108 protein-coding genes, 1 riboswitch and 2 other annotated features (1 of these 111 running past the window's edge) are annotated in these 115,343 nt (G+C 36.2%); of the genes, 29 read left to right on the forward strand and 79 right to left on the reverse strand.

Annotated features, from left to right (window positions below; translation table 11 throughout):
• The 10 genes from NSQ89_RS21110 to NSQ89_RS21155 form a co-directional block, all read right to left on the reverse strand.
• Positions 1-1,008, reverse strand: partial view of a dipeptide epimerase gene (locus tag NSQ89_RS21110; RefSeq protein ID WP_047944251.1) — the 5' portion only. The gene continues 93 nt to the left of window position 1, outside the view; the window shows 1,008 of its 1,101 coding nt (coding positions 1-1,008); it begins with the start codon at positions 1,006-1,008; its stop codon lies off the left edge, out of view.
• 84 nt (positions 1,009-1,092) lie between these two features.
• Entirely contained in the window at positions 1,093-2,013 is a 921-nt protein-coding gene (locus tag NSQ89_RS21115; RefSeq protein ID WP_328283228.1) for a S66 peptidase family protein, read from the reverse strand.
• Between the two features lie 83 nt (positions 2,014-2,096).
• Positions 2,097-3,710: a peptide ABC transporter substrate-binding protein gene (locus tag NSQ89_RS21120; RefSeq protein WP_328283229.1), complete on the reverse strand. Its 1,614-nt coding sequence runs from the start codon at positions 3,708-3,710 to the stop codon at positions 2,097-2,099.
• Positions 3,711-3,810: 100 nt separating this feature from the next.
• Positions 3,811-4,803, reverse strand: coding sequence for an ABC transporter ATP-binding protein (locus NSQ89_RS21125; RefSeq protein WP_047944255.1), 993 nt, complete (start codon positions 4,801-4,803; stop codon positions 3,811-3,813).
• Positions 4,803-5,765 (reverse strand): ABC transporter permease, encoded by a 963-nt coding sequence (locus tag NSQ89_RS21130; protein WP_161798413.1) that lies wholly within the window; start codon positions 5,763-5,765, stop codon positions 4,803-4,805. Before NSQ89_RS21130 ends, NSQ89_RS21125 begins: the two co-directional genes overlap by 1 nt.
• A gap of 2 nt (positions 5,766-5,767) precedes the next feature.
• The gene (locus NSQ89_RS21135; RefSeq protein ID WP_047944257.1) at positions 5,768-6,697 is read right to left on the reverse strand and encodes an ABC transporter permease; all 930 of its coding nucleotides are present in this window, start codon (positions 6,695-6,697) and stop codon (positions 5,768-5,770) included.
• Positions 6,698-6,709: 12 nt separating this feature from the next.
• Complete coding sequence (locus tag NSQ89_RS21140; protein WP_047944258.1) at positions 6,710-7,537, reverse strand: M55 family metallopeptidase; 828 nt, start codon at positions 7,535-7,537, stop codon at positions 6,710-6,712.
• A 121-nt stretch (positions 7,538-7,658) separates the two neighbouring features.
• Positions 7,659-7,982 (reverse strand): DUF3870 domain-containing protein, encoded by a 324-nt coding sequence (locus NSQ89_RS21145; RefSeq protein WP_047944259.1) that lies wholly within the window; start codon positions 7,980-7,982, stop codon positions 7,659-7,661.
• Between the two features lie 324 nt (positions 7,983-8,306).
• Complete coding sequence (locus NSQ89_RS21150; RefSeq protein WP_095257975.1) at positions 8,307-9,887, reverse strand: histidine kinase N-terminal 7TM domain-containing diguanylate cyclase; 1,581 nt, start codon at positions 9,885-9,887, stop codon at positions 8,307-8,309.
• Between the two features lie 220 nt (positions 9,888-10,107).
• Positions 10,108-11,496: a protoporphyrinogen oxidase gene (locus NSQ89_RS21155; protein WP_095257974.1), complete on the reverse strand. Its 1,389-nt coding sequence runs from the start codon at positions 11,494-11,496 to the stop codon at positions 10,108-10,110.
• A gap of 296 nt (positions 11,497-11,792) precedes the next feature.
• Here NSQ89_RS21155 and NSQ89_RS21160 point away from each other — a divergent pair, with 296 nt between their 5' ends.
• Positions 11,793-12,215 (forward strand): Rrf2 family transcriptional regulator, encoded by a 423-nt coding sequence (locus NSQ89_RS21160; RefSeq protein WP_047944262.1) that lies wholly within the window; start codon positions 11,793-11,795, stop codon positions 12,213-12,215.
• A 40-nt stretch (positions 12,216-12,255) separates the two neighbouring features.
• Here the strand turns inward: NSQ89_RS21160 and tuaH are convergent, their stop codons facing one another.
• The 8 genes from tuaH to NSQ89_RS21200 are packed head-to-tail and all read right to left on the reverse strand — an operon-like array spanning position 12,256 to position 20,650.
• A complete protein-coding gene (gene tuaH / locus NSQ89_RS21165; protein WP_336044869.1) occupies positions 12,256-13,422 on the reverse strand; it encodes a teichuronic acid biosynthesis protein TuaH in 1,167 nt (388 codons plus the stop codon).
• Between the two features lie 20 nt (positions 13,423-13,442).
• Positions 13,443-14,192 (reverse strand): teichuronic acid biosynthesis protein TuaG, encoded by a 750-nt coding sequence (gene tuaG, locus NSQ89_RS21170; RefSeq protein WP_336044870.1) that lies wholly within the window; start codon positions 14,190-14,192, stop codon positions 13,443-13,445.
• A 15-nt stretch (positions 14,193-14,207) separates the two neighbouring features.
• On the reverse strand, positions 14,208-14,873 hold the full coding sequence (locus tag NSQ89_RS21175; RefSeq protein WP_341133255.1) for a hypothetical protein: 666 nt from the start codon (positions 14,871-14,873) through the stop codon (positions 14,208-14,210).
• Between the two features lie 29 nt (positions 14,874-14,902).
• Positions 14,903-16,342 carry an O-antigen ligase family protein gene (locus NSQ89_RS21180; RefSeq protein ID WP_341133256.1) on the reverse strand — a complete coding sequence of 480 codons (1,440 nt, stop codon included), beginning with the start codon at positions 16,340-16,342 and terminating at the stop codon, positions 14,903-14,905.
• Positions 16,343-16,361: 19 nt separating this feature from the next.
• Entirely contained in the window at positions 16,362-17,291 is a 930-nt protein-coding gene (locus tag NSQ89_RS21185) for an NAD-dependent epimerase/dehydratase family protein (RefSeq protein WP_095322667.1), read from the reverse strand.
• Complete coding sequence (tuaC, locus tag NSQ89_RS21190) at positions 17,288-18,517, reverse strand: teichuronic acid biosynthesis protein TuaC (RefSeq protein WP_341133257.1); 1,230 nt, start codon at positions 18,515-18,517, stop codon at positions 17,288-17,290. The genes NSQ89_RS21185 and tuaC overlap by 4 nt, the downstream gene beginning before the upstream one ends.
• A gap of 30 nt (positions 18,518-18,547) precedes the next feature.
• Positions 18,548-19,990 carry a teichuronic acid biosynthesis protein TuaB gene (gene tuaB / locus NSQ89_RS21195; protein ID WP_341133258.1) on the reverse strand — a complete coding sequence of 481 codons (1,443 nt, stop codon included), beginning with the start codon at positions 19,988-19,990 and terminating at the stop codon, positions 18,548-18,550.
• On the reverse strand, positions 19,991-20,650 hold the full coding sequence (locus NSQ89_RS21200; protein ID WP_251689101.1) for a sugar transferase: 660 nt from the start codon (positions 20,648-20,650) through the stop codon (positions 19,991-19,993).
• Positions 20,651-20,987: 337 nt separating this feature from the next.
• Here NSQ89_RS21200 and NSQ89_RS21205 point away from each other — a divergent pair.
• Positions 20,988-22,546, forward strand: a protein-coding gene (locus NSQ89_RS21205; RefSeq protein ID WP_341132683.1) for an IS3 family transposase whose coding sequence is annotated in 2 segments (ribosomal slippage) — positions 20,988-21,627 and positions 21,627-22,546 — 1,560 coding nt in all. Because the reading frame shifts where the segments join, the coding sequence is not laid out codon by codon here.
• A gap of 571 nt (positions 22,547-23,117) precedes the next feature.
• Here NSQ89_RS21205 and NSQ89_RS21210 read toward each other — a convergent pair.
• From NSQ89_RS21210 to NSQ89_RS21230, 5 genes are read right to left on the reverse strand one after another with little or no spacing between them, the layout of a single operon-like run.
• Entirely contained in the window at positions 23,118-23,912 is a 795-nt protein-coding gene (locus NSQ89_RS21210) for an energy-coupling factor transporter transmembrane component T family protein (protein ID WP_341133259.1), read from the reverse strand.
• Positions 23,909-24,766 (reverse strand): energy-coupling factor transporter ATPase, encoded by an 858-nt coding sequence (locus NSQ89_RS21215; RefSeq protein ID WP_341133260.1) that lies wholly within the window; start codon positions 24,764-24,766, stop codon positions 23,909-23,911. The genes NSQ89_RS21210 and NSQ89_RS21215 overlap by 4 nt, the downstream gene beginning before the upstream one ends.
• Positions 24,751-25,560, reverse strand: a complete 810-nt coding sequence (locus NSQ89_RS21220; RefSeq protein ID WP_445668976.1) for an energy-coupling factor transporter ATPase — start codon at positions 25,558-25,560, stop codon at positions 24,751-24,753. Before NSQ89_RS21220 ends, NSQ89_RS21215 begins: the two co-directional genes overlap by 16 nt.
• 43 nt (positions 25,561-25,603) lie before the next feature.
• Positions 25,604-26,545, reverse strand: coding sequence for a 1,4-dihydroxy-2-naphthoate polyprenyltransferase (gene menA / locus NSQ89_RS21225; RefSeq protein WP_047944272.1), 942 nt, complete (start codon positions 26,543-26,545; stop codon positions 25,604-25,606).
• 23 nt (positions 26,546-26,568) lie between these two features.
• Entirely contained in the window at positions 26,569-27,618 is a 1,050-nt protein-coding gene (locus NSQ89_RS21230; protein WP_061801201.1) for an FAD:protein FMN transferase, read from the reverse strand.
• 411 nt (positions 27,619-28,029) lie between these two features.
• Here NSQ89_RS21230 and NSQ89_RS21235 point away from each other — a divergent pair, with 411 nt between their 5' ends.
• The 3 genes from NSQ89_RS21235 (at position 28,030) to NSQ89_RS21245 (ending at position 31,757) form a co-directional block, all read left to right on the forward strand.
• Positions 28,030-29,901: an FAD-dependent oxidoreductase gene (locus NSQ89_RS21235; protein WP_341133261.1), complete on the forward strand. Its 1,872-nt coding sequence runs from the start codon at positions 28,030-28,032 to the stop codon at positions 29,899-29,901.
• 320 nt (positions 29,902-30,221) lie between these two features.
• Complete coding sequence (locus tag NSQ89_RS21240; RefSeq protein ID WP_047944275.1) at positions 30,222-30,761, forward strand: Gx transporter family protein; 540 nt, start codon at positions 30,222-30,224, stop codon at positions 30,759-30,761.
• A gap of 15 nt (positions 30,762-30,776) precedes the next feature.
• Positions 30,777-31,757 (forward strand): polyprenyl synthetase family protein, encoded by a 981-nt coding sequence (locus NSQ89_RS21245; RefSeq protein ID WP_341133262.1) that lies wholly within the window; start codon positions 30,777-30,779, stop codon positions 31,755-31,757.
• A 73-nt stretch (positions 31,758-31,830) separates the two neighbouring features.
• Here the strand turns inward: NSQ89_RS21245 and NSQ89_RS21250 are convergent, their stop codons facing one another.
• The 4 genes from NSQ89_RS21250 to NSQ89_RS21265 all read right to left on the reverse strand — a co-directional run bounded on the left by NSQ89_RS21250 (position 31,831) and on the right by NSQ89_RS21265 (position 33,426).
• Complete coding sequence (locus tag NSQ89_RS21250; RefSeq protein WP_047944277.1) at positions 31,831-32,064, reverse strand: hypothetical protein; 234 nt, start codon at positions 32,062-32,064, stop codon at positions 31,831-31,833.
• Positions 32,061-32,225, reverse strand: coding sequence for a YvrJ family protein (locus NSQ89_RS21255; RefSeq protein ID WP_095257964.1), 165 nt, complete (start codon positions 32,223-32,225; stop codon positions 32,061-32,063). Before NSQ89_RS21255 ends, NSQ89_RS21250 begins: the two co-directional genes overlap by 4 nt.
• Positions 32,216-32,830, reverse strand: coding sequence for a sigma factor-like helix-turn-helix DNA-binding protein (locus NSQ89_RS21260; protein ID WP_061801199.1), 615 nt, complete (start codon positions 32,828-32,830; stop codon positions 32,216-32,218). Before NSQ89_RS21260 ends, NSQ89_RS21255 begins: the two co-directional genes overlap by 10 nt.
• Before the next feature lie 158 nt (positions 32,831-32,988).
• Positions 32,989-33,426, reverse strand: coding sequence for a hypothetical protein (locus tag NSQ89_RS21265; protein ID WP_061801198.1), 438 nt, complete (start codon positions 33,424-33,426; stop codon positions 32,989-32,991).
• Between the two features lie 140 nt (positions 33,427-33,566).
• Here NSQ89_RS21265 and NSQ89_RS21270 point away from each other — a divergent pair, with 140 nt between their 5' ends.
• From NSQ89_RS21270 to NSQ89_RS21285, 4 genes are all read left to right on the forward strand, one after another.
• A complete protein-coding gene (locus NSQ89_RS21270; protein WP_341133263.1) occupies positions 33,567-34,454 on the forward strand; it encodes a dihydrodipicolinate synthase family protein in 888 nt (295 codons plus the stop codon).
• Positions 34,454-35,245: a molybdate ABC transporter substrate-binding protein gene (modA, locus tag NSQ89_RS21275; protein WP_061801196.1), complete on the forward strand. Its 792-nt coding sequence runs from the start codon at positions 34,454-34,456 to the stop codon at positions 35,243-35,245. Before NSQ89_RS21270 ends, modA begins: the two co-directional genes overlap by 1 nt.
• Positions 35,226-35,906 carry a molybdate ABC transporter permease subunit gene (gene modB, locus NSQ89_RS21280; RefSeq protein WP_061801195.1) on the forward strand — a complete coding sequence of 227 codons (681 nt, stop codon included), beginning with the start codon at positions 35,226-35,228 and terminating at the stop codon, positions 35,904-35,906. The genes modA and modB overlap by 20 nt, the downstream gene beginning before the upstream one ends.
• 151 nt (positions 35,907-36,057) lie before the next feature.
• Positions 36,058-36,747 (forward strand): metal-dependent hydrolase, encoded by a 690-nt coding sequence (locus tag NSQ89_RS21285; protein WP_095257962.1) that lies wholly within the window; start codon positions 36,058-36,060, stop codon positions 36,745-36,747.
• Between the two features lie 490 nt (positions 36,748-37,237).
• On the opposite strand, the gene trhO is transcribed toward NSQ89_RS21285, so the two are convergent.
• The 4 genes from trhO to NSQ89_RS21305 form a co-directional block, all read right to left on the reverse strand.
• A complete protein-coding gene (gene trhO / locus NSQ89_RS21290) occupies positions 37,238-38,206 on the reverse strand; it encodes an oxygen-dependent tRNA uridine(34) hydroxylase TrhO (RefSeq protein ID WP_047944692.1) in 969 nt (322 codons plus the stop codon).
• Between the two features lie 326 nt (positions 38,207-38,532).
• Complete coding sequence (locus NSQ89_RS21295) at positions 38,533-38,772, reverse strand: hypothetical protein (RefSeq protein WP_047944691.1); 240 nt, start codon at positions 38,770-38,772, stop codon at positions 38,533-38,535.
• Between the two features lie 31 nt (positions 38,773-38,803).
• Positions 38,804-40,132, reverse strand: a complete 1,329-nt coding sequence (locus tag NSQ89_RS21300; protein WP_047944690.1) for a PTS sugar transporter subunit IIC — start codon at positions 40,130-40,132, stop codon at positions 38,804-38,806.
• Positions 40,133-40,215: 83 nt separating this feature from the next.
• On the reverse strand, positions 40,216-40,518 hold the full coding sequence (locus tag NSQ89_RS21305; RefSeq protein WP_047944695.1) for a PTS sugar transporter subunit IIB: 303 nt from the start codon (positions 40,516-40,518) through the stop codon (positions 40,216-40,218).
• 430 nt (positions 40,519-40,948) lie between these two features.
• On the opposite strand from NSQ89_RS21305, the gene NSQ89_RS21310 reads away from it, so the two are divergent.
• Positions 40,949-41,695 (forward strand): MurR/RpiR family transcriptional regulator, encoded by a 747-nt coding sequence (locus NSQ89_RS21310; RefSeq protein WP_341133264.1) that lies wholly within the window; start codon positions 40,949-40,951, stop codon positions 41,693-41,695.
• A 271-nt stretch (positions 41,696-41,966) separates the two neighbouring features.
• Here the strand turns inward: NSQ89_RS21310 and NSQ89_RS21315 are convergent, their stop codons facing one another.
• Positions 41,967-42,977 carry a DUF3231 family protein gene (locus tag NSQ89_RS21315; protein ID WP_328283673.1) on the reverse strand — a complete coding sequence of 337 codons (1,011 nt, stop codon included), beginning with the start codon at positions 42,975-42,977 and terminating at the stop codon, positions 41,967-41,969.
• Between the two features lie 145 nt (positions 42,978-43,122).
• Here NSQ89_RS21315 and NSQ89_RS21320 point away from each other — a divergent pair, with 145 nt between their 5' ends.
• The 4 genes from NSQ89_RS21320 to NSQ89_RS21335 all read left to right on the forward strand — a co-directional run bounded on the left by NSQ89_RS21320 (position 43,123) and on the right by NSQ89_RS21335 (position 48,404).
• Entirely contained in the window at positions 43,123-43,932 is an 810-nt protein-coding gene (locus tag NSQ89_RS21320; RefSeq protein ID WP_341133435.1) for a MurR/RpiR family transcriptional regulator, read from the forward strand.
• Positions 43,933-44,145: 213 nt separating this feature from the next.
• A complete protein-coding gene (locus NSQ89_RS21325; protein WP_341133265.1) occupies positions 44,146-45,711 on the forward strand; it encodes a PTS transporter subunit EIIC in 1,566 nt (521 codons plus the stop codon).
• A 1-nt stretch (position 45,712) separates the two neighbouring features.
• Positions 45,713-47,068: a 6-phospho-alpha-glucosidase gene (locus tag NSQ89_RS21330; RefSeq protein ID WP_341133266.1), complete on the forward strand. Its 1,356-nt coding sequence runs from the start codon at positions 45,713-45,715 to the stop codon at positions 47,066-47,068.
• Between the two features lie 247 nt (positions 47,069-47,315).
• Positions 47,316-48,404 carry a helix-turn-helix domain-containing protein gene (locus NSQ89_RS21335; RefSeq protein WP_341133267.1) on the forward strand — a complete coding sequence of 363 codons (1,089 nt, stop codon included), beginning with the start codon at positions 47,316-47,318 and terminating at the stop codon, positions 48,402-48,404.
• A gap of 136 nt (positions 48,405-48,540) precedes the next feature.
• Here the strand turns inward: NSQ89_RS21335 and NSQ89_RS21340 are convergent, their stop codons facing one another.
• Complete coding sequence (locus tag NSQ89_RS21340) at positions 48,541-49,080, reverse strand: recombinase family protein (protein ID WP_047944683.1); 540 nt, start codon at positions 49,078-49,080, stop codon at positions 48,541-48,543.
• A 146-nt stretch (positions 49,081-49,226) separates the two neighbouring features.
• On the opposite strand from NSQ89_RS21340, the gene NSQ89_RS21345 reads away from it, so the two are divergent.
• Positions 49,227-50,690, forward strand: a complete 1,464-nt coding sequence (locus NSQ89_RS21345) for a SulP family inorganic anion transporter (RefSeq protein WP_047944682.1) — start codon at positions 49,227-49,229, stop codon at positions 50,688-50,690.
• A 21-nt stretch (positions 50,691-50,711) separates the two neighbouring features.
• Positions 50,712-50,792: a universal stress protein gene (locus NSQ89_RS21350; protein ID WP_235844563.1), complete on the forward strand. Its 81-nt coding sequence runs from the start codon at positions 50,712-50,714 to the stop codon at positions 50,790-50,792.
• 111 nt (positions 50,793-50,903) lie between these two features.
• On the opposite strand, the gene NSQ89_RS21355 is transcribed toward NSQ89_RS21350, so the two are convergent.
• Together NSQ89_RS21355 and aspS are read right to left on the reverse strand one after the other, a co-directional pair.
• Complete coding sequence (locus NSQ89_RS21355; protein ID WP_047944681.1) at positions 50,904-51,785, reverse strand: SMP-30/gluconolactonase/LRE family protein; 882 nt, start codon at positions 51,783-51,785, stop codon at positions 50,904-50,906.
• Positions 51,786-52,048: 263 nt separating this feature from the next.
• A complete protein-coding gene (gene aspS / locus NSQ89_RS21360) occupies positions 52,049-53,344 on the reverse strand; it encodes an aspartate--tRNA(Asn) ligase (RefSeq protein WP_047944680.1) in 1,296 nt (431 codons plus the stop codon).
• Between the two features lie 199 nt (positions 53,345-53,543).
• Positions 53,544-53,764, reverse strand: a binding site (T-box leader).
• Between the two features lie 141 nt (positions 53,765-53,905).
• On the opposite strand from aspS, the gene shc reads away from it, so the two are divergent.
• Positions 53,906-55,804, forward strand: a complete 1,899-nt coding sequence (gene shc, locus NSQ89_RS21365; protein WP_341133268.1) for a squalene--hopene cyclase — start codon at positions 53,906-53,908, stop codon at positions 55,802-55,804.
• 61 nt (positions 55,805-55,865) lie between these two features.
• Here shc and NSQ89_RS21370 read toward each other — a convergent pair whose 3' ends face one another.
• Positions 55,866-56,294, reverse strand: coding sequence for a DUF2871 domain-containing protein (locus tag NSQ89_RS21370; protein ID WP_047944678.1), 429 nt, complete (start codon positions 56,292-56,294; stop codon positions 55,866-55,868).
• Between the two features lie 191 nt (positions 56,295-56,485).
• Positions 56,486-56,740, forward strand: a binding site (T-box leader).
• Between the two features lie 78 nt (positions 56,741-56,818).
• Here NSQ89_RS21370 and ileS point away from each other — a divergent pair.
• Positions 56,819-59,911, forward strand: coding sequence for an isoleucine--tRNA ligase (gene ileS / locus NSQ89_RS21375; protein WP_341133269.1), 3,093 nt, complete (start codon positions 56,819-56,821; stop codon positions 59,909-59,911).
• Between the two features lie 148 nt (positions 59,912-60,059).
• Positions 60,060-61,238 carry a DHH family phosphoesterase gene (locus NSQ89_RS21380; RefSeq protein ID WP_061801186.1) on the forward strand — a complete coding sequence of 393 codons (1,179 nt, stop codon included), beginning with the start codon at positions 60,060-60,062 and terminating at the stop codon, positions 61,236-61,238.
• Between the two features lie 228 nt (positions 61,239-61,466).
• On the opposite strand, the gene ltrA is transcribed toward NSQ89_RS21380, so the two are convergent.
• Positions 61,467-63,266 carry a group II intron reverse transcriptase/maturase gene (gene ltrA / locus NSQ89_RS21385; RefSeq protein WP_341133270.1) on the reverse strand — a complete coding sequence of 600 codons (1,800 nt, stop codon included), beginning with the start codon at positions 63,264-63,266 and terminating at the stop codon, positions 61,467-61,469.
• 1,058 nt (positions 63,267-64,324) lie between these two features.
• Here ltrA and NSQ89_RS21390 point away from each other — a divergent pair.
• The 3 genes from NSQ89_RS21390 to NSQ89_RS21400 all read left to right on the forward strand — a co-directional run bounded on the left by NSQ89_RS21390 (position 64,325) and on the right by NSQ89_RS21400 (position 67,249).
• Positions 64,325-65,487, forward strand: a protein-coding gene (locus NSQ89_RS21390; protein WP_341132941.1) for an IS3 family transposase whose coding sequence is annotated in 2 segments (ribosomal slippage) — positions 64,325-64,601 and positions 64,601-65,487 — 1,164 coding nt in all. Because the reading frame shifts where the segments join, the coding sequence is not laid out codon by codon here.
• Between the two features lie 285 nt (positions 65,488-65,772).
• The gene (locus NSQ89_RS21395) at positions 65,773-66,309 is read left to right on the forward strand and encodes a sigma-70 family RNA polymerase sigma factor (protein WP_047944676.1); all 537 of its coding nucleotides are present in this window, start codon (positions 65,773-65,775) and stop codon (positions 66,307-66,309) included.
• On the forward strand, positions 66,290-67,249 hold the full coding sequence (locus NSQ89_RS21400; RefSeq protein WP_047944675.1) for a DUF4179 domain-containing protein: 960 nt from the start codon (positions 66,290-66,292) through the stop codon (positions 67,247-67,249). The genes NSQ89_RS21395 and NSQ89_RS21400 overlap by 20 nt, the downstream gene beginning before the upstream one ends.
• Before the next feature lie 190 nt (positions 67,250-67,439).
• Here NSQ89_RS21400 and NSQ89_RS21405 read toward each other — a convergent pair whose 3' ends face one another.
• The 16 genes from NSQ89_RS21405 to NSQ89_RS21480 all read right to left on the reverse strand — a co-directional run bounded on the left by NSQ89_RS21405 (position 67,440) and on the right by NSQ89_RS21480 (position 83,567).
• Positions 67,440-67,745, reverse strand: a complete 306-nt coding sequence (locus NSQ89_RS21405; RefSeq protein WP_144545946.1) for a hypothetical protein — start codon at positions 67,743-67,745, stop codon at positions 67,440-67,442.
• 224 nt (positions 67,746-67,969) lie between these two features.
• Entirely contained in the window at positions 67,970-68,641 is a 672-nt protein-coding gene (locus NSQ89_RS21410; protein WP_047944985.1) for a 5'-methylthioadenosine/S-adenosylhomocysteine nucleosidase family protein, read from the reverse strand.
• Between the two features lie 288 nt (positions 68,642-68,929).
• A complete protein-coding gene (locus NSQ89_RS21415) occupies positions 68,930-69,226 on the reverse strand; it encodes a hypothetical protein (protein WP_047944984.1) in 297 nt (98 codons plus the stop codon).
• A 339-nt stretch (positions 69,227-69,565) separates the two neighbouring features.
• A complete protein-coding gene (locus NSQ89_RS21420) occupies positions 69,566-69,997 on the reverse strand; it encodes a VOC family protein (protein WP_047944983.1) in 432 nt (143 codons plus the stop codon).
• A 122-nt stretch (positions 69,998-70,119) separates the two neighbouring features.
• Complete coding sequence (locus tag NSQ89_RS21425) at positions 70,120-72,177, reverse strand: response regulator (protein WP_095257942.1); 2,058 nt, start codon at positions 72,175-72,177, stop codon at positions 70,120-70,122.
• A 69-nt stretch (positions 72,178-72,246) separates the two neighbouring features.
• The gene (locus tag NSQ89_RS21430) at positions 72,247-74,949 is read right to left on the reverse strand and encodes a response regulator (protein ID WP_341133271.1); all 2,703 of its coding nucleotides are present in this window, start codon (positions 74,947-74,949) and stop codon (positions 72,247-72,249) included.
• Positions 74,950-75,259: 310 nt separating this feature from the next.
• Positions 75,260-75,865 (reverse strand): precorrin-2 dehydrogenase/sirohydrochlorin ferrochelatase family protein, encoded by a 606-nt coding sequence (locus NSQ89_RS21435; protein ID WP_161798422.1) that lies wholly within the window; start codon positions 75,863-75,865, stop codon positions 75,260-75,262.
• The gene (locus NSQ89_RS21440; protein ID WP_341133272.1) at positions 75,846-76,613 is read right to left on the reverse strand and encodes a sirohydrochlorin chelatase; all 768 of its coding nucleotides are present in this window, start codon (positions 76,611-76,613) and stop codon (positions 75,846-75,848) included. The genes NSQ89_RS21435 and NSQ89_RS21440 overlap by 20 nt, the downstream gene beginning before the upstream one ends.
• 2 nt (positions 76,614-76,615) lie before the next feature.
• Positions 76,616-77,386 carry a uroporphyrinogen-III C-methyltransferase gene (cobA, locus tag NSQ89_RS21445; RefSeq protein ID WP_047944978.1) on the reverse strand — a complete coding sequence of 257 codons (771 nt, stop codon included), beginning with the start codon at positions 77,384-77,386 and terminating at the stop codon, positions 76,616-76,618.
• A 108-nt stretch (positions 77,387-77,494) separates the two neighbouring features.
• Positions 77,495-78,100, reverse strand: a complete 606-nt coding sequence (gene cysC, locus NSQ89_RS21450) for an adenylyl-sulfate kinase (RefSeq protein WP_047944977.1) — start codon at positions 78,098-78,100, stop codon at positions 77,495-77,497.
• 14 nt (positions 78,101-78,114) lie between these two features.
• Positions 78,115-79,263 (reverse strand): sulfate adenylyltransferase, encoded by a 1,149-nt coding sequence (sat, locus tag NSQ89_RS21455; RefSeq protein ID WP_341133273.1) that lies wholly within the window; start codon positions 79,261-79,263, stop codon positions 78,115-78,117.
• Between the two features lie 50 nt (positions 79,264-79,313).
• On the reverse strand, positions 79,314-80,390 hold the full coding sequence (locus tag NSQ89_RS21460) for an inorganic phosphate transporter (protein WP_047944975.1): 1,077 nt from the start codon (positions 80,388-80,390) through the stop codon (positions 79,314-79,316).
• Between the two features lie 19 nt (positions 80,391-80,409).
• Positions 80,410-81,126 (reverse strand): phosphoadenylyl-sulfate reductase, encoded by a 717-nt coding sequence (locus NSQ89_RS21465; protein WP_047944973.1) that lies wholly within the window; start codon positions 81,124-81,126, stop codon positions 80,410-80,412.
• A 152-nt stretch (positions 81,127-81,278) separates the two neighbouring features.
• Positions 81,279-81,407 carry a YezD family protein gene (locus tag NSQ89_RS21470; protein ID WP_235973290.1) on the reverse strand — a complete coding sequence of 43 codons (129 nt, stop codon included), beginning with the start codon at positions 81,405-81,407 and terminating at the stop codon, positions 81,279-81,281.
• Positions 81,408-81,600: 193 nt separating this feature from the next.
• Positions 81,601-81,706, reverse strand: a riboswitch (SAM riboswitch).
• Between the two features lie 208 nt (positions 81,707-81,914).
• On the reverse strand, positions 81,915-82,502 hold the full coding sequence (locus NSQ89_RS21475; protein ID WP_047944970.1) for an ECF transporter S component: 588 nt from the start codon (positions 82,500-82,502) through the stop codon (positions 81,915-81,917).
• Positions 82,503-82,673: 171 nt separating this feature from the next.
• Entirely contained in the window at positions 82,674-83,567 is an 894-nt protein-coding gene (locus tag NSQ89_RS21480; RefSeq protein WP_061801268.1) for a LysR family transcriptional regulator, read from the reverse strand.
• 419 nt (positions 83,568-83,986) lie between these two features.
• Between NSQ89_RS21480 and NSQ89_RS21485 the strand changes: the two genes are divergently transcribed.
• The gene (locus tag NSQ89_RS21485) at positions 83,987-85,804 is read left to right on the forward strand and encodes an assimilatory sulfite reductase (NADPH) flavoprotein subunit (protein WP_095257938.1); all 1,818 of its coding nucleotides are present in this window, start codon (positions 83,987-83,989) and stop codon (positions 85,802-85,804) included.
• 29 nt (positions 85,805-85,833) lie between these two features.
• Positions 85,834-87,558, forward strand: coding sequence for an assimilatory sulfite reductase (NADPH) hemoprotein subunit (gene cysI, locus NSQ89_RS21490; RefSeq protein WP_172864929.1), 1,725 nt, complete (start codon positions 85,834-85,836; stop codon positions 87,556-87,558).
• A 471-nt stretch (positions 87,559-88,029) separates the two neighbouring features.
• On the opposite strand, the gene istB is transcribed toward cysI, so the two are convergent.
• Together istB and istA are read right to left on the reverse strand one after the other, a co-directional pair.
• A complete protein-coding gene (istB, locus tag NSQ89_RS21495) occupies positions 88,030-88,788 on the reverse strand; it encodes an IS21-like element helper ATPase IstB (protein WP_061801337.1) in 759 nt (252 codons plus the stop codon).
• Positions 88,788-90,077 (reverse strand): IS21 family transposase, encoded by a 1,290-nt coding sequence (gene istA / locus NSQ89_RS21500; RefSeq protein ID WP_061801336.1) that lies wholly within the window; start codon positions 90,075-90,077, stop codon positions 88,788-88,790. Before istA ends, istB begins: the two co-directional genes overlap by 1 nt.
• A 627-nt stretch (positions 90,078-90,704) precedes the next feature.
• On the opposite strand from istA, the gene NSQ89_RS21505 reads away from it, so the two are divergent.
• Positions 90,705-91,325 carry a cupin domain-containing protein gene (locus NSQ89_RS21505; protein WP_144546749.1) on the forward strand — a complete coding sequence of 207 codons (621 nt, stop codon included), beginning with the start codon at positions 90,705-90,707 and terminating at the stop codon, positions 91,323-91,325.
• 19 nt (positions 91,326-91,344) lie between these two features.
• Positions 91,345-92,256 (forward strand): SDR family oxidoreductase, encoded by a 912-nt coding sequence (locus NSQ89_RS21510; RefSeq protein ID WP_095257929.1) that lies wholly within the window; start codon positions 91,345-91,347, stop codon positions 92,254-92,256.
• A gap of 48 nt (positions 92,257-92,304) precedes the next feature.
• Here the strand turns inward: NSQ89_RS21510 and NSQ89_RS21515 are convergent, their stop codons facing one another.
• The 4 genes from NSQ89_RS21515 to NSQ89_RS21530 form a co-directional block, all read right to left on the reverse strand.
• A complete protein-coding gene (locus NSQ89_RS21515; protein WP_341133274.1) occupies positions 92,305-94,350 on the reverse strand; it encodes a beta-galactosidase in 2,046 nt (681 codons plus the stop codon).
• An 18-nt stretch (positions 94,351-94,368) separates the two neighbouring features.
• A complete protein-coding gene (locus NSQ89_RS21520) occupies positions 94,369-95,229 on the reverse strand; it encodes a sugar ABC transporter permease (protein ID WP_047944009.1) in 861 nt (286 codons plus the stop codon).
• A 1-nt stretch (position 95,230) separates the two neighbouring features.
• The gene (locus NSQ89_RS21525; RefSeq protein WP_047944007.1) at positions 95,231-96,520 is read right to left on the reverse strand and encodes a sugar ABC transporter permease; all 1,290 of its coding nucleotides are present in this window, start codon (positions 96,518-96,520) and stop codon (positions 95,231-95,233) included.
• Between the two features lie 72 nt (positions 96,521-96,592).
• On the reverse strand, positions 96,593-97,861 hold the full coding sequence (locus tag NSQ89_RS21530; protein WP_341133275.1) for a sugar ABC transporter substrate-binding protein: 1,269 nt from the start codon (positions 97,859-97,861) through the stop codon (positions 96,593-96,595).
• A 273-nt stretch (positions 97,862-98,134) separates the two neighbouring features.
• Between NSQ89_RS21530 and NSQ89_RS21535 the strand changes: the two genes are divergently transcribed.
• Together NSQ89_RS21535 and NSQ89_RS21540 are read left to right on the forward strand one after the other, a co-directional pair.
• On the forward strand, positions 98,135-99,124 hold the full coding sequence (locus NSQ89_RS21535) for a LacI family DNA-binding transcriptional regulator (protein WP_047944004.1): 990 nt from the start codon (positions 98,135-98,137) through the stop codon (positions 99,122-99,124).
• 146 nt (positions 99,125-99,270) lie between these two features.
• Positions 99,271-99,756, forward strand: a complete 486-nt coding sequence (locus NSQ89_RS21540; protein ID WP_047944002.1) for a CBO0543 family protein — start codon at positions 99,271-99,273, stop codon at positions 99,754-99,756.
• Here NSQ89_RS21540 and NSQ89_RS21545 read toward each other — a convergent pair.
• The 5 genes from NSQ89_RS21545 to NSQ89_RS21565 form a co-directional block, all read right to left on the reverse strand.
• Complete coding sequence (locus NSQ89_RS21545; protein ID WP_095257927.1) at positions 99,753-100,514, reverse strand: YjjG family noncanonical pyrimidine nucleotidase; 762 nt, start codon at positions 100,512-100,514, stop codon at positions 99,753-99,755. The genes NSQ89_RS21540 and NSQ89_RS21545 overlap by 4 nt on opposite strands.
• Positions 100,515-100,529: 15 nt before the next feature.
• Positions 100,530-101,003, reverse strand: coding sequence for a DMT family transporter (locus tag NSQ89_RS21550; RefSeq protein WP_061800661.1), 474 nt, complete (start codon positions 101,001-101,003; stop codon positions 100,530-100,532).
• Positions 101,004-101,008: 5 nt separating this feature from the next.
• Positions 101,009-101,722 (reverse strand): Crp/Fnr family transcriptional regulator, encoded by a 714-nt coding sequence (locus NSQ89_RS21555; RefSeq protein WP_341133276.1) that lies wholly within the window; start codon positions 101,720-101,722, stop codon positions 101,009-101,011.
• A gap of 12 nt (positions 101,723-101,734) precedes the next feature.
• Positions 101,735-102,160, reverse strand: a complete 426-nt coding sequence (locus NSQ89_RS21560; RefSeq protein WP_047943997.1) for a DMT family transporter — start codon at positions 102,158-102,160, stop codon at positions 101,735-101,737.
• A gap of 176 nt (positions 102,161-102,336) precedes the next feature.
• Positions 102,337-102,978, reverse strand: a complete 642-nt coding sequence (locus NSQ89_RS21565) for an FMN-dependent NADH-azoreductase (protein ID WP_047943995.1) — start codon at positions 102,976-102,978, stop codon at positions 102,337-102,339.
• A gap of 193 nt (positions 102,979-103,171) precedes the next feature.
• Between NSQ89_RS21565 and NSQ89_RS21570 the strand changes: the two genes are divergently transcribed.
• Positions 103,172-103,633 (forward strand): GNAT family N-acetyltransferase, encoded by a 462-nt coding sequence (locus tag NSQ89_RS21570; RefSeq protein WP_341133277.1) that lies wholly within the window; start codon positions 103,172-103,174, stop codon positions 103,631-103,633.
• 104 nt (positions 103,634-103,737) lie between these two features.
• On the opposite strand, the gene NSQ89_RS21575 is transcribed toward NSQ89_RS21570, so the two are convergent.
• The 15 genes from NSQ89_RS21575 to NSQ89_RS21645 form a co-directional block, all read right to left on the reverse strand.
• Entirely contained in the window at positions 103,738-104,103 is a 366-nt protein-coding gene (locus NSQ89_RS21575) for a YybH family protein (RefSeq protein WP_061800669.1), read from the reverse strand.
• Between the two features lie 283 nt (positions 104,104-104,386).
• Positions 104,387-105,307, reverse strand: coding sequence for an LCP family glycopolymer transferase (locus NSQ89_RS21580; RefSeq protein ID WP_047943987.1), 921 nt, complete (start codon positions 105,305-105,307; stop codon positions 104,387-104,389).
• Between the two features lie 348 nt (positions 105,308-105,655).
• Complete coding sequence (locus tag NSQ89_RS21585) at positions 105,656-105,907, reverse strand: sigma factor (protein ID WP_341133278.1); 252 nt, start codon at positions 105,905-105,907, stop codon at positions 105,656-105,658.
• A 171-nt stretch (positions 105,908-106,078) separates the two neighbouring features.
• A complete protein-coding gene (locus NSQ89_RS21590; RefSeq protein ID WP_341133279.1) occupies positions 106,079-106,237 on the reverse strand; it encodes a GNAT family N-acetyltransferase in 159 nt (52 codons plus the stop codon).
• 362 nt (positions 106,238-106,599) lie between these two features.
• Entirely contained in the window at positions 106,600-107,112 is a 513-nt protein-coding gene (locus NSQ89_RS21595; RefSeq protein WP_341133280.1) for a hypothetical protein, read from the reverse strand.
• Positions 107,109-107,777: an ATP-binding cassette domain-containing protein gene (locus tag NSQ89_RS21600; protein WP_341133281.1), complete on the reverse strand. Its 669-nt coding sequence runs from the start codon at positions 107,775-107,777 to the stop codon at positions 107,109-107,111. Before NSQ89_RS21600 ends, NSQ89_RS21595 begins: the two co-directional genes overlap by 4 nt.
• 12 nt (positions 107,778-107,789) lie before the next feature.
• On the reverse strand, positions 107,790-108,596 hold the full coding sequence (locus NSQ89_RS21605; RefSeq protein WP_341133282.1) for a hypothetical protein: 807 nt from the start codon (positions 108,594-108,596) through the stop codon (positions 107,790-107,792).
• The gene (locus NSQ89_RS21610) at positions 108,596-109,396 is read right to left on the reverse strand and encodes a hypothetical protein (RefSeq protein ID WP_341133283.1); all 801 of its coding nucleotides are present in this window, start codon (positions 109,394-109,396) and stop codon (positions 108,596-108,598) included. Before NSQ89_RS21610 ends, NSQ89_RS21605 begins: the two co-directional genes overlap by 1 nt.
• Entirely contained in the window at positions 109,383-110,159 is a 777-nt protein-coding gene (locus tag NSQ89_RS21615) for an ABC transporter permease (protein ID WP_016201403.1), read from the reverse strand. Before NSQ89_RS21615 ends, NSQ89_RS21610 begins: the two co-directional genes overlap by 14 nt.
• 14 nt (positions 110,160-110,173) lie before the next feature.
• On the reverse strand, positions 110,174-110,941 hold the full coding sequence (locus NSQ89_RS21620; RefSeq protein WP_341133284.1) for a hypothetical protein: 768 nt from the start codon (positions 110,939-110,941) through the stop codon (positions 110,174-110,176).
• Between the two features lie 540 nt (positions 110,942-111,481).
• Entirely contained in the window at positions 111,482-111,919 is a 438-nt protein-coding gene (locus tag NSQ89_RS21625; protein ID WP_341133285.1) for a hypothetical protein, read from the reverse strand.
• 134 nt (positions 111,920-112,053) lie between these two features.
• A complete protein-coding gene (locus NSQ89_RS21630; RefSeq protein WP_341133286.1) occupies positions 112,054-112,920 on the reverse strand; it encodes a hypothetical protein in 867 nt (288 codons plus the stop codon).
• 223 nt (positions 112,921-113,143) lie between these two features.
• Entirely contained in the window at positions 113,144-113,359 is a 216-nt protein-coding gene (locus tag NSQ89_RS21635; protein WP_341133287.1) for a hypothetical protein, read from the reverse strand.
• A gap of 31 nt (positions 113,360-113,390) precedes the next feature.
• On the reverse strand, positions 113,391-114,335 hold the full coding sequence (locus NSQ89_RS21640; protein ID WP_341133288.1) for a hypothetical protein: 945 nt from the start codon (positions 114,333-114,335) through the stop codon (positions 113,391-113,393).
• A 377-nt stretch (positions 114,336-114,712) separates the two neighbouring features.
• Entirely contained in the window at positions 114,713-115,159 is a 447-nt protein-coding gene (locus NSQ89_RS21645) for a hypothetical protein (RefSeq protein WP_341133289.1), read from the reverse strand.
• Positions 115,160-115,343 lie beyond the last annotated feature (184 nt).

The raw sequence follows: 115,343 nt of genomic DNA on the forward strand, positions 1-115,343 counted from the left end.
ACCGCCATCTACTATATCTCGGGCCAGCATCAGTGGTGCATCAAAGTCATAACGAGTTATATTCTTTTTACTTGCTGCAAAATGAGCCGCAGCAGTAATTCCTAATTTAGTTTCAATCATACTTCCGACCATACATTCCATTCCTGAAACTTCAGCTAAATGATTGATAATCTGGGCACGGTAGATGCCCCCTGATTTCATTAATTTAATATTAATTAAATCTGCACTGCGTGTTTTCAGCACCTCAAAGGCCTGCTGTGGAGTAAATACAGCCTCATCAGCCATAATTAATGTGTCTACTGAATCAGTTACCTTCTTTAAACCTTGGATATCATCCGCTTTAACTGGCTGTTCCACTAATTCGATATTAAGCCCTAAGTCCTCCATTTTTCGTATAGCTACAACTGCCTCTTTCGGGCTCCAGCCTTGGTTAGCGTCCAGTCTTAATTTAATTTCACTTCCTACTCTTCTTCTAATCTCTATTATTCTATTAATATCTGTTTGTATTTCATCTTTTCCCACTTTAATCTTTAATACATTAAACCCTTGTTTAACATAGCTCATTGCGTCTTCTCCCATTTCTACCGGGTCATTGACACTAACTGTATAATCTGTTTCCAATGTATTATTATATCCACCCAATAATTGATAAAGTGGCAGCTTACAATATTGAGAAAAACAGTCATATAGGGCCATATCAATTGCTGCCTTTGCACTCACATTTCCAACAAGTATTTGCTGGATTCCTTGAAGCAATAATTCAAGCTGCAAAATGCTTTTGCTCAATAAATAAGGTTTGAACACTTCATGAATGGATGCTTCGATGCTTTTTAGACTATCTCCTGTTATTACTAAAGTCGGCGGTGCTTCTCCCCAACCAACAATTCCGTTTTCGCATGTAATTTTTACATATACAGAATCAGCAATCGTTACAGTTCGTAACGCTGTCTTAAAAGGTTTAATTAATGGAACTGCGACACGGAATGTTTCGATTTTAGTTATTTTCACTATGTATCATCCTTATTTTTAAAATCTTGTTTTCTGGTGTTGCTATGCCAATTAACTTACTCTCCAGCTTTTACTTCTTCTAATTTATTCCACTCCGCTATCAATCATTAGTACTTTTTCATTCGTGTTTATTTCTGCATTAACCCCTAGCGGAATAGATATATGTGGCGAACAATGTCCTATTTTAAATCCCTTCATAGTTGGTTTCCCTGCTCTTTGAATATAGTGGTTGATCACTTCGTCTAACGCAAGCGACTTGTCTCTTTTGGGTTGACATTGATGAAAATCACCAATAATAATTCCGGCAGCATCTGTCAGCTTTCCAGCTTGCTGTAATTGATTAAGCATTCGGTCTACGGATCGCGGCTCTTCATTTATATCTTCTATCAGTAGAATTTTTGCTTTGGTATCTATTTCAAAAGGAGTACCGATCGAGCTTGTGATAAGAGAAAGGTTTCCTCCTGTCATCCTTCCTGAGGCTCTCCCTTCTACTAAAACATCCACGTTCGAGTACTCTTCTGTATACATTATTTCTTGCGGTTGAAATAATTGTTTTAATAAAGCTTTCGATAAAGGATGACAGTCTTCCATTCCAATATCCGAGGAAAGCATCGGACCATGAAAAGTTACTAATCCAGTTCTTTTAGCAATTGCAGTATGCAGAAACGTTATATCACTGTAGCCCCAAAATATCTTCGGATTTTGAGCAATGATGGAATAGTTAATTTGACTTGCCAATCTAGCGGTTCCATAACCCCCACAAGCACAAATAATTCCCTTTACTTCTTGATCTAAAAAAGCATTTTCTAAATCTATTAATCTGGCTTCATCTTCTCCTGCTAAGTAACCGTATTGATCGTAAACATGTTGTCCAACCTTTACTTTTAACCCTAATTCCTCTTCCAAATACTGGATGCCTTTTTGTAAAGAATCGGGCGATGGCGGACTAGCTGGAGCAATAACGGCAATGGTATCTCCTTTTTTTAAACGTTCCGGCTTTATCACTTTTATTATCCCTTTCTTTTTTCGTTTTTTTAATGCTTTAAGGAAAGAAGGGATGCCTTTTGTTCATCCCTTCTGCTCTCTTCTTATTTTTTATCCGCCCATTTTAATTCAAGGTATCCAACCGGATGACGAACAATTCCCGTCACACTGTCGTTTTGTAAATACACATAGTTATAGAAATGAATAGGGAAAATTGGTGCCTCATCCAACAGTAATTTTTCTGCTTTATACATTAATTCAAAACGTTTTGCTTCATCCGATTCATTTTTAGCATCTTTAATTAATTGATCATATTCCGCATTTGACCAACCTGTTCTATTCATTGCCAAACCAGATTGGAAGTTTTCAAGAAAGTTAATCGGATCTCCATAGTCTGCAAGGAAAGAGCTTCTGGATAATTGCAGCTTTAGTGCAGTTTGTTCTTGCGTAAAGACACTTGCTTCCATATTGGCAAGCTTGACGTCTACGCCAAGATTATCCTTAAACATTGCTTGTAAAGCTTCCGCTATTGCTTTATGAGTATCACTAGTACTATAGGTAAGCGTTACTTCCGGCAAGGTTGTATATCCTTCTTCCTTCATTCCTTGTTCAAGCAGTTTCTTTGCTGCTTCCACATCTGTCTTTATTAAATCTCCACTCGTTTCACGGAAATCCTTCTCGTCATTGTCCAAGTATCCATATGAAACAAAGCCATAGGCAGGTTTCTCTTGATTTTTTGTTACATAATCGACGATTTGCTGTTGATCAACAGCTAAAGCAAAAGCTTTACGAATATTTTTATTTGTGAACGGCTCTTTTGTCACATTAAATCGATAAAAATACGTTCCTGCCTGGTCTTCTACTTTAACTTTTCCTTCACTAAATAACTGCTCACTTAATTCTGCTGGAACATCAGAAACATCCAATTCCCCATTTTGGAACATTTGATACTCTGTATTGGAATCATCCACCATTGCCCAGTGTATTTTATCTAACTTAACGGTATCAGCATCCCAATATTTTTCGTTTTTCTCCATTTCAAAATAGCTGTCATGCTCCCATTTAGTTAATTTAAATGGACCATTTCCTACAAATGAATCTGCCTCTGAAAACCATTCTGGATTTTCTGTCGCTACCTTTTCATTAATCGGAAAAAATGCAGGATTAGTGATAACATTTAGAAAATAAGCTTGCGGGTTTGTTAAGGTAACTTCAAGCGTTTTTTCATTAACTGCTTTAAGTTTTACATCCTCTGCTGAACCTTCTCCGTTTGCATATGCTTCTCCCCCCTCAATAAAATAACCAAGGAAAGCAGCTGGCGATTTCGTATCTGGATTTAACAATCGTTTCCAAGCAAAGACAAAATCACCCGCAGTAACTGGATCTCCATTAGACCAATTTGCATTCTCTCTTAAATGGAAAGTGTATACTTTTCCGTCTTCTGACACATCCCATTTTTCAGCTATAGCCGCTTGAGGCTCATGATTGTTATCCAATCGTGTTAACCCCTCCATTAAATTGTTTAAAGCTGTCCACGAAACACTATCAAAACCAATCGGCGGATCGAAGGAACTAGGCTCTTGTCCATTGTTTAAATTTAATACCTTTTCTTTCGTTTCCCCAGTCGCCTTTTCCTTTCCTGCATCACTATTTGCTGTACAAGCAGCAAGTGACAAAATTATCATCATAGCCAAAAAACCGATCGTTATCTTTTTCATCGTATTCCCCCCACATCGTTTTCATCTCATAATCTATAAAATGACTTTTTCTTTAAAGTCAAAAAATAGCTAAAAACTATATTTCGAAGATTTCCAATCGTTAAATCGTGTGCAATACCCGCCTTGCCCGCTCATCCTGCAGCCAGCAATTGACTTGATGTTGAGCACTCAAATTACTTTTTGACGGATACACTCTTTTGCACACTTCCATCGCATACGGGCATCTTGCCGTAAAGGAGCAGCCTTCTGGCGGAGAAAATAAATCTGGAGGAGTTCCGTCTATTGGCACCAGCTCTCCTTCCTGATCCAATCTTGGGACAGAATTTAGCAAGCCCTTTGTATATGGATGCTGGGGAGAATAGAAAATATCTCTTCTATTCCCCATCTCCACTATTTTTCCTGCGTACATAACCGCTACACGATCAGCTACTTGAGCAACTACCCCTAAATCATGTGTGATTAGAATAATGGACACTTCTCTTTTTTGTTGAATCTCTCGGAATAAGTCCAAAATCTGTGCTTGGATTGTTACATCTAAAGCTGTTGTAGGCTCATCTGCAATTAAAATCTCTGGTTCACAAATCAATGCCATCGCGATCACTATTCGCTGTCTCATCCCTCCGCTAAATTGGTGAGGATATTGTTTCAATCGCATTTCGGGATTAGGGATGCCAACTAATGTAAGCATTTCAATCGCCTTATCTTTTGCTTCTGCTTTTGAAATCTGCTTGTGCTGTTTAATGCCTTCCATAATCTGATCTCCAATCGTCAGCGTAGGATTTAAAGCTGTCATTGGATCTTGGAAAATCATAGAGATATCGGCACCGCGAATTTTTCTCATCTCTTCATCTTTCAGCTTGGTGAGATCCATCCCTTTATATAAAATAGAGCCGTCTGTAATTCTTCCTGGCGGACTCGGAATTAATCGCATAATCGTTTGCGATGTAACGCTTTTTCCACAGCCAGATTCTCCAACAATGGCTAAAGTTTCCCCCTTTTCCAAAGAAAAATTGACTCCTCGTACCGCTTTTACCTCTCCTCCATAAGACGCAAAAGAAACATGAAGATTACGGATTTCTAGTATTGTCGTCATTATTTTCCACCCCTCAGCTTTGGATCAAGAGCATCCTGGAGTCCATCCCCTAATACATTGAAAGCAAACATCGTAAGCGATATAAATAAGGTTGGAAAAAACAGCCTCCACCAATGACCTGTTAAAATAGCAGATAATCCTTCATCTGCCATAACCCCCCAGCTTGTTAAAGGTGCTTGAATGCCAAGTCCTAAAAAGCTTAAAAACGCTTCTGCAAATATTGCAGAGGGAACTGTTAAAGTCATTTGAACAATTATCGGGCCCATTGTATTTGGAAGGAGGTTTTTTCTAATTATTCTGTAAGTTTTAGCTCCAAAAGTTTTCGATGCTAAAATAAATTCATAGTTTTTTATTTGAAGAACTTGTCCTCTAACTATGCGGGCCATTCCAACCCATCCTGTAATAGACAAGGCAATAATAATAGATCCTAGTCCCGGACCCATCACAACAGACATTAAAATAACGATTAATAAATATGGGAGTCCATATAGTACTTCTACTATTCTCATCATGATGTGATCCATCTTGCCACCCTTGTATCCCGATAGCCCACCGTAAGCAACTCCTATCAAAAAATCAATGACGGCAGCTGCAATCCCAACAAACAACGATATTCTGGCCCCATACCAGGTTCTTGAAAAGACGTCTCTGCCCAGACTATCTGTCCCAAACCAATACTCAGAAGAAGGCGGCTGATTTTGATTAATAAGCTTTTGCTCCGAAATCGAATGGGGAGAAATTATCGGACCAATGATAGACATAATAATTAATAAAATTAAGAAAAAAAATGCTCCCATCGCTAATTTATTCTTCCAAAGATTTCTCCATGCTTCTTGCCAATAGGATAGGCTTGGACGAACAACGGCTTCAGCCTCCCCATGCTGTTTCTCTATTGGTACAAACCATTCATCAAGAGCAATATCGTCCTTTTTTTCATACATTGTTTCTTGACGTAAGCCCATTGCTAACCCTCCTTCTTCTGAAGTTTTATTCGCGGATCCAATATGCCATATGCTAAATCAACGAGGAACAGCATAATAATTAAAATGGTACTGTAAAAAATAGTCGTCCCCATAATAACAGGATAATCACGATTATTAATACTATCTACAAAGTATTTCCCCATACCAGGAATCGCAAATATTTTTTCAATCACGAAGGTACCAGTCAAAATACTGGCCGCCAAAGCACCTAATAAAGTTACAACTGGCAAAAGAGCATTGCGCAGGGCGTGTTTGACAATTATTTTGAATGGAGAAAGTCCCTTTGCCTTAGCTGTTTTTATATAATCTTGTGTTAATACCTCTAGCATGCTCGTTCTCGTTAACCGAGCAATAATGGCAGTTGGACCTGTCGCAAGTGCTATCGTTGGTAGAATCATATGCTTCCAGCTTGACCAAGTAGCTGTTGGGAGTATCCTCCAATTAACAGCGAACTGTTGAATCAACATGGTTGCTAAAACAAAGTTAGGAATGGAAATTCCTATTACTGCTATTGTCATCGCTGCATAATCGATGACCCCATTGTGTTTAAGGGAGGCAATTACGCCAAGTGTTATCCCCGAAATAACCGCGACTATTAAGGAAACCATGCCAAGTTCAAAAGAGACAGGAAATCCTCTTCCAATCATTTCATTTACTGTCTGCGATGATTTTTTTATCGAAATGCCAAAGTCAAAGGTTGCTATTTGTTTTAAATACATACCATATTGAACAATGAGCGGTTTATCTAAATGATATTGCTCTTCTAAATTCTTCTGAATCGCGTCATTTGTCGTTCTTTCATCATTAAATGGAGAACCAGGTGTAAAATGCATTAAAAAGAAAGTAATCGTAATAATGACCCATAACGTCACGAGCATCGAGAAAAAGCGCTTAACATAATAAGATTTCATCGGTCTCACCACCTAACAAAATGTTGTTCTCATCGCAAGTTCAGTCATAACCAGCATAGCTTGATATGCTTCTAAGATGTTTTTTGCTTGAAAACGAACAATTGTAGTACCAGGCTCTATCTCGGTTCCCGGCATTAAATGAGCCCATTCAGCTTGTCCATAGTTCGCAAATTCGATGCGGAGCAATGGAGTAGCAGGTGGTACTAAAGGCTTTACTAAGTGCTTTTTTTCTAACGCTTCCCTTGTCTTTTCTTTTAGCAATTCTCCAGCCTGGGCAGGAGTTAAACTCATCGCTGCTGATCTTGAAATACTATTTTTCACAATCGCTGTTGTTACATTAGGAATTAGCTGCTCTGCTTCTTGTGCTGCTTGATCGTCCCCTGCTACAAGAATAATTGGAACACCAAAATATCCTGCAACATAAGCATTAAATCCTAATTCTCCAACAACAACGTCATCTATGTACATATTACGGACTCCAAAAATCATGCTATGGGTCATAACACCAGGAACAGAAGCTCGCGCATGATATCCGACAAAGATTGCCCCGTCATAACTAGCATCAAGCCCTTGCACCATTGAATATGGCTTCACATCCCCTGTTATTAACTTTGTTTTTGGATGAAATCTTTCTATTAATAAATTATTCATTTTACTATGGCTGTCATTTACAACCACTTCTTCTATGCCTTGATCAAATAGACTTGTGACAACATAATTTGCTTCATCTGTCATCAAGATACGGCTTCTTTCATAATTTAGCTTATTAGAATCAACCTGTGTGTGATCAATTAACCCTGTTATTCCTTCCATATCAACTGACATATAAATTTTGCCCATTTAGAAAAACCTCCCACATTTTTTTGATCCATCTTATTTGTACAAAATAAAAAAATCCAGCTAACAGAGAAGTAAAATCTCTATCAACTGGATTTTCTCTGCGTATAACAGAAAAAGCAGTTTATACTAATTCTTTTAATAGTTGTTTATATTTAATATGGGCATTCTTAAAAGCAACCATAACTGCTTTTTGAGAAGATCCAAAATAACGATTTTCAACTTCCTTTAAAACGGTGTCTAAATCTACCATCGATTTCCCGACAACAATAGACTTAATGAAGGAAGAGGTTATATTGATAGTGGAAGAACATTCTGCATCAATAATTGTATGAGAGACTCTATCCACCACTAATGCAATAAAAAAACCATTGTATTGCTGCATAATGGCATTATTAGAGGATGTTTTACTTTCTCCAATAATATATATGGTATTTGCATGATACATGTGATACTCCTCCTATAAACATCTGGATATTGCACGAGATATTTATGAGATCATCATAAACATTCGAAGCAATGCATATGTCGTAAGAAAAGGGCTCTGTCTTGAATAACAGCAAAACTAACAAACTTTTCTCTCTATCATTTTGACCTAGACGAAAAAAGATAGATTTAGATTATATAAAAAATTGTAATACACCACTCTTTTTTACGCAATACATTTTTGAGTATTTTCTAAATATTTTAACAAATGGTGTAAGAAAAAATAACATTATTAGAACACCACCGCTAACATCCACATACCGTATGAGGGGACTCCCTTCCTATATTATTTTCCTTTTACTAACGGAGAAGAGTCTAATTTAATGTATTCTCCATTTTCTACTACACAAACGGTATTTCTTCCCTCTCTTTTAGATGCATATAGCGCTTCATCCGCCTCGCTTATCAACGGGGTAAGAGCTAGACAGTTTTCCTTTATAGCTACACCAAAGCTCGCAGTAATATTAATTACTATTTCCTTATAATATAAAGGGGTTTCTGCGATTACCCTCCTTAATTTCCCAGAAATAGAAATGGCTGAATCTGCTTCTTTTCCAAATAGAAAAAGAATAAATTCCTCTCCACCATATCTGCCAAAAACTCCATTCTTAGGCACAAGAGCTTTACTTAGAGAGGCAATATGCTTTAATGCTTCGTCTCCCCCAAAATGTCCATATGTATCATTTATTTTCTTGAAATGATCAACATCAAACAGGATAACGGCTATCTTTCTATGCTTGGTAAGCATCTCTTCAGCAATTGCTGTCACATAGGCACGATTAGATATTTGTGTCAGACTATCTGTGTATGCCAATTTTGTTAAACTGAGCTGTTCCTTCTTTTGTTCCGTAATATTCGTAAATATAATCGAAATACCAACAATAGCTGACTCTCCTTTTTTAATCGGAGAGATCTTAACTTGATAATATTCCGTTGCTGATTTATTAGTCCTCTCTACTTCCGATATGACAGAATCCGTATCGATGTTTTTTAGCAGCCCAAGAACCTGATCATCCAACCCTAATACAGCTGCTATGTGTTTTCCTGTTTTTACATCCGAAAACAACCTAGAAGCAGCCTTATTAAAATCTTTTAGATGATATGTCTGATCTAAAACTAATACTGCATCTCCCATACTTTCAAATATATAATCTTTTTCTATTGGCGGAACCAGCAAAAATTTCGTAGATATAATGGCATATAAATAGAGAGAACTAGAAAATAGCATGGCAATTGGAACAGGATCTAAGCCGTTTGGAGTAAGTCCTATCAAATAAGAAAAAGACGCGCCAACAGGGACAAGAATTCCTGTCAATAGTATGGCTACTTGTTTTGTTTGCCTAGATTTCTCTTTAAACCAATAAATCAATAGTAATATAAAGGCAATGGCAGACGTTCCAAACGAATAAGCACCATGTAGTAAATACCATTGTCCCATTGTAATTTGCATGAGAGGAGTTGCGTTTCGATATTCTAAATATACAGATTGATAGAATAAATGATGATAATCATTTGTCGCAACGAGTAAAAAGGAAAGCGCTGGGATTAAATAATAGAAAAAATACATTTTTTTATTTAAATGCCTATCGTAGCCGATATATTGTAAAACAAGAATTAATGTAGCTGGTGCCGAAAACGGCATACCTAAATACTGAACAGCTGTCCAAAATTTCATTTCTTCTATCGTTGAGCTGGCAAGACCTAATGCATACCCAAATGCATAAATAGCATTAAAACAGGAAAACCATAGGAATGTTCGCATTCCTTCAAATGCCTGTCTATTCATATACGCAATAATGGCTAATATCACATGCAATGCACCCGACATCGTGATTAAAACAATAAATACCATGACAGTATGATCCATTACTTTTGCTCCTGTATCCTCATCATCTGGCTTTTGTTCATTTAGTTAGTTCCTCTTTTCTTTATGTTCTTCCACCTATTATAAATCTTGTGAAAACCCGTTACTAGATTAAGAAATTAAAAATCGGCTATTTTACAAAATAAATAGCAAGCGATTGCTCCATCTATCAAATCATTTCACAAAAAAAACAGAGCCTTCCTACTATGGCTCTGCACTTTTCTTATTCTATGGAATGCAAAATTTTCTTAGCTGTTTCTTCCCCATTCGCTATACATGCTGCAATTCCTACTCCATAGTAGGAACAACCAGCTAGATGCACATTAGGATATAAAAGAGCTAAGTCTTGGCTAAGTTGTTCTACTGCTTGCTTATGTTCTAATGAGTAAACAGGCATCGCATTAGTCCATTTTGTCACTTCATAACTTTTAGGTTTGGAAGTAATTCCAAGACTTCTCTCTATATCCTTTCTAGCCTCTTGGATTAGTTCCTCTTCTGTAAGGCTATTTAGCCGTTCATAGGCTGGATTTGTTTTTTTATAGAATAGACGCAATAATAGCTGATTATTCTTCGATGTATGCTTCCACTTTCTACTTGTCCACGTACAAGCATTACAAACAATGTCACTATCTCCTGCGACTATAAAGCCTGTACCATCTTTAGGCAGTTCATCATCGGAAATATCATAGGACAAATATAAGGTGATATTGGACGAATTTTTCAGCTTGCTAAAGACAGGATTTAATTCATCCTTCCTTAAAATATGCTGTGTTACATTGTGGGGAGTAGATAAGACAACCATGTCTGCCACTTCTTCTTCCCCATTGGATAATTGAACTTTATATTGGTCTGCTTCCTTATTTATTCGTGTAACAGCTATTCCCTTTCTAATGGATACATCTTCTAATACCTTCTCCAGTCGATCAATAATTGTAGATAACCCATCTTTAAAAGAAATAAATTTCTTATTCGCAGCCGATTGAAACGATTCTTTATTCTTCCCTAGCCCACGGATAATGCTTCCATACTTTTCCTTATATTCGAGCAGATAAGGTAGAGTGGAGCCCATTGTTAACGAATAAATATTTCCAGAGTAAACGCCCGCAAGAACTGGTGCAATCTGCTTTTCTACGATTTCCTTTCCCAGATAATACTCTAAAAATTCACCAATGGAGGATTCTCTCGTAAAGCTTGACTTAGTACGAAAAAGATCCTTTAAAGCCTCTAGCTTTCCTCGAGTGGAAAGTAGTTCACTTGTAAAAAGAGCTTCTAATGTCATCGGAATACCGAAAATAGAATCCTTGGGAATTTCTAATAATTTGTTTTGTGTATGAATATAAGATGTCCCTGTTGCGTTATAAACAATTTCTTCTTCTAAATTAAGTTCCTTAACAAAGGGAAGAACATTTTTATTGCGGGCAACAATGGAATCTGCTCCTGTTTCCATAAGCAGATCATCTTTTGTAACCGTATGGATTTTCCCGCCTAGGTAGTCATTAGCCTCCACTAAAACTAGTCGAAGTCCTAATTGTCTTTCTCTATTTTCCTTCTGCAAATAATACATGGCAGATAATCCTGTTATCCCACCACCTACAACTAAAACCGTTTTCACTTTCTTCCACCTCTTTTAGCAAAATTCCCTCTTCTAAATACCTTCTTATTAATAGCTTTTTTTATTATAAAGCATCATGACCATTTTCTTTCTCACCATCATCGCCTTTTTTGTGTCTATTTGTTCACAATTTAATCGCAAATTAGCTGATTATGCCCTTATATTCCATTGTATAATAATAGTAGCCACGTAATGTAAGCGCTTCTCTTCGGATTCGCTATCAATTTTATCAACGCAACAATTATAACGTATTCCTAATGAATGACAAAAAATTTGATTGGTGGTGTTTATCTATTATGGCTAACAGCCGGCTATCTGTTGCTATTCATATCCTATCTTTAATTGCCTCGAAACCATACGAACAAATAACCTCTGATTCTATTGCAGAAAGTGTGAATACAAATCCTGTAGTGATAAGAAGAATGTGCGGACTTTTGAAAAGAGGAGGAATGCTAACGAGCAGAGCAGGCATTTCTGGGGCATCCTTATTAAAACCTCCTGCTGATATTACCCTTTTAGACATTTATTTAGCCGTTCAATCAAAAAGTGAATGGTTCGCAATACATGATCATCCAAATCACCGTTGCCCGATAGGAAGCAAAATTCATCCAATCTTAAACCAGACTTTTTCTACCATCCAACTAACAATGGAAAAGGAATTAGAACATATTACATTACAAGATATAATGGATGAAATGGAAATATACAGTAAAATTTAGCCTGAATAAGAACGACAAAAAAACTAGCCATCAGGTATCCTCATCTGCTAGTTTTTTTGTCGACTTGGATCATCTCTTGGAAGATATTCTCCCAATCTTTTAACATGGCAAGTTGCTTTCTTCTGCTCTGCCACGCTTGGCTACCAGCATTCTCTGCCATCTTTTCACAGGCATGAATAAATTGATTCACTTCTGTCTCCCCTAGCAAAAGTTCATAAACGCCTCCTTCCACATATCCTTTTGTTGAAGGCAAGTTCATCCCTATCACTGGTTTTCCAGCAGCAAGAAATTCAAAAAGCTTTAATGGAAAAATAGCCTTATTATATGGAGTATCCTTATATGGCATAATCCCTATATCAAGCATATGCATATAAGCAGGAACCTGATTTCTCGGGACACTTCCCATCCATCGAATATTTGGTTCCTTCAATAATTTCATAAATTCCGGGCTGTTATTCGTTCCATCAGGTCCAACTAATAAAATGGTCCAATCTCTTCTTCTTTGTGCAATTTGCTGGATTAATTCAAAATCAAGTTTTGGTTTAATCCCACCAATGTACCCAATCATCAGCCCTTCTTTCTCAATAACCGGCTCCCTATTCTTCTGTTCCTGAAAAAGCTCGTATTCTACTCCGTTTTCATACGTAAAAATCTTGTCTCGATAGGCTGGTGTTCTACTTATTATTTCCGCCGCTAAAAAGCATGAAGTACAAGTAATATAACTTGCTTTTTCAACAATTGTTTGTTCACTTTGATAGATGATCTTTTGCTTTAAATAAGAAAGGAAAGAAAATTTCCCGCTCAATTGTTCTGCCCATAAATCACTGCAGTCATAAACGATTTGATCCCATGAATATATCTTATACAAAGTCGGAAAAGCAGGATAGGTATACCATAAATTCACCAAATAATTCCCTTTCTTTTCTGCTAAATAATTACTTAAACTTCGGAGCTTCTTTTGGTAGAAAAAAGGGATAAATCGAGCGAAACGTTGTACTTTATAATTTCCCAAATCACTGATTATCCACTGGTAAATACCATTTTCTAACCTCGTTACTTCTGATGTCTGTTTTTCCCCTGGACATAACCAGATTACTTCCTCAGTTTCCTGCTGCTTTTGCAGAAACTCTGCAAATCGATGTCTTCGATAAGTCAAATTGTCTAAATTCCAAACGCCAGTTGCAACGATAACATGGATTGTTCTCATTTTCTATGCTCCTCTACCTTCTACAGTCTCTTCCGAATAGCATTATAAGCATAATGAGAAAAATACCAGGATGACTGCAAGAAATTTAACTGCTCTATTTGACGATAAACATGCCAATTATTTTTTGCTGCTTTCCATTTATTTTTAGAGATAGAATCATTTCCTACTCTATATTCTGCTAATATTTCGTTTAAGCCAAATGCACGGAAACCTCGCTTCAAAATCATTAACCAAGTTGCTAGATCCTGCCGAGTACGGATGTTGGGCATTTGAAAATCCCCTACTTGATCACGATCAATTAGAACAGTCAGACAGCCAACAATTGTATTTTTTAGCATGGTTTGATAATCCACTTGCTCAGGAACCCGAACATATTTATTGATCCGCTCTCCTTTTTGATCAATACACTCATAAGCAGTAAAAGTGAAAGCATACTGATTTTCCTTCATATATGCTAGTTGAACTTCAAGCTTTTCTTGTTTCCATCGGTCATCACTGTCTAAAAAGGCAATATATTTTCCACGCGCATGCTCAAGCGCCATATTCCGAGCAACAGCAGCTCCTCCATTAACCGTTTGGTAAAAAACTCGAATTCTCTCCTCTACTTTTTCCCATTCTTTTAATACCTCGACTGTGCCGTCTGTGGAATGGTCATCAACAATGAGCAGTTCCCAATCTGTGTATGTTTGTTCCCTAACAGACTGGATGCTAAAAGATATATACTCTTTACAATTATAGGAAGGCATAATAATGGATACAGATGGAACCATCTCCCACTCACCTCTTTATTCGATCTCGGATTTTAAGAACACCGGATAAATTATCCATAAACAACTGAGCATGATGCCGATCATTACACCCATTAGCGCTCGATCTTGGGGAGAGATTACACGATTATCCCCACTTATTGCTGCGACATCCTTAACTAACATTGCTGGCTGCATATTTACTTGTTTCGTTTTTAGTTCATATAGAAACCGTTGTTGATCAACAGCTGATTCTGCTTGAACAGGTTTTTCTTGGAGCTGATCAATGCTTTCTGAGATAATTTCATCTTTTTCTTGATAATACTGTTGATCCATTTCCAGAAAGGCAGCTACTAATTCTGATAAGGAATATACGGCTTCTTGTTCACTTGGACCAGTAAGTGTAAAGCTGATCTTTTTAGGGGTATCCGCAGAAATAAGAAGCTGTTCCTTCTCTATATCGACATTGGGTAAATATTGTACAAAAGTCGTTTCATTTCTTAATAAGGATGCAATTACTTCACTGTTGTTCAAGTATTCATTTTCATAATTCCCTAGTAAAATAGCGGCCTCTGCTTTAACTGCTCCCCTTTCTTTCCCAGCTGGGACAAACCATCCTATTGCTCCTAAAAGGACACTAAGCAATAATAAAGGAATAAAATATTTTTTCCATCTAGCTGCTATAATTGATAAAACAGACCTCACAAACGAACTCTCCCTTTCTGCTATGAAAGTTAAGATTCTAGCTTTCTATTTTTATAAACAGACAGAGTACATAAAATAAACCCAAGAAATACCCAATGAAAATATAAGTTCATCACAGAGCTTGGGCTGATACTCGAAATAACGAATGCTACCATTCCGATCATACACGCCTCTAACAACATTTTATCGGTACCGCTGTCCGCCTTCTCGTATGCTCGATAGAATGATATAAATGCATAAATCAATATCATTAAGTAGCCAAACAAAATCATTAACCCAAAGTTGCCGGCGATTTCAGCATACCAATTATGCACTTGGTAGACATTTCCTGTTGGAAAATAACTCTTATACTCCAGATAATAAGGAATATTTCCTGCTCCGATTCCAAATCCGTAAGAATCGAGCAAATAAGAAAACGTATTTCTTAAAAGATTGATTCTCGCTAAGTTTGATGGTAACACTTCATTTAGCTCATATTGTCCGGCTAACTCTATAAGACTCTGAATTTTACTAAATCCTCTGTTAGCAAACAAAATCCCTCCTAGTATTCCTACTCCAAGACTAATTCGTAATATTAGTTTCTTCCACCACTTTGGAATGATCAGGAATATATACACTAATCCGCCTCCTGCAAGGGCAAGTATTCCAGCACGTGATTCCGTTAAATAAATAAGCAGGAAGACTAGGACGCTTAAAACAAACATATATCCCTTCAGCATTGTTCTCTTGGTATTTTTTACAACAGCTAAAAAGAAGAAAAAAGAAATGCCTAAATAGACAGCAAAATCATTTTGATTGTAAAAGACGGCTGTTGGATACGATAGTTTATAACTGGAAGCACCATACAGACCGGAACTTGGTAATTGAATAGAAAAGAAATAATTCACGAATCCTATTCCCACTAATAAAATGGTCATTCCAAGCCATCCTGCCAAAAAGTACTTTAGCTGTTGCCGTGTTTTAAATGTCACATTCGCTAAATAGACAAATGCTATTCCCATTACCAATAAGGACATGTATTTAAGGGAAGCAATAATAGAAATAGACCAAAGAATCGAAATGGTTCCATAAAGAATCCATCCACCAAAGAACAACCAAATAAACGGTAGTCCACTGCGGTTAAAATCCTGTACCATCCTTTTTTTGTACAAAGCAGTACCCATATATAAAACAATTGCTAATAATAGCAATATTCTGTATAAGAAAACAGAAAAAGCACCAACTTTCACACTAAGAATGGATTGGTTAAGAAAAGTGGAAAGCAATAAGACATACATGACATTTTGAAATAACTGATCAAGTGTTATGACTGACTTCAAATATATTCCTAATTGAATCGCAATCCATATACATACGATGGGAAGCATCCAAGTTAATTGATACATCGTTGTCCAATATAAAACGGTAAGACAACCGATCCCTAATACGGTGAATCCTATTGTTTTGCTTACTGTACGGTTATTTCCCAACTTCTACAATCCTTCCTCCCTACTTTTGTAAAACTTGTTTAGATGAGAATAGCGTTTCTCTTAATCCATATTCTAAATTGGTTTGTGGCTGCCAATTCAGTTGTTGCATGGTCTGTTCATTGCATAAAATACTATGGAGAATATCGCCTTCTCTGTCTGCTTTATAAATCGGTTTTAATGGTACCTCGCTTATATCAGCTATCTTCTCCCAAAGTTGATTTATCGAGATTCGGTTATTGGATGAAATATTCAGGCAAAGATTTTCGTCCTGCTTTAACGCATGTAAATTTGCATTCGCAACGTCTTTTACATAAATGAAATCTCTTGTTTGTTCTCCAGAACCATAAATAATTGGTGGTTTTTCTTCAAAAACACGATCAACAAAAATAGAGATAACCCCGCCTTCTCCTTTACCATCCTGCCGCGGTCCATAGACATTGCTATATCTTAAAATTCCATACGAGAGTCCATATAATTTAGAAGCTAACTTCAAATATTTTTCGACCGTTAATTTTGTTAATCCATAGGGTGATTCCGGCAAAGTTGGATGTTCTGTCGTAACAGGAAGCTTCACTGGATTCCCGTATACAGCTGCCGAAGAGGCAAATAGTATTTTCCGGACGGAACCGCGAATAGCTGCTTTAATGACATGTAATGATCCTTTTACATTTACATTCTCATCATGTAATATGTCATGCACTGATTCTGCCACACTTACTTGGGCAGCTTGATGAATAATAAAATCAGGATTTAAGTCGACAATATAATCAATCACACGAGAATCCGTTATATCAAACGGGCATATTTTAACAGCTAAATCCTTTATATTCTCAAATTTACCCGTAGAAAAATTATCGATAACTATTACTTCATATCCTTCTTCTAACAAACTCTCTACAATATGTGAACCAATAAAGCCCGCTCCACCAGTAACAAGAACCTTGGTCATTTCGCTTCCTCCCAAAAGTGATTTAATTGATTAGTAGATTCTATCGACTTGCTCGCCAATTCTTGGTAAGTTCCCAGTAGTTTTTTAGCATTATCAACTGCAGAATAGTTATCAAGAACACGCTGATATAATTGTTCTGCAGCCTTGTCAAACAAGGCTGCATCAGCTGCTTGCTCTTTCACTCTTGTTACAATCTCTTGTACCGATCGAGGCTGAATCAGCAAATTGGTGTACTCTCCAAATAAATCAGGTATCCCGCCGACACTTGTGCAAATTGTCGGTATCTTCAAAGCCATCGCCTCTATAACAACGGTCGGTAATCCTTCCGAATAGGACGGTAAGATAAAAGTATCGCATGCTAACAAATAATCGCTTACTATCTCATTAGGAATTTGTCCTGCTAAGAATAATCGTTTATTATACAAATTATTTTTTTGCAGCTTTTCTTTTTCTGGGCCAGCCCCCACATAAACCACTACATAATCTTCCGGAAGATAAGATAACGCCTCTGCTAATTCAAAAATCCCTTTTTCTTTCACAAGACGCCCTACAAACAAAATGATTTTTTTATTAACAGGTAATGCTAATTCCTCTCTATAGCTCGCTTTTAAATTGGCTGCCTGCGGTAATTTAAATTTCGATAAATCAATTCCTATCGGTAACGGCATACATTTTCTCCCAGTTTTTGTCTCAGCTGCAGCAGCAAGATGTTCTCCTACGGCAATAACTTCATCTGCGGAATTTACCGTTTTTTGAAAAATCCGTTCCGCACTTCGACTAAATGATGGATAAATATGGACATCACTTCCATGTAATGTGAGCAGCCAAGGCTTTTTACATTTAGCGGCAACAATTCTTGCTGCCCCTCCCGAAGGCATAGCGAAGTGTGCATGGATCAAATCGACCTCTATGTTCTCTTTCTTCCAAGTTTTAAGAATACATTCTGCAATGCGCTTATCTGGCTGGAACCAGCGAAGTTGACCAGGTGTCGCCCTATACACAGGCCTATATATGTTTATGCCATGCCTTTTCTCTAAATATGGATAGTTCTTTTTACGATATTTTTTCTTCCATAGTCGAAAGAAAAAAGGATTTAATGGAACTGGATTAATAACTGTTATATCCACTCCTAAAGAGGATAATGCTCTTACCTGTGTTTCATGAAACACCCCGCTTCCAGGGTTATCTGCACTAGGGTAAACACTCGTTATCCACAATACTTTCATGATACACATCCTATCGTTCAGCTTATTCCTTTATTGATATTCTTCTCGAAATGCTACATGCTTTAATGCATGCAGTAGCAGCAAATAACTAATCCCGCTTATCAACACAGACCATACAAGTGCCCAAACCAAATTATTATGAATAGAAATTATTTGCGTTTTTGACAGGAATGCAATCCCACTGCTGACCACTGCAAGAATAAATGGCAGCAGCAACACTTTTACATAACTTTTTAGCTGAAGCCCGATCATTCTAGTTAATAGGATTCTCCCACCGATAAAATTAAGAATACTTACACCCACATATGTCCATGCTACTATTTCCAGCTGATTACTCCGAACTGCTGCTAATAATGCTAAACCATAACAAACTAATACTCCTAAGTCCCAATAAAAAGCAATGTCTGCTTTTCCCTTTGCTAATATAATGCTCCCATTGGGATTCATAAGAACCCTTAGAATTCCTACTATAATCATAATTTCCAAAACAGGAACAGCCGCCATCCATTGCTCTCCAAAGAAGAGTGGGATGACTAAATCTGCAACAGCATAGAGCCCTAATAACAATGGAAACGACACAATTGCTAATAATTTGGTCATATATAAATAACCACTCTCTAATGCCCGATTATTATTTTTATCTTTCGCAAACACCGGAAAGGCAACTCTCGTTATAATAGGATTTAACTTAAGAACGGGAATAGTTATAATTTGATAGACTAGGTTATAAATCCCCAATGCTTCCATGCCCATAAATCTTCCAATCAAAAACATATCCATATTGCTTCCTAAACGATTTACGAGCCTAGATAAAAGCTGATACACGCCAAAAGAGAAAAATTCTTTACATGCTTTGATATCTAGCACAAAGCTTGGTCTCCACTTTGGGAAGTAACAAATATAAAAAAGAATCCCTTTCAAGGAATAAAGGCAAACCTGTGACCATACATAAGCATTAACCGGATTTTGCTTTAAAAAAAGGAGCAGTCCAATTAAGAGACTAAAGCTTAAAACATTAGATATCGTTTCGATCTTTCCTAATGTCTTAAACGATAAGTCTCGCTGCATTAAGTACTGTGACTGCTGTCCTATAGGCGCAATCAAAAATACGATTGATAGTAATCTGACTTTTCCCTCTAACTCTTTTGTTTGAAAATAATCTGCAATAAAGGGGCTTGCTGCCTGCATAAGGAAACAAATAAATATTCCTAAAAGAACATTTATCCAAAAAAGGGTAGATAACTGCCTTTCTGTTGCATGATGTTTTTGGATGACTGCAGCCCCTAAGCCTAATTCAACAAAAATTTGTGCAAAGATGCTGATTGTCGTCAGCATGCCAATCATGCCAAATTCCTTTGCACTCATGATATTGCCTAGTACGATAAACTGCCCAATCTGTAAGAGAGTAATAACGAACGTTGCTATACTGGTCCATTTTGCTCCACTGTTAATCTTGCTTTTTATGGAGTCCAATTATCTTGCACCCTCTCCTGTGAGCACCACTTTTATCGTCTTTACTAAAATTTTCATTTCTAAAGAAAATGTTACATTATTAATATATTGAAGATCGTAAGTTAGCTTTTCTCTTGGTGTGATGTCATACCCACCGTTTACCTGGGCAAGGCCAGTTAATCCTGGCTTTACTAGCAGCCTATTCGAAAAACCATCAATCTCCTTGCTAAATTGTTCCGTAAAAGAAGGTCTCTCCGGTCTTGGTCCAATAATAGACATATCACCTTTTAAAACAGAAAATAATTGTGGTAGCTCATCAATCCTTGTTTTTCTTATAAACGCACCAATTTTTGTAATTCTTGGATCATTTACCTCTGCCCATTTTTCTCCGTCTTTTTCTGCATCCATTCTCATCGATCGCAATTTAATTAAACGAAAGCATTTGCCATTCTTCCCAACCCTTTGCTGCACATAAAAGGGAGAACCTGGTGAATCTATGCGAATGAGAATAGCAAATAGAAGAATCAACGGGAGAGTTATAACAATACCTATACTTGCTATAAAGAGATCCATCATTCTTTTAAAAACTTGATAAAAGGAAACTTTTTTAGAAGATTTAAGGTTATTTGCTTGTACAATTGATATCTCTTTTAAAATATGGATACTCCTGTTAGCCTGCATGTTTTTTCACCTCAAAGTTTTATCTATCTGAGCTATCAGATTTAGTATAGGGTTCCAATGTTAATAAATCATTGAATCTATTTTAAGGAATAGTAAAGGATTGTAAATTTCCGATTGATTTTGTCATAAAATGGTGCATGCTAAACTGATTTGAATTACTCCTTTACTAAGCGAAGAGGGGAAGTATACATAAAAAGAGGGGGAGAAATAAGTATTTCAATCAAATTTAACCCCGAGCAATTATACGTACACACTAAAAAAATATTCGTTGATATGCTCCCCTATAGGTAGACAGATTAAAAAATAAAAATCTGGTTACTTGTAGGGGAGTATTTTTATGCCTAGAAAATCTTATTCTGTAGAAGAGAAATATCAAATAGTGAAAGCTTTAGGGGAAGTAAATTCGTCACTCCAAGTTTCATCGATTTATAAGGTTCACTTTTCTACCGTTTTGGAATGGAAATATAAATTTGATACATTCGGTTTAGAAGGACTAAAAGAGACTTCTTCCTGGAAAAAGTATTCTAAAGAACTAAAGTTATCCGCTATTCAAGATTATGCCTCTGGAAATTACTCGATTCGTGAAATTACGAGAATGTATGAAATATCAGATCCATCTGTCCTTAGAAGGTGGATTAAGAAGTATAATAGTCATAGTGAAATAAAAGATACGTCACAAGGAAGGACGAGCTCTATGACTAAGGGAAGAAAAACGACTTGGGAAGAACGAATACAAATTGTGCTAGATTGTTTAGGGAACAAAAAAGACTATCAAGAAGCAGCTAATACTCATCAGGTTTCTTATCAACAAATCTATCAATGGGTTAAGAAGTATGAAGATGGCGGAGTAGATGCATTGAAAGATAGGCGTGGTTCTACGAAAGAGGAATCCGAGCTAACTCCAGAGGAGAAAATGACTCTTCAAATGAAGAAGTTAGAAAGAGAAAATGAGCGATTACGTGCAGAAAACTTATTTTTAAAAAAGTTAGAGGAGATCGAAAGGAGGCAAAAATAAGTCAAATCCAATCGGAGGATAAGTATATCGCTATTCAAGAGATCCATCAGGAAGAGAATATAAGCATTCGTTTACTGAGTGAAATAGCGGGAATTGCACGATCCGCCTATTATAAGTGGCTTCATCGCGTTCCTTCTTCTCAAGAGATATTGAATGAGAAAATCATGAAAGAGATGAAAATTCTCCATGAAAAAGTGGAGGGCATCTTCGGTTATCGCCAAATGACCCTTCACATGAATAGACAGTTTAAAGAAAGATTGAATCATAAAAGAATTTATCGACTAATGAAAGTGGTTGGCTTACGCTCGATCATTCGTATCAAGAAAAAACGTTATAAACGCTCCGTTCCCCAACAAGTGGCAGAGAATATCTTAAATCGGGAATTTACCGCAACAAAACCAAATGAAAAGTGGGTGACGGATGTGACAGAATTTAAGTATGGTTCATCAAAGAAGGCATATTTAAGTGCCATTCGAGATCTTTATGATGGATCCATTGTTAGCTATGTTTTAGGACATTCGAATAATAATGAACTTGTATTCCAAACGCTTGATCAAGCAACCGTACTTTTATTGGAGGAAGAACATCCAATTATCCATAGTGATCGAGGGTATCAGTATACTTCAAAAGGTTTTAAGATTAAAGTAGACAAGGCAGAGATAACACACAGTATGTCACGAGTTGGAAAGTGTATTGATAATGGTCCAATGGAGTCTTTTTGGGGGACACTGAAATGCGAAAAGTATTATTTACACAAATATAAGACCTTTGAGGAACTTTCTCTTGCGATAGATGACTATATCCAATTTTATAATAACAATAGATATCAAAAACGATTAAACGGCCTTAGCCCTATGGAATATAGAGTTAAAGCCGCTTAGATCTTTTTTATTATTTCCACTGTCTACTTGACAGGGGGCAGTTCACGTATAATTGTTTGGGTTTTTTATTTATTTTAAGAAAGAAAGTTTGTGGTAATCACTCGCAGCCTGAATACACTTCGCTTTTCATGGGGCTACGCCTGAGCTTCCTCGTCACTGCGTTATGAATAAGGAAAAAGTAGATTCATATAAAAAGTTGGAACATGTACGGATTATACATTAAAAAAGGGGGAAATTAACAAACAAGAGTTCTCTGTGCTCGGAAGGAAGTGGAGCAGAGGAAAAAAGTAACAGAATTCCCCACATGCTGTATCTAAAATATAAATTTATTGAAGCTCCTATAGGAATCTGGAAGTGCTAGTTTAACTATGTACAAAAGCGGTGAATTTGTATAAATTTTTCCAAACGCTTAGAACCACCTTTATATAGAGAGGCGGGCATGATATCCTTAGGAAGATGAGCAGCTATTGATAATGCTGGCTTCTTGGCTCATTGATAACGCCCGCAGAGGCTCCATGTAAAGTTATTACGTTCCGTGAATAAAATAATTTTTTATACATTAGGTGATTTATTATCCGCTTAATAAAACCGTAATCACTCCAATAAAACATACACTACATAAACACCATGTATCTTGTTTCTGCCAATATATTCTTCGAAATGCCGAACGTTTTATTCCCGCACGGTATCCTTTAACATCCATCATATTAGCCATGTCCTCAGCCCTATTCAACGAACTTACAAATAAAGGAAGGAAAATAGGGACCAATGTTTTCATCTGCTGAAATAATGAGCCTTGGCCAAACTCCGTCCCTCTTGCCTTTTGAGCATCCATCACTTTTTGTGTTTCATCTAATAAATTGGGAATGAATCGCAAAGAAATAGATAACATAATGCTAATATCATCTACAGGTACCTTAATAAAACGCAATGGAGATAGCAGTTTATTTATTCCATCTGTCAAATCGATTGGTTTTGTAGTTAATGTTAAGACAGTAGATAAAAATACAATAAGAACAAAACGACTAAAGATAAAGATTCCATTTATTAATCCATACTCTGAAATAGTAATTGGCCCCCATGCTATATATACATTACTGCCAGAAGTAAATAGTACCTGCAGTATTACAGTAAATAGAATGAGCCATATCATTGGTTTGACTCCTCGTACATAGGTGCGGAAAGGAACTTGTGATAAGTGCATAATGAAAAGGGTAATCATCCATAAAAATAAGTAGGCCATCCAATTATCTGCTATAAATAGCATAGCTATAAGTAAAAGGACAGAAATCATTTTTGCCCGAGCATCCAACTGATGGAGCCATGATTCTCCCGGAAAGTATCTTCCTAATATTAATTTATTCATACTAATCCCACCGAAACTAAAGCATCTGCTAATTCATCCAGCGTTAAGCAAACCCTTGGTAATTTTATTCCTGTTTCTTGTTCAATTTTCATTTGATAATACCGAGCCTGTGGCATTTCCAGCCCCCAACTTTCCAATAAAGCTGGATCTGAAAAGATCATTTTTGTTTTGTCCGATTTGATAATTTTTCCTTGATCCATTAAAATAACTTGGTCTGCGAATAAAGCCACATCCTCCATATCGTGTGTAACGAGAATAGTCGTTAAAGACGCTTGTTTATGCCAAGTAGCTAGAAGAGACATTATTTCCTTTTTCCCCTGCGGATCCAACCCGGCACCAGGTTCATCTAAAACAAGGACAGATGGCTCCATTGCTAATATTCCTGCAATCGCCACTCGCCTTTTTTGTCCTCCCGATAAAGCAAAGGGGGATTTTGATAAAATAGACGGCTCTAAGCCCACTAGCTCAATTACCTGTGCAGCCTTTTCTTGCGCTTCTTCCAACGATACGCCAAAGTTAAGCGGACCAAAACAAATGTCCTTTTCCACTGTTTCCGCAAATAATTGGGACTCTGGAAATTGGAACACCATCCCCACTTGCTTGCGAATCTTACGGATATTCTCTTTTTGGATAGGTGATTCTATCATTGTCTCTCCTATACGAATGCTTCCTTTTGTTGGAAGAAGCAAGCCGTTCAATATCTTTAATAGACTTGATTTTCCTGCACCAGTTCTTCCGATGAGTGCTGTAAAAGTACCTGATTCAATAGTAAGATTGATGGAGTTTAATACATTGGGTTTACGGATCGGTCCAATTTGATAATTAGCAGATACATCTTTTAATTCGATTTGCATATCCATCGCACCATTTCTTCTTCTGTCATATATTTATCTGGAACCTTACTCCCTCTATTTTTCAAAGATTCTCTGAGTTTCTCTGAAAATGGTTTTTCTAAAGTAGAATCTGTATAAAACAACTGAGAGGGACTTTCAATTTTTGTTATTCTCCCTTGTTCCATGACCATTACTCTATCAGCCTGTGCAGCTTCTTCCATGTCATGCGTAATGGATAGGATTGTCATTCCCTTATTTGTTAATTTGCGTATAAATGCTATTAATTCCTTGCGACTTCTTGGATCTAACATAACAAAGGCCTCATCCAATATAAGTACCTTTGGCTCTAATGCCAGCATTCCTGCAATTGCGACCCTTTGTTTTTGTCCACCTGATAATTGAGAAGGATCCACCATGCGAAAGCCGAGCATATCTACATCTGTTAGTGCTTGATCCACTCTTTCATGCATTTCTTCATAAGACATATTTATATTTTCCAGCCCGAAAGCCACATCATCTTCTACAGTTGTTCCAATGAATTGATTTTCTGGATTTTGAAAAACAATGCCAATCCCCTGAGCACCTTGCCTTTTCTTTTGACTAACTCCATTTATCTTAATTTTCCCTTCATCGGGTTGAAGCAAGCCAACAAGTAAATGAGCTAAGGTGGATTTCCCACTTCCATTATGACCAATTAGCGCTGTCCATTCTCCCTCTCTTAATAGAAAGGACACATTTTCCACATGACTCTTATCATGCTTTTTATCATACCGAAAGCTTAATTCCTCCACTTCCAAAACGGTGCGCAAAATCAATACCCCCTCCATAGAAAAGCTTAAAATGCTAGCAATTATTTATTTAACTAATAATAAAAAACATAGCTAAAGATAATACTAGACATCCATTCACAATAATTAAGTTTTTCACTGCTAAACTAAATGTTTTAGATTTAACTTGGATTTGGTTAAAAATCCGAATATGCTTATAAACTGGTAAAATAGCAATTAAGCTAATTAACGCAATAACTGGTAGTAAGTGAAAAAACACAGAGATTAATATAGCCATAAAGGATCCCGCATAAAGGCCATTATACAGCCATAAGGAGTATTTCTTTCCTAAATAAAATGGTAAAGTGAAACGATGATTTTTTATATCGTCTTCTACATCACAAATATTGTTTGCCAGCATAAGATTCGCGATCGTAAACATACAAGGTAAAGATACAATGATAATTTCTATTATTTTTATTATGTTTACTTGCAGCAAAATCATGTCTTGTTCCCATACTAAGGACGCAATCCCATAATCAAACGCATTGACATAGACCGTAAGAAAAACGATCCCAAATCCCATTGTTACACCGGAAAAAACTTCTCCTAAAGGCATTCTTGATAAGGGAATTGGTCCAAAGGTATAGAGGATGCCAATGCAAAAGCAGATAAATCCAATCAAAAGCACCAATAATCCTGTTTCAGCAGTAAGCCAAATACCTAGCCCCGTTGCTGTAAAAAAAAGGGTGAATATGGTTGCGATAACGGTGCTTTCCTTTATCCCCTCTTGTCCTATTACGTTTTTTTCCTTCCTATATTCATCACTATTTGCCTTTCGATAATCCATATAATTATTAATCGCCGTTGTTGTTAAATCAAAGATTAACATAGAGGCAAAGAATATTAGTGTATTTTTCCAATGAAGTGCCTCATAACGATATAATACAAATAATATGCCAATAAAAAATGGAAAGATACTAGCTATTTTTGTTTGTATTTCAACTAACTTTAAAAATGAACGAATCGACATTCCAAATGACCTCCCTCTTCTTTTTATTCATTTGCTAATTTAAATTTCTCATTTGTTAAAGTAAATTTACCTTTTAGACCTGAAGTTAAATAAACCTCTTTATCCTTGGTTACAAAGATGGCCTCTATTCCCTCCATTTTTTCTACCGCCTTTAACCCTTCTTCTATCCCTTTTATAAATATGGTTGTTGAATATCCGTCTCCATCAAATGATTTATCAGAAACAATCGTAATACCCGCAACTTCATTATTGACAGAATAGCCATTTTTAGGGCTGAGAATATGATGGTATTTTACTCCATCCACCTCTAAATACCGCTCATATATCCCAGAAGTAACGATCGAAGTATTCGTTTCCTCCATTTTCCCCACCATTTCACCTCTATCGGAAAATGGATCTTGAACTCCTACTTCCCACGGCTTTCCAGTAGGATTTGTTCCTTTTACATAAATGTTTCCTCCTAAATCAACAATCGCAGATTCTACCTTATTATCATTTAATACTTTTATAACTTCGTCTGTAATAAACCCTTTGGCAATTCCCCCTAAATCCAGCATCATTCCTTGTTCCGGCAAAAATACCGTTTGCTTGTCTTCATTTAATTCTATCTTTGTATAGTTGATCAATGGTAGAACGGCATTAATTTCTGATTGTGTTGGCTTTTTCTCGTCCGGGAATCCAATATGCCATAAATTAGTTAATGGTCCAATCGTTATATCAAAGTCCCCTCCTGAGTACCCACTATATTCTTTACCAGCTTTCACTAAACGGTAAATATCTTCTGGGACCTGAACTGGATTCCGACCAGCATTTTCATTTATTTCATCAACAATCGACCCATCTTCATTTACTGTGATTTGGCTTGCCAATAACTCTATTCGATCAAATACTTTATCCAGTACAGCTTCCTTGTCTTTATCATAGATTTTAATCGTGACAACTGTCCCCATTAAAAATTCCGTTCTTTTATACGGATTACTATTTACCATTGCGTTCGATTCCTTTTGTTTTCCACATCCAATTAATAAAAGGAGGGCAAGAAAAAGAATCGCAGCGAATTTGAATTTATTCATTAAAATCATCCCTTCTATGAATATCACATTTCGATTGTTTTATCTTGTCTCTAAATATAAACAAGTCTTTAAATTATTGGTCATGTGAATTTATTCACATTTATAACACCGTCATTTTATCATTGCTTTCTGCCACTGTCTATCGACTTTTTGGTGGACAAAACCCTATAAAATAGCTGATTTACGGAATAATCATTGTCTTAATAGTGTTTATCAGCATCTCTTTAAAATATGGAGAATTTATGACAAAAATCCACTATTTACAAATGTTTCGAAAATGTGAACAATCAAAATTTTAAATTGTAGACATTCTATGAAGTCCATAGACAGATAAAAACCACATTGTTATATTAAAATTGTTCAAAACTTCACAAATATACAATTAACAATTAAGGGAGTGAATAGGAAGAAATGGACAAGAAAAATATTGTCATAATCGGAGCAGGCTATGCTGGAGTTCATGCCGCAAAAAAGCTTGCTAAAAAGTATAAAAAAGATGATTCGGTTTCCATTACACTTATAGATAGACATTCCTATCATACAATGATGACTGAATTACATGAGGTTGCTGCGCATAGAGTAGAACCAGATGCTATTCAATTTGATTTACGTCGTTTATTTAATCGTACAAAGGTTAAATTGGTTACAGACAACGTGAAACATGTTGATTATCAAAGTAAATTAGTTACAACTGAAAACGGCCAATTCTCCTTCGATTATCTCATCCTAGGGATGGGCGGCGAACCAAATGACTTTGGTACACCCGGAGTACAAGAAAATGGCTTTACCCTTTGGTCTTGGGAAGATGCTGTTAAATTAAGAGAACATATTGAAAAGATTGTTCGTAAAGCTGCTCGTGTTCATGATGAAGCTACAAGAAAGGTAATGCTTACCTTTACTGTATGTGGTTCAGGCTTCACAGGAATCGAAATGGTTGGAGAACTGATTGAATGGAAAGAAAGATTAGCCAAAGACAATAAGCTAGATGCAGAGGATATTACTTTATATGTGGTAGAAGCTGCTCCTACTATATTAAATATGCTAGAACGCAGAGATGCCGATAAAGCAGAAAGCTATATGGTAAAAAAAGGAGTAAAAATCTTAAAAAGCTCTCCAATCGTCGAAGTAAAAGAAGACGCTATCGTATTAAAATCAGGCGAAGAGCTTCCAACTTACACTCTTATATGGACAGCTGGGGTCCGCGCAAATTCAGATACAAAAGATTACGGCATGTCAGCTGGAAGAGCAGGCCGCTTAAAAGTAAATGCTCATATGGAATCTGAAGACTATAAAGATGTCTATGTAGTCGGCGACTTAGCCTATTTTGAAGAAGAGCCTGGAAAACCAACTCCACAAATTGTGGAAGCGGCCGAACAGACTGCTATGACTGCAGCAAAGAATATTATTGCAGAAATCAGCGGCGGTGAAAAAGAAAAATATGAAGGTAAATACCATGGGGTTATGGTTTCTATCGGAGCAAGATACGGTGTTGCAAATTTAAGCGGCATGCATTTAAGCGGCTGGTTTGCAAATTTCATGAAGCATATGGTTAATCTATATTATTTCTTTGGTATTAGAAGCGGCTATTATATGTACCAATATGTGATGCATGAATTTTTCCACACAAAAGATAAACGTAATATTTTCCGTGATTTCTTAACCCGCTATGGCAATGTTCTTTGGAGCTTACCTTTACGTGTATTTGTCGCAGGTTTCTGGATTGTAGAAGCATGTGCGAAGCTTTGGGGAGAATCCACATGGAAAGATTCTATTTCCAGCTGGTCAAAGGTTCCAAACTTATTTAATGGTCTTGGAGACGATTCATGGTTAACTGCAACAAGTGTCAAAATGCCTTTTGAATGGCTGCAAACTGCTACAAGTGGTGCAAGTGAAGCTGCTGCTTCTACTGACTTTGCAACCCCCATATTAAATAAAATGCCATTCTGGTTTGAGTGGATTATGAAAATTATGCTTCCAACTCCGGAAGTGGCACTATTTATGCAAAAAATGATGATTTTCATTGAGTTAGCAATCGGATTAGCCATTCTTGCTGGTTTATTCACATGGTTAGCAAATGCTGCAAGTGCTGCATTCCTAGTAATGTTTACACTTACTGCAATGCTTGGCTGGGATAAAGTTTGGGCCTTGCCAGCTTCTATTGCTTTAATGAATGGGTCTGGTCGTACATTTGGATTAGATTATTGGGTTGTTCCTTTCCTTCAAAGAAAATTGGGCGACTGGTGGTATGGTAAAGAACGAGCAATCTATAAAGACTATAAATAATAAAAAATTTGCTAGAAACATAGGGAATTAAAGTTCCCATGTTTCTAGCACCCTTTGAATCAGTAAAGGAGAAAAAAGAAGCTAGTGGTTTTATATTCTTTGATCTTTTCTTAACCCTTAAGCTTTTAAGACAGTAGATTGTCTTCCACTTTAGGATGCTTGCATCAATCTGTTTAACAATAAGATTAGTTATAGAATAAAGAATCTATCATACCGTATTCTTTTTTGCCCTGTACTGATTAATAGGAGTCAGTATTTATTTAACCTACAATCAACTTATTTATAGTAATAATTATATCGCAAGAATGGAAGTTGAGAAGATGACAAAAAATCAACGCCTTGTATATATAGCACTGCTTGCTTCTCAAGCGGTAATTATAAGCTTATTAGAACGGGCTATCCCATTTCCCTTTGCATTTGCTCCCGGAGCAAAGCTTGGATTAGCAAATATTATTACCTGCTTAGCCTTATATACACTTCCTACTAAAGATGCCTTTCAAGTGGTCGCAATCCGGCTCTGTCTAGCCACCTTATTAGGAGGAACACTTTCTACTTTTATGTATAGTGCCAGCGGAGCCCTCTTAAGCTTTATCGGCATGTGGGGTGTAAAGCAGCTTGGAACAAAACGAATTAGCTTAATTGGCGTTAGTACAACTGGAGCCATTCTTCATAATATTGGTCAATTAGCAGTTGCAAGTTTTGTTGCACAAACCTGGACAGTATTCTTATATTTACCTATTCTATCTTTTATCGGTATCCTATCAGGAATAGCAATAGGAATACTAGCCAACTATTTAATCACACATGTAGAAAAACTACAGTATTATAGAGATTTATCGGAAATAAACGAATCTAGATAGGAAAGAGGTTAAACTATGCGTGTACATCAAATGTGGGATACGTATCCAGAATTAAAAAATGACTTGTCAAAAGTACTTCAATTAATTGAAAGCAATATTCGTGTTCGTGACAAAGTAGTTGAAAAAACGATTAAGGATTTAATTTATTCCGGTGGCAAGCTACTCAGACCTGCCTATTCCCTCCTTTGTTCACAAATAGGTCCGTCTAAAGATAAAAATCGTGCAATAGCAGTGGCAGCAGCGTTGGAAACCTTGCATATGGCGACGCTGATTCATGACGATGTTATTGATGAATCGCCAACACGACATAACATTCCAACCATTCATACTCATAATGGAAATAAGTTTGCCATCTATGCGGGTGATTATTTATTCTGTGTTTGTTTTACCATTTTATCTAAGTACGCAACATCTCTTTCCCATTTAGAATTTAATGCCCGCAGCATGGAAAAAATCTTAAGCGGAGAATTAGATCAATTAAACGCTCGATACCAATCTACTGTTACGGTGAAAAAATATTTAGCAAGAGTCTCTGGAAAAACAGCCCAGCTTTTTGCCGTAAGCTGCTATTCTGGTGCGGTTAAAAGTGAAGCAAGCAGACCACTCGCCATGAATGCTTGGAATATGGGGCATTATATTGGCATGGCTTTTCAAATAATGGACGATATTCTCGATTATAAAGGAGATTCCCAAACATTAGGAAAGCCTGTGATGGCAGATATTAAACAAGGTCACTATAATTTACCACTTATCTATGCAATCCAAGCAAATCCGCATGAGCTGATTCCTATATTAGATAAAAAAGAATCCTTGACTGACGAAGATATGACGCAGCTTTCTAAACTTATTGCTAAATATAAAGGAGTCGAAAAAGCAGAGCTCCTTGCTAAAAAATATACAGAGAAAGCAATTAAACAACTAAGTAAATTACCTGATGGGGATTACAAAAACCATCTTTTTGAAATTACGCTTAGCTTACTAAATAGGAATGTGTAATGAGTATGGTAAAAATCCGATCCAACTCTGCATGCTGCTTGTCACTAGTTGGACTCGGACTTTTTAATAGCTGTCATTCTCTATTAAGCTGATCTTTAAATTCCCAAAAGCCCGGAATACTGTCTAGGTCATATTGATAGGTAGATTGTATAAGCATTAACTTCAGCTCTTGTGAAAGATCTGCCATATCATTTGGACTTGTTCTTTTTGTTAATTTATTTACCTTTGGTTCGAACAACTTTATTAGCTCATGGAGCATTTCCGGATCTGCCTTTGCCCTTTTTACCATCGTATACATATCGGTCATTTGTCCTTTTCCTTTCGCTCGTCTTCCTGGGTTTCCTTCCATTCCTTCAGTAGTTGATCCATTTTTTTATCTAATCTTAGGAGAACAAATAAAGATAAGGTTAGTGGAAAACCAAAATTGCTAATCATTGTCATCCATTGCGTCATATCTACTAATTCCATCTGCCTTCCTCCTTGTTATTGATAATTGAAAGAATACGTTTTAAAGCCGTTTTTCTTGTTTTTGAAACATATTGTTGAGACGTTCGAATTCTCCGGGCAATTTCTGTATCCGTAAATTTATAAAGATAGGCATAGGTAAGGATTTTTCGTTGGGAAGGAGTCAAGCTCAGAACGGCTGAATAGATTGTTTTATTTGAAATATATTCCTCCATCTCAGACCATCGTGCCTCCTTCTCGACTATTGCTTCTATTTCAGCCTCTTTATCATTTAGATTAATATCCTTTTCTCCTCCCTCTTCCTTCTCGGTCAGTATTAACGGAAATCGTTTTTGATACATGGATATGTTTTTATTAAAATTTATGGTACTGTACTCCATCGAAGAAGTGATATACGAAGTAAACCGAATGGTAAAGAAATGCTTTTTAAAAGATTCATCCACCTTTTCTTTATTTTCCTTTGTCGGACATTCTAGCGCTTTTTTTAACAGATGAACATTGACCTTTTTCTGCAAAAAACTCTTTACAATTGGATTGCTTAATAATGATTTATTTTCCTCTAAAAATGCGGTAAAAGCTTCTGATTGAGAAGAACGGCATTCTTTCATCCTTTCGACCTCCCAAAAGGAACATATGTTCTGTTTTTGTTGTAAAAAAAGGGACTAATCTTCATTAGCCTCTTTTGCCTATATGTTATCTTTACCTCCTTCTATATATATAAAGAAAGATTTCATGTAAAAATAACAACCACTTGTCCCATTTTCATTTAATCGATTACAAATAACTTTACATCAAAGATAACATTGTCTGGATTTTCTTCCAATACGACAATAGTCCAGTTTTTAGCTAATATCTTTGTAAATTGCTGAAAGGATTCCTTCGGCAATGTAATAGTTCCAATTGATTCACCGCGGTCCTCATAGTCTCTTCCCTCTACTAATTGATATTTCAATAGTATAAGCCTTTTTAACGTTCCCTTAGTCAAAAAGGTTATTTCATAATCATCTTGCATAATCGCTTTGACTCTAGCTTTATTGTCTTTATAATAGGAGAAAAGCGTCTGCCAATCTGGCAAGCCATTTCCACAGTTCTGAAAGAACGCAAAATCTTCTGTTTCGAGAGCTTTGCTAACCGCCTCTTCCTTAAATCCCTTTGCTTTCACTTGCTCCAGCATAATTGCATAATTAAGTGCCACTCTCATCATAAAACTTCTACTCCCTTCTCCACTTCATATTGATTTCATCCCAAGAAAAAGATAAATTGATAGAAAGACTTCATTAGACAGCTTTCTGTACCATTATCTGAATAGTTTAAGTATAATCTATTTTGAAAGGAGTTAGGAAAATGATTACACAAAATCCATTTGTTTCATATAGTGTTGCAATGGTAACCCCCTTTGACCAAAGGGAAAAGCTTTCGCAAACCGGCATCTATTCATTAATAGATTACTATAAACAGAATCATGTCCCAGCACTGCTTATTAGTGGATCAACAGGGGAACAGCATTCCATGACAATCGAAGAAAGACAGATTCTCTATCGGGAGGTAAAGTCCGCAGGGAAAGATGATTTCCTTCTCATTGGTGGAGTTGCTGCTGTAAGAGCGACAGAGGCGATTCGACTAGCAGAAGCTGCTCAAAAAGAAGGGTTAGATGGAATAATGCTAGGGTTTCCTCCTTATTTACGAATAAGTCAGAAAGAAGCTGCAGCATATGTCGAACAAGTTTGCACAGTTACCGATTTACCCATCTTGCTTTACAATAATCCATCCCGTACTGGATTTAACCTGGAATTAAATACTCTCTATCGTATAGTAGAGAAACGTCCCCAAATAAAAGGGTTAAAGGAAGCTGGAAATCCCGACAATGCTCTTATCCTTCAAAAAGAGCTTGGTTCATCCTTCTCTGTCTTAACCGGTACAGATTTATACCTTTTAGACCATTTGCGTAACGGATATAATGGAATTACTAGTATAATAGGAAATATTTTCCCCCAAGAAATACAACAAATTGTTCAATTGATAAAATCACAAAAATGGGAATTGGCGGAAAAACAGTTCTCCAAATTGCTGCCAACGATACATACTATTCTAGAAATAGGTGCACTGCGGGCTATTAAATATCTATTATCTGAAAGCAACATAGAAGCAGGTATTTGTAGAGAGCCATTATCCACTTTGAATAAACAAGAACAGAAAACCCTAATGGAGGTTTGGCAAAAAGGAGAGGCATGATGAAAAAACAATTCCAACCTATTATACTCTTAATTACGATATTGATTTTAGCTTCTTGCAGCAATAAGCAAGGGCAATCAGCAGCATCTAAACAAGAACCTATTTCCTTAACCATCTCTGCTGCTGCCAGTATGCAAGATGCATTAGAGTCAATCAAAGAGAAATTCGAAAAGGAGCATCCAGATATTACCCTAACTTTTAATTTTGGTTCATCTGGAGCATTGCAGCAGCAAATTTCCCAGGGAGCTCCCGTCGATTTATTTCTCTCTGCAGCAGAGGATAAGATGGCGCTTTTAATAAAGGATGGCTTCATTAGGGATTCCGATCATATGAACTTAGTTAAGAATAATTTAGTATTAATCACCAATAAACAGGCTGACACTACTATCGATAACTTTGCAGATTTAGAAACATTGGATACAGAAAAAATCGCTATCGGTATACCCGAATCCGTTCCAGCAGGAAATTATGCAAAAGAAACACTGCAATCCCTGCATATATGGGAAAAGATCCAAGAAAATATCGTTCCTGCAAAGGATGTACGCCAAGTTCTTTCTTATGTAGAAACAAATAATGTAGCAGCAGGCATTGTTTATGGAACCGATGCAAAGACTTCTGATACTGTTCAGGTAGCAGCAATTGCGGATGAAGCGAGTCATTCTCCCATTGTTTATCCTCTAGGTATCATCAAAGACAGTAAGCATTATCAGGCAGCCAAACTATTTTATGACTATTTGCAGACACCCATTAGCCTAGAGGTTTTTAAAGAAAATGGATTTATTGTTAACTAAAGAGGATTGGAGTAACTTTTGGTCTCCCATTTCTCTTTCCTTGCAAGTGTCACTCATTGCCACTGTCTGCGTCATTGTTTCGGGAATAATTCTAGCCGCTTTATTAGCGAGACGAAAATTTAAAGGCAAGGTATTGCTGGAAACCTGTTTGTTACTGCCAATCGTTCTTCCCCCAACAGTTACTGGCTTTTTATTGCTCGTTGTCTTTGGGCGCAATAGTATCATTGGAAAAGGAATCGAATGGCTTTTTCATCAACCAATTATTTTTACATGGTGGGCTGCAGTAATTGCTGCGTTTATGGTGTCTTTTCCTTTAATGTATCAATCGGCAAAGGCTGGGTTTATCCAGATTGACCGCTCGATTGAAGAGGCGGCACGTGTTGATGGGGCAAACGAGTGGAAAGTTTTAACATCTATTTCTATTCCACTAGCCTCCCACTCGCTTATGTCTGGAAGCATCCTTAGCTTTGCCAGAGGTTTAGGAGAATTTGGTGCAACTTTAATGTTTGCCGGTAATATCCCAGGGAAAACACAGACACTGCCTACTGCTATTTATGTCGCCATTGAAACTGGCAATATGAAAATGGCTTGGATTTGGGTAATAACCATCACCATTATTTCTTTTATTATGCTAGCTTTATGTCAGCCGAAACAACAATAGCCTTTCTTGTCTCTGCGTATTTCCTTACAAGTTAGTGTCAATACTGATTTGAGAAATAGACAAGCATATCATTTGGTATTTTTCCTTTCTCTGCTTTAATCTAAAATGGACAATAATCCACCTATGTGGAATTTTAAGGAGATGATTTTGCATGAAAATTACTTATCATGGTCAATCCACTATTGAAATTAGTACAGAAGGAAAGTCTTTAATTATTGACCCGTTTATTAGTGGCAACCCTTCTGCTGTTACAAAAGTGGAAGAAGTGAAAGTGGATGCTGTTTTACTGACACATGCACATATGGATCATATTCTCGATGCGGCACCAATCGCCAAAGCAAATAATGCTCCAGTTGTTGCTAACCCTGAATTAGCTGCTTATATGTCCTGGCAAGGTGTAGAAACAATTGGTATGAATATCGGCGGAACAGTCGATTTAGGCTTTGCTAAAGCAAAAATGACGCATGCATTCCACAGTTCCGGGATTATTGATGAAGAAAATAAAAATATCTTATATGGCGGAATGCCAGGTGGATATATTATTGAAGCAGAAGGGAAAACCATCCATCATGCCGGAGACACTGGACTTTTCAGTGATATGAAGATGATTGGAGACCGACACCATTTAGACGTTGTCTTTCTACCCATTGGAGACCATTTTACAATGGGATCCGAGGATGCGCTGCAAGCAGCCGAATGGTATCAAGCAAAATTAATTATTCCCATCCACTACAATACATTCCCTGTAATTGAGCAAGACGCTAAGGCGTTTGTAAATAAGCTTGAGGAACTTGGTTTGAAAGGGAAAGTATTAGAACTAGGGGAAACATTCGAATTGTAAGAAAAGCATTGGGCTAGAGTACACATCAAACTAGTAGTTTTGAAACGTTGCAGACAAACTTGGTTTGTCTGCAATGAATATGAAGTGGGGAAATGAGGTTGATATCGCATAAATACGTGGGATATTAGCCTCTTTTTCGTTTTTTATTTGCAGAAAGCTATTGCCTTTTCAATCAAGTTTTGCTTTTATCAGCCAAATTGGAGTAGATATCAGCCAAACTTTGATTTTTTCAGCCAAACTGGTGCACTTATCAGCCAAACTTTGATTTTTTCAGCCAAACTGGTGCACTTATCAGCCAAACTTTGGTTTTTTCAGCCAAATTGGAGCACTTATCAGCCAAACTTTGGTTTTTTCAGCCAAAGTGATGCATCTATCAGCCAAACTTTGGTTTTTTCAGCCAAAGTGATGCATCTATCAGCCAAAACCACATTTTATCAGCCAAACCTCTCTCAAACTAAAAAAGGCCGCCCGCAACGGACAGCCTTTCCTATTACATTACTTTGCTTTCTTCTTCCCATTGAGCAATTTCTTTTACTCTTGCTTCCACTTGCTCTTGTGTGAGTCCATGTTGTTTTACATAGAAGTTTCTTGGATGTGTGCGGCACTCATGGCTGCAGCTTCTCATATACTTCTCTTCATTTTCTTCACTGCAAAGCATTTTGCGGTTACACTCTGGGTTTGCACAGTTTACATATCTTTCACATGGCTCCCCAGTAAAGAAGTCACGTCCTACAATCACATGTTCTTTTTGATTGACTGGCACACTGATTCTTTGGTCGAATACGTAGCATTGACCATCCCAAAGCTCGCCTTGTACTTCTGGGTCTTTTCCGTAAGTCACAATTCCCCCATCTAATTGGCTTACATCTTCAAAACCCTCTTTCATTAGCCAGCCAGAGAATTTCTCACATCTTACTCCACCCGTACAGTAAGTAAGAATCTTTTTACCTTCTAGTATATCTTTATTTTCTTTTATCCATTGTGGCAGTTCTCTAAATGTTTCAATTTCTGGCTTAATCGCACCTCGGAAATGACCAAGATCATATTCATAATCATTACGAGCATCGATCACAATTGTATCAGGATCTTGCATTTTCTCATAAAATTCTGCTGGCTTTAAGTGCTTACCAGTTAATTTAAGTGGATCTACATCGTCCTCTAAGCTTAAGTTAACTAATTCTTTTTTATGACGAACATGCATTTTCTTAAAAGCATGTCCATCTGCTTCATCAATTTTGAAAATAGTATCGCTGAAACGCGGATCCTGTCTCATTGCTTCGATATACTTGTCTGTTTGCTCTACCGTACCAGAAACTGTTCCATTAATCCCCTCGTGGGAAATTAGAATTCGACCTAATAATCCTAGTTCTTTACAAAAAGCTAAATGCTCTTTGGTTAATTCCTCCGGATTTTCAATCGGTACATATTTATAATAAAGTAATACTCGATATTCACTCATTGTTCAACACCCTATTCCTTCTAAAAATTATCTATTAATAACTATACACCAATTGTGTCAATAGTAAAAATCCATTGCTTATTTGTAAAATCGCAAACAAACAGAAAGAGACTTCACTCATCGAAATCTCCCCCTGCTTAAAAATAAAGTTAAAATAATTATAAGGTAATACGAGCTAAAAAGAAAGATGCAGATTTTACCTAGTATTAAAATTCCATTCTTTAGTAGCCTTTACATACTATCATAAAAAATACTATTAACTAACTCGAAATTATAGCAAGGGATACTCCTTAAAGAAGTACCCCTTGTTTGACATTTTCTATTGATTATCCTTCTGTTATGGTCGTATGAAAGTGGAGCGCACAACCATATTTAGACTGCTGAAATATTTTCTCTACATGGCGTATGGCAAGCTCCGCTGATAAAGATGTAACAACTACTAGCTCCGCTTTAATCTTGTTAATAACCTTTATGCTAGTTGTGATGTAATCATCCTGGTAATTTTCAAAAACATCTCGGACATAATTTATTTGTCCACAGAAAAATTGAATAGTATATTGATTCATTTTTCTATCACTTTAAGCAGAAGCAGCCGAATCACTTTTTCTCCCCTCCATAACTTACGGCGTTTGCTTTATTTGCTGCCATAACGAATGGTATATACACCAGTGTAGAAACAGCCAAGCAAACAAAACCAAGCAATAGCGCAATATAATTTCCACCTGTTCCAAGGAAAGCAATCAGCGGTCCTGGTGTAGTCCATGGAACGGAATACGCAATTGGTGGAATCAATCCTGATACAATCGCAACATATCCAATAATAATATTTATGGCTGGAACAAGAATAAATGGCACAATTAAAATTGGATTTAATACAACTGGCAAACCAAAAATAATTGGCTCATTTATATTAAATATCCCTGGTGCAAGTGAAAGTTTTCCAATATCCCTGTAATCCTGCCTTTTTGCCACAATAAAGATAGCAATAAGCAATCCCAGCGTCATTCCGGAACCACCATAGTTTGCAAAAGCATCATTAATTGCCCAAGTTACGGGATATGGTGCTCCCCAAGCTGTACCGTGCTCTGCGACGAAGTTAAGGTTTTCTAAGCCCGCTTCTGCAAACATAGCTTCCCGTATAGCAGCAATGGTATTCGGACCATGGATTCCAAAAACCCATAATAGGTTGGAAACTATCGCTAAGATAACTAAGGAAACAATATTGGTGCCTAAACTCTTCAATGGAGTTTGAATCACTGCGTAAATAAATCCATGTAAGCCTTCTGGATAAACTGCATTTATTAAAGCGTTTGCAATAGCGAACACCACAGTAATAATTATAATAGGAAATAATACTTTAAAAGAACGAGAAACAGCCGGAGGTACAGAATCAGGCATGTTTATTTGTAATTTTTTGGATCTAGATAATCTGCTGAAAAGCTCACCAACTAGTAATCCCACAATTAAAGCAACAAATAGTCCCTGTGCTCCTACCCATTGAGTTGTTAAAAAGTTGGTTCCTTCTACATTGGTATATGGTGGATAAATAATAAAAAATACAGAAAGACCTGTCAGCCCACTTAATAATTCATCGGCTTTGAGTGAAATTGCCATATTTCTGGCAACGAGAAAGACGATGAACATAGATAATATATTAACAGAGCCATTTAATACAGGAGAAAAAACCGCTTGTAAATCAGCTAAATTTGGAAATAATTTATGCAAGAATAGGATTTTGGCAATGAATCCGTCTGGTGCTAAGACAGCAAAATTTAGTAATACAATTAATGAACCTGCAAGCGTAATAGGAAAAGATAGAATAAATGCATCGCGGATAGCAACGATATGCCTTTGTGAATTTAATTTTGCTGCAACTGGCACTAACGTTTTCTCCGCAAACTTTTCAAAGGCCGCCATAAAACCCATTATAATTCCCCCTAAATAAATATGTTATTTTTACATTGGAAAACTATTTTGCAGGCTTCTTTAGGTGCAAGTTGCTGATTGATTTATGCCATTAATTCTAATGCTCTTTCTAATACTGCTTTGCCATTCATCATTCCATATGCTCTCATATCAATTACTTCTACCGGAACTCTCCCCGCAATAATCTCCTCCACCTGTGGTTTTTGGTAACGCACCTGAGGACCTAATAAAACGACATCCACTTCATGTGCGACTTTTTGACATTCTGATACTGGCAATGCAAAGATTTCGAGCTCTATTCCTTTTTCTTTTGCTGCATCTTTCATTTTATTTACTAATAAACTAGTAGACATTCCCGCTGCACAAACTAAAAGTAATTTCTTCATTTTCTTCCCTCCAATAATTGATTTTTGTATAATATTCTCATTCGAATGGTCCTTTTCATCATATGCTCCCCTTACTCAATCGGCGCAGAAGCTGACCCCACAAGGAATTTCTAATTTTCTCAGGCAATTACATACCCCCTTCCACTTAAAATGTATGCGTTTGCAAACTAATTAGAAGTAAAAATAACCACTTACTATCTTTTTTCTTCGGAAGGAATTTGTTACATTTTAGTCACAACCTGTTTTATAATAGAGGAAAGATTACCATGATTAAGGAAGTCATCCCCACTGAGGATTAGTTGAACCATTTATATTTTTATGGACAGCAAATTTTTCATCTATTTGCGATTCACATATACTTTCAGTCCATTAATAGTTGGAAAAATGGTGAATGTAAGGAAAATTTCTATTTAGAGTAGGAGGGAATAATTTGTTCACAAATGAAATGATCCAATCCTTTAATGATTTAGAAATGCTACTCTATAACTATGTTACAAAAAATATCGATAAAGTTATATATATGCGTATTAGAGAATTATCCGATGAAACGCATGTATCCACATCTAGTATTCTTAGATTCTGCCGAAAGTTAAACTGTGATGGTTTTTCCGAGTTTAAGGTTAAATTAAAATTATATTTAGATAGAAGTAAGCAAGAAAACTTAAAGTCAACGAAATACTATCTTTCTGAGTTCTTAGAACGCACAATGAAAGGTAATTTCGAAACATATATACAAGAAACTGCGGATATGGTTAGTCAATCTGATAAAGTAATTTTTGTAGGAACAGGAAGTTCAGGCATTTTAGCGGAGTATGGTGCTAGATATTTTTCAAGTTTAGGGAAGTTTTCCACTTTTATAAAAGACCCCTTTTACCCAATTAACAGCAAGGAGCTGAAAAAATGTACCGCTATCATCTTATCGGTTTCTGGTGAAACAGATTATACCATTCATCTTGCAAATCGATTAAAAATGGAAGGCTGCAATATTATTAGCATTACTAATAGTAAAGACTGTCACCTTGCAAAAATATCTGATATAAATATTGCGTATTATGTTACAGAAGTATATACAGAACGATCAAATATCACTTCTCAATTACCGGTCATGTACATCTTAGAGGAAAGCGCTCATAAGGTTAAAAAGAACAGCAAGCTTAATGAGGAGCGGGAAGCTTAGAAAAGAGTAACAGGGAAAAATAATTAGAGTTTGTCGACAAAAAGATATTGGAGAAGTAGAATTGCATTTTCATGCGTTGCTTGGAGTGGAGGGGGTGAGACTCCTGTGGTTAGCGAGACAGCCTAAGACCCTGCAGGCTGTAAGCAGACCGCGGCTCAGCGCGAGCGCCACGGAAAGCAACCCCCTGATTGAAAGAGGTTAATAAATATACTTAACTCCAATTTCTTTCCAAAATACAGGAGTTTGTATACACTGTGAATATAATTTCTCTCTATTTCCCTGTTACATCATTTTTAATCTTTATAATTGACGGCGGCTGCTCCACCCAATTATAGTCAATCATTAAATCTGCCCCATCTTTGGCATACTGGCCAATTTCAATCGAAAGCCTATCATAATTAAGTAGCAGGTCACTTCTTTGACTAGCTCCTCCCGCTAATGCATAATTTCCAATTCCTGAGGCACTCAATAAACTTATATGAAACATCATTAATTTATCAGAAAAAGTGCGTACAGTAGAATCTGTAATACCAATATCGGAAGTGTTCGGACTTTGTATCCCTTCTTTTAATAGAGTATCTGTAAATATTTTTAAGTGTTTTTGTGAAATATCTTTTCCTCTTAACATATAAGCCTGTACTTCTTTATTCGTCGTTGTCTGGGCGAAAGCCAAGGTAATCTTAAGTCCCATATTATTCGTCTGTGTATTCATAAAAAGATGGGAAACTTCCACTGCATTTAATGGTCTCTTTTTGTGAAATAAAGAGAAACCACTCAAGTATTTTCTATTTTCAATATAATCGACTTCCTTTGGTACGGAAGTAAAGGGGGCTCGGACTAACAATCCTTTTTTATCAAGAATAGAGGTACTTAACTGATATAGCTTTGAAGTATCCAGTAGTCCCTCTTGAAAAAAACGGATTATATCTTTCCGTGTGCACATTGATAAGAATCCCCCGTATGCCACTAATCCTGCTTTTGCCATTTGATTAATATAGGCTAAACAGAAGGCATCGGTAAACAAGGCTGGGGCCTTTTTATTTACATCGTCTTCTGTGAAGCCATGTGGTATGGCAAATTTATCTTCCAGGAAAATTTTCGCAAAGCGCTTTTCCTGTTTTTGAGCAAATCGGTAAGCAAAGCGAATAGCATCGACAATTTCCCGATCCTTCACATGTTGTACCATATGAGTGAGAACCTGTTTAGACATACAGTTATTTAAATAAGATGTCCACAGAGAAGCAATTTCTGAAGATGTTAGTTTTATATTTGATTGGGACATAAAGTAAAACCTCCAACACTTACATAGTTTTAATAGTATTGGCATCCCTATAGATATTATGCTATGCTATCCAATCAATCCATATAGAAAAAACATCATTTATAATAAAAGAATCCATACTAGACGAAAATATGAACAAGGAATGATGATAGATTTGAAAAATTCAGATATGCTTTTTTTTGATTATACTAATGACAAAAATTTAACCGAAGCAGAGAACGATATTATCCAGTTTCTGATAGAGAAAAAGTTAGCCGGAGAAACGTTAAGTATCCGAGCAGCGGCTAATGATCTCTTCGTATCTACTGCAACCATTATCCGCCTTTGTAAAAAACTTGGTTTTAGTGGGTATAGTGAATTAATTTACAACCTAAATTTAAAAGTAACAAAGATGCTTGATCAAGAAGTGGAATATGTAGATAGTATTCATCAACCATTAATAGAGGCGGTATCCTCCTTTAAGCGTAATTATAAACAAACAATCGACTCACTAGATGAGACAACCATTGAACAGTTCTTATCTCAAATCAATGAAAATAAAATGATATATTTTTATGGCGCTGGCTTTTCCACTCTTTTTTCTAGCTATTTCGCTAAGAAATTAGAGTTATTTGGTTATTACGTTTCCAATACAACTACCAGCGACAGTCGTGCCATTTTTCTCAATAATATTCAAAAATACAAATTACTCATTGCTTTTTCCCGTTCTGGCGAAACAGCTAAAGTACTAGAGAAAGTAAAAATCGCCAAGGATAAAGGCGTAAAAACGATACTTTTCACCGGAAATAATAAAAGCTCAACAGCCAAAATTTCTGATATTGTCTTTACGGTCCTTGACCCTACTATTGAATCTCAACAAGAATTTGAGGTAACCTCCTATGAATCCAATATGTTTATGCTTATTGATTTACTCTTAATTATCGCGATTAAAAGGGGGATTATTAAAGAATATTAACAACTTTCCTTAATAACGCCAAAATAGAGGATGCTCGGGAGAACATCCTCTCTATTTCGTCCATTTGCCTTTCCTTCCATAACGTGTAACATGTTACAGGATTGAAAGACATAGTACACAATGATTGCAACCCCTTTCAAAATTATATGTTCAATTATATACTTTGGATATTAAAAGATATGATAACGCTTACCAAAAAGGGAGGTTTTATAGATGAAAAAGGTCGTAAATGGTCTTCAGCTATTCGGGAAATCCTTATTCGCACCAATTCTCATTCTTCCGATTATCGGATTATTTATCGCATTTGGAAATGTTTTCGGAAACGGAAACTTAGCACAATATATCCCGTTTCTAGAACATCCATCTATCCAAAATACAGGGAAATTTATTTCTTCTTCTGCTGTATCAATTTTACAAAACCTTGCTTTAATCTTTGCTGTCGGCATTCCAATTGGCTTAGCTAAAAAGGATAAAGGATATGCTGCCTTAACTGGACTAGTTACCTTCGTTATTTTCATAAATGCCATGCATCAAGTGTTAAGTCTGTCTGGCAGCTTAGTGGCACCAGAGGAAATGCAGCTAGCTGGTCAAGCAATGGTATTAAATGTTCAAGTGTTAGAAATGGGTGTTTTCTCCGGAATTCTTCTCGGTGCTCTAGTTGGTATCTTACACAATAAGTACTGTGACACAGAATTTAAAGGGGTTATGGCCATTTACTCAGGACATCGCTTTGTTGCTATTTTAGCCATCCCTAGTGCCATGATTTTAGGAGCGATTGCTGCAGAATTTTGGCCATTTGTACAAGATGGCATTACAGCTGTTGCAAGCGGCATTAAGAATTTAGGAGTATTTGGCTTACTTATTTATGGATTCTTAGAAAGAATCTTAATCCCAACCGGTCTTCATCACTTAGTTTATACTCCATTTCTGTATACAGAACTAGGTGGAGTAGCCCATATCGGAAACGAAATTATCTACGGAGCGAGAAATATCTACTTTGCTGAAATGGCAGACTCAAGCATTAAAGTACTAAGCAGTACCGTTAACTGGGATGCTCGTGGCCTAAGTAAAATGTTTGGCCTGATGGGTGCAGCTTTAGCCATGTATGTGACAGCAGATAAAAAGAAGAAAACAATCGCAAAAGCCATTCTTCTTCCGGCAGCCTTTACTTCTTTTTTACTAGGAGTAACAGAGCCATTAGAATTTGCCTTCCTGTTCACAGCACCAATCTTGTTTGTGTTACATGCTGTACTCTCAGGTGTGGGAATGATGCTCTTAAGTATCTTTCATGTTCATGCGATTGGCGCTAATGGATTTATTGACTTCCTGCTATATAACTTGCCGCTTGGTACGACGAAATCAAACTGGCCAATGTTTATCTTAGTAGGACTATTAATGGCAGCTATCTATTTCCTACTTTTCCGCTTCTTAATTCTTAAATTAAATTTAAAAACACCGGGTCGCGAAAAGGATACAGAAACAAGTGAGACAGCAAATGCAGAAGCAGCAGCATCTGCTACTGCAAGAAATGACTCCCCCTCTGCTTTAGGTGCAACTATTGTTAATGCATTAGGTGGAAAAGCGAATATTGAAAATGTCGATAATTGCTATACAAGATTGCGCTTAATTTTGAAAGATCCAAATATAGTAGATGAACAAACATTAAAACAAACAGGCTCAAAAGGCATTATCAAGTCTGGTAATAATGTTCAAGTTGTTTATGGCTTAAATGTGAAATCAGTTCGAGACCAAGTAGACCAACAATTAGGAGGTATTTAAGATGAAGACATTTAAATTAGCAGTTGCAGGTGGAGGAAGCACTTATACACCAGGAATTATCCGTAGTCTGATGGATCGTCTAGAGGATCTGCCTCTATCTGAAATTCGTTTCTATGATATTGACGGAGAAAGACAAGCGAAAGTAGTTGTGGCCGCTAAAGCTGTTATTGAGGAATATACAGATAAAATTAAAGTCATTGATACAACAGATCCACAAACCGCATTTGAGGATGTAGACTTTGTATTTGCCCAAATGAGAGTTGGAAAATATGCGATGCGTGAGCTAGATGAGAAAATCCCTCTTTCCCATAATGTAGTCGGACAAGAAACCTGTGGTCCTGGTGGATTAGCTTATGGACTTAGAACGATTGCACCAATGATCGAATTAATCGATTATGTAGAAAAATATGCAAAAGAAACTGCATGGATTGTCAACTACTCTAACCCAGCATCCATTGTGGCAGAAGGAGTACGCAAATTACGACCAAATTCAAGAGTCCTAAATATTTGTGATATGCCGGTAGCAACCATGCGTAATATTGCAGCAATCCTTGGAGTCGAAAGGGAAGAATTAGAAGTAGACTATTTCGGTTTAAACCACTTTGGCTGGTTTACAAGCATTAAAGTGGATGGTGCGGAAAGATTGCCAGAGATTCGCGAACATGTTTATAAATACGGTTTACTGACAGAAGATATTTCCAAAATTGACTATCGTCATGCCGATTCTTCTTGGATTAAAACATTTAAGAACATTAAACTAATCATGGATCATTTTCCAGAATATCTGCCAAACCCTTATTTACAATACTATTTGTTCCCAGATCATATTGTCGAAACTTCTAATAAAGAATATACCCGTGCGAATGAAGTAATGGACGGGCGTGAAAAAACTCTATTTGAAACAGTGAAGAAATATGAAGAGACAGGGATTTTAGAAGATTCCTTCGCGGTTGGTGTACATGGAACATTTATTGTAGATGTAACGGTATCTCTTGCGCAAAATCTAGGAAAAAGATATTTAGTTATGGTAGAAAACAGTGGCACGATTCCAAACCTGCCAGCTGATGCAATGATTGAAGTACCTGCACTTATTACTAGTGACGGTCCTAAGCCTGAATTTGTGGGAGATATTCCTTACTTCTATAAAGCAATGATTGACCAACAATTAGCATCTGAAAAGATCTTAGTTGAAGCAATTGTGGAAGGTTCCTACGAAAAAGCATTACAGGCTTTCACTTTAAATAAAACTTTACCATCAGCTAAAGTAGCAAAAGCAGTCCTTGATGATTTAATTGAAGCAAATAAAGAATACTGGCCAACCTTAACAAAGGAATATAAAGAAGGCGTACTAGTATAAGTTTTTAATAGCCCACAAGGAGTTTTGATACTCTTTGTGGACTTTTTTAGTTTCTAAATTGGCATTGGTTTTTATTATGTACCTCGGAAAGACAAGATCCATCATCTATAATTGCAAACAGCTAATTCTACTACCAGTAGAATCATTATTTTTCGCAGATTCAACCAACCGTTGATAGGCACACTTCAGTATGTATGCTAGTATCGAAGTAGACAGTGCGCACTGGAAAAATATAGGAGATGATAGGATGATTGATTCACGAAAAATTGGTGCTTATATATCTAAATTAAGAAAGGAAAAAGATCTTACCCAAGTAGAGTTAGCAGATAAATTAAATATTAGTCACCAAGCGATATCAAAATGGGAAAGAGGCGAGTCCCTTCCAGATATTACAACCATTCCTGTTATTGCACATGTATTTGATATATCTATTGACCTCTTAATGAATGCGGGGGTTGATAAGATGGACCATTCTAAACAATTAGGAAAAATCGTGCAGCATTTATCGGAGGATAAACCAGAAGAAGTTGCTCATTTAATCAATTCAGGATCCGCACAAGTAAATGAGCTTGTCGATATCGCTCCTATTATTAAATCTAGCCAGCTGAGTAAAGTATCAGAAAAGATGAATACCAATGTTTGGGATATAGATTCCATCGTCCACCTAGCTCCTTTTTTACAAACAGAAGCATTAGATGAAATAGTTATAGAAGCAGCGAAAAAAGCAATCAATTGGAAAATGATACAGCGTATTGCTCCTTTTGTATCTGCACATGCATTAAACAAAATAGCTGATCAGTTAATTAATGAATCCGCTGAACCAATGGAGTTATTGCATCTAGCGGCATTCTTAGAGGAAGAATACATGAATGATATGCTCCTAAAAGTAAGCACAGGCAAGTTAACATGGAGGTTCATTACAGAAATAGCTCCATTCGTAAGTGACACAGCTCTAAATGAGCTTGTTCTGCAAGAAATAAAGGATCCTTTAAATGAAGAAAAGATTCTGCCATTAGCCCCCTTTTTAGAAGAAGAAACAATTGATCAATTGACTTTGATTGCAGGTGGAAGAGGCAGCTGGCCATTCATCCGAAAGATGGCCCCATTTATAGGAGAAGAAACATTAAATATGCTGGTGGATAAAGCAGTAGATGATGAAATAGAATTAGAGGAGCTTACTGAGCTGTCACCTTTTTTAGAGGAAGAAGCGATCGAACGATTACTAGCTCGCATTGATCCTGACAGGCTGTCTCCAGAACTCCTGGCGAAACTGGCTCCGTTTATGGGAGAAAGCTCTTTAGGTACCATTGTTAAACAGTTGCTAAAAACAAATTAAGTTTTAAATGATAAACCAGAACAAACATATGGTTGTTCTGGTTATTGTTTATCTGGAATCTGCTGCTTTTTCTCTTAGATTATAATTATAAAATCCTCTGTGGCTCTCCATCTTTCCTTCTAAAATAATTTCATGACTAATTCTCCAAATACCGATATAAAGTAGACTTACTTATCCCTGTTTCTTCTTTTATATCTTTCAAGGTATATTTTTTTGATTGATACATCTCGATTGCTTTTTTTACATTCTCATCGGCTTTTCGAGGTCTGCCGCTTGTTTTCCCATGCTGTTTCGCATACTCCATCCCTTTTTTGGTTCTTTCTCGAATAATTTCATTCTGGAATTCTATTAAATGGGACAGCATTTCGGACAATGAATATTTTTTTGTTCTTTCTGTATCAATATCTTCCTTAATTGTCTGTAAATAGGCACCTTTCTTCTCAAGGATATCTAATATCTCCATCAGATGTCTACTCGAGTCTGCAATCGCGAATAATTGCACCACCACAATCTTGTCTCCCTTGGAAAGGGACGACAACAATTCCAATAGCTCTGTTCTATTTTTGGCCGAATCGTGTTCTTCTTTATACACTTGCTCACATATAGATTTTAGTATTTTTAACTGCTGCTCGCAGTGAATATCTGCGATGGTTGGGCGAATATAGCCATATATCATCTTCATTGCCTCCAACGTTATCTCTTTTTCCTATTATAGACAGAAATAAAGACCTTGTAAAAACTTTCCCAAAATATATTCCTTTTTGGGAAGAATCGTGATAGACTACTTTTAGTAAACAGAAGACAAATATTGAGGTGAATCATTTGATTGAAAAGATAAAAAGGGAATGGTTTTCGAATATCCGCGGGGATATTTTATCAGGAATGGTTGTTGCCTTAGCGCTAATACCAGAGGCAATTGCCTTTTCTATTATCGCTGGAGTAGATCCGATGATCGGATTATATGCTTCCTTTACAATGGCTGTAGTTATTTCGTTTACAGGTGGAAGACCTGGGATGATTTCGGCAGCTACAGGGGCAATGGCACTATTAATGGGACCATTAGTCAGAGATTACGGGTTGGAATATTTATTTGCTGCTACGATTCTAACTGGTATTATTCAAATTATTTTTGGCGTATTAAAAATAGCCAAGCTGATGAAGTTTATTCCAAGAGCCGTGATGATTGGCTTTGTTAATGCCTTAGCCATCCTTATTTTTATGGCTCAAGTTCCACATCTTATTAACGTAACAAATATAACTTATTTATTCGTTATTATTACATTATTAATTGTGTATATCTTGCCAAGATTTATAAAGATTATTCCTGCGCCGCTGATTGCTATTATTATTTTAACGGCTGTTGCTATTTTTGGAAATGTTAATGTTGCTACTGTTGGAGATTTGGGGAAAATTACACAGTCCTTACCAACTTTCTTCCTTCCAAATGTGCCATATTCCTTTGAAACATTAGCGATTATTTTTCCTTATGCATTGGCTTTATCTATTGTCGGCCTACTGGAATCCTTATTAACATCTTCTATCGTTGATGATGCAACCGATACAGAAAGCAATAAAAATAGAGAAGCAAGAGGGCAGGGAATCGCTAATATTGTGACAGGATTCTTCGGTGGCATGGCTGGCTGTGCAATGATTGGTCAATCTGTCATCAATGTAAAATCGGGAGGAAGAGGCCGATTATCTACCTTTGTTGCCGGAGTCTTTCTTATGTTTTTGATTATGGTATTAGGCAGTCTCGTTGTACAGATTCCAATGCCAGTATTAGTCGGCATTATGATTATGGTTTGTATCGGCACCTTTAACTGGTCTTCCTTCAAATATATCGTGAATGCGCCAAAGGCAGATGCCGTAGTCATGCTTGTGACAGTCATTATTGTGGTTGCAACCGATAATTTATCCCTTGGCGTTATTGCTGGAGTCCTGTTAAGTGCGGTCTTTTTCGCAGCGAAGATTTCCCATGTTAAGGTGCATAAGCAAGAAAGAACGAATGAAGAGCACTATACTGTGGAAGGTCAATTATTCTTCGCATCTGTTGACAGTTTTATTAAAGCATTTGATACTTCCATTACCAACAACAAGATTTTCATCGATTTTACCCATTCTCATGTTTGGGATGATTCTGCAGTTGGTGCGATTGATAAAATCGCCTTAAAGTTAAAGGAAAACCAGAATACAGTAATAATGACAGGGTTAAATTCCGCTAGTCAAAAGATAGTGGATAAGCTTACTGTTTTTCAAAACCCAAATGCAAAAGTATCTGATCACTAAATCAGAAAAGGGGCGTAAATGATGTATTCTACTATTCTTTTAGCAATTGATGGTTCGAAAAACTCCTTAAGAGCAACGGAAGAAGCAGCCAAACTAGCATAAAAAGAGCCAAATGCCCTATTAGTTGTTAAATAATCAAATAAGAGAGTGGCTATCTTTTGCCCACTCTCTTTTCTCTATTAAAACGTAATCGCGCTTATAAACTAGTAAGCTTCAGTTCTGATATAAATAAGTCTTGACGCCTTTTATACCTAACTTCACTTTGAATAGTCCTCCTGATTGTGGATGCTCTTTTAACTTCTCATCATCTAAACCAGATCGTGCTGTAGTTATATATAATTCATCCAGCCTTTTTCCCCCGAATGTACAAGAAGTCACATTTGGGACCGGCAAAAGAATTTCCTCTAGTTTTTCACCATTATCGGGATTCCATCTCGATACTTTTCCTCCACCATAATGAGCCACCCATAGCATTCCTTCGCTATCAATCGTCATGCCATCTGGAAATCCCTCTTCCTCAGAGAAATTAATAATCTGTTTTGCCCTCCCTAGCTCTCCTGTTTCTAACTCATATTCATATTGAGTGATAATTTGGGTAGGTGTATCAATATGGTAAAAGTATTTATTATCGCTTGTCCATGCCATTCCATTTGAAATAGTTAAATCGCTCATCTTCGCTGTGCATCTGCCATCTTTTCCAAGACAATAAAGGGCTGCCTCTTTCTTATCATCCCTGCTCATCGTTCCTGCCCACAATCGCCCTTTAGCATCGCACTTGCCATCATTAAATCGATTTCGTGTTAATTCCTTCTCTGGATCCGTCATGAATTCTAGCTGTCCTGTTTCTATATTTAAAAGATGAAAACCGCTATCTAATGTAACAATAAATTCCGTATCTTTTTTACTACAAGGGATAATGGCTGACACTTCACGTTCTAGTTGAATTTGTTTGTGCTTACCAGAGATATGGTTATACATATGTACTTTTTTCCCTTCAATATCTACCCAATATAAGAGATTATTCCTGAAATCCCAGCATGGCCCTTCCCCTAGCTCTGCTTTAGCATCAAGCACTAATTCTACTTCTTCATGCATGCGCTTCCCCCTCCATTATGTATATATAATCTAGCTCCTTTTTATATACCTTTTCTAAAAGGAAAAGAAACCCCTCCCTACCAAATTGTCTAAATTTTTTATGAATAAGCTGCTTCTTTTATCGTTTACCCTTGTAAATAAAATTTGCCTCTATTCGTAATGTGGTTCTATTTTTGGACATCAAATACTTCCAAATTGATCTACGAGTGTACGAGTAAAGAGCAAATTTTATTTACGTCCAGCACTGGTTCTACAATCTCCTTCTAAGGAATAAGTCTGTCACAGTCTCTTGGAAAAGCACTTGCTTCGCGGATGTTTCCTAAATTTAGAAACTTCATGATGATACGTTCTAATCCAATTCCAAATCCTCCATGTGGTGGCATTCCATAAGCAAAGGAATTGATATAGGTTGTAAACTCACTTGGATTTAACCCTTTCTCCTTAAAAGACTCTATCAGTTCCGTTTGACAATGAATCCTCTGTCCACCTGAAGTAATTTCGCTGCCTTTATATAAAAGGTCAAAGGAATCAGTTAAAGCTGGGTTTTCTTTATTTGGCATTGTATACATTGGTCTCGAAGTTCTTGGATAGTTTGTTATAAAAACAAAATCGCTTCCATACTTATCTTTTATATACCTTCCAATGTATTTTTCCCCTTCCGTATTTAAATCTCCTTCAGGAGAGCTCTTCTGATACTTATCCTTTAATAGCTGCTGTGCCTCTTCTAATGTCATTTTTGGTATATTATTCAATACCGGTATTTCGACTTTTAATAAATCTAACTGGTTTGGACAATGCTCCTTTACATACTGAAAAGTATATTGAAGAACCCGCCTTTCCATCTCCATTACTTCTTCCACATTGTCAATAAAGCCGATTTCAACATCTAGGGAAATATATTCATTTAAGTGTCTAGATGAATTATGCTCTTCTGCTCTATATACAGGTGCAATTTCAAACACTCGTTCAAACCCAGCGCCAACCATCATTTGTTTATAAAATTGAGGGGACTGCGCTAAATAAGCATGCTTATCAAAATAGTTAAAGGTAAAAACATTAGCACCGCCTTCTGCTCCCTGTGAAACAATTTTCGGTGTAAAAATGCGCGTAAAGCCTTCAGTAGTTAGGAACTCTGTAAAACCTTTTACAAACATAGATTGAATCGTAAAAATAGCATTAATTTGCTCATGTCTTAATGATAGAACTCGGTGGTTTAATAAATGATCTAATCCTACCTTAACATGGTTCTTATTAATTTCGAATGGCAAAGGGCCAGCTTCTGCTAGAATCGTTAATTCCCTTACTTGAAGCTCTACTCCATTTGCTGTTTTTTCCGTATCAACAAGAACTCCAGTCACCTGAACGACACTTTCTGTCTCTATCTTCAGTTGATTCTGCTCTTGCTCAAGGACACATTGAATCGTTCCCGTGCGATCTCTTAATAACAAGAAACCAACCTTTCCGAGCTGTCGGATTTTCTTCACCCAGCCCTTTAATACTACTTCCTTTCCAACATACTGTTCGCACTCAGAGATGAGTACCCTTTTTGAAGATTCCATATCGTTGTTCCTCCTAAAATAATCAGTAATTTTTTTTGATTCATATCGTTATCATCATCATCATCCACGGTACTCACCTCCTTATAAGAAAAGCCCTATCTTTTTGCTCTGTACACATTTGAAACAAAAATACGATGGTAGAAAACTGTCGTGAACCTATCTTGTAATTTAGAAAAAAACAACAAAAAACCGCCCCTATAAAAGGGACGGATTATCCGCGGTACCACCCAAATTGTTCTTTTCAAAAAACCACTTGTATCATAACGGTGATGGCCGGTTACTCCTACTAATTGTTTGTACAATCTTCAAAGTAACACTCACAGATGTCTTCACCAAAGACTTTTACACAATCTTTTCAGCTGCCGACTGCTCTCTTTTGAAAAAGTTTCTTAGGCTACTCCTTCTGATCAACATGTTCGCTCCATTAAATTATGTTTTATTATAGTCCTCTTCCTTTCCAATTTCAACCACTAAAAAAAGAAAATATAAATATTTCTGAATATGATTTTCCTTTTGATGCATAAAGTTTACTAATACGATCTTAAAGTTGAGGTGACTTTATTGAATACAATTCTCGAAACAGTTGAAAAAGAGCAACATAGACGGATAAAGAAACTTGTTGAACATCAGCAGACAGATGGATCTTTTCAATTCCGTTTTCAAGGTAGCTTAATGACAGATGCTTTTTATATCATTACGATTAGAGCCTTAAACATCGAAACCGAAGAAGAAAATATCCGTCTTTTGACTAAAACACTGCGTACTACCCAGGAGAAGGAAGGGTATTGGAAGGCATATCGGGATGAGCCAAATGGTCATTTATCAGCAACCATTATTGCGTATACTGCCCTTCTATACTCTGGCCATTATACGAAGGACGATCAACAGATGAAGAAGGCAAGATCATTTATTATAAAAAATGGCGGCTTAGCAAAAGCTCATTTTATGATAAAATGGATGCTTTCCGTCAATGGTTTATACCCATGGTCCCATATGATATACATTCCGATGACATTTTTATTGCTGCCAACGTTCCAGCCTATTAACTTCTACCAATTTAGCGCCTATGCCCGGATTCACTTCATTCCTATGTTAATAGCATCCAATAAAAAGTTTACCCTTCAGCCAAAAGCAAAGCTAGATGATTTATTTGTAAGAGGTATAGCTCTTTATCCATCTTACGAATACCTAGAAAATGAGCGGTCACCCCTTACCTTCCTGTGGAACGAAATGAAAAGAATCGGAAAATTCCCAGCCTATCTTCATCATTTAGGATTTCAATATGGCGAAAAATATATGCTAGATCGACTCGAAGAAGATGGAACGCTCTACAGTTATGCCAGTGCCACTTTCTTTATGATTTATGCCTTGCTTGCTCTTGGCTATAAAAAAGACTCACCTGTTATTAAAAAAGCAGTTTCAGGTCTCTCCTCTCTTATTGATAAAAGAGGGGAACTCAGCCACCTAGAAAATTCTACCAGCACCGTGTGGGATACAGGATTAATTAGCTATACATTACAACAAGCGGGCATGACTTCAGAATCTATTCCGATAAAAAAAGCAACAAAATATCTTCTAACAAAGCAACATACAAAAAGAGGCGATTGGCAGGTTCATAATCCCCGTACAGAACCTGGCGGGTGGGGATTTTCTGACATTAACACTAATAATCCAGACAATGATGATACCTCAGCTGTTCTACGCGCCTTAACCGCTGCAGCTGCAAAAAATCCAACTGTTCATCAAGCTTGGCAAAAGGGCACAAACTATTTGCTTTCCATGCAAAACAGAGATGGCGGATGGGGCGCCTTTGAAAAAAATACAGATTGGGAAATACTTAAACTCGTTCCTATTGAAAATGCAAAAGATGCAGCAGTAGATCCATCTACCGCTGACTTAACAGGAAGAGTTCTAGAATATTTAGGTAATTTTGCACATCTGCGTTATACACATCCTCATATAAAACTGGCTGTAGATTGGCTAAGCGATAATCAAGAGAAAAATGGCTCTTGGTATGGCAGATGGGGAGTCTGTTATATTTACGGTACATGGGCTGCCCTTACAGGTTTAACAGCTGTTGGTATGTCTTTAAATCATCCAACAATCAAAAAGGCAGTAACTTGGCTGAAGAGAATTCAACATTCAAATGGCGGATGGGGAGAATCCTGTCAAAGCTGTGAAAAACTAACGTATGTGCCGCTGCCGTTTAGCACGGAATCACAAACAGCTTGGGCTGTCGATGCTTTAATCGCAGCAGGAGAAGGAGCGAGCAGAGAAGTAAAAAGGGGAATACAATATTTATTAGAAGAAAAAAGGGAGAATCATACCATTACTTATCCAACAGGCATCGGCTTACCAACTCAATTCTATATTTATTATCATAGCTATAATCATATTTTTCCATTACTTGCGCTATCCCATTATAGAATTGACCTCCTCAACAAGCTGGCAAATTCTTAAATTAATCTAGCGTTTTTCCGAAGCAGCTGCTCTCAATAAGCTTCGGAAAAACAGCTCTTGTCTACTTCGTCCGAATATTTTCATGGTGATTTTTTTTCAATAAAAGAAAAAACAGGACTAATCCGATGGTAACGGCAATATGGCCTAGGCCCGCGATTCCCGAAATAGCAGAATCTAACCCGCTTGATAAATCAAACTCAAGCACTTGCAGCGTTCCTCTAATAATCATTAGCGTAATAGTAGAAAGCACTCCAATATTGTAAAAATAAAAGAATACATCAAAGTTTTTGAGTGTATGGATTTTCATTGTATAACAGAATAGATAGACGATTAACATAATCATCATTCCTAAAGCAAACGAATGAGTATGCACCACGGAGAGCTGGGTCTCACCTGTAAAATCTCTCATTTTCGTAAATTCTCTATAGTAAACACCACTAACCAATCCTAAAATCGCATAAAAAAAGGCTATATTTAATACTTTCTTCATGTCTCTACTCCCTTTCAAGCCTATTCAATCACTACCTATCATTCTAACAAAATCCCAGTCTCGATACTATGACAGTTTTGTGGCTGTATTTCCTCCCACTTCTCATGTTTTATTTTTTTATCTTAAATTAGGTTAATGTCTCTTGAGTTTACCATTTAAAAGTGCTATCCTATACAAAACATTCCAATTCATAGAAATCGATGAAGAGAAAAAGTACGTTTTGTGTCCCTTTTAGCGAGCTGGGTATGGTGGAAGCCAGTAAGGAAAGCAAACCGGAAAAATCATCTCTGAGATGCAAGGCAGAACCCGAGCAGTTAGTAAGTCTTGACGGATTTCCACCGTTAAAAGGAACACGTATGATAGTACGTTGACTAAGCGCTGTTTGCTTTTTGCCAAACAGAATTTGGGTGGTAACGCGGGTTATAAATAATACACTCGTCCCTACATAGGGACGGGTGTTTTTTTATTTCCGAAAAATATCTTTCTATACTGGAATGTTTATTGATTATTATGGAGGGATATGGATGGAAACACCAAAAGAAACAGACAGAGGCCGCGAAGAAAGAATTCTCGCTTTTTGGGAAGAAGAGCAAATTTTTCAAAAATCAATTGAACAGCGCAAAAATAAAGAACCCTTTGTATTTTATGAAGGACCGCCAACAGCCAATGGGCTTCCGCACGTCGGGCATGCGTTAGGTAGAACGATCAAGGATATCATTGCCAGGTTTCAAACAATGAACGGCAAACAAGTCATTCGCAAAGCGGGCTGGGATACGCACGGGCTTCCGGTGGAATTAGGCGTAGAAAGGGCACTCGGTATTTCCGGAAAACAAGAAATCGAAAAATATGGCGTGATTCCTTTTATTGAACAATGTAAAGCTAGCGTATTCTCCTATGAACAACAATGGCGCACATTTACAAAAGAACTAGGCTATTGGGTTGATATGGATGATCCTTATATGACCATGAGTAATGATTATATTGAATCTGTTTGGAATATCCTTGGTAGCATTCATGAGAAGGGCTGGCTGTATAAAGGGCATCGTGTTTCTCCATATTGCCCTAGCTGTCAGACCTCCTTAAGCTCACATGAGGTGGCTCAAGGTTATAAAGATGTAAAAGATTTAAGTGCTACTGTCAAATTCAAGCTTGCTTCAAAGGAGAATGAATATGTACTAGGCTGGACAACGACCCCGTGGACATTACCAGCAAATGTTGCATTAGCAGTTCATAAAGACTTGGACTATGTAAAGATTAAAATGGAGGACGATGTATTTATCATCGCTAAAAATAGATTACAGGCAGTATTTGGTACAGAGGGAGAGGTGATCGAACAATTAAAAGGGGAAGACTTACTCGGACTTTCCTATATAGCACCATTTTCTTACGTGCAAGTGGAGAAAGGTCATACTATTCATCATGGTGATTTCGTCACAAGTGACAGTGGAACTGGAATTGTCCATATTGCCCCAGCTTATGGCGAAGATGATTATCATCTTGTGCAAGCGAACGACCTTTCTTTTGTCCATGTAGTTGATGAAAGGGGAAGATATAAAGAAGCCATTACCCCTTTAGCAGGCACCTTTGTAAAAGATGGAAAAGCGGATGTCGAGATAATCAAAATGCTTCATCAAAAGGGACTGTTATTCCATAAAGAAAAATATGAACATTCCTACCCACATTGCTGGCGCTGTGACACAGCTCTTTTGTATTATGCAACCGAAAGCTGGTTTATCAAAACAACCGCAGCAAAGGAAATGCTGATCGCGAAAAATCAAGAGGTAAACTGGTACCCTGAACATATAAAAGATGGCCGTTTTGGAAATTTCCTTAATGGATTAGTCGATTGGAATATAAGCCGAAACCGTTATTGGGGAACTCCACTAAACGTATGGCAATGTACTTGCTGCCAAACAGAAATAGCTCCTAAAAGCATAGCACAGCTAAAAAAATATACGAAGAATCCTTTTGACCATTTAGAATTGCACAAACCGTATGTAGATGAACTAATCTTAACTTGTCCCTCATGCAGTGGGGAAATGCATCGAACACCAGAAGTGATCGACGTATGGTTTGATAGTGGCTCCATGCCATTTGCCCAATATCATACACCTTTTGAGAATAGCGGCATACTTCAACAGCAGTTCCCTGCAGATGTAGTTGTGGAAGGAATCGATCAAACAAGAGGATGGTTTTATTCACTGTTAGCTGTTTCCGTCCTTTATTCTGGCAAAGCACCATATAAAAATGTGGTAGCAACAGGGCATGTACTAGATGAACAAGGACAAAAAATGTCTAAAAGCAAAGGCAATGCATTAGACCCTGTAAAGCTTATCCAAACATATGGCGCAGATGCACTACGGTGGGCGCTTGTGGCAGACAGTGCTCCATGGAATCAAAAGAGATTCTCAGAAAAAAATGTCCAAGAGGCAAAATCAAAGATTATTGATACATTCTTAAGTTTATTTCATTTCTATTCCCTATACGCTGAAATAGATCATTTTGATCCGAATTTACCAAGAGCTAATAACCTCCCAATTATGGATCGCTGGATTCTTTCTCGCTTAGAAACGACATCGATAGTTGTCCAAACGGAGATGGAACAATATCAATTGACCAATGCCGCCAGAAAAATCGCTGCATTAATGGATGATATAAGTAATTGGTATATTCGCAGAAATCGCGAGCGATTTTGGAGTAGGGGAATGTCAGAAGACAAACTTTCTGCTTTTCAAACCTTATATAGTGTTTTAATCCATTTATCACAATTATTAGCTTCGTTTATTCCCTTTACATCTGAAAGTATTCATCTTGCCTTAACAGGGAAAAGCGTTCATTTAACTAATTTCCCTTCCAGAAACTCTGAAAGGGTAAATAAACAATTAGAAGAACAAATGGAAAAAGTAAAAGAAGTGGTTGAGCTCGGAAGAAGTCTTCGTCATCGGTTTCAAATAAAAACAAAACAACCGTTGGCTACATTATTGATGTTCTCGAACAACAGTAACCAGAATACTGATTTTTTACAGTTTGAATCTATCATAAAAGAAGAACTAAATGTAAAAAGGATTAACTGGCTAGATTCACAAGAAGATTATGTTCAATATTCTTTAAAACTTGATTTTAAAAAGGCAGGTCCAAAACTAGGAAAAAGTGTTAAATTTATAAAGGATAAATTACAAGCTGCAACAGAAGAAGAGATAAATTTATTTAGAAATAAAGGATATTTAACTTTCCAACTAGAAAGTAAAGAATGTATTACCTTAACAGGGGAAGAAATACTTCTCCAAAGAAAGACAAATCTACCTGGATATCATGAGGCTTCCAATAAAAATTTCACCGTAATGCTTGATACTACCATATCAGAGGCATTAAAAAAGGAAGGGAACATCAGAGAACTGATTCGTTCTGTCCAAGATTTGCGGAAAGAAAAGAACTTGCCAGTCGATAAGAAAATTGATTTATATATCGACTGTCCAGTCACTTTCCAACAAACGATTATGGAATATCATTCTCTTATTCATAAAGGAGTTATTCTCCATGAGCTTCTATTCGAAAGAATAACAGAAATGAAAGAGCTTCAAATAGACGGCGAAAAAGTATCCATTGGATTGAAATAACCATTCAAAAAGGCTGTCTCACATATGGTGCACAACCTATCTGAGACACCTTTTTTCTTTGTAAGAATGTGTTTTTCAAAAAGAAATTAGCCGTAATCGGTTCTATTTTTTTCATATTAGATTATACTATTGGGCAGGGGTGAAAAAAATGTACAAACTATTATCGCATAATGACCTAGATGGAGTTGGCTGCGGCATTATTGCAAAACTCGCATTCGGAGAAGACGTAGAGGTGCGTTATAATTCCGTATCTTTTCTCAACCAAGAAGTAGAAAAGTTCTTAGATCAAAAAACGGAAGACACTTTTCTCTTTATTACCGATCTTTCTGTCAATGAAGAAAATACGATTCGATTAGATGACTATTATAAAAAGGGTGGCAAGGTACAACTAATCGACCATCATAAAACAGCTCTTCATTTAAATGATTTTGAATGGGGATTTGTGTCTGTTCAAGATGAGGATGGAACTTTGACTAGTGCCACGTCTTTATTATATGAATACCTTGTAAAACATGAATACATGACTCCCTCTCCAGCAATATCAGAATTCGTGGAGTTGGTAAGACAATATGATACATGGGATTGGGAAAGAAACAATAATTTAGAAGCACAACGTTTAAATGCACTTTTCTATCTTATTTCATTTGATGAATTTGTGGAAAAAATGGTTACACGATTAAAGGAAAGTGATCATTTCTACTTCGATGAGCTAGAAACACAGATTCTAGATATGGAAGAAAAGAAAATTGACCGTTACATCCGTCGGAAACGTCGTGAACTTGTCCAAAAGGAAATAGACGGTTTGTATGCAGGCATTGTATATGCAGAGCAATACCATTCTGAATTGGGGAATGAACTTGGCAAGGAATATCCTCATTTAGATTACATAGCAATTGTTAATATCGGTGGAAAAAAACTTGGATTCCGCACGATTCATGATCATGTAGATGTATCAAAAGTGGCGGGCGTATACGGCGGGGGAGGTCATGTAAAGGCATCTGGCTGCAACTTAACCGATAAAGCATACCAAAATTACTGCTTAGAAACCTTTGCCTTAGAGCCTTTAAGGGAAGACCCGAAAAAGAATGAATACAATAAAAAAGACTCTCCTCTTGGGACTTTATTTGAAAATAAACAAGATGAGGTATTCTTCCTTTATCAAGTGAGCAAAAACCAGTGGGCAATAAACCATAAAAAAACAAAGCTTCCACAAACCTTCTCTACCTTCCTACAAGGAGAAATCTTCCTGCGCCGAAATTATGGCGTATGGCTTGCAAGAGATGATAAATACATTCGCTACGTAATGGACTTTGTTAAACATAAATAAAATTGCCAAAAAACCATTTTGAATAAAGATTGTTCAAAATGGTTTTTCTATTAATAACTTTGTTAGATTTTTTATAATAAAGTTTGATTATTTCTATACTTTTTTATTCAACTAACGCCCACGTTAGTTTAATAGCAATAGGTAAGACTTTGATGTTATCTCCATCTTTTCCCCTGCTCCACACCCAACGTGCGACTTTCGCCGCATTAGGCGTTCCATCTTGTTCTTTTAGACTAAAGCAACTAAATTACAAACTTTACGAAATTGGTTTAGTTTCTTCAATTGTTTTCCATTTAATTGAAGAATGTTCCTATATCGTTTAATCGTCTTTTCACTTGTAGCATGGATTAATCTATGGACATCTTTATGTACGATTACAAGATTATTAAACTCATCTGTACCTCCCATATGTCTGGGTAACCTATGATGACAGTGTACCTGATTAGATGTTAAAAATTCCCCTGTTACTGCACATAATCCTAATTGCATTGAGTACCTTGAAATTCTGTTATCTGCCATTTCTAAATTGTCCTTGCCGCAAGGCATTTGTAACATTTTGTTAATTTCTATGGCAACGTCGGCTCTAAGATTTTGATGAAGTTTAAGCCTTCCTTTTTTTGTATAATTACATATATCTTGGCTGAAGTTCATGGCATTACTTGTTTGAATATCTCCTAATGGAAATAAATATGCACCAGCAATTTTATATGTTCTGAAATTATTCTTATGAAGTCTCTTGTATGTTTCTGATGGCTTTATAGGTTTTCCATATTTGCCAATTGGTTTTAGACGATTATACATGGTTTTCAATAGATGATAGGCTATTTTTCCAAAATCTTTATTTACATGAGTCGCAACCTTGAAGTAATTTTTTATTCCGAGAATATAAGCGTTATAATCCATGACAGTATGTGGTGTTGGCTTATTTTGAATTTCATGAATTAAATATCTAAGTTTTCCTAGTATATTTTTCATCTTTTTATCCATAACGTGTGTATTGGCTACGTATTTATTACGCTTGGTTACTGCTTTAAGAGAAAAACCTAGAAAATCAGATTTCCTTTTTCTAAGATTAGTTATCGCTGATTTCTCGGTTGATATATCAAGGTTTAGCTGATTTTTTAAGTATTCCTTGGTGGCGTGAAATATTTTGATAGCTGATTGATGAGAATTTGTGAAAATCTTAAAATCATCTGCATATCTAACGATATACATTTGTTTGAGATTCGTTTTCCTTAGCGCTCTTGTCTTACTATTGATTGCGTAAGCATGTTTTGTTTTTAGGCATTCCCATTGGTTAGCTATCCACCAATCTAAGTCATTTAAAACAATGTTTGATAGAAGAGGAGACAGGATTCCTCCTTGCGGAGTTCCTTTAGTTGGAACACCAATGCCTTTGATTGGTGCTTTTAGCATTCTTGAGACAATCGTTAAAACTCTTTTGTCCCGTATGCCAATACTGTACATTTGTTTAATTAACTTTGAATGACTCACGTTGTCAAAGAAACCTTGTATATCAATGTCTACTACATGATGCAACTTCACATTATTGACTAAAAACTGACATCTAGCCATTACATGATGAGTTGACCTATTTGGTCTAAAACCGTATGAATGGTGATAAAATTTAGCTTCACATATTGGCTCTAATACTTGTTTGAACATCTGTTGAATTAGTCTATCTCTTATAGTCGGAATACCTAATGGACGTTTCTTACCATTGGGTTTAGGTATTTCAACCCTTCGTACCGTTTGAGGTTTATAATTCTGTAATACTTTTCGAATTTCCTGGATAAATTCATCAGTGTTTTCAATCTTGAATTGGTCAATCGTGATGCCATCAGTTCCAGCTGTTTTTGAACCTGTATTCGCTTTAATGTTCCGAAAGGCTAATAAGATATTATCTTTCGATATGATATGTTCATATAGCCTTAAACCCTTTGTAGCATTGTTTTTACTTCGCTCATAAAGGTCATCAAATATGTCTTGCATACCGTAATATTCTGCATATCGTAGAGCTGTACTCACCGATGGATTGTTTCTCCTTCCTTACGGAAAATCCCATCATCTTACTCGACCCTGTGAGTTTCATTTAGTTATGTTAGTTTTCAAAGATAAGACTTGGGACTATCCCTCCACGCTCATTACACGCTTCAACGGTACTGTGTCCCTACTTTCGCAAGAATAAAGTCACTTCGATAGATATACTATCTTATAGACACCATCCCGATAGTAGTCGTTTAAAAGTAGATGTTTCTTACTTACAACGTTCCGATTAACCTAGCTTTACATGTATCCGTAGGTGCTCACTTTAAGCCTGCCAACCTATATCCTCGTTTGTTGGATATCCCGAAGTTCCTATACACTACTCGTACTTTCCGGTGTTTGACACTGCGTTCGCAGCATACGTCTTTCGAGCGTACTAATTTCTAGACCCGTACATTCGCAAGTTCGTCAGTCCAGTTGGACATTCTCACCATAGATAGTTTGTAGCATCCCGGCCTATCATAAACCATATTCTAAGGAAGCAACTTAGGTTTATTTCAGCCGACTTTACCTAGCTTCATACACATTCTGACTACTATCATTATGTGCATGTAGGAGGATCAGATAACTCGTTTCAACTCAACATGACGGCTTTCATTCCGAGTTTCAATTAATCAGTTGTAATTGCTTGATAGCAATTCTCCTATTTCGTGCTTTGGCACTTATAAGGAAACGTTTCGCGCAGTACAATACTTCACAATCTTTTCTATGACTTTATGAACTTAATTCCTTAAATGCGTTATCAATGCAAAAATTACGCCACCTTTTTTGGCGTTCTCGCCAAATTTTTGTGGATTTACAACTAGTAATATGCAAAGTCTTATGCAATAACTGAGATTGTACAGCATTGTTCAATATACTTCCAAAACGTTGTTGTAACTGACGTTCAAAGAACTTGCATAAAACCGTGTATAAATAATGTTCATAGAAAAAGCCACAAAATGTTGATTTAACGATTAGACTAACCTAAATAAATGAGACACTATAAAACACCTTCGAATGGTACACTTAAACAAAGTACTAACTCGGAGGTGTTTTGCGTGGGCAAAAACATATATTCAAGTGAGGTTAAATGGGCAGTTGTTAAAGATAAGATGAGTGGTCAGTTTACGAATCAAGAAATCATGCAGAAATATGGAATTAAAAATGTTTCTCAAATCAAAACGTGGATGAAATGGTATCGGGAAAATCAAGTTCATCGATTCGATCAACCTATAGGAAAACAGTATTCATACGGGCATGGTCCAGATAATTCAAGTGATGAAGATAAAAAAGAACGTCAAATGAATCACTTAAAGCAGGAAAATGAAATCTTAAAAAAGTATTTGGAAATCGAAAAGGAGTTGAAAAGGAAATTGTCCTCCAATTAGTACAGACATTACGAAAAAAATATACTGTATCAGCTATTTTATCTGCTTTACATGTTCCAAGATCTACGTATTATCGCTGGGCATCTTCGCAACCAATGGAGTTATCTAAGGAGGAGGAAACAATTATTTCCCTCTGCAAAGAAACAAAGTACCGATATGGACACCGGAAGATCAAAGAGCTGTTAAAGCGTAATTATCAAATTAAATTAAACCGTAATACTGTTCAACGGATTATGCAAAAATATCATCTTCAGTGTAGAATAAAGCAAAAGAGAAGGTGGAAATCACAGGGGGAATCGGTCATTGTTGCGCCCAATTTATTACAGCGAGAATTTTATGCAAGCAATCCTAACGAAAAATGGGTAACGGATATTACCTATATTCAATATGGTCCAGATACTTTATATTTATCTACCATCATGGATTTGTATAACAATCAAATCGTTGCCTATAAGCTTTATCCCCATCAACAAACTTCTTTAGTAATGGATACCTTGGATGAAGCACTAGAAAAACGAGGGAATCCTGAAGGAATAATCATCCACTCCGATCAAGGCAGTGTCTATGCTTCTTATGCGTATCAAAGTCGGGTCAGAGAGCAAAATTTAGTCAGTAGTATGTCACGCAGAGGAAACTGTTGGGACAATGCCGTCATTGAGTCCTTTCATTCTAATCTAAAATCAGAGGAATTTCAGTATGTTAAATTCCATTCTTTATCTTTAAAAGAAGTAAAAGAGCGTGTAGATCAATTTATGAGATATTATAACGAAGAACGTATTCAAGAAAAATTAGGCTACTACACACCAATAGAGTTTGGTAATATGGCAGCCTAAGAAGGTGTTTTATTACTGTCCCATATTGCTAGGTCAGTCTAGATTACTTGTGGCTTTTTAATATACTCCCAAACTTTTATTTGGGAACGTTTATTAAGCTTAACTTGTATACTTTATACTAGTGTTGAAATCCTTGTTGTACTAAATAACGCCTCTAATTGCATTTTAAAGTAGTGTAAACTAAAGTATTAAAACAATTCCAAATTACAGGTTTCTAAAATCTTTTTAGATTTTGAAACTTTATCATACAGTTATTTGCTCTAATAAGTGAAAGGAGGTCAGCTCATGACTAATAAAGCTCATCTAGCTTTTAAAGCTATTCATGGAGATCAGCTCGCGTTTGAGGAGTTATTAAAAATTGAAAGTGAGAAATTATATAAAATCTCCTTTCTCCATATGCAAAATAAAGAAGATGCATTAGACGTAATTCAAGAAGCTACCTGCAAAGCTTATTTATCAATCACTCAACTGAAGGAACCAGCCTACTTTAGCACGTGGCTTGTAAAAATTTTAATTCGTACAGCTTACAGAGAATTAGAACGTAAAAAGAAATCGATTGCCTTACCAGAAGAAACAATCACCTACATTCTAGAATCGAACCAAAAGGAAGAGCCTACCCTTGATTTATCAGAACCTCTTTCTACATTAAAGTCAGAATATAAGAATGCCATTTTATTGTTTTATTATTATGATTTACCGATTCACACCATTGCCAATTCGATGGGCAAGCCTCCATCGACAATAAAAACGTATTTGCGAAGAGCAAAACTAGTATTAAAACAAAAGTTAGGAGATGACTACTATGCACAAAGATTTACATAACATTGAAGTACCAAAAGAAGAAGTTTTCCAAGCAATTCGTTTAGGCATTGAGCAAGCGCAACTGGTGGAGAAGAAAACGAAACGTAAAAAGATGACAAAGCGCATGACGTATTTTACGTCTGCAGCAGCAGCTATGCTCCTTGCTTCAGGCTTTATTTTTATACCTGTTTCGAATGTATTGGCACAAGTCCCGTTAATAGGTGGCATTTATGAAAAATATCAAATGTCGATTGGTGAACAACTTGCCGAAGAGCAACTACTTACTGAAACGTCACTCATTGCAAACGATCAAGATGTTCAGGTAGAAATCACATCTGTTTTTTATGATGCAGCATATGTTGGCATCACATTTAAAGCAACTGGTGCAGTGAAGAATACAATAGGTGGCAATCAGGGACCAGAAGCTGGTTTTACCTACGAAATGTTTGATGGCAAAGACGTGTCTACATGGGGTGGTTCACTGGGGGCATTGACAAAAACTGAAGGTGGTTATACAGGTGCACTTATTTTAGATGTTCCTTCTGATTTTACTGAAAATGTCATCTCGTTACCTATTACATTTACGCATATGGCGGGCATTCGAGGAGAATGGTCATTTGATTTAGCTGCCGAAAAGCTGCCGTCCAAGCAACAACTCATTAATCAACAGGTTATTTCTCAAAATAAGGAACTTAACATTACATTTGAGGATATTCGAATTGGCCAAACGAATGCAACAATTTCTTATTCAGTTAACTTTGCACAAGCTTTTGAAGGGCAAACTTATACTTTTGAAGCATATAGTATGGATGGAAAAAAAATAAGCTTTAATCATATTAGTGATAGCACTCTTTTATTAGAGCTACCTAGAGACACAACTTCTATAAAAGTCGTTCCTGTATTAAAAATTAGTAGTGCTGAAACAGAGCAATTGAAGCCTGTTATAATTGATTTAAATTAACGAATAGTAAAACCCGTTCAGAATGTTTTGAACGGGTTTTATAAATTCTTATTGAGTAACATTCCATTCAGAGGTGGCTAATAATGCCACCACTTAATTGGATGTCTAGGTTAGTTACCAAAGTGTCATTTGGGAATGTTATTATAATTGAAACTGCATATTATATAAATTTTACTACACTTCAACATCCTTAAAATCGGATTGCTTTTTTAGGTAATGTCTTTGGAACTTCTATTAACCGTGCGACTTTTTTCCCTTTAATAAATCTGACATTATTCAACCAATAGACAAAAGCATCTGTACGGTAACTAACTCCATAAACAGGATTTCCTTCTTCATCTTGATAATGTATTTCCCAATAAGGATGCTGGTTCTCTCGGTCAAATAGCCAAATCCAAAAATCTCTTTGTAATCGCTTAATATTTCTCCCGACTTTTGCAGGACAAATCATATACTCTATATCATCATCATAATCAAGTCCGACTTTAACAATCATGTTCCATGCCCACCTTTTTATGTAATGGATTTACAGAATAATATTACCATAAATGTAATTATGTATTTTAGGTTCCCAAAGCGTCGTTTGGTAGGTTTTTTACTTAGCGTTGTAAATCTACGATGTTCCTTGTTGCGCTAACCTGCCCCGTTTCTACAATAAGGATTTCAACAGAAGCGGGCATTAATCCATCAACATCATCTTTCTATTGACTTTAAATCAATTTAAATAAATCTCTTTAGATATTCCCCAAATATTTTGTTCATAACTTTTGGTGTGTTTTCTAAATATACATTAATTTGTTCAATGTTTGATTCGAATTTATTACAGTTTCTTTCATCTGTTGGGAAATCAGATATTCCTTTAATGATAATGCATTCAACATCATTCTTCTTACAAATATAAGCAATAGCACCCGCTTCTGTATCTGCTATTGTTATTTTGTTTTCTTTTAGTTCTAAATAGTCCTTCCACATAACTACTGCTTTATCAGCGGTGGCAATTGTTCCAGTATAAAAATCATTTCCGTATTTCGATAGATCAATATCGACTATGAAGGATTGTTTAATAAGAGGTTCAATTTCTTTTACTGTACAATCATATTGAACGGCTTTATCAGGTATAAAAATATCCAAATTACTGAATTTATCATCTATTCCTGCACACGTTCCAGCAACGATTACTTTAGTTAAGTTAAATTTAGAAATCATATACTGATTTCCACCGACACCATTTACTTTTCTTACACCTGTGCTATAAAAAACAAGTTCAGTATCATTTATTGTTGTTGTAAAATACTCGCCATAAGGATAACCGAAACATTCGTTATCTTCTATGCTAAAGTATTCTAATGTCGCTTCATATTCCCACTTTGTTGCAATGCTTATTCCTATCATTGACTTATCACCCTACAAATTTAAATTGTCACTATTGAATTCATATAAACGGTCTGAATCTTCTTTACTATGTTTATGTTCATCGTTAATTCGTTATTAATATGTAAATATCCTTCTTCCGCTAACCTGCCCCTATAGCGACAAAAGAAGCATCTTATTTATTATAGGAATGTAGCACGATCTTTCTAAAGAATTTTTCATTAGGTTTTATTGATAAATGTTAAAAACACCACTAGAGCAAAAATAATAAACTTAGGGAAACACTATTTAGGGCTTGCTACTCAAGATTTATTCTAAGAATGGTTTAATTAATTTCTGAATTTCATCGTCATCCAATCTCTCGGACATTTCTTCTAAGAACTCTCCAACCGGTAATAACTCCACTGAAAAATCCTTATATAGCTCTTTAGAAACATGCTTTAAAACTTTATAGTACTCTTCAGCTAGTTGATATAAATCATTCTCTTTGGTATCCCTTTCTGGTAGTAACCTATTAAATATATATAACCTTTCAATAGTCATCTCATAGTTATTTAGCAGGGCAGTTATTGGGTCTGGAATTGAAAGTGTTTTTATTTCAGTCATGTATATCCCCCTTCGCATATATCTACATAATTTCTAAAAAGCGAAATTTTCATTATAAATCTGATTTACTAGCCATATGGATTACATCATCTTCTGATAAATTTAGTAAGTTCATTTAAATATTCACCAAAAAATATGTAAATCCTTCTTTCACTAAACTGCCCCGTTTCTTCCATAACTATAGAATAAACAAGTTAACATAATCAAATAATTATAGATTCTCTTAATCACCTACATTTACTGAAAAAAACTCTATCCTAATTTAATTTAAATATTAAATGTCTTTTAATCCAACTTTCCTTTAAATAATCAGTCTTTATTTTAAAACGCCATTTCTTTTTAAAAATCAATCATTGCTCCTCTTTCATCAAATACAGAATCAGGATTCCAAGCAACTTCCCAGAGATTATTTTCTGGATCGGCAAAATAAGCTGTTCTTCCGCCCCAAAAGGCATCGCTTGCCTCTCTAATAATCTTCCCGCCTGCTTCTTTGACTTTTTCCATCACTGCGTCTACATCCTCAAGGGTATTTACATTAATAGCAAAGGTAGCCCCTCGATAACCCTCCATAGGATTTTGCAGTTCTACTCCTGCATCCTTCGCTAATTCCTCTAATGGAAACAATGTTAGCAAAACACCTGCTGTCTTAAAAATAGCATATTGATCAGAGCTTGATTCCTTTTCCAGCCAGCCAAGCCGCTGATAGAACCTTCGCAATTCCGGTAACCGTAATGCTCCTATGGTAAGCAATGAAACTCTTTGTGGAACCATTTGCAAAAACCCTCTCTTATTATTTTTCTCCTCTACATTCTGTTTCCCTTTAGAAAAACCCTCTTATAGTCAATTTTTTGTCATAAAAAAGAAAAATAAAGAACTGCTAGCTGAGCAAATCTCTATTTTCCTTCCTCTATCTCAAAATACACGGAGAATTTTGTACCACTCTCACTTGTATGCACTTTTATTCTTGCCATATGACGCTCAGCAATTCGATAACAAACCGCCAGTCCTAGTCCTGTCCCATTATCCTTTGTTGTAAAGAAGGGGGTTCCTAGCTTTTTTAATATTTCTTCATCGATTCCATTGCCGCTATCAATGATTTCCAACACAAGATACTTTCCTTTACAGAATGTTTTTATCGTAAGAATTCCTTCTGGCTCCATAGCCTCTAAACCGTTTAGAGCAAGGTTTAATAAAAGCTGCCTTATCTCTTTCTCATCCAAAAACAGTTCTGGACATTCCTCTAATTGAAGGTTCACCTTCTTTCCTGTCAATAAAGCTTCTGCATTAATTAAAGGAAAAATAATTTCAATAATTCTATTTAACGAATATAATCGTTTATCGCTCGTCTTATTTTTAGCTAATGTTAGAAATTCCTTGATGATTTTATTTGCTCGATCTAACTCATCAATCATGAGCTCCATATGTTCTAGCGAAAGGTTAGAAGGATTTGATTTTCCAATTTGCAGGAATCCATGAACGGTTGTCATCGGATTACGAATTTCATGGGCTATTCCAGCTGCCATTTCACCAACTAAATTTAATTGATCAAGTCTTGCCATTTCTTTTTCAAATGCTAATCGTTCTGTTATGTCATTTAACACAATTAACACACAATTCTTCTTTTCGATCGTTATAATTTCAGTGGATAATAATCCTTGCTTCTGCTCTCCATTTTTCAGCATGAAGTTGACTCTTTGATTTTTAAAAGGAGTCAGCCATTCTTCTTCCTGAAAGCTCTCTTCTATACCATTAATTTCCTTCGATATTTCCCACTGATAACACTCATCCTTCAATTCCTCGATTGTATAACCTGTGCTTGTTACCCAGTTATTATTTACAGCAATAAAACTAGGATTTTGTAAGGTGCGGATTGCCATCATACATGGACTCGCCTCAAATATTTGTCGAAAGCGTCCTTCCGAAAGCATTAAATCATCTGTTACTTTAGATTTTTCTTCTCTTTCCCTATGCAGCTGATGATTCATGGATAATAACTCCAGCGTTCTTTCTTCTACAGCATGCTCTAAGCGATCAAGTTGCTGCTTTCTTAATAATTCCACTTCTTTTCGTTCAGAGATATCACGAATCGTACAAATGAATAATTGATAATCCTCTACCATGGCATCTCCAATATATATATCTACTGGAAAAATAATATGATTCTTCCGCTTCGCCTTCGCTTCTATCATTCTGCCGATTAACTTAGGAACCATCATCTCAAATGTAATAGGTGTTTCTCCAGATGTTTCTGATTCAACAGAATGTAAGAGTACTTCAATCGAAGCTCCTATAAGTTCTTCTTCTACATAGCCAAACATTCTTTTCACACTTGGATTGACACTGATTATTATTCCTTCTTCATCAAAGGTCACAATGGTGTCTTGTAACGCCTTCTGTAATACCGAAGAGAATACCGCATTTTTGGTTAAATCCATTTTCGTTATTCTTAATTCTTTATTCATTTTTTCTAATTCTGACGTTGTTTGCCAATTCATTTCATGGAGGCTTGTCGTATGACTTTCAAAAATTTGCACAAACTGAGCCACCTTACTTCTTAATGCATCTGGATTAAATGGTTTAACAATATAATCAATCGCCCCTGCTTGATAGCCTTGTGTAATATGATGTATATCTTGACTGATGGCAGTAATAAAAATAATGGGAATATGTCGTGATTTTTTTCGTTCTTTTATTAATTTTGCTGTTTCAAACCCATTTAAGCCTGGCATTTGAACATCGAGTAGAATTACGGCAAAGTCATATTTCAAAATGCATTTTAAAGCTTCTTCACCGGATTTAGCAAAAATCAAATGATAACGAGGAGAATTTAATACTGCTTCTAAGGCCATCAGATTTTCTTGTAAATCATCTACCATTAAAATATAGATTGGTTCTGATACGGAAGGAGATAGCTTTTTCTTTTGTTCTATAGATTGAGCCGAATACTGCATAAATTTATAAAGCCTCCTATCTATTAACAAGCCATTTACCAATGTTACCTAGATGCTAGTTGCGCTCTATTATTCTTTATAAAGCCAAACTCTGATAAGCGAATATAATTGCTCTAAATTTACTGGTTTACTAATATAATCAGATGCTCCCGCTTCCATGCACTGTTCTCGATTATGTTTCATCGCCTTTGCTGTTAGGGCGATAATTGGCAGCGTTTTAAATTTATCCTTTTTCCGTATGATGGAAATAGCCTCTAAACCACTCATTTCTGGCATCATAATATCCATCAACACAAGATCAATATCCGCGTTTTCCTCTAGAAGGCTGATCCCATCCTTCGCATTCTCTGCATAAAGAATTTCAATATTGTACTCTTCCAATGCTGCATGGATGGAAAAAATATTCCGTATATCATCATCTATAATCAGCACTTTCTTCCCTATTAAATTAGCACTCTTATATAGTTCCGTAGTATCGATTAACTCATTATTTGTTACTGCAATTTGTCGATAACTTTCTTCAATAGGTGACTGTTCGACAGCTCCCTGTTGCTTTTGGCGTTTCACAGGTAAATAGAGAGAAAATGAACTGCCCATTCCTTCGATACTTGTTGCTTCCAATTCTCCCCCAAGTAAGCGGGAAATCTCTTTACAGATAGATAACCCAAGACCCGTTCCCCCATATTTCCTGCTGATGGTTCCATCCGCTTGCTTAAATGGTTCAAAAATAATATTCATTTTATCTTTAGGAATCCCAATCCCTGTATCCTTCACAGTGAAGGATACGATAGATTCTTCCGCCATGGCAAACTTGAACTTGGCTGTCTCCTCCATCCGAATAATCAGCTCCACACTTCCCTTTTCTGTAAATTTAAAAGCATTGGACAATAAATTTTTTAATACTTGATTTAAACGATGTGTGTCTGTCTCTATAAAAGCAGGCACCTCTTTATTAATTTTCACACAAAAATCAAGTTTCTTCTGATTAGCGATAGGAGAAAACTGGCTTTTCAAGCAGTTTTGTATCCCTTCTAATTTTACTGGTTCCTCTATTATTTCCATCATCCCAGTCTCAATCTTCTCCAAATCTAATATCTCATTTATTAACCTTAGTAATTCATTACCAGAATAATAAATGGTCTGCAAATACTGGATTTGTTTTGTAGTTAAATTCTCATTTTCCTTTTCAACGAGCATTTGTGATAGGATTAGCATACTATTTAAAGGTGTTCTAAGCTCATGGGACATATTCGCCAAAAACTCCGATTTATACTGGGAGCTATAGATTAACTGCTGGGCTTGTTCCTCTAACTTCTTTCCTATCTTTTCTAGCTCTGCATTCTTTTCTTCTGACACTCTGTATTGTGCCTGTAATTCTTCATTAATAGCCATTAATTCCTGCTGCTGAGCTTGTAGTTCCTCCGACTGGCTTTGCAGCACCTCCGTCAAACGCTGCTCATCCTCTAGCAATCTCTTTACTTCGAGTCGATTAAAAATACCGTGAATGGATATACCTAAGTATTCCCCCACTTCTTTAAGTAAGCTTTGCTGCACCGGTCGGAAATATTGCAAAGAGGCTAATTCTACAATCGCTAACACTTCCCCTTCATAAGAAATGGGCTGAATAAGCACCTGCTTTGGTTCTGCCTCTCCTGATCCAGATTTAATCTTTATGTATCCATTGGGAATATCAATAAGACTGATGCTTTTATTCTCCTTTGCAGCTTGTCCCACTAAACCTTCTCCAAGCTGAATGATAGATTGTCTGTCTTCGTTATCAAAAGCATAATTTGCTATTTCCTTGAGGAAACGGGCATTACCCTTCTCGCTTAACAGATAAAAAACACCATATTGCGCACCTACAGCAGGAGTTATTTGACTAATGAAGTAATCTGCAAGAGATTCCATCGTTTCTACCATTGAAAAACTAGTTGTTATTTCTGCCAACCGTGAGTCAAGCCAACTTTGCTCCTCTGCCTTTGCACGGCTTTCAATTTCATCTCGAGAGTACTTTTCTAAAGTTGTTACCATTTCATTAAAGGCACGAGAAATTTCTCCTATTTCATCCTTCGAATTAATCTCCAGCCTTGGAAACTTTATTCCTCTACTAAAAGAAGCACCGGACATCACTTTCGTAACTTTATGTAGATTTTTTGTTAATCCCCTTATTAAATAAATGGCCAATGCAATACTGCATATTACTCCGACTATAATATAGACATAGGTCATTAATACGACAATATCATATGTTTTTTTTGAACCTTCTAGTTCTTCTTGCATCTCTTTAATCTGGGCACTATAAAGCGAGCTCGCGATTTGTAACAATCTATTTTTTTCATCACTTTCTCTCGCCCAAAAATTGGTGTTCATTTTTTTATTTTCGGCTTCCACTATTTGTTGGCCCTTTTCTTCAAAGGGTTTATATAATGTCGAAAATTTTATTAATAAGTCCTGCGTTTCATCCCTTTTATCATTCTCTGTTAAGAAATTATACGCTTTGTTTATTTCTTTTCTTGTTTCTTCCATTTGTCTCATTGTTATTTCATTGAGTGTTTTAGAGGATTGTGAGGATAATTCATATATTTGTCTGCTTAAGTTAGTAACTTCATTCTTTAACGTATAGGCTGCATTAATTCTTTCTGTTTTATCATGTGCAAGAACATGCATTTTGTCATTTTGCTGTCGAAGCATACTCATAAGTACAATAATTAAAATCGTAATGAATACAAAAATAATGCCTAAACCAACATAAAGCTTTGTACTAAATCTCATGTATCCTCCTATCAATCTACCAGTTTAAAAGCATAAAATAAGGAAACTCGGAAGATTATTTTTGATAAACAAGCATGAATATTTATAAACAAAGATGACTTTTTTACGTTATGAAAATAATTCCATTCTACAAAAATTATATGTTAAATATGGAAATGATACAATATGATAATTGGATGAAACTAGGAGCAGCCGGGAAGGGGAACTAACATGTCCGGAGCGTAAAAAACTCTTTTATTTAAAGATTATTGGTATAAAGTGGATTCCCCTTAATTAGGACATAATGAAAACTCCTAAACCTGGTACAAGCTTAAAGGTTTAGGAGCTTTTCATAATAAATATGGCGTAAACTAGCTGAGTCTTTATATGCATCATCCAATATTTCCGTTAATATAGCATTAGACACATCAGAAGAAAGCGATCTTTGTTTGATAAGAGTCCGAACTTCATATAAAAAATCAATATACGCAATATAATTATCATCATACATTTGCTGCCATTCCTCTTTCAGCTTTTTTGCCAGTTTTGGGCTTGCGCCATTAGTGGAAACACTTAAGTGAAGTCGCCCTTTTTTAAAGCTAGCTGGAATCTGACAGTTTCCTTCTTCAAAAGAAGAAGCATCATTCACTAAGCAAAACGATTTAATTTGTTTGGCGATACGATGATTTTCTTGTGAATCATTGGTTGCTGTAATAGTTAGAAAGGCATGGGTGAAATCTTCCTCTTTCCCTTTTCGTCGCAGCAGCTTTATTTTCCTGTCCTCTGAAAGATCTTCTATTTCAGTACAAACTTCGGGACTGATTACTGTTACACTTGCTTCTTCTTCTAGAAGCATCAACACCTTTCGATAGGCAATCTTGCCTCCACCAACTACTACACAATGTTTATCTTTTATATCAACTAGTAATGAAAGCATATTCATTCCCTACCATCATTTCGTCTATTCTTTCTTTTAATATTCCAGCTATCAATGGATTATAACCCAAATAAGTGGCGAGTTCGTATTCTTTATGGTCACTTTTTATTTTATTAATAGTTTTTTCCATTGACTTCATCAAAATCCCCGTAAAAAGAAGATAGGGAATTACCAACACATGGCGATAGGAAGAATGTTCTGCCATTTGCAGCGCTTCTTCAAAGCTTGGTTCTGCAGCAGTTAAATAACAATCCTGTACAACGATTTGCTCCACTTGTTGTTCAATTAAAGCTGCCATTTTTCCTAAATCTCGTTTTACATCGGGATCACTGCTTCCTCTTCCAACAAGTATAACAAGCATTGTTTCATCACTTTCTTTATAAAGAGAAGCACTACGAATTTTGTCTGCAGCAATTTTAACCATTTGAGGATGAACTCCAATCGGTTTTCCATATTTCATCTGGACATGCGGATATTTCAGTGAGAGCTTTTCTAATACTTCTGGAATATCTTTTTTGGCATGGGCTGCTGTAAGAAGCAAAACGGGTATGATATAAATAGTGGAAGCACCCTTTTCTACACATTTTTGAAAACCCTCTTCAATGGAGGGATCAGATAATTCTAAGAAAGAATATTCTTGTATGCCTTTGAAACCATTTATCTTCATACACTTTTCAATAAAGGAGACAGCCTGCTCGCTTGCTTCCTTTACCCTGCTTCCATGACATATATATAATATTGCTTCCATTATCAAACAACCTCTTTCGGAATGGTTTCACCGAAGTTTTCCTCAAACCATTTAATTTTCTCTCTCATTTTTACTACTTCACCAATCACAATCATACAAGGATTTTCAATTCCTCCTTTTTCAGCATCCTCTATTACATGGTTAAGATCAGTAATAATTGTCTTTTGTTTAAAGGTTGTTCCCCAATTGATGAGTGCAACTGGTATTGTACTTTTTTTTCCAAAGGACAAAAGCTTCGACTGAATATATGGTAGATTTTTCACTCCCATATAGATGGCAAGTGTATCAATTTGAGAAAGTGCTTCCCATTTAATATGGTCTTCCTCTCCATTTTTTATATGGCCTGTTACAAAGGCAAAAGAAGAGCCATAATCGCGGTGGGTCACTGGGATACCGGCATAACTGGGAGCAGCAATGCCTGCAGTAATTCCTGGTACTATTTCAAAGGGGATTTGATTCTTAGCTAATTCCTCTGCTTCTTCCCCGCCCCTTCCAAATACAAAGGGATCACCACCTTTTAGCCTTGTGACAATTTTCCCTTTTTTCGCATGTTTTACTAGGGTTTGATTGATCAATTCCTGTTTCATGGCATGATGATGCGGAAGTTTGCCGCAATAAATCAGTTCAGCCTTCGGTTTCGCATATTCTAATAACTCACGATTCACTAAACGATCATATAAAATTACATCGGCATTTTTGATGCATTTTAATCCTTTTACCGTTATTAAGTCCGGATCTCCTGGCCCTGCACCAACTAGATATACTCTCCCCATTTTATCCACCCTTCTTGTTGTTCGGATCCATTAAAAAGCGGGGAAAGGAATTGACGATGAACGAATGGTATTTGCAAGGACCATGCTCCGTTTTTCCCTTTCCCAATATTAAGAGATATAATATTCTTTTTCTTTTAAATATTGTACGATTTGTTCTACACATTCTTCAATAGAATGTTTTTCTGTATCCACGATTAATTCTGGCTGAAGCGGCTCCTCATAAGGGGAACTAATCCCTGTAAAGTCTTTTATAACTCCTTTTCTTGCCTTCTCATATAAGCCTTTCGGATCCCTTGCTTCACATGCCTCTATAGAACACTTTATATATATTTCCACAAACTCGTTTTCTTCTAATAAAGCTCTTACTCGATCACGGTCTTCGCGAAACGGAGAAATGAAGGCAGTTAGAACGACTTGCCCACTATCAACAAATAGCTTACTGACCTCACCAATTCTTCTAATGTTTTCTTTGCGGTCCTCATCCGAAAATCCTAAATCTTTATTAATTCCAAAACGAATATTATCTCCATCTAGGACATAGCTATTTGTCTGGTCTTCAAATAATCTTTTTGCAACAGCATTTGCAACCGTTGATTTTCCGGAACCAGATAACCCTGTAAACCATAGAACATAGCTATGATGCTTATTTTTTTCTCTTCTATCCTTCTTTGTTACTGCATGGTCATGCCATGTAATATTTGTACTTTGGCTCAAAAGTTCTCTCTCCTTTAAGAATGGATTTCTTGTTTTTGCAATCCTTTTATTAACACTTCCACTACTTCTTTCCGACTAAATGTACTTGGTGGAATCTCTCCATTTCTTAAAAGCTCACGAACCTTCGTCCCAGATAAAATTTCATGATGTTCTTTGCCATGTGGACAAGTTTTTGTAGAAGCCATGTTCTCACATTTCTTACAATAGAAACTATGTTCAAAGAATAATAGATTAATACCTAGCTCTTCTTGTGTAAATTGGTCAAAAATTCTTTGGGCATCATAGGTACCGTAGTAGCTCCCTACTCCAGCATGATCACGGCCGACGATAAAGTGAGTACAGCCATAATTCTTTCTCACCATCGCATGGAATATCGCTTCTCTTGGTCCTGCATAACGCATGGCAGCAGGGAATACAGCTAGGAATACACGCTCCTTTGGATAGTAATTTTTCAATAGCACTTGGTAGCTTTCCATCCGAACATCTGCTGGAATATCATCCGCCTTCGTTTCACCTACTAATGGATTTAAGAATAGACCATCAACAATTTCGAGTGCTGACTTTTGAATATATTCATGTGCACGATGAACAGGATTTCTTGTTTGGAATCCGACTACTGTCTTCCATCCCTTTTCTACAAATATTTCTCTCGTTTCTGCCGGATCTAAGTAAAAATTACTAAAATCCGTTTTCTCTACTTTCTTTATGAGTTTAATCGGGCCGCCAATATATATATTTCCGCGATCAAACATTTTCTTTACACCTGGATGTGCTAAATCATCTGTACGGTAAACAGAAACAGCCTCTTTACTTTTATCTGGAATATAAATATCCTCTACTGTCAGCACACCATATACTTCACCTTGATGGACTAGTTTTACCGTATCCTGAAGTTCAATGGTATCTGATTGTTCCTTTGAAATGGGCAATGTAATAGGGATGCTCCAAACCTCACCTGTTGCTAAGCGCATATTCTCTACCACTGCTTCATAATCTTTTTGGGATAAAAATCCTGTAAGCGGGCTATAGGCTCCATTTCCAATCAGCTCTAAATCACTAAGTGCAATAGTATCAATTTCTAGCTCCACCTTTAATTCAGAGACATCATAATTAGGATCGTATAAATTAATTAATTTTCCACCATGTGGTTGACTTAATGACATTTTTTAGCACACCTTTCTTTTTTCGGACTTTTTCTTATAAATGATTTCCGTTAAATTCCGCCACCATCTTCATAAATAGTACTGTTATCTTCACGAATCGTTTTCATTAGGCTTATAATTCCAAGTGTAGCAATACATACACTAAGAATAATAAGTACATTATAGATATCTGCTTCAATAAATAATTGCACTAAACCGTAAGAAATAACTAATGATAGGACTGGTGAAACAATCCATACCTTAAAAATTCTTAACACTAGTTTCTTCTTCAGAATCTCATATCCATTCTTCGAGACACCTATTCCGATAATGGCAGAGCTAGTTACTTGCGTTAACGGAACTGGTATTCCAAATATAGAAGCTATTGTCACTAATGTCGCGCCCGTGCCAGAAATTAGTCCTCCTTCCAGCTTCGTGAATTGGACAATTTTCTTTCCATTTGTCTGCAAGACTCTTCCCCCTAACAGAAAAGCGCCGATTGCAATAAAAAATCCACCCACTACTACTCCTGTTTGCATGGATATCATGTCAGCGCCAACTAATGGTCCAATAGAGTTTGCAACATTATTCATTCCCGCAGAGAAAGCTTCAAAGCACCCAACGATAATAACAAAAATAGACAAGTATTTTTCATTACTCGGATTGCGAATCCATTCATTTTGATTCTCAAGCTTTCTTACATATTTCCCAGCCCATAGAGCTATAAAAAAAGAAACGATTGGAACAAGAAGCCAAAAGAAGACAATCCATAATATATTCGCAATATATAAGCTTTTAAAAGCCACACCTACTCCTACTACACTGCCAACTGTAATTTCACTTGTTGATAATGGAATCCCCATTATATTAGCTATAAATAGGGAGAGTGCAGCTGATGATAAAATGATTAAGACAATTTTGGCATCAAGGATACTACTCGGAATTAATCCTTCCCCAACTGTTTTTACTACTTCACTCCCGCCAATTACCGCTCCTAGAAAAATCGCTACCGCACATATAAGCAGAGCAACTCTCTTTTTTGGTATGGCGCCTGATCCATAGGCAACACCAAGGCTTGCTGCTGCACCACTTGCACCAATGTTCATTGCAAAAAACAATGACATAATACCTGCTAAAATAATGATCATTTCTTTGTACCTCTACTCATTATTGTAAGTGTAGCCCGCATTCTGTTTTTCCTTTTCCCGTCCATCTTCCAGAACGTAAATCATCCATATTAATAGCAGGCTGGGTACATGTTCTGCAGCCAATGCTCGGATACCCCTTATCGTGAAGAATATTGTAGTCCAAAGAGTTCTTATGGGCATATCTCCAAACATCTTTCCATGTCCAATGAATCAGTGGACAAACCTTTATGGATTTAAATTTATTATCCTTATTTAGATATTGCGTGTTTTTTCTTGTTTCTGACTGTTCTCTGCGAAGTCCTGAAATCCAGGCTATCGGTTCAGACAGCACTTCATGTAAAGGAACAACCTTGCGAATCTCACAGCATTTATTTGGATTAGTTAACCAAAGTTCTTCTCCATATTGTGCAGCCTGTTCTTCTAACGTAATGGCTGGTTTTTTCATTTCAATTTGCAAATCTGGATACCGCTGTTTCACTTTTTCAATTAATTCATAAGTTTCCTCAAAATGCACATCTGTATCTAAAAAGACAATACGCGCGTCCTTTTTTATCTGCGAAATTAAATCGATAAGAACAATCCCTTCAATTCCAAAACTACAAGCATAGACAATATCCTCTCGGTACGTATCATAAGCCCACTTTAAAACCTCTAAAGCTCCCTTTGTTTCCGTTTCACTTGAAAAGTTCACAGGAGGATACGTATCAATAGTTTCATAGGTTAATAACTGACTCATTAAAAATCCTCCAATTTAATAATGGTATTTTGTTCGTGGATTATGTGCCCAAAATATAAAAAGAGGCAGCTTTAACCCACTTTCTCAGTTAAAGTTGCCTCTAGTTTGTCTAGTCAGCTTCTTTATCAAACGCCTTAAACAGGAAATTCTTGTTATTTTCCTAAGCGTATCTTTTCATTTTTTTCGATTTGAATAATTTTTCCATCCTGTACGACTAATGTGACCGATCCAAATTTCATTGTGTTTAGAATTTGCTCTAATTGAATTTTCACTTTGTCCAGCTGATTTGTTTCCCCCACCAACAAATCCCTCCTTAAAAAAGGTGAAATCTTACTAAACCATTTGAATAGCGTTTACGCCAGACATATTTTTGAATCGAAAACGCCTATCAAAGGAATGCTCGACCATCGTAAGTGAAATGCATTTACGATTAAAAAAATCCTTCCATTTGGAAAGAGTTGAGTATTATTCCTTACCCTCTCTTTCAAAATGGGTATCCATTTTGTTGGATTTTGCACCTTGCATCCAGCAAGTTGCCAGACTTCCTTGGGCTGATTCTCTCCATCTCTCTTGAAAGGCATTGTTATTTTCTAAATTTTATCATAATTGCCATTATTGTCAATAAGTTTTTCTAGTTGTTTAGTCGGGATTAACGATTTATTTCCTAGTATTTTAGGGGGAATACTTTTCTTATTATAGAAAAAAATATAGTATTAGTGAATGTCCTATTACTATTGTTGGCAAAAATAGCTGATTAGCACTAGACTATATCAGCTATCTTTCCATTCTTATTTTTTTCGTATCTTTAATAACGGCTTTGCAATGATAGGTGTTAAAATACCTGATAAAATTGCCTCTGGGACACCATTTGTACCAACTACAGCTAGTATCGCCGGCAAGAGATCTTCCACATTCACGCCAATTGCGTTTGCATACGGCTCTCTTACAAATAAATAGACAAAACCTAGCACAAGAATTGTATTGATTAGAGATCCTATCACACCCGAAATGCTCATTGCTACTGTCTCATTCATTTTGTCTTTCAGCACCTTATAAAATAACAGTCCTGCCACTACTCCAATCATTACTCTAGGAAAAACAGATATTAACGGATTGGTAAAAATAATCGGAGCAAGAACACTTGTCGGATAAGTGAAAGCACGAATAAATGTGATGATGCCCCATACTCCTCCAATAATTGCGCCTTCTAATGGTCCTAAAACAATCGCTGCGATAATAACTGTGATCTGAATGATTGTTATACTAAGTACAGGAGTCGGAATATACCCTAATATTGGAACAAAGGTTTGAATAATAATAATAGCCGTAAGAAGTCCTAGTAGAACCAAACGAGTAGTTTTATTTTTTTTCTTCATCTGCAAGTAGTTCTCCTTATGTGGAAAAAGCATTATCCACTTTTCCCTCAATTTAATAAAATTCCTTTGTTATCATACTACAAATACAAGTATTTTTTCTATGATAATAAGAAGGATTTTCTGCATTTTCCTTAGGATGGGGTTAATTACTTGCTGTTATACATTATCGGATTACTCGGTATAAGGAAAAGTCTCTTTAAGGGTTTCAATAAAGGTGATAACATTTTGTTTCTCCTTCATAATTGGAGCAAAGAGATAAGATAATCTCCTTGTAAATCGCGTTTTTGTGACTGGAATAATACTTAGGTTTCCATTCTTCACATCCCTTTCTATCACACTTTTGGATAAGAGTGATAAGCCATTGCCATTAATAAGCGTTTCCTTGATGCCTTGATTACTGCTAATGGTTAAAAAGGATTCAGCTCTTAACCCATTGGATCGAATAACATGATCTAAGTACTCTCTTGTACCCGATCCAAGCTCTCTTGTAATCCATGTCTGATCATGGAGTTCAGAAATGGAAATGCCTTCCCGAGTCGCAAGTGGATGATGAACAGATGCCACAATAAATAACTCATCCTCCATAAATGGCACCACCTGCAATTCCTTATCATTTGTTTGTCCTTCAATTAAACCGATATCTACTTCATATAATCTTACCGCTTGGACAATTTCTTCTGTATTACCAATCGTCACTTGAATTTGCAATTCAGAATGCTTTCTTTGCAGATCAAGCAGTAATGCAGGAAGAATATATTCGCCGATCGTAAAACTAGCACCTATTTTTAATTCACCCTTAATCGCATGATGATGCTCTAAAATATGCTGTCTCGTCTGGTCATATAAGCGTATCATCTGAATGGCACAATCATAAAGCATTTGACCGGTGGGTGTTACTTTTAAATATTTTGGTGACCGCTCCAATAGTTTTGTTTGAAACTCCTTTTCCAGGTTTTTAATATGTAGACTTACACTCGGCTGACTCATTAACAGCATTTCTGCTGTCTTTGTAAAATTCTTTACTTCAACAAGCGTCACAAATGTTTTTAGAGCTTCATACTGCATTTTTCCTCCTCCTTTTCGCTAATAGGAAAATTAATTATTAAGAATACTAATAGTTGCTATTAATTATATGTATTTTACTAATTCTTTAATTTCCAGTAAAGTACAATTAGAATACATCTCATACGAGGATGCTTAAGGCGGCTGCTTTCATGTATGGATACCTTAACGCCTATCAAGCTTTCGTCACATGCTTAAATTAATCTCCAATTAGATACTAATCTATTTATTTAGAAAAACAATATCCCTTGCTTGTTCTAATTAGTAACAAGCTTCTTTTGTATTTCTAATCCGATTTGTCTGATAGGATTAATAAAATACAGAGTGACAATCCTCCCTCTTCATTATAAAATGAATTGCAAGAATTATCCCACTAATCAAATAACAATAGGGAATACCATTATCTATGCGAGGTGAAAGTGTTGCAGCTTCAAGTAATAAATAGTCCTTTTAATCAAGAACAAACAGAATTATTAAACCGTCTTTTACCAACTTTAACTGAATCACAGAAAATTTGGCTAAGCGGGTATTTATCTGCTTCCACTGCAATCGCAGCATCAGCAGAACCTATCTCCAATACTGCATTAACAGAGCAAAAGGCAGCTGAACCAATTACAAAAGACATTACGATTCTTTTTGGATCCCAAACTGGAAATGCACAAAGCCTTGCCAAAAATCATGGCAATCGTTTAAAAGAATTAGGGTTTAATGTCACTGTACAGTCAATGGGTGACTTTAAACCTAATAATCTTAAAAAAATACAAAATCTCCTTGTTATTGTTAGTACTCATGGAGAAGGCGATCCACCAGATACCGCTATAGCCTTCTATGAATTCTTACATGGAAAGCGAGCACCTAAGCTGGAGAACTTCCAATATTCCGTGTTAGCGCTTGGTGACAGCTCGTATGAATTCTTCTGCGAAACAGGGAAGCAATTTGATAAGCGTTTAGAAGAATTGGGTGGAACAAGACTTTATCCACGTGTGGATTGTGACCTTGATTATGATGAACCAGCTAGTGAATGGTTCGAAGGCATCGTCAGCAGCTTGAGCCTTCAATCAGAATCAACCGCTCAGTCCATAAGTATAACACCACCATCTCTTCTAGATTCTGGTTATTCTCGCAGCAATCCGTATTATGCAGAGGTACTGGAGGTCATTAATTTAAATGGACGTGGCTCTAATAAAGAAACATTGCATGTAGAGCTTTCGCTTGAGGATTCTGGAATCTCTTACGAACCAGGTGATAGCCTAGGAATATTCCCAAATAATGACCCAGAATTAGTTGATCTTTTAATACAAGAATTAAGCTTTTCTCCAACAGAAAGTGTCACAATCAATAAACAAGGAGAAGTTCTGGCTTTTCGAGAAGCTTTATTAACCTATTTTGAAATTACAGTTTTAACCAAACCATTGGTAGAGAAATTTGCAAAAATAACAACCAATCCAGCTTTAGAAGACTTACTTGCTAAAGGAAATGAAGATAAATTAAAGGCATATATAAATGGGCGTGACTTATTAGACCTTATTCGAGATTATGGGCCAATTGAGGCAGATGTGCAGACATTTGTAGCCTTGCTTCGTAAACTGCCTACCCGCCTTTATTCGATTGCCAGCAGCTACAAAGCAAACCCTGATGAAGCACATTTGACGATTGGCGCCGTTCGTTACCATGCAAACGGACGAGATCGTAATGGTGTTTGCTCTGTTCAAATAGCGGAACGTATTCAGCCAGGCGATAAACTGCCTATCTATATACAAAACAATGAAAATTTCAAACTTCCGGAAAACCCAGATACTCCTATTATTATGGTTGGTCCTGGGACAGGAGTGGCACCCTTCCGTTCTTTTCTGCAGGAAAGAGAAGAAATCGGTGCAGAAGGAAAAGCATGGCTATTCTTTGGCGACCAACATTTTGTTACAGACTTTCTCTATCAAACCGAATGGCAAAATTGGCTTAAAGATGGGGTGTTAACAAAAATGAGTATTGCTTTTTCCCGCGATAAAGCGGAAAAGGTATATGTGCAGCACCGGATGCTGGAGCATAGCAAAGAGTTATTTGAATGGCTGGAAGAAGGAGCTGTTCTTTATGTTTGTGGAGACGAAAAGCATATGGCGCATGATGTTCACCAAACACTCCTTACTATTATCCAAAAAGAAGGCAAAATGGCTTTAGAAAAGGCTGAGGAATATATAGCTTCTATGACTCAAACCAAGCGTTATCAGCGTGACGTCTATTAAATAGTTGGCAGGAAAGGAGTTTTTCGAAAATGGCAAAACAAGTATTAAAAGCACCAGATGGACCACCAAGTGATGTAGAACGAATAAAAGAAGAGAGTAATTATTTACGTGGCACATTGAAGGAATCCATGGAGGAAGAATTAAGCGCTGGTATTTCAGACGATGATAACCGCTTAATGAAATTCCACGGAAGTTATTTGCAAGATGATCGTGATATACGCAACGAACGCGCTAAGCAAAAATTGGAGCCTGCCTACCAATTTATGCTGCGAGTTCGAACACCGGGTGGAGTAGCTACACCGGCTCAATGGCTAACAATGGATGATCTTGCACAAAAGTATGGAAATAAAACATTAAAATTAACGACACGCCAAGCTTTCCAAATGCATGGCATTTTAAAATGGAATATGAAACAGACTATTCAAGATATACACCAATCCCTACTTGATACAATTGCTGCTTGTGGCGACGTCAATAGAAATGTGATGTGCAACCCTAATCCGTATCAATCAGCTTTGCATAGTGAAGTGTATGAATGGTCAAAAAAATTAAGTGATTATTTACTGCCTCGTACACAAGCTTATCATGAGCTCTGGTTAGATAAGGAAAAGGTAGCTTTCACTCCAACTGTCGAGGAAACAGAAGTGGAGCCAATGTACGGAAAATTATATTTACCTAGAAAATTTAAAATTGGTATTGCCGTTCCTCCTTCTAATGATATTGATGTTTTTTCCCAAGACCTGGGGCTAATTGCCATTACGGAAGAAGAAAAATTAGTTGGATTTAATGTTGCCATCGGCGGCGGAATGGGAATGACCCATGGAGATAAAGCAACCTATCCTCAGCTTGCAAAAGTTATTGGATTCTGTACACCTGAGCAAATTCTTGATGTGGCAGAAAAAGTAATTACGATTCAACGTGATTATGGAAATCGCTCTGTTCGAAAGAACGCCCGTTTTAAATATACCGTAGATCGTCTTGGTCTAGATACTGTAGTAGAAGAGCTAGAAAATCGCTTAGGCTGGAAACTTCAAGAAGCAAGAGAATTTCAATTTAATCATAACGGCGACCGCTATGGCTGGGAAAAAGGCATTAAAGGAAAATGGCACTTCACTTTATTCGTGGAAGGCGGCCGCATTAAAGATTATGAAAATTATCCATTAATGACAGGCTTGCGCGAAATTGCTAAAGTACATACTGGCGACTTCCGGTTAACAGCCAATCAAAATCTAGTCATTGCGAATGTCTCCAGCCGTAATAAAAAGCAAATCGCTCATTTAATCGAGCAATATGGCATTATGGATGGAAAACGTTTCTCTGCACTGCGTCGTAATTCTATTGCTTGTGTATCCCTGCCAACCTGCGGGCTAGCGATGGCAGAAGCAGAACGATACTTACCAGTCTTAATCGATAAGATAGAAGAAATTGTGGATGAAAATGGGCTTCGTGATGAAGAAATTACAATCCGTATGACAGGCTGTCCAAATGGCTGTGCCCGCCATGCATTAGGGGAAATCGCCTTCATTGGAAAAGGACCTGGAAAGTACAATATGTACCTAGGCGCCGCCTTTAATGGTAGCCGCTTAAGCAAACTCTATCGCGAAAATGTTGGCGAGGAAGAAATCCTTTCAGAACTTCGCGTACTGCTCCCGCGCTATGCGAAAGAAAGAACGGCAAATGAACATTTTGGAGACTTTGTTATTCGCGCTGGCATTGTTAAAGAAGTAACCGACGGTACAAACTTTCATGATTGACAGATGAGTCATTGCACCACTTTAATCGTTTTGATTGGGTGGTGCTTTTTTGTGGTTGGAATTGGAGGGTGGGGGGGTGTTTGATTGGGTTGTTGAGGTTTGGCTGATATATTCGGAGTTTGGCTGATTCCCTCTCTACTTTGGCTGATATATCCAGAGTTTGGCTGATTCTACCTCTACTTTGGCTGATATATTCGGAGTTTGGCTGATTCTACCTCCACTTTGGCTGATATATTCGGAGTTTGGCTGATTCTACCTCCACTTTGGCTGATATATTCGGAGTTTGGCTGATTCTATCTCCACTTTGGCTGATATATTCGGAGTTTGGCTGATTCCCTCTCTACTTTGGCTGATATATTCAGAGTTTGGCTGATTCTACCTCCACTTTGGCTGATATATTCGGAGTTTGGCTGATTCCTATAAATGTCAACACAAATATGTACATTTTCGCTCGTTTAAGGATGTACAAAATCACTCGTTTTCTTGCACTAAATGATCCTTTAAACGATAGGAATTTCCCACCATTGTCACAACCTTCGCATGGTGTAAGATGCGATCTAAGATGGCATTTGCCAGCTTAGGCTCCTGAAATACTTCATCCCATGCCTTAAAGTTTACGTTCGTTGTTAAGATCGTACTGCGCTTTTCATATCGCATGTCAATCAGTTGGAAAAATAATTTCGCATCTTCTTGATCAATTGGCAAATAACCAATCTCATCAATGATTAATAGTTTATATTTTGTATAATGTTTTAGACGAGTTTCTAAGCGGTTCTCCAATCGTGCTCGTCTTAAATTCTGAATTAAATCATGGCATTTAATGAAATAGGTACTTGTTCTTTTCTTTGCTGCCGCAATCCCTATGGCGGTGGCCAAGTGTGTTTTGCCAACACCACTTGGTCCTAAGAAAACAATATTCTCGTTCTCTTCAATAAAGCGAAAGGTTAGAAAATCTTGAATCTGTTGCTGATTGACTGAGGTTTGGAAAGTGAAATCAAAATCTTTTATTTCTTTCATATGTGGAAATGCAGCCACCTTTACCATCGACTGCGTCATATTTTGTTCTCGCACATCAATTTCATAGTTGGTTAACTTGATTAACGTATCAATAAATGACAGCTGGTTCTGGACTCCGAAATCAATTACTTCATTTAAATGTAGAGTCATTTGCTTCAGCTTTAGATACTCTAGGTTTCTTAATAATTGTTGATAATTAGTGGATAGATTCATTATTTATACACTTCTCCAATCGTTGCTAGATTTTTCTTTGCCAAATCATCGATTTCCGGATAGTTATAGTAAGGGGCTGAAACAGCCAAACCTGCTTTATAATGTGCTTCCTGATAATTTAGCTTCGCTTTGCTGATTGGATGCTGTGCAATAAGTTTCATGTTATAATAAATCCATAAGTTGTTATCATACACTTGTAAACCTACTTTCTTTCCTTGATATTCTGGTGGTACGGAATACTGGTTTGATTTGTAGGAGATCATGTTGGATGCATTGACTTTTACTTGTGTGTGCTTAATGCGATAGGAATCTCTTACTTTATCAGTTGGTAGCTGGAGTAAGTGGTTCCTTTCTTTTTTATATTCAATCATTGGTATTCTTCCTGTCCCTTGGTGAATCTGGTGATTCACTCTGTTGGCTAACTCTTGTATAAATTGATGCAGTTCCTCTAAAGAGAATTGTCCTTGATAGGCATGAATTTCGTCTAACAATTTCATTGTCGTTTCGACTTTTCCCTTTGTCCTTGGTCTGCCAGCGATACAGGCTTTCACTTTAAAGCCAAAGTCTTTTGCGAATTGCTCAAACTTTGCATTCACTTTACCCGGATAATGTTCCGTTCTTGCTTCATCCATCACTGTTTTCATATTATCCGTAAGGAGTTCCTCAGGAACACCGCCAAACGTTTCAAAAGCTTCTGTTAGAAAGGAAAACAGCGTACTTTGTGACTTGGAAATACTCAAGTGGAATACTCGCAATCTTGAAGTAGATAGAATAAGCGCAGCTACATTGATCTCGACCTGCTCGCCATCTTTTGTTTCATATTGAATATTTTCCTTCCAATCTAATTGAGCTTGTTTACCTGGCGGAGTTTCATAGCGAACCGTCCCCTTCGGAGAAGCAATACGTTTGTCCTCCACAAAGTAAGCATTAAATTCAGGTATTCGAGCGATATAGGCTCGAAAGGTCGAAGCACCACAGTCTAAACCGTGATTATCCTTTAAGTACTGCCAAAGCACCCGCCGATAATAAAACACCTGTTTAGAATCCTCAGATAAAAGAGCAGCGATCACTTCATAATATTCATCAATTTTTGAGGACTTTTTTCTTGTCCTCTTGGGGACAAAACCATTTAGATATTTCTCAACTGTTCGTCGATCTACTCCAAGTTCTTCAGCCAATTTACTCTTATTAATTTTCATTTTCATATGCTCCATTATTTGTTTGAATTTTGGTAAGTCTGAAAGACTATTAATCTCAAAATTAACATCGACATTTAATGATATATACATGACTAGTCACCTCAAGACTAGTATGTAAAATGAAAGCAAATTTGTACATATTTATCCAAGCATTATTGTACATATTTAAAATAGCATTTCTAGATTCCCTCTCCACTTTGGCTGATATATCCAGAGTTTGGCTGATTCTACCTCTACTTTGGCATATATTCGGAGTTTGGCTGATTCCCTCTCCACTTTGGCTGATATATCTGGAGTTTGGCTGATTCTACCTCCCTTTTGGCTGATATATTCGGAGTTTGGCTGATTCTACCTCCCTTTTGGCTGATATTTTCAGAGTTTGGCTGATTTCTCCTACACTTTGGCTAATATATCCATAATTTAGCTAATTTACCCCTTCACCTTGGCTGGTACACTCATAATTTCACCTATTCCCCTACTATTTTGACTAATATAATACTTATACTTTTACTGATTTCCCCACTATTTTAACTGTTATACCCAAAATTTTGCCGATTCTCCCACTTCGATTTCCGCCCTTCCCTATCCATATCAAGCCATTGCCTACTTTTCCTACAAACAAACTGATTTTCCCACTCATAGGCCAACCTAGTTTTGTATATATTTAAAGTTGTAAGCCATATAAATATTTCCATATGAAAAATAGGAGGCTACATCATGTCTGTTAATCCAGCTTCCCCTTCCTTTCAACTATTCGGGGATTCTACCCAGTCTGTTAATTATAAAAGGGATTCTTATAATTACATTACACAGTTATTTTCTGAACAATTGCCTGCGATACATACTGGGTTATTCAATGTCCATCTTAATCAAGGATTCATTGTTCAGCCGCACTGGCACACAAATGTGAATGAACTTGTTTTTGTCATTAGTGGGGAAGTTATGACCTCTGTCTTCAACCCCTTTACACAAAGCATCATGACTTATCATGTAAAACCCGGGCAAGCTTCCCAATTTCCAAAGGGGTGGTTCCACTGGATAGTAGCATTGCGAAACAATACTCATTTTCTTACTATTTTCGACCAGCCGAAACCTGATATTGTGTTTGGTTCTGATTTTCTACGCTTTTTGCCAAAGGAAATTGCTAACAGAGCTTATTGTGTAAACGAAGCCGCCTACGCACATGCCATTGCCCCCATTACACAGTCTACTATTCTCGGGCCACCACCAGGATGTGACCAAACCGGAGGAGTCCTAAACTATCCATACCATGCCACTCAGCCTTCACCCACTATACATCCTTATCTCAATCTTTCCTCTCCTCCCCACGCTTATTAACCAGGAAAAGTAAGAAAGTATGGAGGTTATTAATGTGATAAAGAAACAACATTATGGTTCTGAAGTAAAATGTGAAGAAATTGAATGGACGTTTCCTCCTCAGCAGCAAACACGGCAGCCGGGGTTTGAATATTTGATGGATCCACTTCCAATTTTTGATAACCCTAAATATATCGGAACAGGTAAGTTAAAGGATCGTACAGCTATTATTACCGGCGGAGACAGCGGCATTGGCAGAGCCGTTGCCGTCGCTTTTGCGAAGGAAGGGGCGAACATTGTTATCTCTTATTTTGACGAACATACAGATGCGGAAACAACAAAGCGAGTTGTCGAGCATTATGGTCGTTCCTGCTTACTGATTCCAGGAGACTTGCGAAGAAGAGAACATTGTGAATTCATTGTGCAAAAAACATTAGAAACGTTTGGGAAAATTGATATTTTGGTTAATAATGCAGCTGTACAATTTTTGCGAGAAGACTTAACTTCCATACCAGATGAACAATGGGAATTAACGTTTGATGTAAATATCCATGCCTATTTTCACTTAACAAAGGCTGTCTTGCCTCATTTAAAAGCAGGAGCCAGTATTGTTAATACGACCTCTTTGGTTGCCTATATTGGGGTAAGTGACTTGATTGATTATACGACGACTAAAGGTGCGATTGTTAGTTATACAAGAGCGCTAGCCAACAACCTTGTGCAAAAAGGTATCCGTGTGAACGCTGTTGCTCCTGGACCTTTCTGGACACCCATCCAGCCTGCTTCACAATCAGCTGAAAATATTGCTACATTAGGCTCAGATGTACCAATGAAGCGGGCGGGGCAGCCGTATGAAATTGCTCCAGTCTATGTGTTGCTTGCTTCTGATGATGGTTCTTATATGACAGGACAAACGATTCATGTAAATGGCGGTGCTATGGTTACGACTTAGAACAGCAAAAAAAGGACGATATCCGTCGTCCTCTTTTGTTATTCCTCATTATTTTTCTCTTTTTAACACCCTTACTTCATATGGCAAAAGTTCTATCTGTTCTTGCTTTATTTCTTGTGTAAGTAAATCGAAAAAGGATTCTTTTAACGTTACTGTTTGCTTTTGTTCTGTAAAATTCATGACAAATAAATAGTAGCACTCCGCCGAATCCCTTCTTTGGACGGAAACACCTTCTTTATGCAGAATTTCCCTTTCGCTGTCAAGATTACCTTCTTTTTGCAATTCCTCATAAAAATCATCTAAAAAGGCCTGTTCCGTTCTTGCCCCTATAAAATAGGCTTTTCCTTTCCCGTAGCAGTTTTCTACAACAGCAGGATTCCCTTGATAAAAGTCCTCCATATACGTCGCTAAAATATTCGCTTCTTTCCTTTCAAAAATGGTGCAATAATCTTTTATTTCATATTGCTTCCCGTTATAGGTAAGGGTATTTCTATCTTTTGGATAAAGAGTATCTGTTTCTTTTACATCAATGCCAAATATTCGTTTTAGCGTTGCCGGCCAACCTGATAAATGGGCAAGATCTGTTTCATTAACAAGGCCGCTAATATATGAAATTACAAGTGTTCCGCCATTTGCAACATAGTTTTCTAATTTAGAAATTGTATCAAGAGACATCATGTAGAGCATTGGAGCAATAACTAAATCATAGGAAGCAAGCTCTTGATTTAATGTAACTATATCGACACTAATATCCTTTTTCCAAAAACTTTGATAATGCTTTTGCAACGTTTGAGGATATTGCTTTGTTGAATCGGAGAATCCTTGTGCATCGTTTAAAGCCCAGTTATTTTCCCAATCATATACAATTGCTACTCTTGCTTGTTTATGTGTTCCCTTTACTTCAGCAATCTTCTCTAGAGCTCCACCAACTGCTGAAACCTCTTGAAAGACTCGATTCGTTTCACTATTATCATGATCCACTACTGCCCCATGAAATTTCTCGGAGGATCCTCTTGATTTTCTCCATTGAAAATACAGAACACTGTCTGAACCATGTGCGATAAATTGCATGGAGGATAGCAAATGCATACCAGGTCTCTTCGTTTTATTCACATCATGCCAGTTGACGCCACTTGGTGTACTTTCCATAATGAGAAAAGGCTGTTGTTTTAAAGAGCGATACAAATCATTGATAAAACCAACTTTTGCAGCTAAGTCCTTTGTTTCCTCCCAATCATTGTGCCAAGCAGGATAGCAATCCCAACTAACAATATCCACATGCTTTGCAAACTCACTATAATTCAAACTTTGAAAGGGTATTAAATCATGCGTGTCTGCCATAAAGTTTGTTGTAATAGGGATAGATGGAGAGATTTCCCTTAATGGCACTATTTCATGCTTGTAAAAATCAATTGTTTGGTCAGTGACAAAACGTTTCCAATCTAAATTCAAACCATGAACCATACTTTCTCCAATGGAAGAAGGAGATTCAACTTCTGACCAATCTGTGATCGTATGACTCCAAAATGGTCCCCACCAAGCATGATTTAGTTTATCTAAGGTCCCATACTTCTTTTTCAGCCAATTACGGAAATTATCTTGGCAAAGTCCACAGTGACAATCGCCGCTATACTCATTGGAAATATGCCACATTAGTAACGCAGGATGATTTCCATAGCGCTCCGCTAGCTTTCTATTAATAATTGCTACTTTTTCACGATAGATAGGGGAAGAAAAACAATGATTATGGCGTCCCCCATGTAACATTTTCATGCGATTTTCGGTGGTTCTTAAGACTTCTGGATACTTCTTAGACATCCATGCTGGTCTAGCGCCACTTGGAGTAGCTAAGATAACTCTCCCGCCCATTTGATAAATGGCCTCTATTCTTTCATCGAGCCAGTCAAACTGGAATTCCCCTTCTGTTGGTTCAAGTGCACTCCATGCAAATACCCCTAAAGTGAACGTATTTGCTTTTGCTAATTTCATCAATCGTAAATCATCTTTCAATATTTCTGGATAATCGAGCCATTGATCTGGATTATAATCTCCACCATGCAATAAGCGATTATCTGCTACTGTTTTATCTGTCATCTTAATGCCCTCCGATTCTTATCCTTTTGTTCCTCCTGCTGTTAATCCAGATACGAAATGCTTCTGTAAAGCTACAAATACAATCGCAACCGGAATACTTATCAGAATAGCTCCAGCTGCAAAGGTGGTGTAGCTTGCTCCCATTTTGTCGCTGACTAATTTATACAAGCCTATCGGAAGTGTATAGTATTCTGGATTTCTCAATATAACCGATGATATCGCGAAGTCTCCCAGCGGAGCAGTGAATCCATTCATTGCAACTACCGCAAGCATCGGTCTAGATAAGGGCATGAGTATTCTCCAAAATATTCTGGTGTTGCTAGCTCCATCAATTTTCGCACTTTCATCCAGGTCAAGCGGTATAGAATCAATATATCCTTTCATTAAATACGTATTCATTGGGATTTGGCCACCAACATAAATAAATATTAAGAGCCAATGGCTATTGATTAACCCAAGCATTTGCGCCAAAACAAAGATTGCGATTAAAGCAGAAAACTGTGGAATCATTTGTAATAGCAAGAATAACATTAAACCATTTTTTCTCCCTTTAAACCGAAAACGAGAGAAAGCATATGCTGTATAAGAGACACATAGTATCGAAAACACCATTGTGAGAATACTAATCTTCATCGAATTCATATACCATTTTCCATAGTAAAGAGTACCTTCCTGTTGAAAAAGGTCTTTATAATGACCCACTGTTGGATTATCTGGGATAATACTCGTACTTACCAAGCTGTTACCCGGATTGAAGCTAGCACCAATCGTCCATACTAACGGATAAATAATAAGGGTACATACAATAAGCAAAAGGAGGTAAGTAAGTGTCATTCGAATAGTCCGCTGTTTTTTGATACTGACCGTTTTTTTGGCCATCTTATTTTACCTCCTTAAAAGAATTCGTTCTTCTGAATTGCCATAAAGCAATACTAATAACAAAAATACTAAGTAAAATCGTCAATGCAGCAGCAAGTGCATATTGACTGTTCTGCATCGTTAATTTATAAATCCAGGAAACTAAAATATCTGTACCACCGGCTGTTGATCCTGGCACAGCTGGTCCTCCCGCATTAAACAGATAGATAATGTTAAAGTTATTAAAATTAAACGTATATTGCGTAATAATAATAGGTGCCATTGAGTATAAAATAAGTGGCAGCGTAATATTTTTGAACTTTTGAATGGGGGAAGCTCCATCAATCGTTGCTGCTTCGTATAGATCATCGGAAATCGATTGAAGTACCCCGGTGGTGACAATGAATATATACGGAAACCCAAGCCATCCTTGTATAAGCAATAATGCCAATCGTGTCCAGTTTGGGCTTGTCAGCCAAGGAATACTATCTATCCCAAAAAAAGCTAAGATGGAAGTATTAATCGCCCCAAAGCTATCATTGAACATGCCTGCAAATACTAAAATTGTTACAAATCCAGGTACAGCCCACGGTAACACTAAAATAGTACGAAAGAATTTTTTAAAGCGTAATTCCTTCTGATGAACCACCACCGCTAAAAAAATCCCTATTGCCACTTGAAGCGTTGAGGCAATCAGTGTCCAAATTAAAGTCCATCCTAATACATCAAAAAAAGTAGCTCGCCATATATCGACGGTAAATATCTTCTTAAATGTCTCAAGTCCTACCCAATCCACTAAATTAGCGGGAGCGGAATGGTACAGGTCATAGTTAGTAAAGGCAAGTGCAAAACAAAATAGGATCGGAAAAATAACAGAGAAAATAAGTAAAAGGAAAGCTGGACTTGTAATGATATATGGATATCCTTCTGCTAAAAGAACCTGATACTGCTCTTTTATGGAGGGAATAGCAAATCCTTCTTCTCTTCTCTTTCCAATCGCATACGCATCTTTTATATTGAAGTAATAAAAAGCTAATCCGAAAAAAATAACAATTACAGCGATAATGCCCTCTGCAAGTAAGAAGATGGAATTATCTCGGGGCACTTGTTCCCCAAGCGTAACAATCCCCCATAGTCCCATATTAAATAAATCCTTAAAAACAACAATAAATGCGATAGAAAAGATAAGGAAGAATGCTCCCTTTCCCCATTGTTTATTATAGAACTGCCCTAAACCTGGAATGATTGATAATAATGCAGCCCTTTTCGCTGTCTTTGTATCTGTATCAACTGCCTTTGCTTGGAAGCTCATACTTAAACTTCACCTCTCTCCTTTTAAAAGGGACCAGTATTTTTTGGATACTGTGCCCCTCCTTGTTCCTATTTAGTTTCCACTATTAGCAGCAATGGAACCTTTGATTGTCTCGACCGCTGTTGACAGAGCCTCTTTTGGCTTCGCTTTTCCTGTTGCAATCGTTTGAAGTGCTGAGTCAATTGGCTGCCACACTGCATCCATTGCTGTAATGCCTGGTGTTAATTGTGAATATTGAGATTGATTCGCTACTGCCTTTGCATTTTCACTTTCTGTCACAGCTGGATCTTCTGCTAACGCCTTTACTGCTGGAACTTCTTTCGTAATTTCATAGCGTGTTTTCGAATTCTCTTCATTTGCTAAAAATCCAACTAATTTTTCTGCTAGTTCTGCTTTTTTACTATAAGTGCTTACGTTATAGCTTTTCACCCCGATGAAGGATCCCATATGTTCTCCATTTGCTAACATCGGGAGCTCTGCTACTCCATAATTGACGCCTGCTTTCGCATACGGCTCTAAATTCCACGGTCCAGAAATAACCGCAGCGGCTTTCCCTTCTGTAAATAGAGAATCCAGAACATTTATCCCTTGCTCGCCAATAATTCCGGATGGGAACAATCCATCTTTATAAAATTTAGAAATATACTCTGCTCCTTCAATGGCTCCTTCATTTGCTAAACCAATATCCTCTGGATTGTATGCTCCAGAACTGTCCTGCCCGAATACATAACCTCCATATCCACTTAGAACACCATTTGCATAGTATATTTGATCCCATAAAGCCAATAAGCCATAATTTCCATCCTTGGTTACCCCTTTAGAGAACTCATACCATTCCTCTGTTGTTTTCGGCAATTGGTCTTCACTTACTAAGTCCTTGTTATAGTATAAAATGGTCGTTTCCACGGCTTTAGGAAGCCCATATACTTTGCCATCAACCATTTGGGATTCCATCGCTGCCTCTGTATACATTGACTTTTGCGTATCATCAACTGTGATTTCCTTTAAAATCCCCTCTGTTACAGCCGTTCCAATCTGATCTGCGGGAATTGTGATAACATCAGCTCCTGTACCTGCTGGTCCGTCTAATCGCAAATCTTCTAATTGATCTGCATAAGCTTTCTCTTCAACTTTAATTTTCACGTTATTTTCTTCTTCAAATTTTTTAATTGCATCTGCAATTCCTTCCGACTTGCTTTGATCTTCCCATACAAGGAGATCATAGCCATTGTTATTTTTCTTTGAAGATGTATCGCTATTTGCCTCATCTGATGGTCCACAACCTGCTAACGCTAAAGCTAAAGAACTACTCAAAAGTATTGCGGTAAGCCTCTTTTTCATCTTTTTTCCACCCTTTGCTTTTTCTATTGTCTGAAAACGTTTTCTAACAAAAGAATACTATACAAAGAATTTTTTGTAAATATATTTAGTAATATATTTTATTAAAAAAGAAAAATACAATACTTAATAAATTTAATAATATAATAAATACTAATAAAAATATTTACTTATTAAGAATAACATCAGGAAAATAATTTACTAAAAAACATTACTAATTTATAAACAAATCGCTTATAATGTATGTATTGAGAACAGTGCTTTTAGGAGGTTTACATGGTCACCATAAAAGATATTGCAAAAAAGGCAGGTTTTTCACCATCTACCGTTTCGAGATTATTAAATAATGATTCAACACTCTCCATTTCTCCAGAAACCAAGAAGAGAATTTTAGATACAGCATTTGAGTTAGGATATGAAAGAAAAAGTATTCAACCACTTATTGAAAAGGTTGCACTTCTTTACTGGATTACGGATAAAGAAGAGCTGGAGGATGTTTATTTTAAACAAATGCGATTAGAACTTGAAAAAAATGCTATTAACCATAATATTGAATTGCATCTATACAAACATGAAGACGGTATAAATAGTATCCCCCATGATATTTCTGGCTTTATTGCAGTTGGTGCCTTTTCGATGGAAGAAATTCAAAAACTAAGAAAGAAAACGAAAAAAGGGGTTTTCATTGATACTAATCCTGTCCCTGACCTATATGATGCTGTATTACCGGATACTATAAGAATCACCAAAAAGGCAATCGATTACTTCATTGAAAATGGACATCAAAAAATTGGGTTTATTGGTGGAACCTATCATAATCCAGATACGAATGAAGATGAAATGGATATTCGCGAAATCACGTTTCGTGCACATATGCAGAATATAGGATTGCTCGATGAAAGATATATATTTGGCGAAAGGCATTTTTCCGTAAATGATGGCTATACCGTTACAAAGAAAGCAATTGACTGCTTAAAAGAAGAATTGCCGACTGCCTTCTTTATTGCCTCTGATCCAATTGCAGTCGGAAGTCTTCAAGCTTTTAATGAATATAATATTTCGATTCCAAATAGAGTCAGTATTATAAGCGTCAATAATATAAGTGTGGCGAAATATGTATCACCTCCCTTAACAACCTTTCATATTGATATACCGGAACTATGCAAGACGGGTGTTTCTTTACTTCTTGAGCAAATTCTAGATCAAAGAAAAATTCCAAAAACTGTTTTACTGCAGTCAGAATTAATTAAACGGAAAAGCACATGATTAAAAAAGCAGCGGGGTTTCATTGTCACAAAAAAAGCATCCAAACAGATGCTTTTTTTTCATACTTTCTTCGTATTGGGGGAATATAAAAAAATCCTGTGATAACTTAAAGAAAGGATAATCGTAACTAGACGGGTGATTATTGAGTGGAACGGAAAATATTAAGATTCCTCCTATTTTTAGGAATTGGACTTTTACCAATTATCTTTAGAAAAAAACAAGCAAAGGATTGGTTTCTTGTTTTCTTTTTAAAAGGGTATCTGTCTAGTTTTATTGACGGTATTGTTACTTCGAAAAAACGCCTTAGTTTCCCTGTTCGATTTTTACCAAAGCATTTTAAAATTAATGTGTTATTTGATTATTTACTATTTCCGATCACCTGTGTTGTTTATAATCAAATAAGCTATCATTCCAAACTACCGGGAATTATTCTCAAAGCACTTTGTTTTAGTATCCCGATGACGATTGTAGAAATTCTGTTCGAAAAATACACAAAGTTAATCTCCTATAAGAAGGGCTGGAATTGGTATGATACATTGCTAACCGAAACTTGTACCTTCTTAATTTCCAGAACTTGTATTGGACTTATCCGAAAATTAGACAAAGAAGATAAAAAACAATCGATCCATTAAGGGTTCGATTGTTCTTCTTGGTCTAGAAGAATAAGCAATTCTTCTAGTTTGGCTATTTCATATGTTGGCTGGACTTCTAATTCCTTTTTCTTTTTTAATGGATTAAACCAGCATGTATCAATTCCTGCATTGCAGCCGCCTTGTATATCGGCGCTTAGCGAATCGCCAATAATTAAAGTTGTCTCTTTGTTGATTTGCGGGATTCGTTCAAAGCAATAATCAAAGAACTCCTTCATCGGCTTTTGATAGCCAGTATCTTCTGAGACAAATATAGCTTTAAAGAATGGGTAAAGACCTGAGGATTTTAACCGCTTTTCTTGGATTTTTGATATTCCATTGGTCACAATATATAAATCAAAACGATTGGAAATCCTTTGTATTAAATCAAGTGCTCCATCTAGCAGCTGATTTCCTTCTCCTAAATACTTGCGGTAGCTTTGCTGTAATACAACACCATCTACTTTTATGCCCAATGTGTCAAAGAAGAGGGTAAATCTTGTATTGACGACCTCATCGCGCGTTATTTTTCCTTCTTCAAAGGCTTTCCAAAGACCTTTATTGAGCTCTTGATATTGCTTTTTCCATTCATCTCTGTAGGAAACTCCTTGCTCTTGCAGCAATAATCGAAAGGCGTGATCCTCTGCAGCTGCAAAGTCTAGTAAAGTATCGTCCACATCAAAAAGCAATGTTTGATAATACTTTACGCTCCCAACGTTTTTGCTGATTGTTTCTTCCTTATTATTCAGTAATCCTTGCATGTAAACTCACTCCTATTATTTCAGCAGTTCTTTCACTGGCTGTTTCTTCTCTGATGCACCACCCATTTTGAACACGAGAATGCCACCGATAATAACTAATACTCCTATTAATTGCTTGAAAGTAAACGGAACCTGATCTAATCCCAATAAACCAAAGGAATCAAATAGCAAGGCAAAAACAAGCTGAGAAGACAAAGAAATCGACACAGCATATGTTGCTCCCAAATGCTTAATCCCCTTTGTCATGCATACAACAACACCGACACCAATAATTCCGCTGAACCAATACCATGTGTGCATATTTTCTAAGTGAAAAAGGCCTGTACCTTCTGAAATAATACCCAAAGTAAAGGAGGCAATAAAGCCTAACGCTAACACTAGAGTCGTCGTTGCCCAAAGACCAGCCTTCTGATTTACTCGATTATTAAATATATTCTGCACCCCAACGAGACTCCCGCTAATAAATGCAATCAGTAATCCATATATCATGTTTTTTATTCACCTGCCCCTTCTTCATAAATACTTTTACCAGCTAAATTCAATAAACCATCGCGGTTTTTCACCATAATAAACCCCTTTTTCCGTTCAATCAATCCATCCTGACAGAATTGCTGTATTACCCTATTTAAATGACGATAGCTAGTGCCAATTAGATTGGCTGTATCCTTAAGATTAATTTCATTACCATCCGTATTGTATAAAGGATCCTCCTTATCAAAAGAAACAGATACTAAATAACTAGCCAGTCTCACTTCCACTGGGTAAAATAAATTGAAACGCATCGAACTAGATTTTATATAGAATTTTTTCGTAATAATATCCAATAGAAACTGCAAGAAAGGGGCATAATCATTCGCATATTGCTTTAAATATCGTTTATGTACACCAATGACCACCCCATCTGTGATAGCTTCCACCGTGTTCAAAATATCTGTATTCCTTACATATTCAACGTCCCCAACCATTTCGATTGGTGTTTTAAAGGATAGAATTAACGTTTTTCCTTCTGCTGTTGACGTATATATTTTCACCTTGCCATCTACCAAAATGTAAAGATATTCCGCTGCCTGTCCTTGCGTACAAATAAATTCCCCTTGATTAAAAGCATAAAGATGTAAATGGTCTTTCAACTTTTTCGGAAAGATTGCTTCTAATTGAAACTTGCGAATATATTTTTCTATCTGCTCTAGATTTCCCATTTCTTTCACGGATGGTTCTCCTTACATTTTTAATAAAAGAACACCTATTATCATCATACCAATTCCAATAAACTGCGGAGCTCTCATTTGCTGCTTTTCCAGTCCAAACCAGCCATTGCTATCTATTAGAAAGGTTATAAATAACTGGGCAATCAAGGCAGTTGAGATTGTTAACGTTGCCCCCACTAAATGCATGGCGGTAATCGTGCTGAAAATAACAACCGAAGCAAACGAACCTCCCGCCAAATATAATGGCTTTACTTGTTTATATTTTGAAAATGCTTCTTCCTTTACGATTAATAAGATTAGAAATGCAAGTACAAAACCAGTAAATTGTGTAATGGTAGCTGCCTGCCAAGAACCAATATCCTGACTAATTTTTGCATTTGCCACTCCTTGAAGGGTAATGAATGCCCCACCCATTAGTGCAAATAAAATACCTCTCATTTGTTCGACCCCTTGTTGTTTGATTTCCTTTTTAAAGATAATCGATTTCTAAAAATAGGAAAAGGACATATGTCCTAAACATTCCTTCTCCTAGTATAATCTTTTTTCCATAAAAAAACTCCGTCTGAAAACTTAATTTCAAACGGAGTTTATCTATTTAACTAGTTAAATATTTATTAAACAGTTTGTGCTACTAATTTCTTTCCAGCAGCAGCAACTTTTTGTAATCCTTCTTCAATGATAGAAGCAGCTTTATCAGGCATTGCGTTATGACCTTCGATAATAACTTCATCAATGATTTCCATACCAAATACGCCACCAAATACAGCACGCATATAGTTAACAGCCATTTCAGAAGAAGCAGCTTCTGGAGTAGAATAAACACCGCCACGAGCATTTAAAAGGATTGCTTTCTTATCTGTCATTAATTGAATCATGTTACCTTCTGCATCAAATTTAAAGGCAAAGCCTGCAGCATATACATAATCAATAAATGTTTGTAATTTAGCTGGAATAGTTAAGTTCCAAAGTGGGAATGCGAACACTACTACATCAGCAGCTGTTAAAGCATCCATCGCTTTTTGTTTTGCAGCTAATAATCGTTGCTCTATATCTGTTAATTCTTCTCCGCTTTGTACTTTACCGAAAGCATCAAATAATTCTTGACCAAAATAAGGAGTATCTTCTGCATAGACATCATATACATTCACATTAAGGTTTTCAGCACCCTTAACAGATTCCATAAATGTTTCATACATTTTGCTTGATACAGCTTCAGCTGCCGGACGATTGTTTGCTTTTACTACTAATACATTCATTTATTTCATTTTCCTTTCCCTTATACAAATTTAAATCTATGTGAACATCATAACAAAAAAAATGGTTCAAAGGCAAATATTTTTAATTAAAGATATTTAATTAAATATTTCCAATCAAAATGCAAATAAGCTATTTCATTGGAATGAGGAAATTAGTAGAATAGTAGGTAAAATAATGAAAAGGATGATGAGAATGCACATTAAAATCGACCCTGTTACATCAAAAGAAATCATTGCTTTATTAGAGGATCATTTACATAGCATGACCCTCCACTCCCCTCCTGAGAGCATTCATGCATTAGATGTGGAAGGATTAAGAAAACCAGATGTAACCTTTTGGAGTGCATGGGAGGATGGAGAGCTAACTGGCTGCGGTGCATTAAAAGAGCTAGATAACAAGCATGGAGAAATAAAGTCTATGAAAACCTCCCCTCATCATTTACGAAAAGGAGTAGCAAGAAAATTGCTTCTCCATATTATCGCAGAAGCCAAAAATCGTGGCTATAGCCGATTAAGTTTAGAGACAGGTTCCATGGATGCTTTTCTACCAGCCAAAAAACTATACGAAAGCTTAGGATTTGAGTATTGCGGCCCATTTTCGGATTATACCGAAGATCCGAATAGTGTTTTTATGACGTTAGCATTAGAAAAATAAAATTTTAAATATTCATTCGATTATACTGCAGCCTATTCCGTTTCCACTATTCACAATGAATAATTGGAAACGGACTTTGGCCTTTATCTTCCTTGTAATCAGTATTACAAGCTGCTCAAATGCTCATGAATAATCTTCCAATTTCCATCTGTATCTTTTACGAACACATTCGTTGCTCGTCCACTGCCTTTTATAAATTCGCCTTTATAATATCCTTCATAATGATAATGATAGACGCATGTTGCTGTGTCATTTCCCATACCTAGCCACTGTATGTCTGCAGCTGAATACTTTTCTTCCTTAATAGTGTCCCACGCATTCTCAAAATAATTTTTTATCTCCTCTTTACTTCTGCATGTTTGATCTGAGAACCAATAGATCGCTTGTGGGTGCAGCAGCCGTTCTACATTTTCGAAGTCATGCGTATTTGTCGCATCAATATATTGCTCTAATAGATTAATTGGACCCATATAAAATAACCTTCTTCCCCATTTTATTTAGATATAGCTTATTATAATATGTTTGCATAGAACGAGAACCGATTTGATAAAAATAATGGCTAGTCGTTTTCTATTGGCTTTTACTGGCTCTTGATATGCCTGCTATCTTTCTCTCATTCGGGATTAGCTGGCAGTTGGAGTCTTACCGTCCGTTAAGAGCAGAATCAACCTTCCTACTTTTCCACCAGAATCATAATGTAGATGGATACTTGCTTTATTTTCACAGTCGAACGCATATTTAATTCTTCTCGTCTCAGTCTAAAAGATTATTCGCAAGCATTTCCTTAACATGATTTCTTTCCGCTTCATTTACCACGAAGAAATACTTACCATCTATATAAGCATCCTCACCTTTTACTTCATATTGTTCCATACTATTTCTAGTATTCTTATAACTTCTTTCAATAGATACCATCTCATTCAAGGGAATGTTAGTCTTCACATTTTCACCTAAAGTCTCTAATATATCCTTAAATTTAGTAACTGAGGAGATACTAGTTCCTTTATCAATAATCGCTGCTATCACCTTTCTTTGTCTTTCATTCCTGCCAAAATCTCCTCTAGGGTCCAGTTTTCTCATTCTCACATAACCTAATGCCTGCTCCCCATCTAAATCTATATTTCCTAATTGATAATGATATCCTTTCTTGTAGTACCCTTCATCAAGCCATTCAATTTCATTATCTACGGTTATGCCACCTAAAGCATCGACCATCCCACTTAGTGCTTCCATATTAATTTTTATATAATAGTCCAATTTTTGCCCAGTAAATCCCTCTACTGTATCTAATACCATCTTCACTCCCCCTAACGCATAAGCAGAGTTAATTCTAGTAATCGCCCCGTTTCCGACTATTTCTGCTCTTGTATCTCTCGGTATACTTATCATTTGTAACTTTTCCTTCACCGGATTTAACGTCATAACAATCAAGGCATCAGTTCTCCCCACATCGTTCTTCCGCTCATCCACTCCCATCAATAAAATGGAGATAGGCTTTTTATTTTTGACATTTTCACTTCTTAGCTTACTTTCCGTTTTTGTTTCTCCATCAATAGGTTCGTAAACCTTATCTACTGTATTATCTATCGTTTTATACAAGTAAAATACAAAACTACATATGCTAATAAAAATAATAGATAATATACTTATAGTAATTTTCTTATGTTTTTTCATGGTTATCTCTCTTTCTTTTTATTACTCCTTATTTAAAAAAGTTGGAATATATCATCCGGAACTTCCTTATTTATCCATATATCAATTGTGTCTATTATTACTTTGCTCGCGCCATTTTGATCATATAAAGCTAAATACAAAATAATACCTGTTTCCTTATCGGATTTATCATAAGACTTTTTATACAATAAAAAAAGGATAATCATAACTACACTAATTGTTGCCGGATTCTCTTCATTTATAAAGAATTTATTTTTCCACCTATTGTTCTTTTATCTCTATTATAAGGAAAGTCTGCAAAAAGGATAGTTTTATAAGCCCAGCTTTTTAATACATCTTTACAGCGATTTACCAAGATACAGTTACCCAAGTCTTATAGGATGCCTCGTTTCGAAAATTACCGATATTTTCATAACATTTTATAAATACATCCTGGGCAATATCCTCTGCCATTTGTTTATGGCGAACATAAGTATATGCTAATCGGACAACACTTTTTCCGTACTCATCCATTAACCAAATAAGGCGTTCTTCCTTTTCAAGAGGATCGTTAGAGCTCATTTGCTCTCTCTGTTGCATACTGTGCTTTTCCTCAAGCATCTAAAACCTCCTCCTTTTTCTATTACGTTTAGACGACACAAACCTCCTTTAGGTTCTGTTTTTTCTCCACATTTTCTTTTAATATGGTAAGAGGCATTCTTTAGCGATTTATTGTATTACAATCCAACTAAAAAAATCCAAGAAAGGATCTATCACTTTCTCGGATTACAACTAGAACTTCCTACTTCTTCTTTCCACCAATACTGTATTTCTCCACTCACCATCTACCTTGCCAATTTTCTCTCGAATGCCGACTTCTCTAAAGCCACAACTCTTATGAAAATAGATGCTTGCTTTATTTTCTGGAAATATACCTGATCGCAGTATCAAATAACCTCCTTATTCAGAATGTTCAATTATTTTTTTCTAATAAAAATTCCCACTAACCTTTGCAATGATAAGCTGGATGTATTCCTATTATCGAAGAAGCCAAAAATCTAGGCTATTATCAATTAAATTGAAAATACGGATTCCCATGCTTTTCAATCTGTCAAAAATTTTAAAGTTTCAGTGTCATAAGTATTGTTCAGCTAACGCAGGAGATTCTTATAATTAATTTGTAACGTTAGCATTGAAAATTATAATGTTGAAGAAATATACAAGGATGGAGTTGACCACCCAATTACCTTTAAATGAAAATGATACATTGGTAGATGGGTTGGCCTACTCCTTAACCAGAATCTTTATTAAAATTATAAATCAACTACTATACCATATCTTTTTCCGTGCTTAAATTGCTCCTTCACCTTCTCTGTATAAAGGTTTTGGTCGATATAAAATTGTGCCGCTTTATTTTTATATTTAGGAGCAACACTGTATACAAGTGTAATTGGTATCGTTGTATTAGGAGGTAATTCCTTTACTTGGTTTACATCAAACTCACCATCCATCGTCTGATAATAATCCATGCCGTAGGAAAGCTTTGATTCTATTAATTGCGAAACAGATATCGTTTCTTCAGACGTATTTTCTACTTCCATTTTTACAGTGGCAGGAACATAAGAATAATCTTCATCCCCTTCTATTGCTCCATACGACAAGTCTATAACAGTAAATCTTAACTTATCATCTGCAATCCACTCATCTTTTTGATAAGTATCTAAGTCATATTTTATGGCAACTCCTTTATTTACTTCATATACTCGATATCCCCAAATACCAACCCCAAACAAGAAAAGAACCAATAAAAGAAGCTTTATTTTCATTCGTTTTCTCCTTTTCGTTCATAATGGTCGATAATTTCCCCATTCTCCATTACAAAAATTTCATCGGATAAATACTCCAAATCTTCCTTATCATGACTTGCAATAAGGATGCATTTATTCTCTTTCTTTAGCTCTAACAGCAGCTTTTTGAATTCTTCAATTCCATCTGTATCTAAGGCGTTTGTTGGTTCATCTAATATAATTAAGTCTGGTTTTTCCATTATTGCTTGTGCTAGACCTAGACGTTGCTTCATACCAAGTGAATATTTCCGATATTTTCGCTTGTCTTCTGGATCTAACCCAACTTGACGAATTGCTTCCTTGATTCGATCATCGGTAATGGTATTAGTTAGACTAGCAAGCATTTTTAAATTCTTAAACCCTGTATATCCTGCTAAAAAACCTGGATACTCAATCAGCACACCAACGCTTGGCGGGAATGAAACATCTTTACCCAGTTTCAATCCATCTACCATTACCTCTCCCTCCGTCGGCAAAATTAACCCACAAAGCGCTCGAAACAACATTGTTTTACCAGATCCATTCTTTCCACGAAAACCATAAATAGCCCCTTTATGTAAACGGAGATTAATATCCTTTAAAATCGGTTGATTTTTTATTTCTTTGGAAACATGATTTGCTGTTATGTAAACTGCCCCATTCATTCCTTCCACTCCTTACAGGTTATTTTTTTTATTATAAACTAGATAAGCGATTATTGAGGAAACAAGGAATACAACAAAAGAATAGACAAGCGAAAATGTCATGCTAAGCTGATAATTATTTGCAAAAATGCTTTGCTTCAATATCATCGAATGAATACCTGGAAGCCATTTACTGTCTAAAATTGTTGATACACCACTTAAAATAATTATTCCTAAAAAAGCAAGAGCCGGTGATAGCAATTGCATCGTTAAAAACAAGAGGCCTGATAAAGCAAGACTAGTTACCAAGTAACCAACTATTATTCTTGTAACAACTTCACTAGCTGAAACAGGTATATCCATTAACGGAACGACAGTATCTTGAAAGTATTGAGACGTCTCAAGTGAAAATGTTCTAAGAGTAATACTTGAGACAAGGTAAATGCTCAAAAATAAGCCAATAATAAATCCAATATTTTGCATAATCAACCATCCTATTTTCGATAGGAAATAGCTTGACTTGGAACGACTTCGCAATAGTAAATAGATACGATTCTTCTGAAAATCCTCTGATAAGAAATCACCGATCAGAAAAATGATAAAAAACTGTGTAAAAACCCAGTATATAGGCACCTCATATTCTGATAAGAATTGAAAGTAGCCTTCATCTTTTAGTAACATAAAGATAATATCAGCACTATTGACACCGTATTGATTTAAACGAACACTCATCATCAGCGTTAAAAAAGCGAAAAACAGAAACCAAGCACCATACTTCCATTTTCCATATAATAGACTATACTTCCAATCTCTTAAAAATAGACGATAGATGATTTTCATTAATAAAAATCCTTTCTCTCATATAGCCATCCGGTTATTGCATAAAGAACCATTGAAACAACCATTAAATAAATTACATGATAGATTGTCTTCATCGGCTCTAACCAGTCTGCTATGCTAACCGTTGCATTCATCGTATAGATAAAGAATGGAAGTACCCCGAGATGATCTAATCCAGTGATTACATACATAATAATAAGTACAAACGCACTGTTTTTTAGAAGCTGTTTTAAAAACAAGAAGGAAAAGGAAATCATTAAAAATCCGAAAAACTTTGTAAGAAAAATAGTTCTAATGATTTTATAGGTTACAAGATTAGTAGAGATAGCAGCATACCGTTCTTCATTATTTAGATATTCTCCTACCGTTCCTGATGGATTTAACCAAGTATTCTCCCAACCGATCAATACTCCCCCTAGTAATAAGGAAACAGCCATAATAAATATCGTAAACACAAGCGAAAGAAGTATTGCTGCCACTACTTGTGTATGCCAGATAGAAAAGCGCGATTGATAGGTTAATACGGAAATGGGATTTTCCATTTGTTCCACCATTTGAGTTAATAGAATAACTAATACTGGAATTGCGACAACAATCAACATATAGTGATTGGCACTACCATTTATTCCACCTACATCGACCACTACATCAAATATTCCTCGATTAGACCACTCACCTTGACTTGCTATTAATATCAAAAACCAAACTAGCAAAATCGTGTATATTCCTGAATAAAATAGGATTAGTTTATCAAAAATAGTGCTCTTTCCTACTGAGTATAGAAATTTAGATTGTTTCATTTTTTCCACCTAATAATCGATACCATAGGTAACTTCCGATTAATCCAATAGCCGTTATGCTTGGTAATTGCCAAGTTGAATTAATATTTCCGAGAAAATGTAAGGACAATCCAACCCACCCAAATGTACTTAACAATACGTCAAGTGCCAATACGATTAAGAATGGAAAAATAAGAACGATATATCTATTTTTGACTACAGTAGAAAATGCTAATCCCAAAGATGCGAGCATACCACCAAAGAGAAAAACCCAAAAAATTCTTAACAAAACATATATTAAAGGAGATTGATAGAAAATATCAGCTAAATAGGATTCTTGGGTAACGAGGGGCATACCAAAATAATAATTATTTTCAATCAAAGGGAATGCCATCATCTCCCCTAAAAAATTTATAATAAGCGGAAGTACCGCCACACCCCCACCAATGAAAAAATTAACTAAGTAACGTGTATTTAAATATTTTCGCTTCTCTACCTTAGTAAGAATACTTTTAATTAATCCTGTATTGAAATCTTCTGCATAGGCATCTGCATATACCAATGTAGCAAGTAAGGGGAATGTTAATGCATAGATGTAATACGTTTCTCCTGTAAAATACATCCAAAAGACGTAAGGACTCCCTGGATAAAATATGTAATCATCGATTGTCATTCCATGTGGCCATTTCTGAACCACAGGAAGTAAAGCAAATATGAGCCCAATTAGAATCAGAATCCAAAAAACTGGTCTTCGCATAACCCGGTTTATTTCCATTCTAAGCATTTAGACACCTTCCTCTAATAAAATTCTTTTTTTTCGTATCGTTTGAAACATATGTACCAACATATTGTAATGCCAAGTAGGAAGTATATGACATTAAATAACTTCTCTTCTACTGATACCCATGTATCTAACGTAATTTGCATTCTTCCTAAAAAAAAGCTAAAATCATTTGGTAACAAGCCGTCGACCCCAAAAAGGAAAAGAGCTAAAAAAAAGATAAAAGTATTTTTCTTTATTATCGTTTTTAATAAAAGTATGAATAAAGACATAAACAAAATACCCAAAAATCGTGAAGCAATTATGTAAAGCCAAACTTTCCAACTAACAAAATACGGAATATACATTTCAAAAATTTCCTTCTTTTCAAGTAGGAAATAAACTGTCCCTTCTCTTGTCTGCCATAAGTTGTTAATATGTCCATTTATAATGAAAGAAGAAATTACTCCACTAGCTACCATCCAAATTATAAAAAAAACACTGATAATAATAGAAAAAATGAAATGATTTTTAAACACTCTTTTTTTGTCCCAAATCCTTAATACAAACATTTCCTTTTCCATTTGGTCTATAAGTACAGGTATTATTATAGATATAAGTGGAAAAACACCCATCAGCAGGACAAAATCACTGGCAGTCCCTCCAAATCGCAAATTAACAACATAATCAAATAAAGAATTCCCTCCGTCCCTTTTTGCAGAAACTACGCTGGCGACCGTAATAATTGCTAAGTAAATGATTACTAAGAAATATGTTCGTTTATTGAGAAGTTTTAGATTAATCATTATTCACCCCACGTAGTCTAGCTTTACTTTTTGTTGGCATTTCCCACCTGACTTCACTTTAAAACTATCAACAAAATGTTAAAATATCGATAGCCAACTAAAAATTCCGTCATATCCATTTTCATCTTAAGCTACTAATGTGCCATTCATAATCACCATTCTGGGTCACTTAAAGATTCAGAAGATTCTTTGAATAGTTTTTCTTTATATAAAATGGCCAACACATTATTGCTCACCCTTTTTTCATTTCCAACTTGGGTAATTGTAGTATGTAAACATCGAATCTAATTATATAGAAATTATTCTTTTCTACTGAGTTTAGTATTAGAAGACTATTTTGTTTTCTTATCAACCAAAAGTGCTATTTCTCATCCCAGTTACTTTTAATTACGAAATACAACTTCATTCCCGTTAATTTTTAGAAAACTAATTAATACGATGACCAAATTATAGATTACAAACCTAAAAACTATCCAAAATCGCAAAAAGATGAATAGTTTTAAATCTATCCATCTTTTGTTTTGCTAATCTATAAGACTATTAGATTGAATCTGGACTCCAAACTCCAGACGCTGAAAAACCATTTTTATCTGCACCTCTAACAGCTTTTATGCGAACTGCCGTTTCCTTCTTATTATCTTCCCAAGCATGATTTTTTATATAACGCCCCTGATTTAAACTAGATTTATTAAATGTTACATACCAAACTTTAGAAAAATTATTACCATTAAAATCTACAACAGAAGCTATATAAGAAGGACTGGTTGCCCCAGTGAGTTTCTTTAGCTTCATATATGAAGAAGTATCATTAATTTTTGTTCTAGAATCTGTATAATCCGTAGTTGTTCCTATTGGAAATCCATAGGAATATGTCGTGTCCCCATAATTACCATCAGCTGCAAACGCAGTAAAAGAACCAATAGACAATACAACCGCTCCAGATAAAACTAGCCCATATATTTTTTTCTTTATCGACATAAAATTCCCTCCAATTATTATTTTGTCGTAACCGGCTACAAACTTATGCTACCAATTCTTCCAAAAAAAAAACAATATATATATTATGAAAATTTCATTTTTTCTTAAAATTACCCTCTAATATAATACATTAATTACTTGACAAAATACTCATCTGTTGTAACCTCCTTATTATTTGTTAAATTCAAATTAAAAGCATCCTCAGGATTTCCTTCATTGAGTTGGATTTTGTTTACTTTGATACTAAGTCCTGCGTCTTCTTTCCCGTAAAAATTCGCCTCTAAAATTACTCCTGTATCTTTTGTAACTATTAGTGTGAATGGTCCTTCTAAACTCTCAGATGTTTTTTTCGATAGAGAACCTTCAATGATATATACTGGCACTCCTAAATGTTCGCCCTCTTCAAATTGCCAATCATCATAATTATTGTATATATACATCCATAGTTCACTGCCAATTAGCCATTTTACCGTAATCGCAAAACTATTATTTTTCTTCAAAACATTATATATTCCCTCTTCTGGTTTTTGTCTAACTAACTTCTTACTGTTTTCAAGAATGATTTCCCTAACCATTCCTGTTTTATCCTGTGTCTTTTCTTCCGTATAACTAGTAAACCTAATAAAATCAACATAAAACTTAATCTGATGTAAATTATCCAATTTTGATAACTTATAAGTGAATTCTCCATTCGCTGTATCCACCTTATCCCAAGAATAATAAATATTGTGAACAATGTTAAACTTTTCAGGATTTTTTTTTGCATACTCTTCTTCTTCCAGCGTACGAAATGGAAAAGTCTCGTCTACGTAAGGGCTACGATGCGATACATTAAATTTGTGAATCTCTGTTTCCTTCTCTTTCTTAGATAATTCTTGATTCTTGGATTCCAATATTTCTTCTTCATTCCACCACTTACTTTTAGCGACTGGATATACTTTAATAGCAACTAACACAAAGACGAGTATCGTGATTAAAGTTCCTACTATCAATTTCTTCACCTTTATTTCCTCCAAGCTCATAATCTCTTATTACCTGTTAACTTCTGAGTAAATATTTATATTTGTATAACCTTTATTAATAGTTAAGATAAATCTAGTTACAAAAATATTATTAAGATTACCATCAACCAAAGGAACTATTTCACTTGCTATCATCCAAATCGTGAAAAAATACTTATAATAATATAAAAACAATATAAGTTTTTAACATCTTTTTTTGTCTTTAATTCTTAATACAAACATTACCTGTTTCCATTTGGTCTACAATTATAGGAAATATCATTGCTATGAGTGGAAATACACCTATTAATAGAACAAACGTACTAGCAGTCCCACCAAAACGTAAACCAACAATATAATCAAATAAAGAATTTCCCCCATCGCGTTGAGCTGAGGCTATACTAGCAATCGTAACGATTGCTAAATAGAACAATACCATATAATACATTCGCTTATTGAAAAATTTCAGACTATTCTTTACTCTTATCCTTTATACCATCTATCCCACCTGACTTCTTTTCAAAACTATCTACTATATCTTTGATATAATCTTCAACTGAAACTTCCTGATAACCATTAAGATCTATGTTAAAGGCACCTTCTGGTACGCCTTCATTAATATGTATCTCTTCTACTGTAGTACTTCTTTCTGCCTCTTTTCCTTTTCCATATATTTTAGTATCTAAAATAACTCCTGTATCTTTTGCAATCACCATAGAAAATGGACCATTAAACAATTCTGAAGTACTCTTAGGTATATTTCCTTCTACAAAATAGGCAGGCAAATTAAATTTTTCCCCTTCTTTAATTTTCCAATTCGAATAATTATCGTAAATAAACATCCAATCTTCACTATCTAAAATTCTCTTGATTGCATCTTGTACGGAGTCTCCTTCTTCTTTATCCTCCCAAACGGTATATACTTTTTCTTTGGGCTTTTGCGCCGTAGAAACTCCTTCTTTGTACAGTCTTATTTCATCAGCTACCACTTTTCCATTTTGGCTTTCCTTTGTATGTGTGTAACTCCAGTTTCGATTATAATCTGCATAAAATTCAACATCTTGAATATTATCAACTTCAGACATCTTAAAACGAAACTTCCCATATATAGACTCAACATTATCCCAAGAATAGTAGATCTTTTCTACAATTTGAAAATGATCAGGGTATTTCTTTGCCAATTCCTCTTGCTCTTTTAATACAAAAGGAAAAGTTTCTTCTTTGTAAGGATTGCGATGCAAATCATTCCCTTTTATTGAAGTTTCCTTATTAGTGATAGATGCCGTTTCCTTATCATCCTGCACTAACTTTTCTTCATCCCACTTATTTTTTAGAGATGGATACAGCTTTATTCCAATTAATACTAGAGCCATTACAGTAATAATGATTACTGGGAGGAATTTTTTTTTGATCATCTTTGACTCCTTTTAATATAATAAATATATTTCTTTATTATTAGTTAATACCTATTTATTTTCATAATAACACCCTACTATTTATCTACATCCATCCTCATGAAAAACTTGATAGAATATTACATTAATTCAAATAAATTTTTAAAATTATCTTTATCTATCTGTATTTATAAATTGGATGATGATTTAAATAACTTACCAATGAAACATTCTTAAAAGTACCTATAGCATTCCTAAAACGTGATACTCTTCTACTAACAAATAAAATTACTGAACTGCGACAAAGGACTATCCAAAATTCCTTAATTCTTTGGTCAGCCCATTTCACTATAACTCCCTTAGAAAAGTATATTTCTAAGGGAGTACGTGAATAATAGTTAAATAGAATCTGGACTCCATACACCAGATCCATAGAAATCATTTAAATTCCCAGCATCCCTTTTTGCCTTTATTTTCACGTCTACATAAGTTTTATTTTTATTATCTTCTTTAGCATAATTCTTCAAATAACGTCCTTGATTAATGTTTGATTTACCAAATGTAACATACCATACCTTAGAAAAATTAGAATTGTCTTTTTTTACAACAGAAGCTGTATAAGAAGGATTAGTAGCAGGTCCCCCTAACGTTTTTAACTTCATATATGCTGCAGTTTCATTATATTTTTCTCTTGCCTCAGTATATTGAATTGAGGTTCCAGTAGGAAAATTAAAATTATATTTTGTATCACCGTGATTACTTGCCCCAAAAACCGAAATAGAACTTAACGATAATAATGCCGCTCCTGTTAAAACAAAAGAATAAACCTTTTTATTAATAGACATTCCCTTACCTCCTATTTTTTTACAACCGGTTGTTGAATACAAAATATCACAAATTTCAGAAAAAACAACAAAATTATCCAATTTTTTCAAAAAGGTCATCAAACTAGATTTCAAAAAATCATACAATTACAAATATTTATTGGGAAATTACTTGTTTGCTTGCTTATCTTATTTTCTTTAAAAG

The organism is Niallia sp. FSL R7-0648 (genome assembly GCF_038007005.1).
GTDB classification, from domain to species: domain Bacteria; phylum Bacillota; class Bacilli; order Bacillales; family Cytobacillaceae; genus Niallia; species Niallia circulans.

Bases quoted from the DNA above. Each gene is read 5' to 3' on its own strand.
- NSQ89_RS21550 (WP_061800661.1), bottom strand. From the start codon at position 101,003: ATGATATATGGATTACTGATTGCATTTATTAGCGGGAGTCTCGTTGGG.
- tuaG (WP_336044870.1), bottom strand. From the start codon at position 14,192: ATGGTTCCATCTGTATCCATTATTATGCCTTCCTATAATTGTAAAGAG.
- NSQ89_RS21260 (WP_061801199.1), bottom strand. From the start codon at position 32,830: ATGAAAGAATGCCGTTCTTCTCAATCAGAAGCTTTTACCGCATTTTTA.
- NSQ89_RS21120 (WP_328283229.1), bottom strand. From the start codon at position 3,710: ATGAAAAAGATAACGATCGGTTTTTTGGCTATGATGATAATTTTGTCA.
- NSQ89_RS21585 (WP_341133278.1), bottom strand. From the start codon at position 105,907: ATGCTTGAGGAAAAGCACAGTATGCAACAGAGAGAGCAAATGAGCTCT.
- NSQ89_RS21575 (WP_061800669.1), bottom strand. From the start codon at position 104,103: ATGGGTCCAATTAATCTATTAGAGCAATATATTGATGCGACAAATACG.
- NSQ89_RS21380 (WP_061801186.1), top strand. From the start codon at position 60,060: ATGTACAAACTATTATCGCATAATGACCTAGATGGAGTTGGCTGCGGC.
- NSQ89_RS21400 (WP_047944675.1), top strand. From the start codon at position 66,290: ATGCACAAAGATTTACATAACATTGAAGTACCAAAAGAAGAAGTTTTC.
- NSQ89_RS21530 (WP_341133275.1), bottom strand. From the start codon at position 97,861: ATGAAAAAGAGGCTTACCGCAATACTTTTGAGTAGTTCTTTAGCTTTA.
- NSQ89_RS21150 (WP_095257975.1), bottom strand. From the start codon at position 9,887: ATGGATCATACTGTCATGGTATTTATTGTTTTAATCACGATGTCGGGT.
- NSQ89_RS21305 (WP_047944695.1), bottom strand. From the start codon at position 40,518: ATGAAGAAATTACTTTTAGTTTGTGCAGCGGGAATGTCTACTAGTTTA.
- NSQ89_RS21580 (WP_047943987.1), bottom strand. From the start codon at position 105,307: ATGAAAAAACATAAGAAAATTACTATAAGTATATTATCTATTATTTTT.
- NSQ89_RS21570 (WP_341133277.1), top strand. From the start codon at position 103,172: ATGCACATTAAAATCGACCCTGTTACATCAAAAGAAATCATTGCTTTA.
- NSQ89_RS21520 (WP_047944009.1), bottom strand. From the start codon at position 95,229: ATGGCCAAAAAAACGGTCAGTATCAAAAAACAGCGGACTATTCGAATG.
- NSQ89_RS21340 (WP_047944683.1), bottom strand. From the start codon at position 49,080: ATGATATATGGCTATATTCGCCCAACCATCGCAGATATTCACTGCGAG.
- aspS (WP_047944680.1), bottom strand. From the start codon at position 53,344: ATGGAATCTTCAAAAAGGGTACTCATCTCTGAGTGCGAACAGTATGTT.
- NSQ89_RS21420 (WP_047944983.1), bottom strand. From the start codon at position 69,997: ATGGTTCCACAAAGAGTTTCATTGCTTACCATAGGAGCATTACGGTTA.
- NSQ89_RS21600 (WP_341133281.1), bottom strand. From the start codon at position 107,777: ATGAATGGGGCAGTTTACATAACAGCAAATCATGTTTCCAAAGAAATA.
- NSQ89_RS21395 (WP_047944676.1), top strand. From the start codon at position 65,773: ATGACTAATAAAGCTCATCTAGCTTTTAAAGCTATTCATGGAGATCAG.
- NSQ89_RS21405 (WP_144545946.1), bottom strand. From the start codon at position 67,745: ATGATTGTTAAAGTCGGACTTGATTATGATGATGATATAGAGTATATG.
- NSQ89_RS21330 (WP_341133266.1), top strand. From the start codon at position 45,713: ATGAAGACATTTAAATTAGCAGTTGCAGGTGGAGGAAGCACTTATACA.
- modA (WP_061801196.1), top strand. From the start codon at position 34,454: ATGAAAAAACAATTCCAACCTATTATACTCTTAATTACGATATTGATT.
- NSQ89_RS21200 (WP_251689101.1), bottom strand. From the start codon at position 20,650: ATGCAGGCTAACAGGAGTATCCATATTTTAAAAGAGATATCAATTGTA.
- NSQ89_RS21350 (WP_235844563.1), top strand. From the start codon at position 50,712: ATGTATTCTACTATTCTTTTAGCAATTGATGGTTCGAAAAACTCCTTA.
- NSQ89_RS21125 (WP_047944255.1), bottom strand. From the start codon at position 4,803: ATGACGACAATACTAGAAATCCGTAATCTTCATGTTTCTTTTGCGTCT.
- modB (WP_061801195.1), top strand. From the start codon at position 35,226: ATGGATTTATTGTTAACTAAAGAGGATTGGAGTAACTTTTGGTCTCCC.
- NSQ89_RS21460 (WP_047944975.1), bottom strand. From the start codon at position 80,390: ATGATCATTATTTTAGCAGGTATTATGTCATTGTTTTTTGCAATGAAC.
- NSQ89_RS21645 (WP_341133289.1), bottom strand. From the start codon at position 115,159: ATGTCTATTAATAAAAAGGTTTATTCTTTTGTTTTAACAGGAGCGGCA.
- NSQ89_RS21210 (WP_341133259.1), bottom strand. From the start codon at position 23,912: ATGAATAAATTAATATTAGGAAGATACTTTCCGGGAGAATCATGGCTC.
- NSQ89_RS21535 (WP_047944004.1), top strand. From the start codon at position 98,135: ATGGTCACCATAAAAGATATTGCAAAAAAGGCAGGTTTTTCACCATCT.
- NSQ89_RS21605 (WP_341133282.1), bottom strand. From the start codon at position 108,596: ATGAAAATCATCTATCGTCTATTTTTAAGAGATTGGAAGTATAGTCTA.
- trhO (WP_047944692.1), bottom strand. From the start codon at position 38,206: ATGAGTGAATATCGAGTATTACTTTATTATAAATATGTACCGATTGAA.
- NSQ89_RS21265 (WP_061801198.1), bottom strand. From the start codon at position 33,426: ATGATGAGAGTGGCACTTAATTATGCAATTATGCTGGAGCAAGTGAAA.
- NSQ89_RS21145 (WP_047944259.1), bottom strand. From the start codon at position 7,982: ATGTATCATGCAAATACCATATATATTATTGGAGAAAGTAAAACATCC.
- NSQ89_RS21465 (WP_047944973.1), bottom strand. From the start codon at position 81,126: ATGAGTCAGTTATTAACCTATGAAACTATTGATACGTATCCTCCTGTG.
- NSQ89_RS21270 (WP_341133263.1), top strand. From the start codon at position 33,567: ATGATTACACAAAATCCATTTGTTTCATATAGTGTTGCAATGGTAACC.
- menA (WP_047944272.1), bottom strand. From the start codon at position 26,545: ATGTCGATTCGTTCATTTTTAAAGTTAGTTGAAATACAAACAAAAATA.
- NSQ89_RS21475 (WP_047944970.1), bottom strand. From the start codon at position 82,502: ATGAAGAAAAAAAATAAAACTACTCGTTTGGTTCTACTAGGACTTCTT.
- cobA (WP_047944978.1), bottom strand. From the start codon at position 77,386: ATGGGGAGAGTATATCTAGTTGGTGCAGGGCCAGGAGATCCGGACTTA.
- NSQ89_RS21300 (WP_047944690.1), bottom strand. From the start codon at position 40,132: ATGGGTTTTATGGCGGCCTTTGAAAAGTTTGCGGAGAAAACGTTAGTG.
- sat (WP_341133273.1), bottom strand. From the start codon at position 79,263: ATGTCATTAAGTCAACCACATGGTGGAAAATTAATTAATTTATACGAT.
- NSQ89_RS21620 (WP_341133284.1), bottom strand. From the start codon at position 110,941: ATGATTAATCTAAAACTTCTCAATAAACGAACATATTTCTTAGTAATC.
- NSQ89_RS21320 (WP_341133435.1), top strand. From the start codon at position 43,123: ATGATAGATTTGAAAAATTCAGATATGCTTTTTTTTGATTATACTAAT.
- NSQ89_RS21160 (WP_047944262.1), top strand. From the start codon at position 11,793: ATGGCTAACAGCCGGCTATCTGTTGCTATTCATATCCTATCTTTAATT.
- NSQ89_RS21135 (WP_047944257.1), bottom strand. From the start codon at position 6,697: ATGAAATCTTATTATGTTAAGCGCTTTTTCTCGATGCTCGTGACGTTA.
- NSQ89_RS21565 (WP_047943995.1), bottom strand. From the start codon at position 102,978: ATGAATGTATTAGTAGTAAAAGCAAACAATCGTCCGGCAGCTGAAGCT.
- NSQ89_RS21285 (WP_095257962.1), top strand. From the start codon at position 36,058: ATGAAAATTACTTATCATGGTCAATCCACTATTGAAATTAGTACAGAA.
- NSQ89_RS21215 (WP_341133260.1), bottom strand. From the start codon at position 24,766: ATGCAAATCGAATTAAAAGATGTATCTGCTAATTATCAAATTGGACCG.
- ileS (WP_341133269.1), top strand. From the start codon at position 56,819: ATGGAAACACCAAAAGAAACAGACAGAGGCCGCGAAGAAAGAATTCTC.
- NSQ89_RS21610 (WP_341133283.1), bottom strand. From the start codon at position 109,396: ATGAAACAATCTAAATTTCTATACTCAGTAGGAAAGAGCACTATTTTT.
- NSQ89_RS21250 (WP_047944277.1), bottom strand. From the start codon at position 32,064: ATGACCGATATGTATACGATGGTAAAAAGGGCAAAGGCAGATCCGGAA.
- NSQ89_RS21140 (WP_047944258.1), bottom strand. From the start codon at position 7,537: ATGGGCAAAATTTATATGTCAGTTGATATGGAAGGAATAACAGGGTTA.
- istB (WP_061801337.1), bottom strand. From the start codon at position 88,788: ATGAATCTATCCACTAATTATCAACAATTATTAAGAAACCTAGAGTAT.
- NSQ89_RS21430 (WP_341133271.1), bottom strand. From the start codon at position 74,949: ATGAGATTTAGTACAAAGCTTTATGTTGGTTTAGGCATTATTTTTGTA.
- NSQ89_RS21255 (WP_095257964.1), bottom strand. From the start codon at position 32,225: ATGGAATTAGTAGATATGACGCAATGGATGACAATGATTAGCAATTTT.
- NSQ89_RS21640 (WP_341133288.1), bottom strand. From the start codon at position 114,335: ATGATCAAAAAAAAATTCCTCCCAGTAATCATTATTACTGTAATGGCT.
- NSQ89_RS21595 (WP_341133280.1), bottom strand. From the start codon at position 107,112: ATGAAAATAAAGCTTCTTTTATTGGTTCTTTTCTTGTTTGGGGTTGGT.
- NSQ89_RS21615 (WP_016201403.1), bottom strand. From the start codon at position 110,159: ATGCTTAGAATGGAAATAAACCGGGTTATGCGAAGACCAGTTTTTTGG.
- NSQ89_RS21525 (WP_047944007.1), bottom strand. From the start codon at position 96,520: ATGAGCTTCCAAGCAAAGGCAGTTGATACAGATACAAAGACAGCGAAA.
- NSQ89_RS21480 (WP_061801268.1), bottom strand. From the start codon at position 83,567: ATGCAGTATGAAGCTCTAAAAACATTTGTGACGCTTGTTGAAGTAAAG.
- NSQ89_RS21240 (WP_047944275.1), top strand. From the start codon at position 30,222: ATGACAAAAAATCAACGCCTTGTATATATAGCACTGCTTGCTTCTCAA.
- tuaH (WP_336044869.1), bottom strand. From the start codon at position 13,422: ATGAGAACAATCCATGTTATCGTTGCAACTGGCGTTTGGAATTTAGAC.
- NSQ89_RS21370 (WP_047944678.1), bottom strand. From the start codon at position 56,294: ATGAAGAAAGTATTAAATATAGCCTTTTTTTATGCGATTTTAGGATTG.
- NSQ89_RS21415 (WP_047944984.1), bottom strand. From the start codon at position 69,226: ATGACTGAAATAAAAACACTTTCAATTCCAGACCCAATAACTGCCCTG.
- NSQ89_RS21235 (WP_341133261.1), top strand. From the start codon at position 28,030: ATGGACAAGAAAAATATTGTCATAATCGGAGCAGGCTATGCTGGAGTT.
- NSQ89_RS21505 (WP_144546749.1), top strand. From the start codon at position 90,705: ATGTCTGTTAATCCAGCTTCCCCTTCCTTTCAACTATTCGGGGATTCT.
- istA (WP_061801336.1), bottom strand. From the start codon at position 90,077: ATGTATATATCATTAAATGTCGATGTTAATTTTGAGATTAATAGTCTT.
- NSQ89_RS21625 (WP_341133285.1), bottom strand. From the start codon at position 111,919: ATGTCGATAAAGAAAAAAATATATGGGCTAGTTTTATCTGGAGCGGTT.
- NSQ89_RS21515 (WP_341133274.1), bottom strand. From the start codon at position 94,350: ATGACAGATAAAACAGTAGCAGATAATCGCTTATTGCATGGTGGAGAT.
- NSQ89_RS21295 (WP_047944691.1), bottom strand. From the start codon at position 38,772: ATGAATCAATATACTATTCAATTTTTCTGTGGACAAATAAATTATGTC.
- NSQ89_RS21185 (WP_095322667.1), bottom strand. From the start codon at position 17,291: ATGACCAAGGTTCTTGTTACTGGTGGAGCGGGCTTTATTGGTTCACAT.
- NSQ89_RS21355 (WP_047944681.1), bottom strand. From the start codon at position 51,785: ATGCATGAAGAAGTAGAATTAGTGCTTGATGCTAAAGCAGAGCTAGGG.
- NSQ89_RS21635 (WP_341133287.1), bottom strand. From the start codon at position 113,359: ATGGTATTGTTCTATTTAGCAATCGTTACGATTGCTAGTATAGCCTCA.
- NSQ89_RS21545 (WP_095257927.1), bottom strand. From the start codon at position 100,514: ATGCAAGGATTACTGAATAATAAGGAAGAAACAATCAGCAAAAACGTT.
- NSQ89_RS21560 (WP_047943997.1), bottom strand. From the start codon at position 102,160: ATGAGAGGTATTTTATTTGCACTAATGGGTGGGGCATTCATTACCCTT.
- NSQ89_RS21425 (WP_095257942.1), bottom strand. From the start codon at position 72,177: ATGCAGTATTCGGCTCAATCTATAGAACAAAAGAAAAAGCTATCTCCT.
- NSQ89_RS21230 (WP_061801201.1), bottom strand. From the start codon at position 27,618: ATGAATAAATTCAAATTCGCTGCGATTCTTTTTCTTGCCCTCCTTTTA.
- NSQ89_RS21510 (WP_095257929.1), top strand. From the start codon at position 91,345: ATGGAGGTTATTAATGTGATAAAGAAACAACATTATGGTTCTGAAGTA.
- cysI (WP_172864929.1), top strand. From the start codon at position 85,834: ATGGCAAAACAAGTATTAAAAGCACCAGATGGACCACCAAGTGATGTA.
- NSQ89_RS21410 (WP_047944985.1), bottom strand. From the start codon at position 68,641: ATGATAGGAATAAGCATTGCAACAAAGTGGGAATATGAAGCGACATTA.
- NSQ89_RS21435 (WP_161798422.1), bottom strand. From the start codon at position 75,865: ATGCTTTCATTACTAGTTGATATAAAAGATAAACATTGTGTAGTAGTT.
- NSQ89_RS21335 (WP_341133267.1), top strand. From the start codon at position 47,316: ATGATTGATTCACGAAAAATTGGTGCTTATATATCTAAATTAAGAAAG.
- NSQ89_RS21325 (WP_341133265.1), top strand. From the start codon at position 44,146: ATGAAAAAGGTCGTAAATGGTCTTCAGCTATTCGGGAAATCCTTATTC.
- NSQ89_RS21315 (WP_328283673.1), bottom strand. From the start codon at position 42,977: ATGTCCCAATCAAATATAAAACTAACATCTTCAGAAATTGCTTCTCTG.
- NSQ89_RS21130 (WP_161798413.1), bottom strand. From the start codon at position 5,765: ATGGGCTTACGTCAAGAAACAATGTATGAAAAAAAGGACGATATTGCT.
- NSQ89_RS21245 (WP_341133262.1), top strand. From the start codon at position 30,777: ATGCGTGTACATCAAATGTGGGATACGTATCCAGAATTAAAAAATGAC.
- tuaC (WP_341133257.1), bottom strand. From the start codon at position 18,517: ATGAAAGTATTGTGGATAACGAGTGTTTACCCTAGTGCAGATAACCCT.
- NSQ89_RS21440 (WP_341133272.1), bottom strand. From the start codon at position 76,613: ATGGAAGCAATATTATATATATGTCATGGAAGCAGGGTAAAGGAAGCA.